The sequence below is a fragment of the Solibacillus sp. R5-41 genome, assembly GCF_002736105.1.
Taxonomy (GTDB): Bacteria; Bacillota; Bacilli; order Bacillales_A; family Planococcaceae; genus Solibacillus.
The window spans coordinates 3,698,835-3,814,177 of the sequence record NZ_CP024123.1 but is presented as its reverse complement, the minus strand read 5'-3'; the positions used below and the strand labels follow the sequence as shown (position 1 = coordinate 3,814,177).

The 115,343-nt window shown below is 37.4% G+C and carries 106 protein-coding genes, 18 tRNA genes, 3 rRNA genes and 1 riboswitch (2 of these 128 cut by a window edge); of the genes, 93 read left to right on the top strand and 34 right to left on the bottom strand.

The window, feature by feature from the left end:
* From CSE16_RS18935 to CSE16_RS18925, 4 genes are all read left to right on the top strand, one after another.
* On the top strand, positions 1-364 hold the 3' portion of the coding sequence (locus CSE16_RS18935; protein ID WP_099425314.1) for an NRAMP family divalent metal transporter. It extends 890 nt beyond the left edge of the window; 364 of the gene's 1,254 nt are visible here — the last part of the coding sequence; the start codon falls outside the window, past its left edge; it ends in the stop codon at positions 362-364.
* A gap of 67 nt (positions 365-431) precedes the next feature.
* Entirely contained in the window at positions 432-1,223 is a 792-nt protein-coding gene (locus tag CSE16_RS18930) for a putative hydro-lyase (RefSeq protein ID WP_099425313.1), read from the top strand.
* Between the two features lie 377 nt (positions 1,224-1,600).
* Entirely contained in the window at positions 1,601-1,915 is a 315-nt protein-coding gene (locus CSE16_RS21980; protein ID WP_253896122.1) for a hypothetical protein, read from the top strand.
* On the top strand, positions 1,896-3,329 hold the full coding sequence (locus CSE16_RS18925; protein WP_253896121.1) for a methyl-accepting chemotaxis protein: 1,434 nt from the start codon (positions 1,896-1,898) through the stop codon (positions 3,327-3,329). Before CSE16_RS21980 ends, CSE16_RS18925 begins: the two co-directional genes overlap by 20 nt.
* Before the next feature lie 125 nt (positions 3,330-3,454).
* Here the strand turns inward: CSE16_RS18925 and CSE16_RS18920 are convergent, their stop codons facing one another.
* A complete protein-coding gene (locus CSE16_RS18920; RefSeq protein ID WP_099425312.1) occupies positions 3,455-4,339 on the bottom strand; it encodes a patatin-like phospholipase family protein in 885 nt (294 codons plus the stop codon).
* 178 nt (positions 4,340-4,517) lie between these two features.
* Complete coding sequence (locus tag CSE16_RS18915; RefSeq protein WP_099425311.1) at positions 4,518-4,946, bottom strand: MarR family winged helix-turn-helix transcriptional regulator; 429 nt, start codon at positions 4,944-4,946, stop codon at positions 4,518-4,520.
* 118 nt (positions 4,947-5,064) lie between these two features.
* Between CSE16_RS18915 and CSE16_RS18910 the strand changes: the two genes are divergently transcribed.
* On the top strand, positions 5,065-5,652 hold the full coding sequence (locus CSE16_RS18910; protein ID WP_099425310.1) for an NAD(P)H-dependent oxidoreductase: 588 nt from the start codon (positions 5,065-5,067) through the stop codon (positions 5,650-5,652).
* 448 nt (positions 5,653-6,100) lie between these two features.
* Here the strand turns inward: CSE16_RS18910 and CSE16_RS18905 are convergent, their stop codons facing one another.
* Both CSE16_RS18905 and CSE16_RS18900 read right to left on the bottom strand, forming a co-directional pair.
* Entirely contained in the window at positions 6,101-6,337 is a 237-nt protein-coding gene (locus CSE16_RS18905; RefSeq protein ID WP_099425309.1) for a DUF1540 domain-containing protein, read from the bottom strand.
* Positions 6,338-6,504: 167 nt separating this feature from the next.
* Positions 6,505-8,571, bottom strand: coding sequence for a S9 family peptidase (locus tag CSE16_RS18900; RefSeq protein WP_099425308.1), 2,067 nt, complete (start codon positions 8,569-8,571; stop codon positions 6,505-6,507).
* A gap of 258 nt (positions 8,572-8,829) precedes the next feature.
* On the opposite strand from CSE16_RS18900, the gene CSE16_RS18895 reads away from it, so the two are divergent.
* Both CSE16_RS18895 and CSE16_RS18890 read left to right on the top strand, forming a co-directional pair.
* A complete protein-coding gene (locus CSE16_RS18895) occupies positions 8,830-9,516 on the top strand; it encodes a response regulator transcription factor (protein WP_099425307.1) in 687 nt (228 codons plus the stop codon).
* Positions 9,503-11,554: a HAMP domain-containing sensor histidine kinase gene (locus CSE16_RS18890; RefSeq protein ID WP_216641124.1), complete on the top strand. Its 2,052-nt coding sequence runs from the start codon at positions 9,503-9,505 to the stop codon at positions 11,552-11,554. The genes CSE16_RS18895 and CSE16_RS18890 overlap by 14 nt, the downstream gene beginning before the upstream one ends.
* A gap of 668 nt (positions 11,555-12,222) precedes the next feature.
* On the opposite strand, the gene hpaB is transcribed toward CSE16_RS18890, so the two are convergent.
* Positions 12,223-13,674: a 4-hydroxyphenylacetate 3-monooxygenase, oxygenase component gene (hpaB, locus tag CSE16_RS18885; RefSeq protein ID WP_099425305.1), complete on the bottom strand. Its 1,452-nt coding sequence runs from the start codon at positions 13,672-13,674 to the stop codon at positions 12,223-12,225.
* Positions 13,675-14,409: 735 nt separating this feature from the next.
* Here hpaB and CSE16_RS18880 point away from each other — a divergent pair.
* The 7 genes from CSE16_RS18880 to CSE16_RS18845 all read left to right on the top strand — a co-directional run bounded on the left by CSE16_RS18880 (position 14,410) and on the right by CSE16_RS18845 (position 21,788).
* Positions 14,410-14,976: a DUF4256 domain-containing protein gene (locus tag CSE16_RS18880; RefSeq protein WP_099425304.1), complete on the top strand. Its 567-nt coding sequence runs from the start codon at positions 14,410-14,412 to the stop codon at positions 14,974-14,976.
* Positions 14,977-15,237: 261 nt separating this feature from the next.
* Positions 15,238-16,515, top strand: a complete 1,278-nt coding sequence (locus CSE16_RS18875; RefSeq protein WP_099425303.1) for an MFS transporter — start codon at positions 15,238-15,240, stop codon at positions 16,513-16,515.
* 150 nt (positions 16,516-16,665) lie between these two features.
* Positions 16,666-18,210 carry a catalase gene (locus CSE16_RS18870; protein ID WP_099425302.1) on the top strand — a complete coding sequence of 515 codons (1,545 nt, stop codon included), beginning with the start codon at positions 16,666-16,668 and terminating at the stop codon, positions 18,208-18,210.
* Between the two features lie 292 nt (positions 18,211-18,502).
* Positions 18,503-19,018 (top strand): YehS family protein, encoded by a 516-nt coding sequence (locus CSE16_RS18865; protein WP_099425301.1) that lies wholly within the window; start codon positions 18,503-18,505, stop codon positions 19,016-19,018.
* 414 nt (positions 19,019-19,432) lie between these two features.
* A complete protein-coding gene (locus tag CSE16_RS18855) occupies positions 19,433-20,482 on the top strand; it encodes an LLM class flavin-dependent oxidoreductase (protein ID WP_099425299.1) in 1,050 nt (349 codons plus the stop codon).
* Positions 20,483-20,559: 77 nt separating this feature from the next.
* Complete coding sequence (locus tag CSE16_RS18850) at positions 20,560-21,456, top strand: radical SAM/SPASM domain-containing protein (protein ID WP_099425886.1); 897 nt, start codon at positions 20,560-20,562, stop codon at positions 21,454-21,456.
* A 131-nt stretch (positions 21,457-21,587) separates the two neighbouring features.
* Positions 21,588-21,788, top strand: coding sequence for a hypothetical protein (locus CSE16_RS18845; RefSeq protein ID WP_099425298.1), 201 nt, complete (start codon positions 21,588-21,590; stop codon positions 21,786-21,788).
* 78 nt (positions 21,789-21,866) lie between these two features.
* Here the strand turns inward: CSE16_RS18845 and CSE16_RS18840 are convergent, their stop codons facing one another.
* A complete protein-coding gene (locus tag CSE16_RS18840; protein WP_099425297.1) occupies positions 21,867-22,457 on the bottom strand; it encodes a metallophosphoesterase family protein in 591 nt (196 codons plus the stop codon).
* A 218-nt stretch (positions 22,458-22,675) separates the two neighbouring features.
* On the opposite strand from CSE16_RS18840, the gene CSE16_RS18835 reads away from it, so the two are divergent.
* The 10 genes from CSE16_RS18835 (at position 22,676) to CSE16_RS18790 (ending at position 33,530) form a co-directional block, all read left to right on the top strand.
* Positions 22,676-23,524, top strand: a complete 849-nt coding sequence (locus CSE16_RS18835; RefSeq protein ID WP_099425296.1) for a MurR/RpiR family transcriptional regulator — start codon at positions 22,676-22,678, stop codon at positions 23,522-23,524.
* A gap of 60 nt (positions 23,525-23,584) precedes the next feature.
* The gene (locus CSE16_RS18830; protein WP_253896120.1) at positions 23,585-24,982 is read left to right on the top strand and encodes an ABC transporter substrate-binding protein; all 1,398 of its coding nucleotides are present in this window, start codon (positions 23,585-23,587) and stop codon (positions 24,980-24,982) included.
* A 115-nt stretch (positions 24,983-25,097) separates the two neighbouring features.
* Entirely contained in the window at positions 25,098-25,991 is an 894-nt protein-coding gene (locus CSE16_RS18825; protein WP_099425295.1) for a carbohydrate ABC transporter permease, read from the top strand.
* A 14-nt stretch (positions 25,992-26,005) separates the two neighbouring features.
* On the top strand, positions 26,006-26,830 hold the full coding sequence (locus tag CSE16_RS18820; RefSeq protein ID WP_099425294.1) for a carbohydrate ABC transporter permease: 825 nt from the start codon (positions 26,006-26,008) through the stop codon (positions 26,828-26,830).
* 10 nt (positions 26,831-26,840) lie between these two features.
* A complete protein-coding gene (locus CSE16_RS18815; RefSeq protein ID WP_099425293.1) occupies positions 26,841-27,884 on the top strand; it encodes a serine hydrolase domain-containing protein in 1,044 nt (347 codons plus the stop codon).
* A 4-nt stretch (positions 27,885-27,888) separates the two neighbouring features.
* Positions 27,889-28,869, top strand: a complete 981-nt coding sequence (locus CSE16_RS18810; protein WP_099425292.1) for a BadF/BadG/BcrA/BcrD ATPase family protein — start codon at positions 27,889-27,891, stop codon at positions 28,867-28,869.
* Position 28,870: 1 nt separating this feature from the next.
* Positions 28,871-29,773: an N-acetylmuramic acid 6-phosphate etherase gene (gene murQ, locus CSE16_RS18805; RefSeq protein ID WP_099425291.1), complete on the top strand. Its 903-nt coding sequence runs from the start codon at positions 28,871-28,873 to the stop codon at positions 29,771-29,773.
* 134 nt (positions 29,774-29,907) lie between these two features.
* Positions 29,908-31,140, top strand: coding sequence for a DEAD/DEAH box helicase (locus tag CSE16_RS18800; protein ID WP_099425290.1), 1,233 nt, complete (start codon positions 29,908-29,910; stop codon positions 31,138-31,140).
* A gap of 3 nt (positions 31,141-31,143) precedes the next feature.
* Positions 31,144-32,373: an aminopeptidase gene (locus tag CSE16_RS18795; protein ID WP_099425289.1), complete on the top strand. Its 1,230-nt coding sequence runs from the start codon at positions 31,144-31,146 to the stop codon at positions 32,371-32,373.
* A gap of 275 nt (positions 32,374-32,648) precedes the next feature.
* Positions 32,649-33,530 carry an SGNH/GDSL hydrolase family protein gene (locus CSE16_RS18790; protein ID WP_099425288.1) on the top strand — a complete coding sequence of 294 codons (882 nt, stop codon included), beginning with the start codon at positions 32,649-32,651 and terminating at the stop codon, positions 33,528-33,530.
* Positions 33,531-33,586: 56 nt separating this feature from the next.
* Here the strand turns inward: CSE16_RS18790 and CSE16_RS18785 are convergent, their stop codons facing one another.
* The gene (locus tag CSE16_RS18785) at positions 33,587-35,230 is read right to left on the bottom strand and encodes a glutathione ABC transporter substrate-binding protein (protein WP_099425287.1); all 1,644 of its coding nucleotides are present in this window, start codon (positions 35,228-35,230) and stop codon (positions 33,587-33,589) included.
* Between the two features lie 385 nt (positions 35,231-35,615).
* Here CSE16_RS18785 and nikC (CSE16_RS18780) point away from each other — a divergent pair, with 385 nt between their 5' ends.
* The 6 genes from nikC (CSE16_RS18780) (at position 35,616) to CSE16_RS18755 (ending at position 43,880) form a co-directional block, all read left to right on the top strand.
* The gene (gene nikC, locus CSE16_RS18780; protein ID WP_371514511.1) at positions 35,616-36,509 is read left to right on the top strand and encodes a nickel transporter permease; all 894 of its coding nucleotides are present in this window, start codon (positions 35,616-35,618) and stop codon (positions 36,507-36,509) included.
* A gap of 12 nt (positions 36,510-36,521) precedes the next feature.
* A complete protein-coding gene (locus CSE16_RS18775) occupies positions 36,522-37,475 on the top strand; it encodes an ABC transporter permease (RefSeq protein ID WP_099425286.1) in 954 nt (317 codons plus the stop codon).
* A gap of 22 nt (positions 37,476-37,497) precedes the next feature.
* Positions 37,498-38,535, top strand: coding sequence for an ABC transporter ATP-binding protein (locus tag CSE16_RS18770; protein WP_099425285.1), 1,038 nt, complete (start codon positions 37,498-37,500; stop codon positions 38,533-38,535).
* A complete protein-coding gene (locus tag CSE16_RS18765; RefSeq protein ID WP_099425284.1) occupies positions 38,507-39,520 on the top strand; it encodes an ABC transporter ATP-binding protein in 1,014 nt (337 codons plus the stop codon). The genes CSE16_RS18770 and CSE16_RS18765 overlap by 29 nt, the downstream gene beginning before the upstream one ends.
* A 139-nt stretch (positions 39,521-39,659) precedes the next feature.
* On the top strand, positions 39,660-40,823 hold the full coding sequence (locus CSE16_RS18760; protein WP_099425283.1) for an exonuclease SbcCD subunit D: 1,164 nt from the start codon (positions 39,660-39,662) through the stop codon (positions 40,821-40,823).
* A complete protein-coding gene (locus CSE16_RS18755) occupies positions 40,824-43,880 on the top strand; it encodes an AAA family ATPase (RefSeq protein WP_099425282.1) in 3,057 nt (1,018 codons plus the stop codon). It abuts the gene before it with no gap.
* Between the two features lie 65 nt (positions 43,881-43,945).
* Here the strand turns inward: CSE16_RS18755 and CSE16_RS22270 are convergent, their stop codons facing one another.
* Both CSE16_RS22270 and CSE16_RS18750 read right to left on the bottom strand, forming a co-directional pair.
* Positions 43,946-44,065, bottom strand: coding sequence for a hypothetical protein (locus tag CSE16_RS22270; RefSeq protein ID WP_371514510.1), 120 nt, complete (start codon positions 44,063-44,065; stop codon positions 43,946-43,948).
* A gap of 72 nt (positions 44,066-44,137) precedes the next feature.
* Entirely contained in the window at positions 44,138-44,464 is a 327-nt protein-coding gene (locus CSE16_RS18750; RefSeq protein ID WP_099425281.1) for a magnetosome magnetite crystal formation protein family, read from the bottom strand.
* A 101-nt stretch (positions 44,465-44,565) separates the two neighbouring features.
* A riboswitch (TPP riboswitch) is annotated at positions 44,566-44,673 on the top strand.
* 88 nt (positions 44,674-44,761) lie between these two features.
* Here CSE16_RS18750 and thiT point away from each other — a divergent pair.
* The 6 genes from thiT (at position 44,762) to CSE16_RS18715 (ending at position 50,738) form a co-directional block, all read left to right on the top strand.
* The gene (thiT, locus tag CSE16_RS18745; protein ID WP_099425280.1) at positions 44,762-45,373 is read left to right on the top strand and encodes an energy-coupled thiamine transporter ThiT; all 612 of its coding nucleotides are present in this window, start codon (positions 44,762-44,764) and stop codon (positions 45,371-45,373) included.
* Between the two features lie 493 nt (positions 45,374-45,866).
* Positions 45,867-46,619, top strand: a complete 753-nt coding sequence (gene map, locus CSE16_RS18735; RefSeq protein WP_099425278.1) for a type I methionyl aminopeptidase — start codon at positions 45,867-45,869, stop codon at positions 46,617-46,619.
* 486 nt (positions 46,620-47,105) lie between these two features.
* Positions 47,106-47,945: a polyphosphate kinase gene (locus CSE16_RS18730; RefSeq protein WP_099425277.1), complete on the top strand. Its 840-nt coding sequence runs from the start codon at positions 47,106-47,108 to the stop codon at positions 47,943-47,945.
* Between the two features lie 246 nt (positions 47,946-48,191).
* Positions 48,192-48,746 carry a GNAT family N-acetyltransferase gene (locus tag CSE16_RS18725; RefSeq protein ID WP_099425883.1) on the top strand — a complete coding sequence of 185 codons (555 nt, stop codon included), beginning with the start codon at positions 48,192-48,194 and terminating at the stop codon, positions 48,744-48,746.
* 167 nt (positions 48,747-48,913) lie between these two features.
* Complete coding sequence (locus tag CSE16_RS18720) at positions 48,914-49,822, top strand: ABC transporter ATP-binding protein (RefSeq protein ID WP_099425276.1); 909 nt, start codon at positions 48,914-48,916, stop codon at positions 49,820-49,822.
* Positions 49,806-50,738 carry an ABC transporter permease gene (locus CSE16_RS18715; RefSeq protein WP_099425275.1) on the top strand — a complete coding sequence of 311 codons (933 nt, stop codon included), beginning with the start codon at positions 49,806-49,808 and terminating at the stop codon, positions 50,736-50,738. The genes CSE16_RS18720 and CSE16_RS18715 overlap by 17 nt, the downstream gene beginning before the upstream one ends.
* Positions 50,739-50,862: 124 nt before the next feature.
* Here the strand turns inward: CSE16_RS18715 and CSE16_RS18710 are convergent, their stop codons facing one another.
* The 3 genes from CSE16_RS18710 to CSE16_RS18700 all read right to left on the bottom strand — a co-directional run bounded on the left by CSE16_RS18710 (position 50,863) and on the right by CSE16_RS18700 (position 53,418).
* Complete coding sequence (locus CSE16_RS18710; RefSeq protein WP_099425274.1) at positions 50,863-51,435, bottom strand: beta-class carbonic anhydrase; 573 nt, start codon at positions 51,433-51,435, stop codon at positions 50,863-50,865.
* 162 nt (positions 51,436-51,597) lie between these two features.
* Positions 51,598-51,795: a hypothetical protein gene (locus tag CSE16_RS18705; RefSeq protein WP_099425273.1), complete on the bottom strand. Its 198-nt coding sequence runs from the start codon at positions 51,793-51,795 to the stop codon at positions 51,598-51,600.
* A gap of 387 nt (positions 51,796-52,182) precedes the next feature.
* A complete protein-coding gene (locus tag CSE16_RS18700; protein WP_099425272.1) occupies positions 52,183-53,418 on the bottom strand; it encodes an aminopeptidase in 1,236 nt (411 codons plus the stop codon).
* A 198-nt stretch (positions 53,419-53,616) separates the two neighbouring features.
* Between CSE16_RS18700 and motA the strand changes: the two genes are divergently transcribed.
* From motA to CSE16_RS18680, 4 genes are all read left to right on the top strand, one after another.
* Complete coding sequence (motA, locus tag CSE16_RS18695; protein ID WP_099425271.1) at positions 53,617-54,417, top strand: flagellar motor stator protein MotA; 801 nt, start codon at positions 53,617-53,619, stop codon at positions 54,415-54,417.
* Complete coding sequence (motB, locus tag CSE16_RS18690) at positions 54,401-55,165, top strand: flagellar motor protein MotB (protein WP_099425270.1); 765 nt, start codon at positions 54,401-54,403, stop codon at positions 55,163-55,165. The genes motA and motB overlap by 17 nt, the downstream gene beginning before the upstream one ends.
* Positions 55,166-55,598: 433 nt before the next feature.
* Positions 55,599-56,687 carry a carbohydrate kinase gene (locus CSE16_RS18685; protein ID WP_099425269.1) on the top strand — a complete coding sequence of 363 codons (1,089 nt, stop codon included), beginning with the start codon at positions 55,599-55,601 and terminating at the stop codon, positions 56,685-56,687.
* Positions 56,687-57,595: a pseudouridine-5'-phosphate glycosidase gene (locus CSE16_RS18680; RefSeq protein ID WP_099425268.1), complete on the top strand. Its 909-nt coding sequence runs from the start codon at positions 56,687-56,689 to the stop codon at positions 57,593-57,595. Before CSE16_RS18685 ends, CSE16_RS18680 begins: the two co-directional genes overlap by 1 nt.
* Before the next feature lie 270 nt (positions 57,596-57,865).
* On the opposite strand, the gene CSE16_RS18675 is transcribed toward CSE16_RS18680, so the two are convergent.
* On the bottom strand, positions 57,866-58,087 hold the full coding sequence (locus CSE16_RS18675; RefSeq protein ID WP_099425882.1) for a DUF1128 domain-containing protein: 222 nt from the start codon (positions 58,085-58,087) through the stop codon (positions 57,866-57,868).
* 179 nt (positions 58,088-58,266) lie between these two features.
* Between CSE16_RS18675 and CSE16_RS18670 the strand changes: the two genes are divergently transcribed.
* The gene (locus CSE16_RS18670; RefSeq protein WP_099425267.1) at positions 58,267-58,605 is read left to right on the top strand and encodes a YtxH domain-containing protein; all 339 of its coding nucleotides are present in this window, start codon (positions 58,267-58,269) and stop codon (positions 58,603-58,605) included.
* 24 nt (positions 58,606-58,629) lie between these two features.
* Complete coding sequence (locus tag CSE16_RS18665) at positions 58,630-59,550, top strand: YihY/virulence factor BrkB family protein (protein WP_099425266.1); 921 nt, start codon at positions 58,630-58,632, stop codon at positions 59,548-59,550.
* 73 nt (positions 59,551-59,623) lie between these two features.
* On the opposite strand, the gene CSE16_RS18660 is transcribed toward CSE16_RS18665, so the two are convergent.
* Positions 59,624-61,528, bottom strand: coding sequence for a heavy metal translocating P-type ATPase (locus tag CSE16_RS18660; RefSeq protein WP_099425265.1), 1,905 nt, complete (start codon positions 61,526-61,528; stop codon positions 59,624-59,626).
* Positions 61,529-61,751: 223 nt separating this feature from the next.
* On the opposite strand from CSE16_RS18660, the gene CSE16_RS18655 reads away from it, so the two are divergent.
* The gene (locus CSE16_RS18655) at positions 61,752-63,134 is read left to right on the top strand and encodes an L-cystine transporter (protein ID WP_099425264.1); all 1,383 of its coding nucleotides are present in this window, start codon (positions 61,752-61,754) and stop codon (positions 63,132-63,134) included.
* A 410-nt stretch (positions 63,135-63,544) separates the two neighbouring features.
* On the opposite strand, the gene CSE16_RS18650 is transcribed toward CSE16_RS18655, so the two are convergent.
* Both CSE16_RS18650 and CSE16_RS18645 read right to left on the bottom strand, forming a co-directional pair.
* Positions 63,545-65,092 carry a fumarate hydratase gene (locus CSE16_RS18650; RefSeq protein ID WP_099425263.1) on the bottom strand — a complete coding sequence of 516 codons (1,548 nt, stop codon included), beginning with the start codon at positions 65,090-65,092 and terminating at the stop codon, positions 63,545-63,547.
* Between the two features lie 190 nt (positions 65,093-65,282).
* On the bottom strand, positions 65,283-65,474 hold the full coding sequence (locus CSE16_RS18645; RefSeq protein WP_099425881.1) for an SE1561 family protein: 192 nt from the start codon (positions 65,472-65,474) through the stop codon (positions 65,283-65,285).
* 940 nt (positions 65,475-66,414) lie between these two features.
* Here CSE16_RS18645 and CSE16_RS18640 point away from each other — a divergent pair.
* Positions 66,415-67,575 (top strand): MFS transporter, encoded by a 1,161-nt coding sequence (locus CSE16_RS18640; RefSeq protein ID WP_099425262.1) that lies wholly within the window; start codon positions 66,415-66,417, stop codon positions 67,573-67,575.
* A gap of 18 nt (positions 67,576-67,593) precedes the next feature.
* Here CSE16_RS18640 and CSE16_RS18635 read toward each other — a convergent pair whose 3' ends face one another.
* The 5 genes from CSE16_RS18635 to CSE16_RS18615 all read right to left on the bottom strand — a co-directional run bounded on the left by CSE16_RS18635 (position 67,594) and on the right by CSE16_RS18615 (position 71,877).
* Complete coding sequence (locus CSE16_RS18635) at positions 67,594-67,839, bottom strand: carboxypeptidase (protein WP_099425261.1); 246 nt, start codon at positions 67,837-67,839, stop codon at positions 67,594-67,596.
* Positions 67,840-67,968: 129 nt separating this feature from the next.
* Complete coding sequence (locus CSE16_RS18630; protein ID WP_099425260.1) at positions 67,969-68,364, bottom strand: VOC family protein; 396 nt, start codon at positions 68,362-68,364, stop codon at positions 67,969-67,971.
* Positions 68,365-68,517: 153 nt separating this feature from the next.
* Complete coding sequence (gene rlmD / locus CSE16_RS18625; RefSeq protein ID WP_099425259.1) at positions 68,518-69,894, bottom strand: 23S rRNA (uracil(1939)-C(5))-methyltransferase RlmD; 1,377 nt, start codon at positions 69,892-69,894, stop codon at positions 68,518-68,520.
* 177 nt (positions 69,895-70,071) lie between these two features.
* Positions 70,072-70,866: a polysaccharide deacetylase family protein gene (locus CSE16_RS18620; protein ID WP_099425258.1), complete on the bottom strand. Its 795-nt coding sequence runs from the start codon at positions 70,864-70,866 to the stop codon at positions 70,072-70,074.
* 108 nt (positions 70,867-70,974) lie between these two features.
* Positions 70,975-71,877 (bottom strand): TIGR01777 family oxidoreductase, encoded by a 903-nt coding sequence (locus CSE16_RS18615; protein ID WP_099425257.1) that lies wholly within the window; start codon positions 71,875-71,877, stop codon positions 70,975-70,977.
* A 126-nt stretch (positions 71,878-72,003) separates the two neighbouring features.
* On the opposite strand from CSE16_RS18615, the gene recX reads away from it, so the two are divergent.
* Genes recX through CSE16_RS18600 form a run of 3 tightly spaced genes read left to right on the top strand, consistent with a single transcriptional unit; the run spans position 72,004 to position 73,406 of the window.
* Entirely contained in the window at positions 72,004-72,813 is an 810-nt protein-coding gene (recX, locus tag CSE16_RS18610; protein WP_099425256.1) for a recombination regulator RecX, read from the top strand.
* Positions 72,806-73,135: a YfhH family protein gene (locus CSE16_RS18605; RefSeq protein WP_099425255.1), complete on the top strand. Its 330-nt coding sequence runs from the start codon at positions 72,806-72,808 to the stop codon at positions 73,133-73,135. Before recX ends, CSE16_RS18605 begins: the two co-directional genes overlap by 8 nt.
* A gap of 1 nt (position 73,136) precedes the next feature.
* Positions 73,137-73,406: a YfhJ family protein gene (locus CSE16_RS18600; protein ID WP_099425254.1), complete on the top strand. Its 270-nt coding sequence runs from the start codon at positions 73,137-73,139 to the stop codon at positions 73,404-73,406.
* Between the two features lie 82 nt (positions 73,407-73,488).
* On the opposite strand, the gene CSE16_RS18595 is transcribed toward CSE16_RS18600, so the two are convergent.
* On the bottom strand, positions 73,489-74,478 hold the full coding sequence (locus tag CSE16_RS18595; protein ID WP_099425253.1) for a metal-dependent hydrolase: 990 nt from the start codon (positions 74,476-74,478) through the stop codon (positions 73,489-73,491).
* Positions 74,479-74,593: 115 nt separating this feature from the next.
* On the opposite strand from CSE16_RS18595, the gene mutY reads away from it, so the two are divergent.
* The 9 genes from mutY (at position 74,594) to nikC (CSE16_RS18550) (ending at position 84,825) form a co-directional block, all read left to right on the top strand.
* The gene (gene mutY / locus CSE16_RS18590) at positions 74,594-75,649 is read left to right on the top strand and encodes an A/G-specific adenine glycosylase (RefSeq protein ID WP_099425252.1); all 1,056 of its coding nucleotides are present in this window, start codon (positions 74,594-74,596) and stop codon (positions 75,647-75,649) included.
* Positions 75,650-75,746: 97 nt separating this feature from the next.
* Positions 75,747-75,950, top strand: a complete 204-nt coding sequence (locus tag CSE16_RS18585; RefSeq protein ID WP_099425251.1) for a hypothetical protein — start codon at positions 75,747-75,749, stop codon at positions 75,948-75,950.
* A gap of 371 nt (positions 75,951-76,321) precedes the next feature.
* A complete protein-coding gene (locus CSE16_RS18580) occupies positions 76,322-76,870 on the top strand; it encodes a nucleoside tri-diphosphate phosphatase (protein ID WP_099425250.1) in 549 nt (182 codons plus the stop codon).
* Between the two features lie 158 nt (positions 76,871-77,028).
* Complete coding sequence (locus tag CSE16_RS18575; RefSeq protein ID WP_099425249.1) at positions 77,029-78,774, top strand: ABC transporter ATP-binding protein; 1,746 nt, start codon at positions 77,029-77,031, stop codon at positions 78,772-78,774.
* Between the two features lie 172 nt (positions 78,775-78,946).
* Positions 78,947-79,963 carry an ABC transporter ATP-binding protein gene (locus tag CSE16_RS18570; RefSeq protein ID WP_099425248.1) on the top strand — a complete coding sequence of 339 codons (1,017 nt, stop codon included), beginning with the start codon at positions 78,947-78,949 and terminating at the stop codon, positions 79,961-79,963.
* Positions 79,938-80,918, top strand: a complete 981-nt coding sequence (locus CSE16_RS18565; RefSeq protein ID WP_099425247.1) for an ABC transporter ATP-binding protein — start codon at positions 79,938-79,940, stop codon at positions 80,916-80,918. The genes CSE16_RS18570 and CSE16_RS18565 overlap by 26 nt, the downstream gene beginning before the upstream one ends.
* 30 nt (positions 80,919-80,948) lie before the next feature.
* A complete protein-coding gene (locus tag CSE16_RS18560) occupies positions 80,949-82,595 on the top strand; it encodes an ABC transporter substrate-binding protein (RefSeq protein ID WP_099425246.1) in 1,647 nt (548 codons plus the stop codon).
* Between the two features lie 315 nt (positions 82,596-82,910).
* Positions 82,911-83,915 carry an ABC transporter permease gene (locus tag CSE16_RS18555; RefSeq protein WP_099425245.1) on the top strand — a complete coding sequence of 335 codons (1,005 nt, stop codon included), beginning with the start codon at positions 82,911-82,913 and terminating at the stop codon, positions 83,913-83,915.
* A gap of 16 nt (positions 83,916-83,931) precedes the next feature.
* Positions 83,932-84,825 carry a nickel transporter permease gene (gene nikC, locus CSE16_RS18550; RefSeq protein WP_099425244.1) on the top strand — a complete coding sequence of 298 codons (894 nt, stop codon included), beginning with the start codon at positions 83,932-83,934 and terminating at the stop codon, positions 84,823-84,825.
* Between the two features lie 45 nt (positions 84,826-84,870).
* Here the strand turns inward: nikC (CSE16_RS18550) and CSE16_RS18545 are convergent, their stop codons facing one another.
* Both CSE16_RS18545 and CSE16_RS18540 read right to left on the bottom strand, forming a co-directional pair.
* Complete coding sequence (locus CSE16_RS18545) at positions 84,871-85,965, bottom strand: aromatic acid exporter family protein (RefSeq protein ID WP_099425243.1); 1,095 nt, start codon at positions 85,963-85,965, stop codon at positions 84,871-84,873.
* 120 nt (positions 85,966-86,085) lie between these two features.
* Positions 86,086-87,372 (bottom strand): glutamate-1-semialdehyde 2,1-aminomutase, encoded by a 1,287-nt coding sequence (locus CSE16_RS18540; RefSeq protein WP_099425242.1) that lies wholly within the window; start codon positions 87,370-87,372, stop codon positions 86,086-86,088.
* 135 nt (positions 87,373-87,507) lie between these two features.
* On the opposite strand from CSE16_RS18540, the gene bcp reads away from it, so the two are divergent.
* The 3 genes from bcp to perR all read left to right on the top strand — a co-directional run bounded on the left by bcp (position 87,508) and on the right by perR (position 89,600).
* Positions 87,508-87,969, top strand: coding sequence for a thioredoxin-dependent thiol peroxidase (gene bcp / locus CSE16_RS18535; protein WP_099425241.1), 462 nt, complete (start codon positions 87,508-87,510; stop codon positions 87,967-87,969).
* A 41-nt stretch (positions 87,970-88,010) separates the two neighbouring features.
* Entirely contained in the window at positions 88,011-88,958 is a 948-nt protein-coding gene (locus CSE16_RS18530) for an NAD(P)-dependent oxidoreductase (RefSeq protein WP_099425240.1), read from the top strand.
* 195 nt (positions 88,959-89,153) lie between these two features.
* Entirely contained in the window at positions 89,154-89,600 is a 447-nt protein-coding gene (perR, locus tag CSE16_RS18525) for a peroxide-responsive transcriptional repressor PerR (RefSeq protein WP_099425239.1), read from the top strand.
* 75 nt (positions 89,601-89,675) lie between these two features.
* Here perR and CSE16_RS18520 read toward each other — a convergent pair whose 3' ends face one another.
* Positions 89,676-90,026: a YgzB family protein gene (locus CSE16_RS18520; protein WP_099425238.1), complete on the bottom strand. Its 351-nt coding sequence runs from the start codon at positions 90,024-90,026 to the stop codon at positions 89,676-89,678.
* Positions 90,027-90,290: 264 nt separating this feature from the next.
* Here CSE16_RS18520 and CSE16_RS18515 point away from each other — a divergent pair, with 264 nt between their 5' ends.
* The 22 genes from CSE16_RS18515 to CSE16_RS18410 all read left to right on the top strand — a co-directional run bounded on the left by CSE16_RS18515 (position 90,291) and on the right by CSE16_RS18410 (position 98,252).
* A complete protein-coding gene (locus CSE16_RS18515; RefSeq protein WP_099425237.1) occupies positions 90,291-91,184 on the top strand; it encodes a nucleotidyltransferase-like protein in 894 nt (297 codons plus the stop codon).
* Between the two features lie 344 nt (positions 91,185-91,528).
* Positions 91,529-93,085 (top strand): 16S ribosomal RNA (locus tag CSE16_RS18510).
* Between the two features lie 96 nt (positions 93,086-93,181).
* Positions 93,182-93,258: transfer RNA gene (locus CSE16_RS18505), tRNA-Ile, on the top strand.
* A 34-nt stretch (positions 93,259-93,292) separates the two neighbouring features.
* A tRNA-Ala gene (locus tag CSE16_RS18500) sits at positions 93,293-93,368 on the top strand.
* A 152-nt stretch (positions 93,369-93,520) separates the two neighbouring features.
* Positions 93,521-96,447: ribosomal RNA gene (locus CSE16_RS18495) — 23S ribosomal RNA — on the top strand.
* Between the two features lie 125 nt (positions 96,448-96,572).
* Positions 96,573-96,688, top strand: a 5S ribosomal RNA gene (gene rrf / locus CSE16_RS18490).
* Together the 16S, 23S and 5S rRNA genes with 18 tRNA genes alongside form the textbook arrangement of a ribosomal RNA operon.
* A gap of 14 nt (positions 96,689-96,702) precedes the next feature.
* Positions 96,703-96,777: transfer RNA gene (locus tag CSE16_RS18485), tRNA-Asn, on the top strand.
* Between the two features lie 8 nt (positions 96,778-96,785).
* Positions 96,786-96,877, top strand: a tRNA-Ser gene (locus tag CSE16_RS18480).
* An 18-nt stretch (positions 96,878-96,895) separates the two neighbouring features.
* A tRNA-Glu gene (locus CSE16_RS18475) sits at positions 96,896-96,970 on the top strand.
* Between the two features lie 22 nt (positions 96,971-96,992).
* Positions 96,993-97,068, top strand: a tRNA-Val gene (locus CSE16_RS18470).
* A gap of 17 nt (positions 97,069-97,085) precedes the next feature.
* Positions 97,086-97,160, top strand: a tRNA-Met gene (locus CSE16_RS18465).
* 3 nt (positions 97,161-97,163) lie between these two features.
* Positions 97,164-97,239 (top strand) — tRNA-Asp (locus tag CSE16_RS18460).
* A 22-nt stretch (positions 97,240-97,261) separates the two neighbouring features.
* Positions 97,262-97,334 (top strand) — tRNA-Phe (locus CSE16_RS18455).
* Between the two features lie 17 nt (positions 97,335-97,351).
* Positions 97,352-97,427 (top strand) — tRNA-Thr (locus tag CSE16_RS18450).
* Positions 97,428-97,433: 6 nt separating this feature from the next.
* Positions 97,434-97,517 (top strand) — tRNA-Tyr (locus CSE16_RS18445).
* 11 nt (positions 97,518-97,528) lie between these two features.
* A tRNA-Trp gene (locus tag CSE16_RS18440) sits at positions 97,529-97,602 on the top strand.
* Between the two features lie 32 nt (positions 97,603-97,634).
* Positions 97,635-97,710: transfer RNA gene (locus tag CSE16_RS18435), tRNA-His, on the top strand.
* A gap of 47 nt (positions 97,711-97,757) precedes the next feature.
* Positions 97,758-97,833: transfer RNA gene (locus CSE16_RS18430), tRNA-His, on the top strand.
* A 28-nt stretch (positions 97,834-97,861) separates the two neighbouring features.
* Positions 97,862-97,936: transfer RNA gene (locus tag CSE16_RS18425), tRNA-Gln, on the top strand.
* A gap of 13 nt (positions 97,937-97,949) precedes the next feature.
* Positions 97,950-98,024 (top strand) — tRNA-Gly (locus CSE16_RS18420).
* Between the two features lie 22 nt (positions 98,025-98,046).
* Positions 98,047-98,120: transfer RNA gene (locus CSE16_RS18415), tRNA-Cys, on the top strand.
* Between the two features lie 50 nt (positions 98,121-98,170).
* A tRNA-Leu gene (locus tag CSE16_RS18410) sits at positions 98,171-98,252 on the top strand.
* Positions 98,253-98,270: 18 nt separating this feature from the next.
* On the opposite strand, the gene CSE16_RS22090 is transcribed toward CSE16_RS18410, so the two are convergent.
* Positions 98,271-98,501: a DMT family transporter gene (locus CSE16_RS22090; protein ID WP_256376302.1), complete on the bottom strand. Its 231-nt coding sequence runs from the start codon at positions 98,499-98,501 to the stop codon at positions 98,271-98,273.
* A gap of 456 nt (positions 98,502-98,957) precedes the next feature.
* Between CSE16_RS22090 and CSE16_RS18395 the strand changes: the two genes are divergently transcribed.
* The 5 genes from CSE16_RS18395 to CSE16_RS18375 all read left to right on the top strand — a co-directional run bounded on the left by CSE16_RS18395 (position 98,958) and on the right by CSE16_RS18375 (position 104,567).
* Positions 98,958-100,559, top strand: a complete 1,602-nt coding sequence (locus CSE16_RS18395) for a spore germination protein (protein ID WP_099425236.1) — start codon at positions 98,958-98,960, stop codon at positions 100,557-100,559.
* A gap of 22 nt (positions 100,560-100,581) precedes the next feature.
* Positions 100,582-101,772, top strand: coding sequence for a Ger(x)C family spore germination protein (locus tag CSE16_RS18390; protein WP_099425235.1), 1,191 nt, complete (start codon positions 100,582-100,584; stop codon positions 101,770-101,772).
* Between the two features lie 2 nt (positions 101,773-101,774).
* Positions 101,775-102,008 (top strand): hypothetical protein, encoded by a 234-nt coding sequence (locus CSE16_RS18385; protein ID WP_099425234.1) that lies wholly within the window; start codon positions 101,775-101,777, stop codon positions 102,006-102,008.
* A gap of 33 nt (positions 102,009-102,041) precedes the next feature.
* On the top strand, positions 102,042-103,160 hold the full coding sequence (locus tag CSE16_RS18380; protein WP_099425233.1) for a GerAB/ArcD/ProY family transporter: 1,119 nt from the start codon (positions 102,042-102,044) through the stop codon (positions 103,158-103,160).
* 966 nt (positions 103,161-104,126) lie between these two features.
* Positions 104,127-104,567, top strand: coding sequence for an NUDIX hydrolase (locus CSE16_RS18375; RefSeq protein ID WP_099425232.1), 441 nt, complete (start codon positions 104,127-104,129; stop codon positions 104,565-104,567).
* A gap of 167 nt (positions 104,568-104,734) precedes the next feature.
* Here CSE16_RS18375 and CSE16_RS18370 read toward each other — a convergent pair whose 3' ends face one another.
* A complete protein-coding gene (locus tag CSE16_RS18370) occupies positions 104,735-105,622 on the bottom strand; it encodes an anti-sigma-V factor RsiV (RefSeq protein WP_099425231.1) in 888 nt (295 codons plus the stop codon).
* Positions 105,615-106,133 carry an RNA polymerase sigma factor SigV gene (locus tag CSE16_RS18365; protein ID WP_099423369.1) on the bottom strand — a complete coding sequence of 173 codons (519 nt, stop codon included), beginning with the start codon at positions 106,131-106,133 and terminating at the stop codon, positions 105,615-105,617. Before CSE16_RS18365 ends, CSE16_RS18370 begins: the two co-directional genes overlap by 8 nt.
* Positions 106,134-106,404: 271 nt before the next feature.
* Between CSE16_RS18365 and CSE16_RS18360 the strand changes: the two genes are divergently transcribed.
* The 5 genes from CSE16_RS18360 (at position 106,405) to CSE16_RS18340 (ending at position 108,125) form a co-directional block, all read left to right on the top strand.
* Positions 106,405-106,641 (top strand): helix-turn-helix transcriptional regulator, encoded by a 237-nt coding sequence (locus CSE16_RS18360; RefSeq protein ID WP_099423209.1) that lies wholly within the window; start codon positions 106,405-106,407, stop codon positions 106,639-106,641.
* Entirely contained in the window at positions 106,634-106,963 is a 330-nt protein-coding gene (locus tag CSE16_RS18355) for a 6-aminohexanoate hydrolase (protein ID WP_099423210.1), read from the top strand. Before CSE16_RS18360 ends, CSE16_RS18355 begins: the two co-directional genes overlap by 8 nt.
* A gap of 288 nt (positions 106,964-107,251) precedes the next feature.
* A complete protein-coding gene (locus tag CSE16_RS18350) occupies positions 107,252-107,650 on the top strand; it encodes a DUF2178 domain-containing protein (protein ID WP_099425230.1) in 399 nt (132 codons plus the stop codon).
* 13 nt (positions 107,651-107,663) lie between these two features.
* Entirely contained in the window at positions 107,664-107,867 is a 204-nt protein-coding gene (locus tag CSE16_RS18345) for a helix-turn-helix transcriptional regulator (protein WP_099425229.1), read from the top strand.
* Positions 107,868-107,918: 51 nt separating this feature from the next.
* The gene (locus CSE16_RS18340; protein ID WP_371514668.1) at positions 107,919-108,125 is read left to right on the top strand and encodes a hypothetical protein; all 207 of its coding nucleotides are present in this window, start codon (positions 107,919-107,921) and stop codon (positions 108,123-108,125) included.
* 312 nt (positions 108,126-108,437) lie between these two features.
* On the opposite strand, the gene CSE16_RS18335 is transcribed toward CSE16_RS18340, so the two are convergent.
* The 4 genes from CSE16_RS18335 to CSE16_RS18320 are packed head-to-tail and all read right to left on the bottom strand — an operon-like array spanning position 108,438 to position 111,722.
* Positions 108,438-108,935 carry a pyridoxamine 5'-phosphate oxidase family protein gene (locus CSE16_RS18335; RefSeq protein ID WP_099425227.1) on the bottom strand — a complete coding sequence of 166 codons (498 nt, stop codon included), beginning with the start codon at positions 108,933-108,935 and terminating at the stop codon, positions 108,438-108,440.
* 10 nt (positions 108,936-108,945) lie between these two features.
* Entirely contained in the window at positions 108,946-109,728 is a 783-nt protein-coding gene (locus tag CSE16_RS18330) for an ABC transporter ATP-binding protein (protein ID WP_099425226.1), read from the bottom strand.
* Positions 109,728-110,717 (bottom strand): FecCD family ABC transporter permease, encoded by a 990-nt coding sequence (locus CSE16_RS18325; protein WP_099425225.1) that lies wholly within the window; start codon positions 110,715-110,717, stop codon positions 109,728-109,730. Before CSE16_RS18325 ends, CSE16_RS18330 begins: the two co-directional genes overlap by 1 nt.
* A gap of 15 nt (positions 110,718-110,732) precedes the next feature.
* On the bottom strand, positions 110,733-111,722 hold the full coding sequence (locus CSE16_RS18320) for an ABC transporter substrate-binding protein (protein ID WP_099425224.1): 990 nt from the start codon (positions 111,720-111,722) through the stop codon (positions 110,733-110,735).
* Positions 111,723-112,248: 526 nt separating this feature from the next.
* On the opposite strand from CSE16_RS18320, the gene nagB reads away from it, so the two are divergent.
* Both nagB and CSE16_RS18310 read left to right on the top strand, forming a co-directional pair.
* Positions 112,249-112,962 (top strand): glucosamine-6-phosphate deaminase, encoded by a 714-nt coding sequence (nagB, locus tag CSE16_RS18315; protein WP_099425880.1) that lies wholly within the window; start codon positions 112,249-112,251, stop codon positions 112,960-112,962.
* 155 nt (positions 112,963-113,117) lie between these two features.
* The gene (locus CSE16_RS18310) at positions 113,118-114,029 is read left to right on the top strand and encodes a S66 peptidase family protein (RefSeq protein WP_099425223.1); all 912 of its coding nucleotides are present in this window, start codon (positions 113,118-113,120) and stop codon (positions 114,027-114,029) included.
* Between the two features lie 322 nt (positions 114,030-114,351).
* On the opposite strand, the gene CSE16_RS18305 is transcribed toward CSE16_RS18310, so the two are convergent.
* Both CSE16_RS18305 and CSE16_RS18300 read right to left on the bottom strand, forming a co-directional pair.
* The gene (locus CSE16_RS18305; protein WP_099425222.1) at positions 114,352-114,861 is read right to left on the bottom strand and encodes a DIP1984 family protein; all 510 of its coding nucleotides are present in this window, start codon (positions 114,859-114,861) and stop codon (positions 114,352-114,354) included.
* 12 nt (positions 114,862-114,873) lie between these two features.
* Positions 114,874-115,343 carry the 3' portion of a B3/B4 domain-containing protein gene (locus CSE16_RS18300; protein ID WP_099425221.1) on the bottom strand. Its footprint extends 220 nt past the window's final position, so 470 of the gene's 690 nt are visible here — the last part of the coding sequence; its start codon lies off the right edge, out of view — the gene reads right to left on this strand; it ends in the stop codon at positions 114,874-114,876.

Genomic DNA, 115,343 nt, shown 5'->3' with positions numbered 1-115,343 from the left:
GTGGGCGGCAGCGATTACTTCTGTCGTAGGTGCGGCTTATACATCCGTTTCATTTATTCGTTCATTCCATCCAAAGATTGAAAAATATCATAACTGGGTGATTATCGCATTTATCATTGTTTCAACAACAACTTTTGCCTTCATCGGACAGCCTGTAAATGTGTTAATTATTGTTGGGGCATTAAATGCACTGATTCTGCCATTAGCACTTAGTATTATTTTAATTGCAGCGCATAAAAAAGACATTGTGGGTACATATAAGCACCCTCGTTGGTTAACTGTGACGGGTATAATCGTCATCGTTCTTATGGGCTATTTGAGCGTAATTACACTAACAGAACAAATGCAAAAATTATTTGGTTAATGCCTCCGGTAGGATGTCACAGATTTTGAATTGTGCCGAGGGATAATAGAAAAGGAGGAAATTGGCGATGACTTTATATAGCACTTTAGAGCCAAATGAAATTCGACAACTTATTCGCAATCAAGAGATTACTGAACCGACTTCTGGTATGTCGATTGGATTTACACAAGCGAATTTAGTGATTTTGAAAAAAGAACATGCCTTTGACTTTCTTCTTTTCTGTCAGCGGAATCCAAAACAGTGTCCACTATTAGACGTGACAGAACCGGGATCGTTTATACCTTCTACAATTGCGAAGAATGCAGATATTCGCAAAGATATTCCGAAATATCGTATATATCGTGATGGTATTTTTACAGAGGAAGTACTAGATGTTACAGATTATTGGGAAGACGATATGGTTGGATTTTCAATTGGTTGTAGCTTTACATTTGAAACTCCGTTGCATGAAGCAGGTATTCCGATTCGGCATATTCAAGAAAATTGTAATGTGCCAATGTATAAAACGAATATTCCATGTGTTAAGGCAGGTATGTTTGAGGGACCAACTGTTGTCAGTATGCGCCCAATGACACCAGAAAATGCAATCCGTGCAATCCAAATTACCTCTCGCTTTCCGAACGTACACGGTGCACCGATACATATCGGTAATCCAGAACAAATTGGGATTAAGGATATTTCAAAACCGGATTTCGGTGATGCAGTGTCAATTAAGCCTGGAGAAATACCAGTATTCTGGGCTTGTGGCGTAACACCACAAGCGGTGGCGATGGAAAGTAAACCTGCTATCATGATTACACATGCACCAGGTCATATGCTAATTACGGATATAAAGGAAACAAGTTTAAGTATTCTTTAAAATATATTTTGTTTTCATAAGTAAGCGACAATTAATGCCTACCTAATTATATAGGTGGGCATTAATTGTCATTTGAGATTCTACTATTATAAGGTGATAAAAGATTGATTCTTCGCCATATTAATACCGTAATCCGTTTTGTAGAATGATAACCGATATGGCTGATTGGTTACTTTTAGATTGTTTTTTTTGAGTTGATTTATCGTGATGTAGTCTAATGGTTTTGTTTATTGTTTTTAAAATAAGGACTATTGACTATATTTTGAAGTTATGCTAATTTTAAGGTTCGTATTAGAGTGCCTGTGTATTTTAAAAAGCCTATTTTCTTTAGAAATAGGCTTTTTATATTTGAATGAAAATGGAAGGAGAAATGGATTGTGAAGTTTTTAAAAAATGCATCTTTAAAGTACAAACTGTTACTGACAGTTTCTATAGTTGTGTTTGCGCTTATCGTTGGCATCACAACAGCAAATATTAATGAGTTGGACAACCAAATGAATATGGACCTTGAACAAGAGATGGAAAGTGTTGGTTTACTAACAGCTATGAATTTGGATAGTAATGAGATAAAGGAATTATTAGCGACTACAGGTGAAGATAATGCCAATTTCCAAAAGGTTCAAAATCAATTAAATAAAATATTAGAAGAACAGGGTATTATGAGTTGGAGTTATGGAAGATGGGGGGATTAATCCTATCGGGTATACAACCAACCTGAATGAGATTTTCGAGGTGGGAGAAGTACTTTCGGATCTTGCTCCTGAACATGTAGAAACGGCTGAGCTTGCCATTAAAAATAATCAGACTGAAGTAACAGATATTTATGAAGATCAGTTTGGTATATGGAGATCTGTTTATAGTCCGATTAAAGATGAAAATGGCGAAATGATTGCACTATTGGGAATTGATTATTCAGCGGAATATATCGATACTATCATTAAAGCCAGTGTCTACAAACAGATTGCCATGGCAGCAATTGGGCTTGTCGTGTTATTAGTTCTACTGTACATAGTTATTGACCGTCTTCTGAAGCCACTTGAAAAATTAGTAAGTGTAGCAGATCAAGTAGCAAACGGAGAATTGAATAATATCGATTTAAAAATTACACAGGATGAAATAGGGAAGTTATCACAATCGATTAAAATGATGGTTTCTAATTTACAACACGTTATTTTAAATATCCGAAATACATCTAATCATGTTTCTTCAGCAGCAAATCAACTTACAGTCAATGCAACTGAGTCATATGACAGTTCAACACATATTGCGAATGGTATGGAGCAAATTACTCGAAATGCGGAAACCTCATTAGTAATTACGGAGGAAACAGTTGCTGCAATGGAAGAAACTGCATTTGGTATACAACAAATTGCTGAATCGGCAAATACAGCGGCCGAGTCGTCTGTTTCTGCTTCTAAAGCTTCCGAACAAGGGGATAAAGTTGTTCAACAAGTGATTGCGCAAATGCATTTAATTAATGAATCTGTTGAACAAATTGGTAAAACAATTAATGGTTTACATGTAAATACTAATAAAATTAGCGACATTGTGAGTATTATTACAGCAATAGCCGACCAAACAAACTTATTGGCGCTAAATGCGGCTATTGAAGCGGCAAGAGCTGGCGAACATGGTAAAGGCTTTGCAGTAGTTGCAGATGAAGTAAGAAAATTAGCCGAACAATCATCACAATCGGCAACAGAAATCTACAATCTTATTAGCACAATACAATCGGATTCGAACGCATCCATCGTGGTGATGGAAAAAGGTAAAGATGATGTGAAGGTTGGAATGGATTTCACGAATGAAGTAGGGGTAATATTTAAAGAAATACTTACTTCATCAGAAGAAGTGGCAAATCAAATTCGTGAAATTTCAGCAACATCTCAACAAATATCAGCTTCTTCAGAGGAGGTAGCTGCGTCTGTTACGAACATTAAGAAAGCATCCGAACAATCTTCGCAATTTTCGTCAAGTGTATCGCAATCTACTCAGCAACAACTGTCAACAATGCTAGAAGTAAAAGAAGCTTCTACTTCGTTAGGACAAACAGCAGAGGAATTGCAAGCGCTTGTCGCAAAATTTAAATTGGACAATGATCTTTGATAGGGCGATGCTATAGGCTATCGTATTAACTTATTGGGGATCTGACTTACAAAGAGGAAATAATAAATAGAAAAAAGACGAGTAACTATTCATAATAGCTGCTCGTCTTTTTTGTATGTTTAACATTACCAAATTGGTGACCATGTTTTTAAAAATTGAATGGTCCTTTCTTTACCAATGCTAATTAATTTTTTCTTCGTTTCTTCATTCATATCAAATTGCGTGGCACTATACTTTTCGACCGGAATAAAAATGATATTCTTCTCATGCCTTCGTGAAATATAGCGATTGTCATGCGCATCTTTCATTGTTGAAAACAGGGCTTCAAATAGCTGAATGGCATTATTGATTTTATGTGGCGGCATTTCTTCACTGGAACTGCTTAACTTCATACCGAGAACGGGCCTCACTTGCTTGTGATTATCATAAATCCAGAGGGGGAAATTGCTTAGTACTCCACCGTCCACAATGACACATTCTTCCTTGCCATTTTTTAAATAAACGGGCTCAAAGAAAAACGGCAGGCCACAGCTCATGCGCAGTGCACGGGAAACCGGAAATGTACTGCCATCAATGCCATAGTTCTTTAAATCATCTGGCAATACAAGAATTCGACCGTTTGTTAAATCGGAAGCAATGAGCTTTAATGAACCTTTTGGTAAATCACCAAAGGAACGTATGCCTTTTGTTGCTAATTTTTGATGGAACCATTTCTCCAACGTTTTCCCTCGATACATCCCAAATCGCATATATAAATTAATCCACTTTAAAAACGGGAAGCCAATCCATAATTTCGGTGGGTCGAGCAATACTTGCAAATTTAGCTCATCAAAAATTTCCTCTAGCTCTTTGGCATTAAAGCCTGCTGCGATAAAGGCTGCCAAAATAGCACCAGCACTCGTACCAGCAACGCGTCTAAATTGTATTCCGCGTTGCTCTAGCACCTGTATTGCCCCTACGTAAGCAAACCCTTTAATGCCACCGCCAGAGAACACCCCGTCAACAATCATTTGTTCTCCCCTTTATCGCTTTTATACACTGTAAGAATAAAAGGAAGTATTTAGAACTGAAAATAGGTAAGTTTTGGGATGCCGACGAATCCTCGCGATGCTCCATTATTTAAAAGTATATTTGTTATAAATAATCAACATTCATTTGAGGGAGTAATTATTCTGGGATTTATTTCTATTAATAAAATAATTTTGTCTGAAGAATTTCTAGTGCACGGTTTATTTCCTCTATATCATCTTTCGAGGCATTTTGTATTCGAGCTTGAAAACGAGATTCTATAGTTGCAAAGGCTTCTTTCATCATGGTTTCTCCTTCATTCGAAAGACGTATATAGTGTTTTCGTCGATCCTCGGTATCACCTATTTTTTCAATTAATCCTTTTTCAATTAGCTTTCGAAGTTCACGACTGGTATTAGGCATAGACATATGTTGACAATCGCTAATCTCGCTTGGTGTCACAGACTGACTGACTGTGACATATTCAAGAATATTATATTGAATGGGTGTTATTGAATCCGCTTTGGCATTTTGTGATAATTCCTGTGTCACACGATGAACGGAAGTTGTAAATGACACAAGTTTAGTAAAAAGAGCTTTTTCGTCCATTTCTCTCACCTCTTACTGAAAGATAACAAATATATTATCACAATACAATTATCATTTGACAACTAAAAATAAAGAATGGTAAACTTTTGTTATCAAATGATAAGTAAAGGGGTGCTTTATGAAAACGCTAGTTGTTTACACATATCCAAATCATAAAAGCTTAAATTATTCTTTTTTACAGCAAGTCATTAAAGGGAGTAATGAAAATCCTAACATTAAGGAGTTACAAGTCGTAGATTTATATGAGGAGGATTTTAATCCTATCCTCGTCTTTAATGAACATAAACGAAGACGTGATATGCATACAGATCCTTATCTTGAAAAGTATAGAGAGCAAATTAAATGGGCGGAAAAAATTGTTTTTATTTATCCAATTTGGTGGGGAAGACCTCCAGCGATGCTTATGGGATACATAGACCAACTATTTGCTTCTGATTTTGCATATAAGGATAAGAAAGGGCTTTTCCCAGAAGGGCTTTTGAAAGAAAAGTCAGTTGTATGTGTATCTACTATGAAGGGTCCTACATACTATCCGCTTCTCTGGTTGAATAATACTCATAAAGTTTTGATGAAAAGAGCTTTATTTAATTTTGTAGGTATTAAGAAAGTAAAGTTCTTTGAATTTGGTAATATGGAAAGTCCACGGGGAAGCCAAATAAAGAAATTAGAAAAAGTATATGATTATTTTAAAAAAGTGGGTAATTAAGTAAAGCGTTTGCAACTTTTAAATGATTAAAAATGATACTACATTTAGTTAAATTACGGAGAACCGTATCATAAGCGCGGTCTATAATTATTGCTAAAGTGATTATGTAAATAAAATACAAATCCTATTTCTAAATGAACTTGAGTCATTCATTGTAAAAAAAAGACCCGGAATTTAAATTCCGGGTTTGATTACCACTTACTTTGAATACTCCATGACACACTGCCTCGCTTTCGCATTGAATCTTAAGAATTTCCTAAGAAAACATTGCTTTAGCTTCACTCAGTATTGATGGTCCTTCTGAGTTATTGATCATTCGCACTCATCGGGTTAACCCTCCTAGTCATTTAGATTCGAAGTGAAATCTTTAATAGTATAGGTCATATTCTATTTTTTATACATGTGTCGGTAATTATTTTTTTTTAAACTTGATAATAAACATTCTTCATTATTTAGAGCGATAATTTAAATCCTTTTTTGGTCTGAATGTTTTACAGCACGTATTTGTAGAATTCAATACGTCCCCTAATTCAGCCTGGAAATCAAAATCAGAAGCAAACTCTGTCCGGGCATTTTTGTTCACTTGATAATCCATATCAATTTCAATTTTCTCAGCATTACAAACATTCCCTGGTGCATGATAAAAACAATGAGACACAGTACATTTTACCTCTAAAGTTGTCATAACTTTCCTCCTCTTCAATAGGATAAAATTTGAAAAATACAAAATAAGAATGGAGTATTTCCTGTCCTTTTTAATATTCCTCATATTTAATCTTGCCCAATTGAAGGAGTTTTATTTCTACATTGAAGTTAATTATTTTTAATAACAAACCAATTAAAGGAAAAATTTCATTTTAAAATTGCCGAATCCACCTTCACACCAAGCCTATCAAGAATAAATGCATAACATTCAGCAGCCTCTTTCAAGTGGTTAAAGCGGCCTGATGCCCCAAAGTGACCGGCACCCATATTTGTTTTGAGCACGAGCGTATTGTTATCCGTTTTCATGGTGCGTAAACGTGCAACCCATTTTGCTGGTTCCCAATAAGCAACACGCGGATCATTTAACCCCGTTGTAACATACATGTGGGGGTAATCCTTTGCTTCTACATTATCGTAAGGGCTATAAGATTTTATATAGAAGTAATCCTCCTGTTTTTTTGGATTGCCCCATTCATCCCATTCAAGTGTCGTAAGAGGGATTGTTTCATCGAGCATCGTTGTAACGACATCTACAAACGGCACATCAGGCACAATCACTTGGAATAACTCGCCGGCCATATTTGCTACTGCACCTACAAGTAAACCGCCCGCACTACCACCACGAGCCGCCATTTTGCTTGGAGTCGTGTAGCCTATTTCAATCAAATATTTAGCGGTTGCAATAAAATCAGTAAAGGTGTTGCGCTTATATTGCATTTTTCCGTTTTGATACCATGTGCGTCCCATTTCAGATCCCCCGCGTACTTGTGCCGTTACAAATACAGCCCCTTTATCTAATAAAGGAAGACGATACGGACTAAAAGACGGGTCACTGCTGTAACCGTATGAACCATAGCCAGATAAAATTAATGGTGCAGGTCCAGAATTTAGCGCCCCTTCTTTATAAACGACCATCAACGGAATTTTTACGCCATCTTCTGCTTCTGCCCATAATTGCTCTTGGCGATAACAAGAAACATCATACACTCCACTAACAGGAGCTACTTGTAAACATTTTTTTTCACGTGTTATTAAATTAAGTCCGTAAGTTGTTTTCGGTGTAAGTAACGATTCATATTGTATTAACACTTCTTCTGTATCGTAGCTTTGTCCATCTAAAATAGACAATGTATATAGAGGCTCATCCCATTGTAATTGCTCTAACTTACCGTCTTGAAGCATCCAAATTTGTGTTAATCCATCCTTGCGCCCTAAAAGAAGTAGCTTATTTTCAAATGGATACATTGCTTGAAGGAAGCAATTTTCATCGTACTCCATGACATTTTCTCGTGCATTGAAATCATTTAAAGGACAACGAAGCAGCGTAAAGTTCATCGCATTTTCGTTTGTAAGGATGAGTAAATCCTCACCCCAATGCTCCACATCATATTCAATTCCTTCACGTCGCGTATCGAACAGCTGTAAAGGAGATAACGGTGAATTGGCATCTAATAGTCGAATTTCAGTTGTCGTGCTGGACCTTGAGTAAATCATAATGAATTTGTTGCTTTGTGTTTTTGCGATGAATAATGTAAACGTCGCATCTTGTTCCTCGTAAAGTAGTTCATCGTTCGTTACGTCACTTCCTAAACGGTGGCGCCATAGTCGGTACGGTCGTTGAAGCTCATCAACAGTCACGTAAAAAATAAATTGTCCGCAGCTGCTCCATTCAATACTGCTATATAAATATACATTTGAAATTTGATCCGGTAGAAGTGCACCAGTTTCCAAATTTTTTATGTAGATTGTATAGCGATCAGAGCCATCTCGATTTTCTAAATAAGCTAATTGCGTTTGCTTGTTATTTAGGCGGCGCACTGTCACGCTTAAATAGTCGTCAGCAGTAGCTAATTCATTTAAATCAAGTATGACTTTCTCGGCTGTGTGTGGCAAAAGTTCACGACTTGCTGCTTCTTTACGAGCATAAATAGGATACTGCTTTTCCTTTTCCAAGCGAGAGTAGTAGAAAAATGGCCCGTGCTGCACTGGCACATTGATTTCGGAGTCGGGTACACGGTCTACCATGCTCTCATAAATTTGCTCCGTTTGTTTTTCAAGTGGTTTCATAACTTCATTGTAATATTGATTTTCTTCCTCTAAATAATGGATGATTTCTGGATTTGTGCGTTCTTTAAGCCAATAATAATCATCCTCACGTACATCGCCATGTATTTCATGTAAATAAGGAATGCGTTTTGCTACAGGTGTTTTCATAATAATTCCCCTTTCTATATACAATATAACTTCGTGGAATTGGTATTAAATCCCTCTTTATTTTTGCAACGGAACCATCTGCCCTTATTACAAACACAAAATCATCTATTCGGTATAATAAGATTTACCTAGAAAAAACACTAAGAAAATCTTAAGAATTGATGTGTGTGTTTGTTAAGATTTAATTAGTATCATAACCTTATACGAATCCTATAGGGGTGATCATATGAGCCTAAAGAGATGGAGGAGTGAATGTAGTTGAACATTTTAATTTGTGATGATGATAAAGAAATTGTAAGGGCGATTAGCATTTATTTAGAAAATGAAGGATATCAAGTATTCAAAGCGTACAATGGTTTAGAGGCAATCGATCTTATTCGAGATCAAGTAATTCACCTCATTATTATGGATATAATGATGCCAAAAATGGACGGCATTACGGCAACGATGAAAATTCGGCAAGATAATATGATTCCGTTAATTATGCTTTCTGCTAACTCGGAGGATCATGATAAAATTCTCGGATTAAATATTGGGGCAGATGATTATATGGCCAAGCCATTTAACCCGTTAGAACTGATGGCTAGAGTGAAGTCGCAGCTAAGAAGGTATACGACATTTGGCAGTCTTGAGGTAAGTAGTCATGTATTTCAATCGGGTGGGCTCACGATTAATGATGAACAGAAAATCATTACGGTTGATAATGCTGAGGTTCATTTAACACCCGTGCAGTATAAAATTGTAAAGCTCCTCACTGCAAATGCTGGGAGAGTGTTCACAATTGAAGAGATTTATGAAAAGGTATGGAATGAAAGGGCCGTCAATCCGGAAAATACGGTGGCGGTTCATATTCGAAAGATCCGAGAAAAAATTGAAATTAATCCGAAAGAGCCGAAGTATTTAAAAGTTGTATGGGGAGTTGGGTATAAAGTTGAGAAATATTAGTCATGCACTTATTACGAAAGTGATTGTGTTTCTATTTGCTGTCGTTTGTATAACCGGTACAGTGAAGACAATTATTGATATGGAAGTAAATGAGGTTCATCTTAGTAGTATAAATCAAAAAAATTACTTTGAAAGCCGAGCGTTCGCAGATGAAAGTTACCGCATTATTTCACCTTTAGCGCAATTAATCGGAAAATATAAAAGTGAAGAACATATTTTAAGTGGTAAGACACTAACTGAAGAAGAGATTAGAGAAATTGAAGGTAATTTATATAATGAATTTCGTTATTCATACAAATATAATGACAATTTGAGTGAAAAGGAAAATACTCGTATATATCAAGAAAATTATGCAGATGACATCAATCGTAAAAAAGCTGAAAACATGAAAGAGCAAGTAAGGGAATTTTACAGGTTACTCAGCACACTAAAAGCAAATAAAGGAATCATCTATTATGCGAGTAACGGTGAACAAGTATTTTCTAATAGTGGATTCAATAAAAAACAGCAATTTGAGGAGTATAATACGTATATGCTATTTGAGGACTATCAACAAAAGATTGTCCCAATTGAAGCGAAAGAAAATCGCTACTTTAGCTACTTTACGCATGAAGTTGAAAGGCTGAATCCACAAACGGATGTAATTTATGTGGCGTATAAAGAACCTTACTTAAAACAAAAAACACAAGAATGGGAAAAGAATAAAGCAATTTCTAAACGCTTACTTAATGAATTTCTTGTATATGTAGCAGGATTTATTTTATCAATGATTTATTTAATCATAGTTATTGGTAGAACATCCTTTAAAGATAAAGAAGTTCATTTAAATGTTATGGATAAACTATATAATGACCTCAATATTATAATTGTCGTTAGTTTAACTTCGATGTGGATAGCGATGATTATTGATGTGTTCCACGATATGTACATGCTTCTTACAGTACCTATTTTTAGCATTGCCTTACTGTTGATTTTATCGCTAATAAAGCATATTAAAAATAGAACACTGCTTAAGCATACGCTCATCTATCAAATTTTCAAAAAGATTTTTCTTTCAGTGAAAAATGTCTTTGATAGTGGCAGTACTGGTATAAAAGTTGTACTACTTGTTATTGGCTATCCAGTAGTTGTTGCGGCAACGTTTTTTATATTTCCGATTACCATTGGTTTAGTGGCTTGGTTTGCGTTGAAAAAGGTGAAGTCGTTTAACCACATTAAAGAAGGCGTAGAGCAAATTAAAAATGGAAATCTCCATCATCGAATTGAATTAGACGGAAAAGGGGAATTTAGCCAACTGGCATCAAATATTAATAGCATTACCGATGGGTTAAAAATGTCGGTGGATAGTGAGATTAAGAGCGAGCGTTTAAAAACAGAGCTCATTACAAATGTTTCTCATGATATTAGAACGCCATTAACGTCAATCATTACGTATGTCGATTTATTAAAAATTGAAAATGACCCAGAAAAAGTTGCAGAATATATTGATGTGTTAGATCAAAAATCGAAAAGATTAAAGCATTTAACGGATGACTTATTTGAAGCGGCTAAAGCATCCAGTGGAAGTATGCCTGTTCAGATAGAGCGAATTGACATCGTTTCATTGCTAACACAAGGAATAGGGGAAATGGATGAAAAAATCGAAGCATCGGCATTAGATTTTAAATTAGCCTACCCAACAGAAAAGGTATATGTGAAGGCAGATGGTAAATTACTATGGCGCTCTATCGAAAACTTATTCTCAAACATTTTTAAATACGCACAGCCTGCATCAAGGGTATATATTGATGTTGAAGATTTAGAGAATGAAATACGCGTCACATTTAAAAATATATCAGCATATGAATTAAATATTTCAGCTGATGAGCTAATGGAACGATTTAAACGAGGGGATGAATCGAGAACTAGTCAAGGTAGCGGATTAGGGTTGTCGATTGCTGAAAGCCTTATCAACATCCAGCGCGGAAAGTTCAGTGTCCAAGTAGATGGCGATTTATTTAAGGCGATGATTTATTTACCGAAATTTCCAAATGAATAATGTAGAGAAGGAATAGGATGTGAGTGTCCTATTCTTTTTCTATGTGTAGCATAATCTGTACCTGGTGCACAAACAATTTAGAACGGATTCCTATTAGTGGGATTCGTTTTTGATTAGACAAAATTATTAAAACTCCTCATTATGCCTAGGTTTGAAGAACTAGTTGAAATCAGCGATGATGAATTAAGTACAATGCAAAGTTTAGTTCAAGCAGCAAAAAGTCTTCGAGATTTAAAAATTGATGAAGAATATTTTTGCTAATTCAAGGTGATGAAACTATCAGGAATTTATAGATGTACATATAATGCACCTAAATTGAAGTAGCAGTTGTTAAATTACCATCGAAATAATTTAAACTTTTATAGCACCAAATTCAGTGTGAGTTTCTTCTGAATTTGGTGCTAACTATTTTTTAACTCTATTACTAAAATCTGAGCAAAGCTTTCTTAAGTAAAGAATTGAATGGCGACTTTAGGTCATTCATGATTATATGCTTCAGTTCTTTTTCACGAACAACCACAAGAACGATTACTCGAAAAATTTAAGAGTGTCGAGTACTTTACCCAAAAGAATATAGCACATGGCAATTGAAAATTATCCAAGGGCTATAGCGCTCGGCTATTTTTTATTAGTGTATTTCTCAAGATTGTGTAAACAACAAATTTCTATTACTCTCTCTTTTTAAGATTTAACAAATTATTAACTACCTCTACAAATTCTTTTTTGGGGTAAGTTTTATATAAATCACTTGATAAGCGAATTGGATCGCCAAAAAAATACCTCTCATATTGCATTTGTCTCGTTCCAAATGAACTCATTGTTAAATCCCAGGCTAAACGGAATATTTTTACTCGTTCCTCTGCTGTTTTACTTGCTCCTTGGAGATATTGATCTAAATCTGCTCTAATAGCAGAATGAAATGCCTTTTCCGTTGGCAATGTTATCATTCCGCTAGCGCCAATTAATTGGATAATTTCAATGAAACGAGGATAGATTTTCGGGAAAATGTTACCGGCAACCTTCAGTGATATAATATCAGGGCGCATATAACCCCATTCATCTAGTGCTGCGTCATTCTCCGATTTTTCTAACAATGATTTCATTGTTTCTAAACCAATGATGATTTCCGACATCTTTTCTTGTATATGTTGATACTCACTAACGTTGATCGTTTCTATAAGAAGCTCAGCAACACCTAAAATAAATTCTGTTTTTACTATTTGTCTAGTCAACACTTGATGTTTAGCAAAATGGTGAAAAGAGCTTTGAATTGGAAAATTTTCAGCTACTTCATCGTTCTTATAATAAAATACTCGCTCCCACGGAACTAATACATTGTCAAAAACGACAAGTGAATCTATCTCTTCGTATCTTGAACTTAACGGATGATTAAAGGAAGAGTCTCCACCAATAAATGTATCCCTACAAATAAATTTTAACCCTTTCGTATTTGAGGGGATGGCAAATGCAAAAGCTTCATCTTCATTAAAAAGAAAGCTACCAACACTAAATACAAATACCTCATCGGTTAAACCACCTTGTGTAGCTAAAAGACGTGCGCCTTTTATCACGATGCCTTCTTCATTTTCAGCAATAACCTTCGCTGCGATTGGCTCTTCCGTATTTTCAAAATAAATTTGAGAGCGGTTCACTTGTGGGGCGATAAATGTATGTGTAAGAGATAAATCATTTTCTCTGGCCAATTCAAAAAATGCTTGAAGATTATCTGGAAAACAGTTCTCTTTACCCTTTAATAAGGATACTGAAGAGGCAAAGCTCATTAAAACAGAGTTCAAATAGTCAGGGCTTCTTCCTAAAACACCACCCGTATACCTTGCCCAATGCTCCATCATCTTCCGTCTTTTCAATAAGTCCTCTTTTGTTTTTGGTTGTAAATAGGAAAGTCCAATAGGTGCCCCTGAAACCGGTGATATGAAAGTCATTTCATCTTTTATTTTTGGGTCATGTTGCAAATCATAAAGAGAAGCTTTTGTCTGAATAAGCCCCTTAAAAGTGGGATGTTCAGACAGCAATCCTTCAACTTTTCTACCGTCAACCCAGATTTCATTATTTAACTGATTTAATCGGTTAATATAATCTTCGCCATTAATAGCCCCCATGTGTCCACTCCTAAAATAAATTTGGGATTTCATGGAAATGTAAGGTTAGTTCGTTCAGTCCTTTATTTACTAGTCTTAATCAGGTATGTGCAATTATAGGTTCCAAATAAAAAAGTACTACCCGTATTTCCATATATACGCAATATATGTAAAGGTCGTCACTAAATTAACATAATATGAAATTAAAAAGAGACCAACCAAAAAAGAAAAATCTTGCAGAGTCGACTGATTATTATTTTTAAGTAACAAAAGAAATGGCAGATGTTAAGCTAACAGGTGTACGAGCGTTTATAGGAATAGATGGTTCTGGATTTTTAGGTATATCAATAGTCGGTAAAATCAATAATCTATCTGGTAACGCTCCATTATTAGTACTCAATTAAATCTCTGCTATTTGGGGTGGTGGAGGTAGTTTAATTCCTCTGGTACCCATTCCAGCTATATTTATGGTTTAAGCTTTATAAGACTAAATTTTTACGTACACAATCTAAATCCTTCTAGATTATCAATACTAAAAATATTAAAGTCGAAATGAAATCGATGTTAAAAGATTATGAATTTCTAAGCAGACCTTGGTTCACCTGTTCTTAGAAACAAACATCTTGCAACAAATAGCTCAAGGTAATGTCATTCCTTATACGGATATGATATAAATTATATATTATAGGATTACTGAATACGCAAGATCAAGTAAGGGATTAAAAATAATTTTATATATATTATTGGAGGTTTCGTATGAGAAACGAAAACAGGAAATTATCACAGGAACAACAGGAAGAAATACTTAACCTATTGAAAGGTCGTTTTGAGAAAAATATGAATCGCCATCCAGAGCTTGAATGGGTAAACGTTCAAGAAAAACTGGAAGCAAATCCTGAAAAACTGTGGTCTCTATTTGAAATGGAAAGAACGGAAGGCGAACCGGATGTCGTTTTCTTTGATGAACAAACAGGGGAATACGTCTTTTATGATTGTTCAGCGGAAAGTCCTAAAGGCCGTAGAAGTGTTTGTTATGACCGTGAAGCATTAGAATCAAGAAAGCAACACAAACCACAAACGAGTGCAATGGATATGGTGACAGATATGGGAATTGAAATCTTAACAGAAGAACAATACCGGGCGCTACAAAATCTTGGGGAATTTGATAAGAAAACATCTAGTTGGGTGGATACACCATCGGACATTAGAAAACTAGGTGGTGCGATTTTCTGTGACCGCCGCTATAACAAAGTCTTTGTATACCATAATGGAGCAGATTCCTACTATGCTGCTAGGGGCTTTCGTGGCTCGCTAAAAGTATAAGAATGCATTAATGGACGTACAATCAAGGTAATCTATATAGAAGTTGATGGTAGTCTTTATCTTAAAGTTGTTAAAAAGAAATAAGAGTAAGAAGAGGGTGTCCGAAAAGTTTTCGGACATCCTCTATTTCTTTAATTTGGGTGAAGATAAAATGCATTTATATTGTAAAAGCGAATAAGCCTCTTTACAAATGCACATTTCGTATATATCCAACGATAATTTTCATATATATATTGTAAAAGCACATAGGGGTGGTAATCACTGGACAAACGAAATAGCAAATATAGATGGATTGTATTTGTATCGGTGTTATTTACTTATTTGTTAATGGCGAGCCAACGAACTGCTCCAGGATTAATAACTGAACAGCTAATGAGAGATTTTCATGTAGCAGCTTCAACGATTGGATTATTAACAAGTATCCAATTTTTTGTTTACACAAGTTTGCAAATTCCAATGGGGATTTTAGCTGACCGCTATGGGCCGAACTTTTTTCTTATTATTGGGGCTACGCTTACAGGTTTAGGTACAATTATTTATAGTTTTGGGACTCATGAATTTGTTCTGTTTTTTGCTAGAATACTAACAGGTATCGGGGATGCGACCATATGGGTTAATATGGTGCTCATTTTGGCACAATGGTTTCATACGAAGGAATTTGTTCGGTTAATCGGTTTAGCAGGAATGACAGGAAGTCTAGGCTTCTTATTGGCAACAGTCCCTTTTTCCGCATGGATCGATTTACTCGGTTGGAGGGTAGCGTTTTTCACAGCGGGCTTCCTATTATGTTGCTGTGGCGTACTTCTATATTTTGTACTTATTAAAAAACCACAGCGCATCTCTTTCGTTGAACAAGAGGTGGTAACGCATAATGTACAACGAGAAAATACAGTTGCTTTACTCCGAAGAATTTTTTCGAACCGGCAAGCATGGGCCTTATTTTTTTGTCACTTTGGTGTAGTCGGTGGTTATGTTGGTTTTATTAGTTCTTGGGCTGTACCATATGGGATGAACATGTATGAAATGACACGTTCTGAAGCAAGTCAGCTCATTATGATTGGTTTAATCGGGGCACTAATTGGAGCGCCTCTATTCGGTTGGATTTCTAGTCAGTTAGAAATGATAAAAAGACCGTATATTGTTGTGCAAATGACTGTTTTAATCGGATGGTTTACGTTTCTTTTATATAAAGGGCAGCCAACTCCTTATTTGCTCATCATTCTTTTCTTTATAATAGGGATTGGTTACGGGGCAAGTGCGTTATCGTTTGCAGCTGTACGTAAATCTTTCTCACTGAAAGATTCTGGCATTGTTTCGGGTTTTGTAAATACAGGTGGATTTTTAAGTGCTGTGTTGTTACCGATTATTTTTGGATTAATTTTGGATTATTTTCAATCTACTTCAGGTAATTTAGTAGATGGATACTATTATAGTTTCATCACGCCAGTTCTCTTTTCAATAATGGGCTTGATCGGTATCATTTCTTATAAGGAAAAGCTTCAGGAAACAGAGGATAAAACGAACATCCATACATCTTAATTAGCATAATGATTTTGCCAAAATGGATTCCTGTTAAGGAATTCGTTTTTTTTTGAAAATAGAAGTGACAGCAATTGGAATCTTACTAAATGCAAGTTGTATAACCCCCTTCCAAATTGCCTATGTTTACAAAAAAAGGAGTGAGTGAGTATGGAAGAGGAAATTTTAACGAATGGACAAGGACATCCGATAACAAACAATCAACAACTAAGATCTGTTGGTAATCGAGGCCCTGCCACATTAGAAAATTATGATTTTATTGAAAAGATTAGTCACTTTGATAGAGAGCGTATCCCGGAGCGTGTCGTTCATGCGAGGGGTGCGGGAGCCCATGGTTTTTTTGAGGCTTATGGAACTTTAGAAGGTGAGCCGATTTCAAACTACACGAGAGCAAAGTTATTTCAAGAAAAGGGCAAGAAAACGCCTGTATTTGTACGGTTTTCAAGTGTTATTCATGGCGGACATTCGCCGGAAACATTACGTGATCCGCGCGGGTTTGCGGTTAAGTTTTATACTGAAGACGGCAACTGGGATTTAGTAGGTAATAATTTGAAAATTTTTTTCATTCGAGATGCGATGAAGTTTCCTGATATGATCCATGCATTTAAACCAGACCCTATTACGAACCGACAAGATGCAGAACGATTTTTTGATTTTTGTGCAGCTTCTCCGGAAAGCTTTCATATGGTGACTTTAGTTTATTCGCCTTGGGGAATTCCTGCAAATTACCGTATGATGCAAGGTTCAGGGGTAAATACGTATAAATGGGTCAATGCGCAAGGAAAAGCAGTGCTTGTTAAATATCATTGGGAACCGAAGCAAGGGATTCACAACTTAACGCAGCAACAGGCACAAGAAATTCAAGGCAAAAATTTTAATCATGCCACGCAAGATTTGTATGAAGCGATTGAACAAGGGGATTATCCAGAGTGGGAGTTATTCGTACAACTAATGGAAGACGGTCCACATCCAGAGCTCGATTTTGACCCACTTGATGATACGAAACTTTGGCCAAAAGAGTTATTTCCTTGGAAAGCAGTTGGCAAAATGACACTAAACAAAAACCCCGAAGATTATTTTGCAGAAGTAGAGCAAGCTGCTTTTGGGACAGGGGTTCTTGTGGATGGTCTCGATTTTTCCGATGATAAAATGTTACAAGGTCGTACATTTAGTTATTCTGATACGCAACGACACCGTGTAGGGACGAATTATTTACAATTGCCTATTAATGCACCGAAAAAACAAGTTGCCACAAATCAACGCGGTGGCCAAATGCAATATAAAGTACAAACAAATAAAAATCCCCATATTAATTATGAACCTTCTTTGTTAGGGGGGCTTAAAGAAGCACCGCAAGCTGGAAAGGACCATACACCATTTGTTGAAGGGCATCTCGTACGCGCGCCACTTGACCGAACGAATGACACGAAACAAGCTGGTGAAACGTATCGAGAATTTGAAAAGTGGGAGCAAGACGATTTAATTTTGAATTTAACGACCGATTTAGCAAAATGCTCTCCAACAATTCAAGAAACGATGCTTCGTTATGCCGAGCAAGCAGATGTTGACTATGGTAGACGTTTACGAGAGAATTTGAAGACAAGTAGTGAAAATACCGGACCTCTTGGCAATGCAACAAGTGATGAAGGTGTTCAGCAAGCAACTGACGAGAGTAGAGAAACTGGACCACTGTAAGGAAAAAAGTATGTGATTATCAATTACGCGTTGGCGTAATTGCGTCCAAATTTTTTTCGAGTTGTTCGAAAAACTCCTCTAAAAATCTGTGATATCCGCCGGGAGCTTTAGGCCAACAGGATGTTGGTTACTCAGGCGTTGACGCAGTACGCGGCGTTCTTAGCCAGAGTTCCCCTATTCAATTGGCGTTTGGACGCCAACTGAATGAAGATAAAAAATCCTATGGTGCAAGCTAACATTCGCAGCATAACCTCTGTTATAATATGTGGTAGTAGAAGTGTGGAGGTTTGTAATGGATAATAATGATATTTTAATTCGCGTGCGTTATGCAATGGATTTAAAAAATAGAGAAATGGTTGAAATATTTGGATTAGGCGGCGTAACGGTAAAGCCTGAGGATATGCCAAAAATATTAACGAAGTCTTTAGAAAAAGATGAGGAAATTCCGGCTGATTATGAGCAAGTGAAGGTGAATCACAAAACACTGGAAGCATTTTTCAATGGGCTTATTACGCTGAAGCGCGGTCCGATGCCTAAAAAAGAAGGGCAAGTTACTCCAGTACAGGAAAAGCCAGATCATGTAAATAACATGGTACTGAAAAAGCTCAAAGTTGCTTGTCAACTGACAACAGAAGAGATGCTTGATGTTCTAGATGAGGGCGGAATTGCTGTTTCTAAAGGAGAGCTAGGTGCCATAATGCGTAAGCCTGGTCATCGTAATTATAAAGAATGTGGCGATAATTTTGCGCGTAAATTTATTAAAGGGTTATCTGTTCGATACCGTGGTAAAAAAGACGGAACAGTGTAAGTAAAGAATAATGCAATTAACATAACGTAAATCAAAAACCCATGATTCCAGCATTTGCCGGAATAGTGGGTTTTTTGCAAGCAATAACGCCTCGGCGTAATTGCGTCCAAATTTTTTTCGAGCTTGTTCGAAAAACTCCTAAAAATTTGTGATATCCGCCGGGAGCTTTAGGCCAACACGATGTCGGACACTCAGGCGTTGTCACAGGACGCGACGGTTTTAGCCTTTGCTCCTCCAGCTTAGCCTGATTTCCCCTATTCAGCCGGGGTTTGAATCCCACAGAATTAAGATTATACTTGGGCATTCATCCCCCACTTTTAGAAGTGGAAACGTCTGCTGAAGCAAGTTAAAAAGCTAATACTTTTAATTCGAGATAAATTCGATGTATGATATATGTAAAAGGAGCGATGTAGGATGGAATTAGGAATTACAACGTTTGTAGAAACGACGAAAAATGCAGTGAATGGAGGAACGATCCCACATGATGTCCGTATTCGAGAGGTAGTTGAGGAAATTGTATTAGCGGATCAAGTAGGGCTTGATGTATTTGGCGTTGGTGAGCATCATCGTGAGGATTTTGCAGCATCTGCTCCAGAAATGATTTTAGCAGCAGCGGCATCGCAAACGAAAAATATTCGATTAACTAGTGCTGTAACGGTTTTATCATCTGCGGATCCTGTACGAGTATTTCAAAATTTTTCAACATTAGACGCCATTTCAAATGGGCGAGCAGAAATTATGGCTGGGCGCGGTTCATTTATCGAGTCTTTCCCGCTATTTGGCTACGATTTAGACGATTATAATGAATTATTCGATGAAAAATTAGAACTGCTATTAGAACTTTGTAAAAATGAAGTGGTCAATTGGCAAGGGAAGCACCGCGCATCAATCGAAAATTTACAAGTGTTCCCACGCTCTGTTCAAAATCCATTACCTGTGACCATTGCAAGTGGAGGTACGCCTCAATCTGCTGTTCGTGCAGGACTATTAGGATTGCCACTCGTGCTGGCGATTATTGGAGGAAGTCCATTGCAGTTTGCACCGTTAGTAGAATACTATAAACGCGCAGCAATAAAGGCAGGACATGATGTGAACAAGCTGAAAATTGCCTCTCATTCACATGGTTTTATTGCACAAACAAATGAACAAGCAAGAGAGAAATTTTATCCTTCTACTGCGCTTGTTATGAATCAATTAGCAAAAGAGCGCGGCTGGGGCCCCTATTCCCGTCATACATTTGATTCGATGTCTGAGTTAGAAGGCGCACTATATGTTGGTGACCCGGAAACAGTAGCAGAAAAAATTATTTTCCTGAGAAAGCATGTCGGTATAGATCGTTTTATGATTCACATGCCAGTCGGTTCGATGCCACATGACGATGTAATGCGTGCAATTGAGTTATTTGGTAAGGAAGTTGCGCCAATTGTCCGTGTAGAAGTAGCGAAATTAGAGCGTGAACAGTAAGTCGCTTCCTTCCTTTTTCCATCAGAAATTTGATACAATGAGTAGTATTGTTAAAAAAAAGGAACGGTGAGCGAGCGTTGAAAACATTTAAAAAAGTTTATATTGAGATTACAAGCGTTTGTAACCTAGCATGTAGTTTTTGTCCGCCAACTGAGCGTGCAAAAGGTTTAATAAAAGTCGAACAGTTTGCTAATATACTTGATGAAATTAGCGGCTATACTAAATATATCTATTTACATGTAAAAGGGGAGCCATTATTGCATCCACGCATTGGACAGTTATTGGATATTGCACATGAAAAAGGATTTAAAGTAAATATTACGACGAATGGTACATTAATTAAAAAAAATCGTGAAAAATTATTAGGCAAGCCCGCATTACGTCAAATCAATTTTTCTCTGCATAGCTTTGATGGACATGAAGGTTCTGAAAACCGCGAGAAATATTTAGAGGAAATATTAAAATTTGTTCGTGAAGTACGTGAGCATAATGTGATTATTTCGTATCGTCTGTGGAATTTACAGCGCAATCACCTTTCAGAAGAAGCAAATCGTAGAAATCGTGAAACGCTTGAAATTCTTGAAAATGAGTATGAACTTGATTATGAAATTCAAGAGCGTGTTGAGATGGGGAAAGGCGTAAAAATTGCCAAAAATATTTACTTAAACCAAGACCACGAATTCCGTTGGCCGAGTTTGCTTGAAAAGGCAGATGAAGGAAAAGGGTTCTGCCATGCATTGCGTACCCATGCAGCGATTTTAGTAGACGGCTCAGTAGTGCCATGCTGCTTGGATGGTGAAGGGGTAATTAATTTAGGAAATGTCCATGAGCAAAAATTTGGTGACATTATTGAAAGTGAACGTGCACAAAATTTAGTAGATGGCTTTTCACGCCGAGAAGCAGTAGAAGAACTATGTAAAAAATGTGGCTTCCGTCAAAAATTTGGATTGGATCACGAGCTGCCAGAATTGTAAATTTAGTTAAGTTTGTAATAGAACCCATCTATTTGAGAAGAAGGTAAAGTAGAATAAAGTTATATTAGATTTTACTTCTATACAAATAGATGGAGTTATTTGTAGAAGGACATAGGGAGAGAACATCATGTTTGGGAAGAATAGAAATAGCAATTATGAATATTTATGTATATGAAATTGCGAGAAAAGCAGTTCAAGCACATATTAATAATAAAAAGGAACTTGCAGAAACGTATTTAGAAGATCTGACAATCACTTCGAAAGTGGTCATTGATAAACTTCAACAGCTGCAACAAATTTTAGTAAATAATAAATCTCAATATATGAAATAATGTTCCTTTTTTATAGCGGGCAATGCGTAGTCATAGTTACTACACATTGCCCGCTTTTTTAACTTCATTCAGTCGCAATTATTCTGGGTCGAATTTGATTGCTTGCATAAAAGTGACGCTCATTACCTCGCTATCATAAAGACACCATTCCATGTTCTCAACAACCGGACCAACATTAATTTGATAGCATTTCTCTCCGATTGAAAGTGGCTTATTATAAGGTACGGCTTGTCGTTCCCCATTTACATAAATTGCTGCATGATGACTATGTCCAAAAAATAATAAAGGTGTCTCGATCGGTGGAAATGTCGGATTAAAATCCTCATCCCAATCGAATTGATGCCCATGCATTAATGTTGCATTTTCTATTTCGTACACGTTTTCATATTGTAAAAAGCGCTTGTCTCCAGTAACAAGGGCGATACGCTCCTCTTGATTGCCAATAATCGATGGAAACGTTAATAAATTAGTAAACTCCTTTTCTAAAATAGCAGCAACTTCCACTGGTGCATTACGAATTTTTTGTGCTTTTTTTTTACCAATTGTACATTCAAATAAGTCGCCCAATCCAATAATTTCAGCTTGAGGAGCCACTTCTTTTATGTGCTCAAGTACCGATTTTGTACATTTATAATGTGAATGTAAATCACCTAATAATGCGTATTGCATAATTGTCACCACCATCGTTAGAAATTCTAATTTGAAGTATAGCAGAATTATCGTGAAAAAGTAGATGAAGCGACACTTTAATTATTTTAATATTCTGAAATTTGATGGAGAAAATATTGACAATAACGTACTTGTCATACTAATATGTAATAAAACTCCATATTTTCAGAATTTTCTAGAAACTTTATTACAATTATGCAAAAAGTAGGTGCATTTAAATGGTCGAAAATGGGATAGAAAGAATTCGGTCTGGGATAGGGCTATTAAAGCCAACTGAAAAAATTGTAGCGGACTTTATTGTGAACAATACGGAGAAAATTATACATATGCCGATTGCGCAACTCTCATTAGAAACAAAAACGAGTGAAGCGACAATTATTCGTATGTGCCGTGCACTACATTTTAAAGGGTTTAGGGATCTAAAGCTAAGCATTGCGGCGTCCTTAGGTCAAACAAAAGAGAGCACCGCCTATTCAGAGCTTGAAAAAAACTCTACGATTGCTCAAATGATTCAAACAATTAGTGTTCATAACATACAATCTATACAACAGACATTAATTGCAAATGATAAACGTGAACTAAATAAGGTTATTCATCAACTTGATCATGCCAGGAAGATTATAGTAATAGGTGTTGGTGCATCGGCGGTAGTTGCACTTGATTTAGAGCATAAGTTTAAGAGAATTGATAAATGGTGTGAAGCAATTATCGATAGTCATGGGCAACTAATTGCAGCAACACATGTAAACAATAAAGATATTATTTTTGCTATTTCCTATTCAGGTGAAACAAAAGAAATTATTAACGCTGTTTCTGAGGCGAAAAAAAATGGGGCAACCATTATTACAATGACTCAAAATCAAAGAAATGCATTACAGACGTATGCGGATAGTTCATTATTTATCGTTTCAAATGAGGCAATGATTCGCAGTGCAGCAACGGCATCAAGAATTGCACAATTAACATTGATTGATATTTTATTTACTGGTGTGGCCACTTTGAAGTTTGATCGATCAATTGAAGTGTTAGACCGCACGAGAAAAACAATCGCGAATTATTCTCGTTAACCAATGGTGGAAACTATTTTTTTAGTAGTTTACATAAATATCAATAAGGGGTGTTTACTAATGAATCGCAAAAAAGGTATGAAGCAATTTTGGCTATTATTTGCATTAGTAGGATTGTTGATGTTGTTAGCAGCTTGTTCAGATGATGATACGAAAAAGGACGTAGCATCAGAAAATGATAGTGGCGGTACCAAAACAGATAGTACAACTACGGAACCAGCAAAAGAGGACGGGTTATCAGGTAAATTAGAAATTCAATATTTCGTAGGTGGTTACGGGGATGAATGGTGGAAACGTGTAATTGGTGATTTCAAAAAAGAGCACCCGAATTTAGAAATTATTGAACATGCTGGACCTAATATAAATACTGAAATGAATACACGTTGGATTTCAAATTCGCCACCAGATGTAGTTTATATCGATGGAGCTGGCTCAAATGAAACACAAATGATTGCAGAAGGTCAATTAATGGATATTAGTGATTTTGTAAAAGATTTAAAAATGGATGATGGCACACCGTTATTGGAGAGCTTCATATCACCAGCTGAAGAAATTGATGGTGGGAAAATTTATTCGTTACCGCTTGTATTTGATACATGGGGCATTTGGTATGATGCAAAATGGTTTAAAGATAATAATTGGACAGCACCAACAGACTTTGATACTTGGTTAAGTTCAATGGAGCAAATTAAAGCAGATACGAATATTGCACCATTTATTACGACGGGTCAACACCCACAATACTTCGAACGCGGCATATTAAATCCAGCCTTTGCAGCAGCTGGAGGGGAAGAATTTTTAAATGATTTAAGAAATGGTGTAGTAGAAGCATGGCAAAGACCAGAAGTGTTAGAAGTGATGAAAAAGGTTCAGAAAATGGTAGATGCTAAAGTCGTTGATCCTGGATTTGCGGCATATAACCATACGCAATCACAAATGAATTTCCTACTGCATAAAAACGCATACATTCCAGTAGGGTTCTGGTTACCAAATGAAATGAAAAATGACACACCAAGTGACCTTGAATTCGGGTTTACGCCAACGCCGATGAATAATCCGGGAGAGCCTTTAGCATTAGTACCAGATATTCGTACAATTGCGGTTGCTGAAAAAGCAAAAAATCCAGAAGCGGCAAAAGCGTTTCTTGAGTTCATATTTACAGAGCAATATGCACAAGCATTTGCAGAATCAACAGGTGCCATTATGAACTTGAAAAATGTAGATCTTTCAGCAAATACAAATGTGCCGGAGTTCTTAACAGGCATTAATGACATGATTAACAATCCAAGTGCTGTCCAACTTTATAAACGTAACACGCCAAACGCAGAGGAACAAAAAATTGCCGTTGAAATTACAAATGAAATAAAGCTTCAACTTGTAGAGGTTTTATTAGGTAAGAAAACGGCAGAGCAATTTGTAGACACCATGACGAAAAAAGCACAGGAATTACGGAAATAACAAAATGTATTAGTAAGCGAAATTCTTTACAAAGGAACCGGGTTGGCTGGAAAGATATCTTTCTAGACAACCCTTCCTTTCTATAATCATTCAAATGAGAGGAGGAAGGAATAGAATGGCGCACACATCGAAACAACGCTACTTATTTTTAGCCTTTTGTTTACTTCCAACGTTTTTATTATTTCTCGTTTTTACTGTGTATCCGATGTTAGGCGGTTTATATTATTCCTTTTTTGAATGGTCAGGCACTAGCTCAGTAAAAACATTTATTGGCTTGGATAATTATGTGAAACTTTGGAATGATTCTGTTATTAAAAAAGCAATATTTAATGATTTCTTCTTCGTATTTGTAAAAGTAATCGGTATTATGACGCTCTCTTTATTTTTTGCGGTGGCGTTAACACAACTACGTATTAAAGAGGCACCGTTTTATCGAATTGTATTTTTCTTTCCGAACATTATGTCTGTTGTAGTAATCGGTATTTTATGGCAATTTATTTATGACCCAAGTATCGGACTTGTAAACAGTTTTTTAACAAAAGTCGGATTAACAGAATGGGTGCGTCCTTGGCTAGGGGATATGACATGGGTTCTACCAAGTATTGCTATTCCTGCAATTTGGGCGGGGATTGGACTATTCATGCTATTGCTTATGGGAGGCATTTCGAATGTCCCTAAAAGTTTATATGAAGCTGCAGATATAGATGGTGCTTCGGAATGGCAACAATTTTGGCGAATAACGGTTCCATTAATTTGGCCTCAAATTAAAACATCAATTTTATACATTATAATTACATCGTTAAACGGCTCATTCGTATTAGTTCAAGTAATGACGGGCGGTGGACCAGGGAGCGCATCAGAAGTAATGGGCTCATATTTATACCAACGCGCATTTGAAGACTTTCAATTTGGTTATGGCGCGGCAATCGGCGTTTTAATTTTAGTCGTGGCTCTGGTAACCGTACTAATCTCACAATTTATCTTGAAAAAAGAAAAAGTTGAATATTAAAAGGAGGATTATTGATGAAAGCTTTTTCTCAAATTATCGTACGAATTCCGCTTTTACTATGGGCTATGATCGTAATTCTCCCGCTCGTTTGGATGTTTATGGGAGCTTTTAAAACGAACGCAGAAATTTTTTCTTCTCCCTGGGCGCTCCCACAATCCTTTAACTTCTCAAACTTTGAACGCGCATGGAATGACTTCAATATCGGTCGTGCCTTTTTAAATAGCTTTTTTGTTACCGTTTTAGGTTCCGTATTAACGTTATTACTATCAATCCCAACGGCGTACGCATTAGAACGAATCCGCTCAAAAATGGGCGAGGTGCTAATAAATGTTTATTTAGCTTCGATGATGATTCCAGCTGTTTTAGGGTGGATTCCGCTATTCTTTTTATTAATGAAGCTTAATTTACTTGATAATTTATGGGCATTATCTCTTGTATACGCCATTTCACATGTTCCTTTTACCATTTTTATATTAATTGGCTTTATTGGAAACATACCAAAGGAGCTTGAAGAAGCAGCAATGGTAGATGGGATGAGTCCTTATGGTATTTTGTTTAAAATCGTGACCCCTTTGATTAAATCAGGTATTATGACCGTCACAATCTTAAATGCGATTTCTTATTGGAATGAGTTTTTTATGGCGCTTATATTGTTACAAACAGAAAGCAAAACTACCCTAGGGGTTGCTATGAATTTATTGAAAACGAAAGCACAATATGAAAGTGCGTGGGGCGTATTATTTGCAGGCTTATGTATTGCGGTTGTTCCAGTTATTATTTTCTACACGATTTTCCAACGTTCCATTGTAAAGGGAATGACAGAAGGTGCCATCAAATAGGAGGATTCATATGGAATTCCAAGCGGTCCAACGATTTATTGAACATTCTATTGAACAAAATTTTTTACCAGGCGCGGTTCTTTGTATAGCAAATAAAAAGGACATTTTACTAAATAAAGCTTTTGGCAAAGCGCATGTCAAAAGGGAAATACCAATGACGGAAAATACGCTATTTGATATTGCTTCTTTAACTAAGGTTGTTGCAACAACACCTGCAATTTTATTACTGCTAGAACAAGGGCTACTCGATTTGGATGATTCAATCGCATACTATTTTTCGGAGTTACAAGGCTTTCATGAAGAAGTGACCATAAAACATTTACTGACACATACGAGTGGCTTTCAACCAGAAGTGAGGTTTTATTTAGAGGAATACGTGCAAAAAAGTCCGCTAGAAGTGATTGCTCAAATACAAAATCGAAAAGCAATCGGTTCAGAAGTGATTTATAGTGATGTGAACTATATTTTACTTGGCAAGCTCGTAGAAAAAGTGAGCGGAGAACCATTGCAAATCTTTGCACAAAAAAATATATTTATACCACTACAAATGAAGCACACGCTATTTAACCCTCCATCCGATTTACAATCGCAAATAGCAGCAACTGAATATCGCGATCATTTACAAGATTACCAGTGGGGTGACGTTCATGATGAAAATGCGAATTTTTTTGGTGGTGTGAGTGGTCATGCGGGTCTCTTTTCAACGGCTGAAGATTTGGCACGTTATACACAAGCTTTTATGAAGGGGCAATCATCTATCTTTTCAGAAGGCTCGAAACGAATTAGTAAACAATCTTATACGAGTGTTCTTGATGAACAGCGTGGACTAGGATGGCAATTGTATAGTAATCCGAATTTTTCAGGGCAATATTTGCAGGATGGCTTTGGACATACGGGGTTTACGGGGACGTCAATATGGGTTTCAGATGAGCAAGAACTCGTCATCGTACTATTAACGAATCGAGTGCATTATGGACGACAGTGTAATATTCAAAGGTTTCGACGAATTACTCACAATTTAATTGAGATAGAAGTAGAAAACAGTAGGAAATAAGGTGATGAACATACGAAAACAGTATTTGATTGGTATTGACGGAGGTGGAACGAAAACGCGCTGTGTCATCGGAGACTTCGAGGGCAATATTATTGGCTCTAAAGTAAGCACATCGGGCAATATAAATGCAATTCCATTAACTGAGTTACATGACATGCTGAATAATGTAATCGAAACGATATTATCACAGACAAAAATCAATTTACTCGATGTTCAACAAATTTTTATTTGTTTAGCTGGTGCAGATCGTGTAGCTGAAAAAGAAGATATTCATCAATCCTTTGCGGGAAGTGCGTTGTTTGACAAAATGACTATTCAAAGTGATGCACATGCCGCTTTAGCAGCAGGTACATGGGGGAGTTCGGGCACGTTATTAATTGCGGGTACAGGTTCCATCATTTTTGGACGGAAAGGAGATTACTATTTTCGAGTGGGCGGCTGGGGCTATTTATTAGGAGATGAGGGAAGCGGTTTTCATCTTGGAAAATTGGCAATTCGCTCGATTTTGAAGTCCTATGATGCAAAACTCCCATTGCGGCCATTCCAACAAAAAATATTGACCCAATTTCAAGTTCAGCATCCACCGGACATTATATCGAAAATTTATAGTCATAAGGCTCCCGTCCCAATCATTGCATCCATTTGTCGTGATGTGCTGTTGGCATTTGAAAAAGGGGATGAGCTGGCAAAAGAAATTGTTCAACTCATCCAAGAGGAGTTAATCCGTTTAATTCAACTAGCACAATATCAAATGGATATGGAAAAGCCACTCGTTTTACATGGAGGATTATTCAGCAATACGGCTTTTTATGAAGCGTTTTGCAAGCTATTAAAACAAAAATTTCCGATGTTAAAGTTTACAAAGCCAGAAGTTTCGGGTGAAGTAGGTGCCTATATATTAGCGATGCATGCCAATCAAATTATAATCGATGAAATGATGAAAGAAAGCATTAAAAATTCATGGGATGATGTAAAGGAGGGATGATATGAACGACAAGCAATTAACGACTGAAAAACGAAATTCTGAAACGATGAATTTAGATGAATTAACGGTTGCAGAAATTTTAAATATTATGAACCGCCAAGACGAGCATGTTATTCAAGCTGTCGCACAAGTGCTGCCAACTTTAGAAAAGGTCATCGAGAAAATTGTTAATAATCTTTTAAATGGTGGGCGGATTTTTTATGTAGGTGCTGGGAGTAGTGGACGTTTAGCGATGATGGATGCATCCGAATGCCCCCCGACGTTTATGACGGACCCCCATTTAGTACAAACGATTATGGCAGGTGGAAATTCCGCATTTTTTCAGGCAGTTGAAAATGCAGAAGATGATGCCGAGGCAGGAAACCGAGATTTAGCGAAAAAAGTGATTACGAAGTGGGATACCGTCATTGGCATTACCGCGAGTGGTACAACACCTTACACGATTGGTGCTGTAAAATATGCAAAATTAAATGATGCATTTACTGTAAGCTTAACGAGCAATAAAAACTCGGAAATTAGCAATTATACCGATGAAGCGATTGAAGTAGAAGTCGGCCCAGAAATTTTGACTGGCTCAACACGTTTAAAAGCAGCGACGTCTCATAAAATGATTTTAAATATGATTAGTACAATTACGATGGTGAAATTAGGGAAAGTGTATGAAAATTTAATGGTCGATGTTAACGCAAGCAATAAAAAGCTAGTAGAGCGTGCAAAGCGAATCGTTATGATGTCGACAAATTGCTCATTTGAACAAGCAGAACAAGTCTTAAACACGACTAATTTTGCTGTAAAACCAGCAATTGTCATGCTTAAAACAAACGCAGATTTCGAAATAGTTCAAGCAGTACTCACTGAAGTAGAAGGAAATACGAAAAAAGCCATTTCTAAATTAAACGCATGATTGGTTGAAGGTGTTAGTAATGAGTCTTACTAACACCTTTTTTTGATGGATAAAAAGTAAACGATACGAAATTCACATTAAAAGTCAAAGGAATATGGTACACTAAACGCAATGAACTTAAGGTGGTAAAAAACATGTCAGCAATAAACTTATTAAAAGAAACATTACAAAATAAATGGTCGTTTGAAACAACAATGAAAATTCAAGAAGAGATGATCCCCGCAATGCTTGACGGGAAAGATGTTGTGGCAGAATCCCCAACAGGATCAGGGAAAACACTCGCATACACATTGCCAATTTTAAATAAAGTAGATGGCTCAAAAAAGCAAACGCAAGCATTGATCGTTGCACCATCACAAGAACTTGCAATGCAAATTGTCGAAGTCATTCGTGATTGGACAGTGGGAACAGACATTACGGTACAACAATTAATTGGTGGTGCAAACTCAGCACGCCAAATTGAAAAGTTGAAGAAAAAACCAACGATTGTTGTCGGTACTCCAGGTCGTTTGAATGAATTAGCGCGCCAAGGAAAGCTAAAATTAAAAGAAATCGAAACAATTGTATTAGATGAATGCGATCAATTATTAAGTCGTGAATACCGAGTAGTTGTAAAATCATTTATCGAAGGATCTGCTTTCGGACGTCAAGTAGTTGTCGTTTCTGCAACTATTACCGAGGAAATTAAAATGGTAGCCGAGCGCTTCATGTTTGAACCTATCGAAATCCAAATTAAACCAGAAGATATGGTGAAGTTCGGCAAAGTCGTGCATTCCTTTATAAAAATCGAAGAGCGTGATAAAACCGATATGTTGCGCCGTTTATCGAATATTGAAGGTGTACGTGGCTTAGCATTCGTCAATAATATTGATCAAGTATTAATGAAACAAAATAAATTAACTTACAGAGATGCACCAATTGTTGCCTTGCATTCAGAGATGAAAAAGGATGAACGTAAAAACGCATTAGATGCATTCCGAAAAGGCGAGGCGCGTATTTTAATTGCAACGGATATTGCAGCACGTGGTTTAGATATTTCGGGCTTAACACATGTTATTCATGTTGATGTTCCTCGTACGATAGAGCAATATACGCATCGCTCAGGGCGTACAGGTCGTGCAGGGGCAGATGGTGAAGTATTAACATTACTTTCTTACCGCGATGAAAAAACATATAAAAAATGGGTTCGTGATTTATCACAAAAGCCTGTCCAAAAAGTATGGCATCAAGGGGAATTTATTGAAGGAAATTCAAAAACAGTTACAGCAAAAAAAGAAGCTCCTAAAAAAACAAGCGTGCAAAAGCCTTACAAATCAAAATCAAGCAATAAGGGAATGACATTCAGTAAAACGAAAAAGGGGAAATAAGCGATGACATTTGCAGAAAAATTAGAGCAATTTGCAGATTTAGCAGTACGTATCGGCATCAATGTACAAAAAGGGCAATACGTATTAATTAATACTTCAACTGAAACGTTAGACTTTACAAGAATTGTTGTGAAAAAGGCATATGAAGCGGGCGCGGGTCGCGTACATGTGAACTTAACGGATGCAAGCTTTGAGCGTTCGTATTTTGAAAATGTATCATTAGAAGAAACAGCGAATTTCCCGAAATGGATTGTTGCTCAGCGTGAGGAATTAATCGAGCGCAAAGGGGCACTTTTATGGATTGATGCGGAAGATCCAGATTTATTAGCGGGTATTGATGTCGAGAAAATCGGTGCACAGCAAAAGGCAGCAGGCACAGCGCTTGTCAATTACCGAAAAGCTGTAATGAATGATAATATTGCTTGGTCAATTATTGCGGTTCCATCACCAAAATGGGCTGCAAAAGTATTCCCACAACTACCTGTAGAAGAACAAGTACCCGCATTATGGGATGCCATTTTTAAAACAGTACGTATCGGTGAAGGGGATGCTGTTACGAAATGGCAGAAGCATATTGAAAGCTTAGAAAACCGTGCAGCCCAATTAAATAAGAAAAAATATAAGTTATTACATTATAAAGCACCAGGTACAGACTTGAAAATTGCTCTTCCTGACAAGCATTTATGGGTGAGTGGTAGTAGTAAATCTCCAGATGGCACAACGTTTATTGCGAATATGCCGACCGAGGAAGTATATACATTACCAGCGAAATTTGGTGTGAATGGCGTTGTATCAAATACGAAGCCGCTTGTTTATAAAGGAAATATTATTGATGATTTCAAGTTAACATTTGAAAACGGCAAAATTATTCAAGCTGAAGCAAAAGTAGGGCATGCGATATTACAACAACTTATTGCTGCGGATGAAGGCTCTGCGTATTTAGGGGAGGTTGCACTAGTACCGCATGAATCACCGATTTCGGCTTCAAATATTTTATACTACAACACGTTGTTTGATGAAAATGCATCGAATCACCTTGCGATTGGTGAAGCGTATCCAACTTGCTATGAAGGTGGTAAAGAACTTGAAGAAGGTCAACTAGAAGCATTGGGCATTAACCGATCACTGACACATGAGGACTTTATGATTGGCAGCGCAGACATGGATATTGATGGGGTTTTAGCTGATGGAACGGTTGAACCGATTTTCCGAAAAGGGAATTGGGCATTCTAACTTATTTCAGCAGAATTCTTCTACTTCTGTAAGTGGAGGATGGATGCCAAATATGCAATTTTATCCAGTGTGGATTCAAACCCTAGCTGAATAGAGGAACTAAGGCTAAGAACGCCGCGTCGTGCGGCAACGCTCGAGTGACCAACATCGTGTTGGCCCATTGCCCCGGCGGATGTCACAGACTTTTTGAGGGAAGCTTTTCTAGCGAGCTCGAAAAAATTCTGGACGCAATTACGCCGAGGCGTAATTGGTTTTTGGCAAAAGGAGGTGTGTCCATGCGCCGATGTTACTTATTAACAGCGTTATTTTTATTCATTATGCCATTTCGTACCGAGGCTAAGGAGCGAGAAGTATATGTTGCAATTGGTGATTCTTTAGCGGCAGGACAAACGCCATATTCACAAATTGATGCAGGCTATACGGACTTTATTGCAATGCAGCTTCAGCGACATGGGAAATTAGCTCATTTTACAAAGGAACTTTCTTTTCCGGGCTACCGAATTGGCAATGTGCTAGAAAGTGCGCAATCTGAAAAAGCGGATGCGCTATTAAAAGATGCAACGCTTATTACCATTTCAGCGGGAGCAAATAATTTACTGCCGCTCATTTCTTATAATGCCAATGCAGGGACGCTCGCTTTTTCACAGCTTTCTGCCGATTTCGCATTAAATGAAGTGCGTATTCAAATGCGAGAATTACTTGAGCTCTTACATGAAAAGGCACCTGCTGCTGAAATTTATGTGATGGGTTATTACTTCCCATATGTAAGTATTCATGAGGAGCAAGTAGAAGGGGCAGAAGCATCCTTAAACTTATTAAATCGTATATTACAACAAGAGGCAGAACAAGCAGGCGCTCATTTTATAGATGTGTATGATACGTTTAATGAACAGGCAAAGACGTATTTATCCAATCTTTCAGATATTCACCCCAATCAGCAAGGCTACCGGTTAATGGCTAATGTCATGTTAGAGCAGTATAGTGGAAATGCGTCACTTGAAATGCGTGTGGAAGCAATGCCAAAGCCAAATCCGTTAACATTTGAGGAGATTTTATCGTTAAGAAACGATGGAATAAAAGGTGGATCAACTGCGCACATAAAATATGTGGTACCACAACACATTCAGGCTAATAAACCACAGCCTTTAATGGACTAAAGAAAAGACACATCCAATCCGAATAAAATCGGAATGGATGTGTCTTTTTGTCTCAATTATTCGCTAATTTTAACATCGCGTAATTGATAGATGCTGTCAGCACCTACTTTGAAGCCAGATACTTTATCAGATACACCTGTTAAGTTAGATGGGTGTAATACGAATGCCATTGGCGACTCGTCTGAAATAAGTTGAATTGATTCTTTGTAGATTGCTTCACGAGCAACTTGGTCAGCTTCACGACGACCTTTGTCTAATAACTCATCTACTTTTGCGCTAGTGTAGAATGAACGGTTACCTGGGTCACCGTGTTGTGAAGAGTGGAATAATGCATATAGGCCGTAGTCTGCATCACCAGTAGAGTTTGACCAACCTAAGATGAACATATCATGCTCACCAGCAGCTGTTTTCTCTAAGTAAGAACCAAACTCTAATACTTCAATTGTTGCTTCAATGTTTAATTGTTTTAAAGCTTCTTGTAATACGATAGCTACGTTTTGACGAACTGGGTTATCATTTGTCCAAATTGTTGTTTTGAAACCATTTGGATGATTAGATTCAGCAAGTAAAGCTTTTGCTTCATCCATATTGAATTCCATTGAAGTTACATCTTCAGTGTATCCGAAAATACCAGGCGATAATGGCGAAATCGCTGGAATACCAAAACCTTCATAAATACCATTGATTAAAGTAGTGCGGTCGATTGCTTTAGAAATCGCTTGACGTACTTTAACATCGTTGAATGGCTCTTTTGCAGTGTTGAAGCCAAGGTAAGTTAATGAAGATGATGCTGTTTCTAATACAGAAGCCCCATCAGTATTATTAACGTTTGCAACTTGGCCTGGCTCTACAGTACCAATAATGTGGGCAAAACCAGATTGTAATTCAGCAACACGAGTAGCGCCTTCAGGGACTACTTTGAATGTTACAGAATCAATATTTGCAGGAGTACCTGCATACTCAGCAAATTTAACTAATTTAATTTCAGTACCTGGAGTCCAGCTACCAAATTTAAATGGACCAGTACCAACTGGGTTCGTACCGATTACAGAACCTGCAAGTACAGCAGAATCTGCTTCCATTGCTGCATAATCAGCTTCAATTGATTTCGGGCTGATGATACCACCACCATTATGCGTTAAATGAGCAAGCAATGGTGAGAATGGATATTCAGTTACGAATTGAACTGTGCTATCATCAATTACTTTAACCTCTGTTACCATCTCAAATAAGAAGGCACGTGGAGATGCAACTTTAGGATCTAATAAACGATCAAATGATACTTTTACAGCTTCAGCGTTGAATGCTTCACCGTCATGGAAAGTAATTCCTTGTTTTAATTTGAATTCCCAAGTTAAATCGTCAACTTGAGTCCAAGATTCAGCTAAACCTGGAACTAAATCACCGTTAGCATCACGATTTACTAATGTTTCATAAAGATTTGATTGAACATTTGAAGAAGGTACGTCATTAGAACCATGAGGATCTAATGAACTAGCATCTGATAATTCAGCGATGATTAAGTCGCCACCAGCTGTTGCTGTAGTGTCCTCAGTCTTACCAGAATCTGTTTTCTCCCCAGATTCAGCATCATTACCTTTAGTAGATGAATCTTCGTCATCTCCGCCACAAGCTGCTAAAACTAGCACCAGTGTAAACGTAAGAAGCATCATCCATAGCGATTTTTTCGAAAATGCCATATTGGAAATCCCCCTATACAATTTATTGTAGAATATTACAAAAATGTAAACTCTTTTTTAAGGATAGCATAGCGTTTAAAAGTCATCAATAACCAAAAAAGAGAAAATAAATTTTAAAGAGAAAATATATGCTTTAAATAGAATAATTGAATAATAATTTTATATTCTGAATTTTTAATAAAATGTAGAATTTAATTGGAATATGTAAATATTAAGTAGTAGAAAATACTATTTTAATATAAGTGATAATTCAGAAAATATAAAAAATAAAGATGTTATCGAAAAATTATTATGTTGAAAAGTTATGTTTTTACTATATATACTATATCCTATACCAATTTATTAAAGTTTTGAGTTTATATTACATTTGAAAGGGTGCTTCATATTGAGTACACAAACAGAAATGAATCCTGTCTTTGGAAAGCAAAGTAGTCCACGAATGGAAGCCTTTAAAACCTTTATTAAACGATTATTGAAAAATAAGGCCGCTGTTATTGGTGGACTTGTAATACTATTCATTATTTTAGTCGGAATATTCGGTCCGTCTTTGTTGAAAACAGAGCCGAATGCACAAAACATAATAAATAAGTTGCAGCCACCTTCAAAGGAACATTGGTTTGGAACGGATAACTTTGGAAGAGATATTTTTGCTCGTATCATATATGGAACACAGCTGACATTAAAAGTTGGATTTTTAGCTGTATTAATTGGTGGTGTTACCGGGATCTTTTTAGGAATTGTTTCAGGTTATTACGGTGGATTAGTTGATACGCTTATTATGCGTATTATGGATGTATTATTAGCCTTCCCTGGTATTTTACTAGCTTTAGCGATCGTTTCAGTTCTAGGCGGTAGCTTAACAAACGTAATTATTGCAGTTGGTATTTTTTCAGTACCTGCATTTGCCCGTATTGTGCGGGGATCCACCTTGCAAGTGAAAAAGCTCGAGTATATTGATGCGGTAAAGGCATTAGGCGCTTCGGATGGACGAATTATTTTTAGGCACATTTTACCGAATATTCTGTCTCCTATTATTGTGCAGGCAACAATGCGTATTGCGACAGCGATTTTAACAGCATCTGGTTTAGCGTTCCTAGGTTTAGGAGCACAACCGCCAGAGCCTGAATGGGGGGCAATGTTAAGTGATGGTCGTGCCTACATGCATAACGCAAGTCATATGGTTATGTTCCCTGGATTGATGATTGTCATTGTTGTACTAGCATTTAATATTTTCGGAGACGGATTACGAGATGCGCTTGATCCAAAAATGAAGCAATAGGAGGAATGATGAATGACTAAATATATTATACGTCGTTTACTACAAACGATTCCTGTATTATTAGGTGTTTCTATTTTAGTATTTTCATTGATGTTCCTTATTCCTGGTGACCCTGCGCAAGTAATGGCCGGGGAAGGTGCATCTGTACAAACAGTTGAAAATTTACGTGAAAAGCTCGGTTTAAATGATCCTGCGTATGTGCAATACGGTCGTTTTTTAAGCAGTGCGTTACAAGGGGATTTAGGGAATTCAATTCGTAGTGGCCGTCCTGTAATGGATGAAATTCAAGCGCGCTTTTGGATAACTCTAGAAGTGGCGATTTACTCGACGATTTTAGCCGTATTTTTAGGCTTAATTGCAGGAATTATTTCTGCAGTACGCCATTATACATTAACTGACGTTACGATTATGATTGTGGCATTATTTGGGTTGTCTATGCCAAACTTTTGGCTAGGTTTACTATTAATTCAGTGGTTTGCACTTGGTAACTTGCCGTTTGATATACCAATTCCAGAGTTTCTAAAAATGCGTCCATCTGGCTGGGGGGAGACATGGCGTCAAATGATTTTACCGGTATTTACTCTTGGTACAGGGGGAGCAGCAATTATTGCCCGTATGACACGTTCATCAATGCTTGAAGTAATTGGTCAAGATTACATACGTACTGCACGTGCAAAAGGGGTATCAGAACGTATCGTTATTTATCGCCATGCATTAAAAAATGCATTAATTCCAGTTGTCACGATTATCGGATTAGAGTTTGGTGGCTTCCTTGGTGGTGCAGTATTAACTGAAACAATTTTTGCGATTAATGGAATGGGACGTTTAACAATTGATGCAATTCGACAGCGTGATTTCCCAGTTGTTCAAGGAACGGTGCTCGTTATATCTCTCTTATTCGTAATTGTTAACCTACTCGTAGATATTTCATACAAGTTCTTAAATAAACGTATTGACTTGAATTAGTAAAGGAAAAGAGGTGTGGCAAATGAATGAAGCGGAAAATATTTTAGTCGTCAATAATTTACAAACAACATTTAAAACAGATGCAGGAGATGTGCGCGCTGTTGATGGTGTAAGCTTTGCAGTACCAAAAGGTAAAACAATTGGGATTGTAGGAGAATCTGGGTCAGGAAAAAGTATTACGGCACTAACAATTTTACGTTTACTTGCATCGAACGGTAGCGTCAAAGGTGGAGAAATTCTTTTTAAGGGCAAGGATCTATTAAATCTACCAGAAAAAGCGATGCGAGGAATTCGTGGGAATCAAATTTCGATGATTTTCCAAGAGCCGATGACATCGTTAAACCCTGTTTATACAGTTGGTCAGCAAATTGGAGAAACGATTCAAATTCATAAAAAGGTCGGCAAGAGGGAAGCAATCCAACAATCAATCGAAATGCTGAAGCTTGTAGGGATTCCTTCTCCTGAAAAGCGTGTAAAGCAATATCCATACGAGCTTTCAGGTGGGATGCGTCAGCGTGTCATGATTGCGATGGCCCTTGCTTGTAACCCAGAAATTTTAATTGCAGATGAACCAACGACTGCACTTGACGTAACGATTCAAGCACAAATTTTGGAGTTAATTAAAGATTTACAAAACCGTTTAGGCATGTCAGTTATTATGATTACTCATGATTTAGGGGTTGTTGCAGAAACATGTGATTATGTAGCGGTAATGTATGCCGGCCAAGTAGTAGAATATTCAGACGTACGTTCTTTATTTAAAAATCCGAAGCATCCTTATACATTAGGTTTATTAAATTCATTGCCACGTCATGATATTGAACAAGAGCGATTAATTCCGATTAAAGGGATGGTACCAAGTCCACATGAAATGCCCGTTGGATGTCGTTTTGCACCACGTTGCCCAGTTGCGACAGGGCTTTGTCATAGTAAAGAGCCGCAACTATTAAATCCAAATGATGAAAGTGCAGAGCAAATCCGATGCTGGATGTACTCTGATGAGTGGGTTGGAGATTCGGAGGTGACGCTATATGGCGAAAAAAGAACTATTAAAAGTTGAGGGATTAAAGCAGTACTTCCCAATTAAGGGTGGCTTTTTAGGTCGTACAGTGAATCACGTAAAAGCACTTGATGGGATCTCATTTACAGTTTACGAAGGTGAAACGGTTAGTATTGTAGGGGAATCAGGCTGTGGCAAATCGACAACAGGACGTGCAATTTTGCGATTAGAAGAGCCGACAGAGGGGTCTGTTGTATTCAAGGGAACAGATTTAACGAAAACTTCTAAAAGTGAAATGCGCAAATTCCGAAAAGACTTACAAATTATTTTCCAAGATCCATATGCTTCGATTAATCCACGTCAAACAGTAGCGAGTGTGTTAAATGAAGCGATGCACATTCAAAATGTATTACCAGCAAATCAGCGTCGTGCGCGCATTGAAGAACTATTGGAAACAGTAGGCTTACGACCGTATCAAGCAGATCGTTACCCCCATGAATTTTCTGGTGGCCAACGTCAACGTATCGGAATTGCACGCGCATTATCGGTCGATCCAAAGCTCATTATTTGTGATGAAGCAGTATCGGCACTAGATGTATCGATTCAAGCACAAGTATTAAACTTATTGGAAGAATTGCAAAATGAATATGGGCTTACGTACCTTTTCATTTCACATGACTTGGGGGTGGTACGTCATATTTCAGATCGTATTATTGTGATGTACTTAGGGAAAATTGTGGAGATAGCGGATAAGTTAAGCTTATTTGAAAATCCACAGCACCCTTATACGAAGGCGTTATTATCAGCCATTCCAGTACCAGATCCAGATGCGGTTAAAAATCGTATTGTACTTAAAGGAGATGTGCCTTCACCGATTGATCCACCAACAGGATGTCGTTTCCACACGCGTTGTCCATTTGCAACGGAAAAGTGTCGTATTGAAGAACCACTACTGCGTACGACAAAAGCAATGAAAGACGGACATGAAGCAGCGTGTCATTATTTAGAAGAAATTACAGCAGGTACAATGACCGAAAAAAGATAATAAATAAGTTTCACACCACGCGAATGAGAATTTCGTTTGGTGTGTTTTTTTATATAGAAATCTCTATTATTGTGGTGCGAGTTGTGTCGAGTTAATAACGTCGTGTACACTATGGGTAACAAAGTGAGGGGGTAATTTTATGAAAATTTTTCATACGGCGGATTGGCATTTAGGAAAACTTGTGCAAGGTGTATCAATGATTGCAGATCAACAACACATTTTACAGCAATTTATTGAGGAAATTCGAACAGAAAAACCGGATCTTATCATCATTGCAGGGGATTTATATGACCGTTCTGTTCCCCCAACGGATGCAATTCAATTGTTAAATACGACATTGCAGCAAATTTTAATTGAAGAAAAAACACCAATTATCGCGATTGCTGGAAATCATGATAGCGCGACACGTTTAAACTTTGGCAGCGAATTGATGAAGGCAAGTGGGCTACATATTATCGGCCATTTAGAAAAAGTAATTGAGCCGGTAATTTTACAGGATACTTACGGAGAAGTTCATTTTTACTTAGTGCCTTTCGCAGAGCCATCTACGGTAAGGGCCATTTTTGAGGATGAAACGATTACGACGCATGAAGCAGCAATGGCTAAAATTATTGACCAAATAAAGCTTAAACTTGACCCTACTAAGCGAAATATTATCGTTGCTCATGCGTTTATTACAAAGGATGGTTTACCTGAACCAAATACGAGTGATTCAGAACGCAAGCTAACGATTGGTGGGACGGAGTGTATAAAATCGGCACTATTTGAGCCGTTTTGTTATACCGCCTTAGGACATTTACATCAGGCGCATTTTGTTGCGAATGAAACGATTCAATATGCAGGATCCCCACTTAAATATTCAGAATCAGAAGTGAATCATAAAAAAGGCTTTACGATTGTAGACTTACAGGAAAACGGTGAAGTGACATTGCAACGTCGATCATTAAAAGCTATTCGTGAAATGAAAATTGTGACAGGCATGTTAGAAGCTATTTTGCAGCATCCCCGTAGTGAAGATTATGTTTTCGTGAAATTATTAGACGAAAGCTATGTAAAAGGTGCAACTGAGCTTGTTCGTACAGTGTATCCGAATGCACTACATATAGAAAGAACAGCTGTTTATAGCCAGATGGAACAGCAAACATCAACAATGAGCCGTGTTGAAATGGATGACTCAGAGCTGTTTGAATTATTTTATAGCGAAATGACTGGGAAGCCGTTAAGTGATGAGGCGATGGAAATTTATACGGAAGTGTTGCAGCAAATACTCGATGGTGAACGAGAATCACAGGAGGTGCTATAAATGAAGCCGCTAAAGCTATCTATGAGTGCATTTGGTCCTTATAAAGAGAAGGAAATCATTGATTTTACAAAGCTACATGAGCATGGCATTTTTGTCGTTTCAGGTTCTACTGGTGCAGGGAAAACGACGATTTTTGATGCGATTACGTTTGCTCTTTATGATGCAGGGAGTGGTGAGGATCGCGAAAAATCATTATTTTTAAGAAGTGATTTTGCAGAACCGACAATGGATACAGAAGTCGAGCTTATTTTTGAAGTACGAGGACGGATTTATCGAATTTGGCGTAAATTTGGACATGATGGAGCGAGTGCTAAACGAGAATTTTATGATATTACGGGTGGCAAAAATGAACCTGCTGTCGAAAAATTTCAAGTTAAGCTTGTCCAGTCAAAGATTGAGGAGCTCATTGGTCTAACACAATCACAGTTTAATCAAATTGTCATGCTGCCACAAGGGGAGTTCCAAAAGCTATTAACTTCCGAATCAAAGCACAAGGAAGAGATTTTCCGTAAAATTTTTAAAACTGAGCGATTTACAAAGATGGTCGAGCTGTTAAAGGATAAAAAGAAGCTTGCAGAAAACATGTATGATCAGGCAAAAATGCAACAGGACCAAACAATTTATGAAATAAAAAATAGATTGCCAGAGCGTGAATCTGAGCTTTTTGCAACGATTAATGGTGATGCAATTAATATGTATCAGGTTGAAGGTGCATTAGCAGTGGAAGAGCAGCATTATGTAGCATTAGCGGCCGAGCTAAATATTCGTTATGAGGCATTGAAAAAAGATTTAAAACAACAAAATGAATTGTATGGTGAGCAGAAAATTTTAAATGAACGTATTGAAAAATTTAAGCAACGTCAAATACAATTAGCAGAATTGAAGCAGCAAGAAGCTCATTTTGAGAGCCAGGCAAAGCAAATTGAGTTGGCAATAAAAGCGAGCCAAATTACACCTTTAGAGCGTGATTATGAACGAGCTAAAACTCAATTATCACTAGCAAAAGAATCATTGGAGCGTGCAACAACTGAACAAACGAATGCCCAAGAGCTATTATCTCATGCGTCAAAAAGATATGAAGAGCAACAAAAACAGGCGCACTTAATCGAAACGTACGCTAAAACTATTTCACAATTAGAGCAGCTTTTACCCATTTACCGTTCAATGGATGACATTAAATTGGCTATCAACAAGCTAGAAGGTGAAAAGATAAAAGTAGAAAATTTATTTGATGAATTAACTGCCGAGCAGAAAAATTTAATAGAAAGGAAAACGAATCAACAAGTGCTTATTAAACAATTAGAAGACGGTATTGTTCCTTATCAGAAAACATTTGAGGAGCATGCACAACTCGTACAGAAAATACACAACATAAAAGAGGCCATTCAATTAAATAGTATAGTACAAGCATTGCAAGATGAAGTTTCTCAAAAACAAGAAGCTGCCGAAACTGCTCAGCAACAAGTAAAGCAAGTGGAGCAACAAATTCGCCATAACCAAGCAGCATTTATTGCGTCTACATTAGTTTCCGGAGAGGCTTGCCCAGTTTGTGGTAGTTTTGAACATCCAGCGGTGAATAATCAAGAAACAGCCGCAGTTGAAGAGAGTGTTGCGGAGGGATTGCGAAAAAATGCAGAACTTGCGATGCAAAAATACTATGAAGTGAAATCAAAGTTAGATATTGATTTAGGGAATTTACAATTAAAACAGAAGCAACTTGACGAGCAACAAGTGACGATTGATTCTCTATTTAAAAATGAGCAAACGACTGGCGAGTTGGCACAAGCATTGCAAAAAATGAAACAGCAGCAGGCGCAATTAGTAACAGAAAAGCATGCGAATGAAGAGTTAATGAAACAGTTAGATACGCTACAAACTCGCATTGAAAAAGGGCGTACTTATGTAACGAATGTGAATACGCAATTAGCTCAGGAGCAAGGGAAGTTTGAGCAAAGTGAAAAGTCAATGCTTCCACAATTTACAACAGTGCAACAAGTGAACGCAGCATTGCAGGTGGAGCAATTGAAACATGAAACGTTAAAAGGGGAAATCGAACGAGCTACGCAACATTTGCAGCAAGCACAATTAAATGAAAAAACTTGTGCGGCTAATTTCGAACATGCTAAAAAGCGGGAAATTGACCAGCTACAGGAGGAATCAAAGGCGAAATCGGAATATTTATTAGCGCTTGAAAATGCCGGATTTACAGATGAGGTGAGCTATAAAAAGTCGATTTTAGCGATTGAAGTGCAGCAACAAATGCGTCAAGAAATTGAGCAGTTCCGACAAAAAATGCATACCTTTGCTGTACAAATTGCGGAAGATTCTGCTCAATTAGCGGGGAAAGAACCTGTCGATTTAACGGCATGGGAGCAGCAAATTAATGAGTTGAATCATCAATTTGAGATGCTATATGCGGACTATAAACTGGCTGAATCATATATGGAGCAATGTCGATCAACGAAAGTCCGATTGCAAAAAGTAGCAACAGAAATTGAGCAATATAAAGGAAAGTTAATTCAAGTAGAGCAAATTTATGATGTTATTCGTGGTCAAAATGAAGCAAAAATTTCATTTGAACGTTTCGCACAAATTGGTTACTTAGAAAAAGTGACGCATGCGGCGAACGAGCGCTTGCGTATTTTATCGAACGGTCAATATTTCTTGAAGTCTACTGGACGTAAGGAAGGGAATGCACAAAGTGGGCTAAGCATTGATGTGTTTGACAGTAATACAGGACAAACCCGCGATGTGAAGACACTTTCGGGTGGAGAAAAATTCAATGCCTCACTTGCCCTTGCATTAGGGATGGCTGATGTCATTCAAAGTGTGCAAGGTAGTGTTCATATTGATACGATGTTTATTGATGAAGGCTTCGGTACTTTAGATGAGGAATCATTGAGAAAAGCGATTGATATTTTAATTGATTTGCAACAAACGGGGCGATTAATTGGCGTCATTTCACATGTTGCAGAATTAAAAGCGGCAATGCCAGCAATTTTACAAGTGCAAAAGCTAAAAGAAGGCCATAGTCGAACGGAAATTATCATAAAATAAAAACATAGAAAAACCATTTTGATTTCGTGCAAAATGGTTTTTCTGCATGTAGGAACTGTGGAAAGCTATCTTTTTGACATGTTTGTAGCCTTTAATTTTGACCTATTATCAATTATTTTTTTGACGATTGGATAAATAATTGGCGCAAATTTGATTGCAGTTTTTATTAATTTTTTTAGCTTCATAATGGAACGCTCCTTTAATTTCTTTCAGCGGAAGTAAAGTTAGTATACCCATTAATAAAAAGCCTATTAATATTAACGCATTACTTTGATTGCTTGTACAAAATTCCAAACAGCAATAGCACAGGTGAGAAGTAAGTACAAAATAAAGATAATTATCGTGAGTAAAATGGTACTTTCATTAAAAGAGAAAGCATTTGATACGAAAAGCGATGATGAAACGAAGATAACTAAAAATAGAATCCCCAAAACGAATGGGACTAATTGTGAAATAAATGCGCGCTTTGCATGTGAACGTATAGCGGTGTCTTTACTCACAAAAAATATTAGTAATGGCACAATGAATGGCGCAAAAAAGATACTTAAATAGCCAATTGCACTTAAACCTTTTGAATTATCCAAAACATTCAACTCCTTTACATTTTTATAAGGAACTATAACTAATGGTATTGATAATTTTACTATTATTGGATATAATTTATTAGTTCAAACAATTAAAAAGATGTAACCACAAGGGGTGCCGAATTTGTTGGCTGAGATTGTGCACGTAATGCACTGACTCTTTGAACCTGTAAGTTAACGCTTGCGTAGGGATGTGGATAGAAACCGACTAATAAACGATAGTCAGGCTCTGTCCTGATGTCGTTTTTTTCTATTCCTTCTCACTTTTTACATCGGAAAAAAAGGAGGAGATTTGATATGGACAAAAAGAAATTATTAATGATGGTGGAAATTGCAATCTTTGCTGCCATCGGGCTAGTACTAGACCAATACTCATTTAAATTATGGGCACAAGGTGGATCCATCAGCTTTGTCATGCTACCCATCGTATTAATGGCGATTCGTTGGGGCTTAGTAGCAGGTTTAGCAACAGGATTAATTATTGGGGTTTTACAAATGGTATTCGGTGCATTTATAGTACATTGGGTGCAGGCACTACTTGATTACGGCATTGCCTTTACAGCGGTAGGAGTTGCTGCTGTTGTACGTAAACCATTACTTGAAGCAACACAAGCATTAAACAAAGCGAAAATGACGACTTATATTGTCATCGGAATTTTCATCGGTGGATTTTTACGATTCGGTGCCCACCTTTTAGCAGGTGTTGTATTCTTTAAGGAATATGCTGGTGATGAAAATGTCTGGAAATATTCAATACTTTATAATGCTTCGTACATGCTACCGGCGACGATTTTAACAGCTGTTATAGCAGTATTATTATTCACATCCGCACCACGATTATTAAAAACATATAACTCGCTACAGCAGAAATCATCCGCTTCTATAGGTGGAAGTTCTACGTCAAACTGATGGAGCAATGTCAGCATGGAAACATCCTTTTAATCGAGGAGTAATTGATAAATTAAATAATTTAGGATGGAGGAGTGTCTCGAATATGGGATGCTCCTTTTATTATTATATAACTTGCACATATGAAACCTGCTTAAAATTAGAATGGAAGTTAACTAAGAATCCGCCGCCTCCCACGGTAGCGGCGCAAAATATGCTAAAGGTTCAGTGTGCCAAACTTACACAGAGGCTGGCCTTGCACAAAGCACACGGATGAGTAGTGCAGATTTGTGCAACAAAGCTGTTCGCCTCATGTGCTTAGCCAGCCTAAACGAGCACAAACTTTATTAGAATTTATAACAAAAAGCTTACATTAGCAGAAGGAATTCTTTAGTTCAGCTTTTATAGAGATGAAAAATAGCCACTCTTCAAGTTGTAGTAATTGAACCCTTACAACTTTTTTTAAGTATGATATAGTGTAGGGTAGACATTATTATGAGGAAGGAAGTTTAACATGATCGTTACAACTAAAGAAGAAGTCCAAGCGTTTAAAAAGATTGGTCGTATTTGCGCGGAAATTCGTGAGGCAATGAAGCTTGCGACAGTACCGGGTGTTACTACGAAGGAATTGGATGAAATTGCAGGGCGCATGTTTGCAGAAGCAGGAGCCATTTCAGGACCAAAAGGAGAATATGATTTCCCAGGATACACTTGTATTAGTGTCAATCATGAGGTAGCACATGGTATTCCAGGTTCAAAGAAAATCCAAGAAGGTGACATCGTTAATATTGACGTTTCAGGATCTTTAAACGGCTATTTTGCAGATACGGGGATTTCTTTCGTAGTTGGTGAAGGCTATGAGGACAAAGAAAAGTTATGTGCAGTAGCGAAGTCAGCGCTTGAGCGTGCGATGACAAAAGTAAAAGCTGGTTCAAAATTAAATCAAATTGGTAAGGCAGTAGAGCGTGAGGCGCGTGATCACGGTTTAACTGTCATTATGAACTTAACAGGCCACGGCTTAGGTAAATCTTTACATGAAGCACCAAACCATATTTTAAATTATTACGACGCTTGGGATACGACAATAATGAAAGAGGGAATGGTACTTGCTGTAGAGCCATTCATTTCAGCAAAAGCAGAGCACATTGTAGAATCAGGTGACGGCTGGACATTCGTAACACCAGATAAATCTTTAGTAGCCCAAATTGAGCATTCAATTATTGTAACAAAAGATAAACCAATTATTTTAACAATGTTAGAAGACTAATAAAAATCGTAACGGCATTTAAAGTCGTTACGATTTTTTTGCAATTTATCATTTTTTGGGAAATCACTTAAAGGTAATTGCTCATTGAAAATATTAATAATTGAAAAGCTAAAAGCATAAATTGGCAAGAAGAATAGTGACTTAACACCAAAATTTGTTCTTACAATAAATGCTCGCGTTCTCATTCCCAGGTTTTATTTCTGTCGCTACATGTTCTTTACAGGAAGGATTTGGTGAAGCGTAAAATTTTTTATTCCATCTGCACTATAGCTTAAAAAGTTAGAATGCTGCTTTAAATTGGAATGAAAATCTAATTAAAAATCCACCGCTACCCACTATATTAGAAAGTTTGTATCTGCAGAAGGTATTCTTTATTTCCTCCTTCCCAAAAAAATAAGTGCAAAATAGCACAAACGAACAAAAATTACCAAATCCAGATAATTTCAAGTAAACTAATAGTAGCTGATCTAGGAGAGGATGAAATTGATGAAGCAGTTAAAGAACTTAGATTTGTCTTTAGAAGTAGATAAAAAAATGTACAAGAAAAAGTTGAAAGTTCTACAATACGAAATGTTAAATGCGCAACAATTTTTATTTAATAATAAAATCGGATTAATTTTAGCATTTGAAGGGATGGATGCAGCGGGGAAGGGGGGCGCGATTAAACGTCTAACAGAGCGCATCGATCCTCGTGGTTTAATCGTCCACCCAATTTCGGCGCCACAGCCACATGAACTTCGTTACCATTATATGCATCGTTTCTGGCGTAAATTGCCACAGCATGGGCAAATAGCAATTTTTGACCGCTCTTGGTATGGCCGCGTATTAGTTGAACGTATTGAAAAATTTGCAGCTGAACATGAATGGAAACGTGCTTATAAAGAAATAAATAGTTTTGAAGCACAATTAACAGATGGTGATTATATCGTGATGAAATTTTGGATTCACATTGATTCAGATGAGCAGCTAAAGCGCTTCAATGATCGTGCAGAAAATCCATATAAATCATGGAAATTAACAGATGAAGATTGGCGGAACAGGGAAAAGTTCGATTTATATGGGGAAGCAGCAGATGAAATGTTTGCAAAGACCGATACAGAAAATGCGCCATGGCATTTAATTTCTGGAAATAATAAATTACATGCCCGTATTCAAGTGTTAAAAGAAGTCATTGCACATATTGAAAAAGAAGCTACACGCAGAGGTTTGCAGTTGACGAATGTATTTGAAACACAAGCGGCTGAGGAAGAAGCCGCTGCTGCTATTGAATTACCTGTAAAATCAAAGGAAGCAAAGCAACTCAAAAAAAAGAAAAAAGCTAAATAGTAATTCCCTCCTATCAATTACGCCTCGGCGTAATTGCGTCCAGATTTTTTTCGAGCATGCTCCAAAAGCTCCCCTTAAAAATCTGTGATATCCGCCGGGGGGAACCCCACTGAATTCAGTGTATATTTGGCATTTATACCCAATTAATAAGTGGGGGAATTTTGCTGGAGCACGTTAAAATGGTGAATACGTAGGTGAATTGTGATGAAAAGTTTGCTTAATTTATTTCAAAAGAAAGGTGATCCAATGGTTCGACTTGTTGGACAGCAGTGTTTATTGCGTACCTTTATTGAATCAGATGCAAAAGCACTTGCTAAATTGCTTTCAGATAATAAGTTTTTTTGGTCGATTTATGAGCCACTACATCGAGATGAATATTATACAGAGGTAACACAGTATAATAAAATTTTAGAAAGTATACAACTTTTGCAAGCGAATAGAGAGTTTTCATTCGGAATATATGATTTAAATTCACAGCAACTGATTGGTCATATTTCGCTGTATGCAATTAAACGTTTGCCGTATTCAAGTGGCTTTATCGGCTATTCGATGGATAAAGATTTTATCGGCAAAGGAATTGCGACAGAGGCAGTGAATCTGTTGTTAAGGTTTGCTTTTCAAACAATTAATCTACATCGCGTGGAGGCATATGTTTCTCCACAAAACTTAGCATCTGTCCGTGTATTAGAAAAAGCAGGCTTTATACAGGAAGGGTTGCTAAGGGAGTTACTATTTATTAATGGGAAATGGGAGGATCACTTTATGTATGCGATGCTCCAGCAGGAATATAAAAAAAAATAAAATAATGCAACCTTTGTTACTCTAATTCGTAGATTAATGAGGGTTGTTTTATTTTGGTATATTACCAAATGTTGGGGTTGGTAATGTATTGTGTAAATAAATCCGAAGTCGGGGTGGTAAATCTTAATCTTTCGGAAATTACTATTTAGGAGAAGAGGGTGACATATTTGGTACAACCAGTCGTGCAAGTGAAAAATTTGTCAAAAACGATTAAAAATAAACGCATTATTAAGGATTTGAGTATTGATTTCTTTCCTGGTCAGATTACAGGCTTGTTAGGACCAAATGGCGCGGGGAAAACGACGACGATTCGTATGATGACAGGACTCATGCATCCAACTGCCGGAGAAGTAATCATTGATGGAAAGTCATTAGCTAAAAATTACGAAACTGCCATTAATAAGGTAGGTGTAATTGTCGAAAATCCGGAAATGTATAAATTTATGAGTGGCTATAAAAACCTACAACATTTTGCGCGCATGCATGCAGGAGTGACAAAAGGACGAATTGATGAAGTGATTCGTCAAGTGGGGTTAGAAAAAAGAATTCATGAAAAAGTAAGCACGTACTCGTTAGGGATGCGTCAACGTTTAGGGTTAGCGCAGGCACTATTACATCGACCAAAGTTTTTAATTTTGGATGAACCGACAAATGGTTTAGACCCAGCAGGTATTCGTGAATTTCGAATGCATTTACGCCATATCGCACAAACAGAGGGGGTTTCCATCGTTGTTTCTAGTCACCTACTGTCTGAAATTGAGCTGATGTGTGACCGTGTTGCCATTATTCAAAATGGGGTATTAATTGACATTAAAGAAATTAATGAATCGGAATCAAGCACGTATTATATCGAAGCAGAGCCAAAAGAGAGATTAATACAATTGCTTGATGGCTATACAATAACTGCCTATGAAAATGGCTTTAATGTAGAAATTCAAAAGCAACAAATACCAGCATTATTAAAAAAGTTAGCCGTTGAAGTAGAGATTTATGCAGTTCAACCGAATAACAAAACATTAGAGGATAAATTCCTTGAAATGACAGGTGGAGGTGCAATCGATGAAATTAGTCGTTAATGAATGGGTTAAATTATGGTCGAAAAAAAGTACATGGGTCATGCTTATACTGATGTTACTTTTAGTCATTGTACCAGCAGGTGCCATGAAATATTATGATGAATCAAATGCTGAAAATTGGCAGCAAAATTCACAACAAGTGATTAATGATTTTGAGAAAATAATTGAAGAAGAAGATTTGGACGAGTCTACTGGTAGTTATTATTATGAAACGATTATGATTGAAAAATACCGTCTTGAACATAATATTGCACCTAATGGAACAACAATGGATACATTTATGAGAAGTTCGTTAGAAGTGGTGTCAATGGTTATTACAATTTTTATCGTAACTGTGGCAGCAGGAATTGTTTCAAGTGAATTTTCAACAGGTACAATAAAAATGCTGTTAACGAGACCTGTCGCTAGGTGGAAAATTTTATTATCAAAATTAGTGACGACGATTATTTTCGGGTTAACACTTTATTTATCAGCTATCATTTTGTCTGCAATCCTTGGTGCTACTTTATGGGGGACGGCGATGTCAACGCCTTTAGAAATTGTTAATGGAGAAGTAGTACAAACGGAAGTTTGGTCAAGTTATTTTGAGATATTCCTTTTATCATTTGGCAGCTTCTTTATGTCCATTTTCTTTGCTTTTTTAATTGGGACTATTTTTAAATCGAGCTCGCTTGCTATTGGTTTGACGTTATTTATTTCATTCATGAGCAATATGGTTGTCTTTTTATTAAGCCGTTATGAGTTCATCAAATATGTATGGATTACGCATGTGAATTTAAGTCAATATGCTACAGGCGCTACACCGATGATACCGGACACAACTTTATCATTAGCTCTTACAGTTAATTTTGTTTATGCGGTTATTTTCTTAGCCATTACATTTATTGTATTTAATAAACGAGATGTGACTGCTTAGTTAAGAATATTTTTTCCTTTTCCAAATATAAACCCCACCATTTTGATGTAAGATCAAAAATGGTGGGGTTGTTTTGTTGTTATGGAAACAATAATGTCATGTGTACTTTATAAGCATTGAACCATTATTTTTTTAAATATTTACTACCATCTGAAATTAAATCGAGCTTACCAGTACCTGGATCAATGACTAATCCGTGAATTGGAATACCAGTTGGCATTAATGGGTGGCTTCTTACTAAATCTACACTTTTTAATACGCTTGTCGTTACATCGCCAAAGCCGCGCAACCACTGTTCTAAATCTACACCAGAGTAATTAATGATATCAATTACTTCTTGTTTAATACCACGTTCACGCATATGGTCAAGCATTGCATTCGGATCGACTGAACTCATTCCGCAGTCATAGTGTCCAATTACATATACTTCATCAGCTTGTAATTCATAGACTGCAACAAGTAAACTTCGCATAATCCCACCGAATGGATGATTAACGATTGCCCCAGCACTTTTGACAATTTTCATATCACCATTACGTAAATTCATTGCTTTCGGTAATAATTCAACTAAACGAGTATCCATGCATGATAAAACAACAATTTTTTTATCTGGATATTTCGTAGTAATAAACGGTTCATATTGTTTTTCTGTGACAAATTTTTTATTGAATTCTAAAATATTATCTAATGAAGACATATGTTGTAAACCCCTTTCGTTACATTTATTATTTTATAATTTTATTTAGATAATTCAAACAATAAGTGCATTAAATATAGTAAACACTTTAAAAATAGGGAAAACTTATGTGGAAAATGAGCATAAAAAAACAACCGCTAAATAAGAAGCGGTTGCGAAAAATTAATGATGGTGACCATCTTTAGCTTTTTCATTTGGAGCAAAAGCGCCTGCTTTTGTATCTACTAATACAGAATCATGCGAATTTAATCCCATTCGTAAGTATTGAATGAATAAAGCTATAAATATAAGAACTACGATTGAGAATCCAAGAACTATTGTATAGTAATCAGATAATAACGGATAATGGTGATCAAACATTGTAGAAAACTCCTTTCTCTTCAATAATAAGAATGATTACACCCAATTATACCCTAATTATTTGGAACAATGTAGGGGAATTTGTGTAATTTTTATTGAATGCAATGAAAGTATGGCAACATCTTGAAGTCTATTGGAACAATTATGCCTTGGAATAATTGCGTCCAGAATCGGCTTTGTACATGCACAAAGAGCTCCTTACAGATTCTGTGACATCCGCCAGAGGCTTGGCAAGACGAAGTTGATCACTATGGCGCTGCCTCTGGACGCGGTGTTCTTAACCAAAGTTCCAATATTTCAGTGGTTGTTTGGACACCCACTGAAAAGTAACTTAAAGTCCATATTCAACTCACCAACTCTTGAGCTAGTGAATTCTGCTGAAAGAAGTTAGAATGCCCAGTTGCCATTTCGGAATACTGGTTCTAACTTGCCGTCTTCTGTAATGCCGTCAATGTTCATGTGAGCAGAACCAATCATAAAGTCTACATGTGTAATACTTTGATTTAGTCCATTTTCTAATAATTCCTCACGTGACATTGTTTTGCCGCCCTTTAAGCAAAATGCATAAGCACTACCGATTGCTAAGTGGTTCGACGCATTTTCATCAAATAGTGTATTGTAAAATAATACATTCGATTGAGAAATCGGTGATTGGAATGGAACGAGTGCCACTTCCCCTAAATAATGAGAGCCTTCATCTGTTGCAACAAGATTTTTTAATACCTCTTCACCTTGTTCTGCTTCTACATTTACAATACGCCCGTTTTCAAATGTAAGTTTAAAGTTGTCGATAATATTGCCGCCATAGCTTAATGGTTTAGTACTTGAAACAAAGCCATTCACACCATCTTTCTGAGGCGTTGTAAACACTTCTTCTGTCGGTATATTGGCCATGAATTGTTCGCCCTTTTCATTGACACTACCTGCACCACACCATAAATGTCCTTTTGGAAGCGCGATTGTTAAATCCGTCCCTGGAGCAGTATAGTGTAGTTTTGCGTAATTTTTCTCATTTAAATAATCCACTTTTTCATGAAGCGTATCATTATGTTGTGCCCAAGCGCCGATTGGATTTTCTAAGTTGGCACGCGTCGCTTTAAAAATAGCATCCCAAAGTGCATCTACTTGTTGATTTTCAGCTAATTCAGGGAAAACTTTTGCTGCCCATTGTTTAGATGGTGCTGCAATAACCGTCCAACTAATTTTATCGGATTGCACATATTGTCGATACTTGTTTAAAGCAATACCTGAAGCCTTTTGGAATGTGGCAATGCGTTTTGAATCGATGCCAGCTAGTAAATCAGGGCTTTGTGAAACGATATTCATAAATGCTGCCCCTTGTTCTGCTAACCACTCACGCTCTTGTATTTTCCAAGGAGGGAAGAAGTCAAAAGAATCGTCGGGAGCTAATTCGTAACGAAGACGAGCAATTTGATCATCAGTGTAATCAACAAAAACTTGTTTGGCACCATTTTCATAGGCCAATTTTGTAACAATTTGTACAAATGGAGCAGAATCAATAGAAGCAGCAATATATAAATACTGATTCGGTTGAATATTAACTCCTATTTTTACTGCTAATTCCGCGTAATTTTTTAAATTTCTCTGAAAGTCTAAGTCCATTTGAATCATTCCTCCAATTTGTTTTCTATAAATTTTGGCAATTTTGATACAATGTAATCAAAAATAGCAAAATACAGAGAAAAATGTATTATTGCATCGAAAAAAACAATAATTGCCTATATACTAGTGTATAGGAAGTAAATAAAAAGTTAAATAGACCGAAGTAATAAACAGACAAAGTAATTGGAGGAACTACATATGGATATTTCATCACTTGTTGGGATAATTCTAGCATTTTTTGCACTGCTACTGGGAATGTTCTTAAAAGGTGTTACACCGGATGCATTGTTAAACCCTGCCGCTATTTTAATTATCATTTTTGGTACAATTGCTGCAGTAACAATCGCATTCCCAATGAAGGAACTAAAACGAATTCCGAGTCTTTTTAAAATTTTATTTACAGAAAAAAAATTGGTGAGTGACATTGAATTGATTAAAATGTTTTCTCAATGGGCGGACTTAGCTCGCCGTGAAGGGTTATTAGCTTTAGAAAGTAAAGCATCAGAAGTAGAAGATCCCTTCTTAAAGAATGGTTTAACATTAGCTATTGATGGTCAAAATGCGGACTACATTCGTGATGTATTAACCGAAGAGGTAGAGGCAATGGAAGATCGTCATACTAGTGGTGCTGCTATTTTCACACAGGCAGGTACATATGCTCCGACACTAGGGGTACTTGGTGCAGTTGTAGGACTTATCGCAGCGTTAAAAGATATGTCTGACATTGATAAGCTAGGTGTTGCTATTTCAGCAGCCTTCGTAGCAACGTTATTAGGTATTTTTACTGGTTATGTATTATGGCATCCATTTGCAAATAAGTTAAAACGTAAATCCGCAATGGAAGTAAAGCAAAAACGCATGATGGTTGAAGGGATTTTATCTGTTTTAGAAGGTGAAGCACCTCGTGTGATTGAGCAAAAACTAGCTTCATATTTACCAATGGAAGAGCGTAAGCAAATTACGGAAAGCGGGGCGAATGGCCTTGGCAAAGAGGCATAAAAAGCATAAAAAACATGAAGAACATGTTGACGAATCATGGCTAGTACCATACGCCGATATTTTAACATTACTTCTAGCCCTATTTATTGTATTATTTGCTTCAAGTACAGTTGATGAAAAGAAATTGGAACAGATGTCTGCTGTATTTAATGACGTGTTCAGTAGTGGCTCTAGTGTTTTAGATTACCCTGCAGTTATTCAAACGCCAGATAGCTTAGCGCCTGATGTTCAATCGGGTGCAACGAAATATTTGGAAGATCAAAAGGCTTTACAAGAGGTTCAGGAGCGAATGGATGAGTTTATTGCGGTGAATGAACTAGAGAAGTTATTTGAAACACAAATGACGGATGAAGGATTACTAATAACAATCCGTGACAGTGTTCTTTTTGATATGGGTAAAGCAGAAGTAAAAGACGAATATATGGCAATTGCAACTGAATTATCGCAAATTATAATGTTTGATCCACCACGTAATGTGGTTGTAACAGGTCACACAGACAATGTGCCAATTCAAACTAATGAATTTGAATCAAACTGGGAATTGTCTGTATTACGTGCGGTAAACTTTATGAAAATATTAGTAAGTGGCAATGAAGAGCTGGATGCAAATTATTTCAGCGTAAAAGGTTACGGCGAATATAAACCGATCGCTACAAACGATACAGAAGAAGGCCGTGCAAAAAACCGCCGAGTAGAGGTACTTGTCCAACCTCGTGTGAATGAAGAAGGACAAGTAATTGTAGAATAACTTGTTTCAGCAAAAGTTTCCCACTTCTATAAGTGGGGGATGAATGCCCAAGTATGACCTTGATTCAGTGGGGGTTCAAACTCCGGCTGAATAGGGGAACTAAGGCTAAGTGCGCCGCGTCGTACGGCAACGACTGACTGACCAACATCGTGTTGGTCCAATGCCCACTGCGGATGTTACAGATTTTTTTCGAGCTTGCTCGAAAAAAATCTGGACAAGAGTTAGCCGAGGTGTAATTTATCGAATAAGAAGTGCTATTTTGTTCAATTCAAAATAGCACTTTTTTTGTAGTTATAAAGCTATTAATTAGAGGAAACAATATAATACTGGTCAACAATTAGGAGGTTTTAATGAAATTGCATGAAAAAAATTTTGACATCCATCAAACAAAAGTTTATAATTTAAACAAAAGTTCCTGTTAGGAGGTGAGACTATGAATGAAAAAGAAAAATTAGTCTTCCAACTGATTAAAAAAAATCCATATTTATCACAGCAAGAAATGTCACAGCAATTAGGTATGTCTCGACCAGCATTAGCGAATATGATTTCTTCTTTAATAAAAAGAGGGGAAATTATTGGACGAGCTTACGTACTACCCGAAAAGAATCAAATTGTAGCTATCGGCGGGGCAAATGTGGATCGGAAATTTTCGATTGAAAAGGATGTTCAATTAGGAACGTCCAATCCAGCGACGGTTGGTGAAAGTGTTGGTGGGGTTGCACGTAATATTGCAGAAAATTTGGGTCGACTAGGCAATCAAGTTTCATTATTGACAACACTTGGTGATGATCATGATGGTGAGCTTCTTAAAAAATCTAGCGAAGCATTTGTTAGTTTTGAACTTGTAGAAAAGCTACAAGATGAAAAAACAGGCTCCTATACAGCAGTACTAGATAATAATGGTGAGCTAGTTGTTGCAATGGCCAATATGTCGATTTATAAAAAATTATTGCCGACTGTGCTTGAAAAACATGAAGCAACATTGCAAAATGCGAGTTGTATTATTATTGACTTAAATTGCCCGGCAGAGACAGTTCAATACACGAAGGATTTAGCAAGACAGCGGAATATTCCGTTTGTCATCGTGCCAGTATCATCGCCTAAGATGAACCATATGCCAGATAATTTAGTTGGTGTAAGTTACTTCATTTGTAATCGTGATGAAGCCGAGACGTATTTACAAGTAAAACTTGAAAATATGGAACATTATGAAGCGGCAGTTCGACAGTTAATACAAATGGGTGCAAAATCGGTTATATTAACGCTTGGGAAAAACGGTGTATTGGCTGGGAATAAAGAAAAGATTCAATATTTCAAAGCCGTAAAGACTACAGATATTGTCGATGTAACAGGTGCTGGGGATGCATTTGTTAGTGCATTTTTACACGGTGTTATTAATGAGGAAGATTTTGATGTAGCGATTCAGCTAGGATTGGTCAGTGCATCAAAAACATTACAGTCTGAAAAAACAGTAAGACCCGATTTAACAAATGAAGCATTAAATCAATGGAGGGAATTATAATGGAACAATACTTATCATATTCACAAGAAGTTTTAGAGGCAAAAGAAAAAGGGTTACCAATTATTGCATTGGAATCTACAATAATTTCGCATGGTATGCCATACCCACAAAATGTGAAAACAGCTCGTGAAGTAGAACAAATTATTCGTGATGGTGGCGCTGTGCCAGCAACAATTGCAATTATCGATGGGAAAATTAAAATCGGATTATCGGACGAGGAATTAGAAATGTTCGGTAATGCACAAGGCGTTGCAAAAGCATCACGTCGTGATATCGGCTATTTATTAGCAACAAAAAAAATTGGTGCCACAACAGTAGCAGCAACAATGATTTGCGCTGAATTAGCAGGAATTGAATTATTCGTAACAGGTGGTATCGGTGGTGTACACCGTGGTGCAGAAACGACAATGGATATTTCAGCAGACCTAGAAGAATTAGCTATGACAAATGTAGCGGTTGTTTGTGCAGGTGCAAAATCTATTTTAGATATCGGATTAACATTAGAATACTTAGAAACAAAAGGTGTACCTGTAATCGGCTACGGTACAGATAAATTGCCAGCCTTCTACACAAGTGAAAGTGAATTTGACGTTAACTTCCGTTCAGATTCTCCAGAAGAAACAGCTGCAATTTTACGCGCAAAATGGGATTTAGGATTACGTGGTGGGGCATTAGTAGCTAACCCAATTCCAGTAGAAGATTCTATCGAAGCAAGCTTTATTAATGAAATTGTCGAAAATGCATTAGCAGAAGCGGAAAAACAAGGGATTGCAGGGAAAGATGTTACACCATTCCTATTAGGGAAAGTTAAAGAACTAACACAAGGAAAATCATTAGAGGCGAACATTGCATTAGTAAAAAATAACGCACGTGTTGGCGCAAAAATCGCTGTAGAACTACAAAAGTAAATAAACTTGTTTCAGCAGAAGTCCCTTACTTTTAAAAGTTTGGTATGAATTCTAAATATGCAATTTTATTCAGTAGAGGTTCAAACCCCGACTGAATCAAGTTATTGCCCTGGCGGATGTCACAGATTTTTAAGGGGAGGTTTTCGAGCGCACTCGAAAAAATCTGGACGCAATTACGCCGAGGCGTAATAGAATTTCCTGGGGAATATTGTCGAGGAAACATGAAAAGAAGCTTATCACTGTATGTGATAGGCTTCTTTTTCAAATACTTTATTTGCGAAGATTACCTAGCTCTAATACGATGGCATTCATTTCACTTGGGCTGAATGATTCGCGTTTCATAACCATTTCGAATAAATATAATAAATCCTCGTATTTTTCAGAGTTAAATTGATCTGATTGCATTGCATCAACGTTTACCATACGAAGTTTTTCTTTAATTTGTTCTATCATAAAAATGACATTTTCTTGTGTTGGTTTTGATAATTCCATAATCATGTGCCCTACCTTTCAATGTATACAGAAATATCATTTCATTTTGCTAACAACTTGTCAACATATTAGTGAGTGCTTCACTTTCAATAAGATGGAAATTTAGTTAAAATGAAAATAGATGTAGTTTTAGGGGAAGTTATGTAAATTATAGAAAGTGGATACTAGGAGGAGAAATTATGGGTAAAAGTAAATTACTACCGTTCGTTGTAGTTGGAGCGTTAGTTGGGGCAGCGATTAGTATGTTGGATAAGGGAACGCGTCAGCATACTGTAGAAACATCTAAAAAAGTAAAAGATACGGTAACCTATTATGCTGAAAATCGAGAAGAATTAATGGGATTAGTGGAATCAAAAGTTCAACAAGCGCAAACTTTATATAGTTCAGTAAATAATAATGTACAAACCTTATTGCAAGGACAAGATCCCAATGAGCTAAAAACATTACCAAGTACAATTCAAAGCTTAGTTTCAGAGACAATTCAAGCATTTTCCAAAAAGGATGATCAGCAAGGCTAATATCCTCTTAAAGGTGGTGGCTGCATGAATGAAAAAGGAACCTTCAAAGACAAATTGGCTCTTGTGAAATCCTATGTATCACCAGATCCCGCATCAATTAATATGTTAACGACAAAGGGCTTTATACAAGATTTATTATATCGAATACAGAGAAGTGATATGAGCGGAATGGGTGCTCAATTAGCCTTTTTCTTTTTGTTATCATTCTTTCCAATGCTTATATTTATGGTGACATTATTACCTTATTTGAATTTAGAGCAAGGTCAAGTGTTTGATTTTTTGGATAATATTATGCCAGCTGAAGTATATGGCTTTATTGAAGGCACGTTAGTAGATGTGTTAAATAATCAAAATGGCGGATTATTATCCATCGGTATTTTAGGTACAATTTGGTCGGCTTCGAAAGGAGTAGACGCGTTGTTGAAAGCGTTGAACCGCGCTTATAATGTCGAGGGGATAGTCAGTTTTAAAAACCGATTATGGTCTTTAATATTTACCATTTCATTAGTAGCCGTCATTTTATTAGCGCTCGTACTTCCGATTTTCGGACAGCAAATTGGTAACATCGTATTTGGCTATTTAGGTGTGACCGAAACATTTGAAGGTGTTTGGAATTTCATACGCTGGGTTATGCCACTAGCATTAATTAGTATTGTCTTAACGTTGATGTACTGGATTGTTCCGAATACCGACCCAAGATTGACGATTATTAGTGTATTTCCAGGAGCTATTTTCGCAACAGGTGGCTGGCTAATATTTACTTATGGCTTCTCATTTTACATTAGTAATTTTGGAAATTACAGCACGACCTATGGCAGTATAGGTGGGGTCATCATTTTAATGCTATGGCTGTACTTTACAGGAATGGTTTTAATATCTGGTGGACTATTAAACGCCACAGTTCAAAAGCGGCAAATTGCAAAAAAAGATGCAAAAGGAAAGTAAATCTCCAGTATTTTGACTATGAAAAAACACGTAGAATTTTGAATCTACGTGTTTTTTGTATTGCTGAAGTAAGTTAAACGTTTTTACTCAATAAACGTAACCCGTTTAATATAACTAAAATGGTACTGCCTTCATGTCCGATGACACCAAGTGGTAAGTTCATTACTTGGAGAAAGTTAGAAATGATTAATAGTGCAATGACCGATAAAGAGAAAATGATATTTTGTTTTATGATTCGTTGCATTTTGCGTGATAGTTTTACAGCGTATGCAATTTTCGAAAGGTCATTTTTAATTAAGACCACATCGGCTGTCTCTAAAGCGACATCTGTACCACCGCCCATTGCAATGCCGACAGAAGCCGTTGCTAGAGCAGGGGCGTCATTAATACCGTCTCCAACCATTCCTACATGTTCATAAGATGATTTGTATTCTTTAATATGCGCTACCTTTGTTTCTGGTAAGCATTCAGCTACATAGTTTGTAACGCCCGCTTCTTTTGCAATTGCTTTTGCAGTCGTTTCATTATCACCGGTAAGCATCATCACATCGATACCGAGTTCTTGTAATTGAGCAACGGCTAATTTGGCTTCTTCACGTACAACGTCCTGCATAGCAATCAGAGCTGCAATTCCTTTTTCGTCTTTTAAAAATACGACTGTTTTGCCCTCAGTACCTAATTGGCTTAATGCACCATTTGCAAAGGCGCCTGCTAACTCACTTCCGACAAAGTCAGGTTTCCCAATTGAATAATGTTGATTTTCAATGGTTGCTTTAATTCCGTATCCAGGAATGTCTTCGATTAAAATATTTTGAATCGCTGATACATTTTGTGCCTTTGCGTAGCGTATAATTGCTTGTGCAAGGGGGTGATTTGATTGTGCTTCAATGGCCGCAATAATTCCCAATGTATCTTCTTTATTTAAATTTTCACGAACGATAAAATCAGTTACAACGGGAGTACCTTGTGTTAATGTACCTGTTTTATCAACGGCAAGGACGCGAAGAACGCTTAAATGTTCAAAATGCACGCCACCTTTTACTAAAATTCCGCTTTTTGCACCATTTGATATCGCTGATAATGTTGCTGGCATAACGGCTGCAACGAGCGCGCATGGCGATGCAACGACAAGTAATACCATGGCGCGGTAGAATGTTGTTGTCCAATCCCAATCAAGTAAATAGTAGGGAACAAACATCATCAATGCAACGACGATTAAGACACCTTTCACATAAGGCCCTTCAAATCGTTCAATAAATTGCTGAGAAGGTGATTTTTCACTTTGCGCAGATTGCACGAGTGTAATAATCTTTTGAAATAATGTATCGGTACTAGGTTTTGTCACACGGAGTGTTAAAACACCATTTAAATTAACAGTACCTGCAAAAACCTCATCATCAATATTTTTCGTAATAGGCATAGACTCACCAGTAATGGCTGCTTCATCAACTGTGGAAACACCTTTGACTATATTACCATCAGCAGGAATACGCTCCCCAGGTTTTACTAAAATATGATCATTTACTTTTAACTCACTTACAGCAATTTTGATTGGTTCAAATCCACCACGTACTAACCAAGCTTCTTCAGGCTGTAATTCCATTAAGGCAGAAATTTCACGGTGGCTTTTATTCATAGCATACGTTTCGAGTGCGCCACTTACAGCAAAAATGAATATTAAGATAGCACCTTCCGTCCAATAGCCAATAATAGCCGAACCAATAGCTGCTAAAATCATTAATATTTCAACGTTTAATGATTTATTTGCAATCGTATCTAAAATACCTTCTTTAGCTTTTGCAAAGCCACCTATAAAAAAAGCAGTAAGATACGCAATAATTGCCGCTGTTACTTGTTCATTTGTTTCCATACGCCAAGCTAGTAGAATGATAACACCAGAAAAAAGGGCGGCAATTAATTCTTTGTGTTCAATAATTTTCTCATTTAATGATAAACTTTCTCGATTATAATATTCCATATGGACCTCCTTGATAATGATTTTCATTGTTATTACAGGTGATAATGAGTTTCATTTACATTGTACTTATTTTTTATTTATAATTATTATAATTTAAAGTGATTACTTTGTAAATACAATGAAATTAATTTCACATTTAAGAAACACTTCTATTCCTACTTGACTAATAAGGATTATAGGTTAATATAAGTTTAACAATTTATTTTTTTAGGAGGAGTTTCTATTGAATTTTTTAGTGTTATTTAATGTTGCGCTACTATTATCAATTATTGCTTTTTTATATTATTTAAAAACAAAGAATGTGAAGTTCTCTAATCGAGTATTTATTGGTTTGGGATTAGGGATTGTACTAGGCGTAGGTTTACAATTTGCTTATGGGGTAGGGTCAGAGGCGCTCAATGAAACGATGCCTTGGTACAATATCATCGGCACGGGTTACGTGAAACTATTACAAATGATTGCAATGCCATTAGTATTCATTTCAATTTTAGCGGCTTTTACGAAAGTAACAGTTGGTAAAAACTTCGGTAAAGCGGCGGCCATTATATTATTTGTATTAATCAGTACTACTGCCGTAGCAGCTGGTTTAGGTATTGTGACGACTGTTGCATTTGATTTAGACGCGACGCAAATTATACAAGGCGAAGAGGAAATTGCTCGTGGAGAATCTATGGTGGAGCGTTCTGCGGATGTAGCAACGTTACCAGATCAAATTTTAACGATGTTCCCTGCGAACCCATTTGCTGATTTAACGGGCTCACGTGCAACTTCAACAATTGGTGTTGTAATATTTGCTGCATTCCTAGGCTTTAGCTATTTAACATTGCGTCGTAAAGAGGAAGAAACGGCTACGAATGTAAAAAAAGGTGTCGATGCACTTTACGGTTTAATTATGGGTGTAGTACGTATCGTATTACAATTAACACCTTATGGGGTACTTGCACTTATGACACGTACAGTAGCAATGAGTGATTTTGGTGCCATTATGGATTTAGGTAAATTCGTCATAGCTTCTTATGTCGCGCTCATTGCGATGTTCCTATTACATTTAGTTATCGTTTCTTTAACAGGCTTAAATCCTGTAACGTATGTGAAGAAAACTGCGGAAGTTTTATTATTTGCCTTTACTTCACGTTCAAGCGCAGGTTCGCTGCCATTAAATATTCAAACGCAAACGAAGCGCCTTGGTATTCCAGATGGCATTGCAAACTTTGCGGGATCATTTGGTCTATCGATCGGTCAAAATGGCTGTGCGGGTGTGTACCCAGCGATGTTAGCGGTAATGATTGCACCAACTGTTGGTATTAATCCATTATCACCTTCATTCCTCGTATCATTAATTTTAATTGTGGCAATTAGTTCATTTGGTGTTGCAGGTGTAGGTGGTGGTGCAACGTTTGCAGCAATCATCGTATTATCCGCAATGGATTTACCAATTGCCCTTGCAGGTGTACTCATCTCAGTGGAACCATTAATTGACATGGGCCGTACTGCATTAAACGTAAGTGGTTCAATGGTTTCTGGTATCGTTTCAAGCCGTGCAACAAATGAGCTAGATACAAAGATTTATAATGAATCAGCAGAAAATGCACCGTTAGTTCAATAACCTAATAGTAAAAGCAACACAAACCTACAAAAGGAATTGTGCTGCTTTTATTTTTTTGAAGTAAATTCCCGTTGTACGAAGCTGGCAATTGTGAAAAGCCATAGCATGAAGGAAATAAAACAGTAAAAGAATAATAATGTAACATAAGGCGAAACGATAAAAACATACACAGTAAATGTAAATGAAATGAGGAAACTCCTTTTGTATTGGTATTTTGTACTTACCTGTATTTGAAGTGTGAGAAATAGAGCATTAATGAATATCATCAAATGGAACATAATGGAATCTCCTTTTTGCCTATTATAACAAGGGAAAAAAAACATCACAATAATAAAATTACGCTTTATATGGAGATTAAAAAAAACGACTCGCCCCAAATGAATGGGAGTGAGTCGTTTTTGTTGTATGAATTAGAATACGCGTTCAGCGTGTAATGCTAATTTTTCTAAAGAAGATTTTTCAACATCAGCGTGTAATGAGTTACCATGAGAGTCCATCGTTACAACTGCTGTGAAGCCTTCAACACCTAAGTGCCACATTGCTTCTGGAATACCGAATTCCATTAAGTCTACACCGTCAACTGATTTAATGCAGTCTGCGTAGTATTGAGCAGCACCACCGATTGCATTTAAGTATACGCCGCCGTGTTCGCCTAAAGCTTTTAATGTTTTTGGACCCATGCCGCCTTTACCGATAACAGCGCGAATACCATAACGTTTCATAATATCACCTTGATATGGTTCTTCACGAATTGAAGTTGTAGGACCAGCCGCTTTTACAACCCAGTTGCCAGCTTCGTCTTTAGCCATTACAGGGCCACAGTGATAAATGATTTGACCGTTTAAGTCAACAGGAGCTTCCACGTCTTCGCCCATTAAGTGATGATGGATTGCGTCGCGACCTGTGTACATGCGACCGTCGATTGACACAACGTCACCAACTTTTAGTGAACGAATTTGTTCTTCTGAAATTGGAGCAGTTAATTTTATGATTTCAGAAGTTGTTTCTTCAACTTGAGAAGCTGCATTTTCTTCTTTAAATGTAATCTTTTCACCGTCTTGGTAGTGCCAATTCATGATTTCACCTGTTGAAGGGTTAATATCAATTGCCATGCGACGGTATGCCCAACAGTTGTACGCTACAGAAACGTAGAATGAAGCTGGAATACGGTGCATTACGCCTATTTTACAACCTAATAAAGTTGCTTCACCGCCGAAGCCCATCGTACCAACACCAAAAGTATTTGATTTTTCTACAATGTACTCTTCTAATTTTGCAAGTTCTGGATTTGCATTCACATCTTCTACCGAACGGAATAATTGCTCTTTTGCAAGATCATATCCAGAAGAGCGGTCGCCACCGATACCAACACCGATGAAGCCAGCTGAACAGCCTTGACCTTGTGCTTGCCATACTGAGTGAAGGATACATTTACGGATACCGTCTAAGTCACGTCCAGCACGACCTAAGCCTTCTAATTCAGCAGGTAATGAATATTGGATGTTTTTATTTTCACATCCGCCACCTTTAAGGATTAGCTTGATTGTAATATAGTCATTTTCCCATTGTTCGAATTTCATTACTGGAAGGCCATCACCTAGATTGTCACCAGAGTTATTGCCAGTTAATGAATCCACTGAGTTAGGACGTAATTTTGCGTCAGCAGTTGTCGCAACAATCGCTTTTTTAATCGCTGCTTTAATTTCAAGTTGGTTTACGCCAACTGGAGTATAAATTTTGAATGTTGGTAAACCTGTATCTTGGCAAATTGGTGAAACGTTTTCTTCAGCCATAACGATGTTGTTTGAGATTGTATCTAAACTCATCGCAGCACGTGTACCAGCGTTTTCAGCTTGCTTTGCTTTTTTAATCGCGCGGCGAACATCCTTTGGTAAATTTGTAGATGTTTCAGTAATTAAGTTATAAAGACTTTTTTCTAATGTATCTAAGTACGACATCGTATTTTTCCCCCCAGAAAAATATATTAATATTTTTTAATTCATAGTTTATTATAGCTCTATTAAACTGAAAAAAAAAGAGCGCTTACATGGAATGCATATGAATCTCGTAAAATTAAGACTTTTTACTGAGAAAGCAGACTATTTTATTAAAAAAAAGCAATGCTCTAAAAAGGCATTGCCATAACTACTATTTTTCGTTTGTTTCGCGGGATTGGAATTGGTCCATTTTTTCTTCTAAATCGTCCATCATTTTGATTAAGCGATCGATGTCGTCGAGCTCAGTTGTTTCAGGATCGATTGCATCTAATACCTCGAGGAAGATTTCTAAGCGTTCTTTTAAGTAAGTTACTTGTTGTTCTTTGTTTGTAATTGGATTCATAAGCGCCATTTTTCAATGTAGAAAAATGGGTTTCCCTCCTTTATGGTTTCATAATTTAATTATACTACGTTATCCGAGAAAAGTTAATGGACAAGACAATGTTGAATAAAGTGTAACTATATATCTTAAAAATATGAATCCTGCTCAAAATTTGAATGGAAATCTAACTAAGAATTCGCCAGTTCCCACATCGTATTGGCCCGACCTTGCACAAAGATGAGTCATACAGATTTTTGCTAACATTATCTGTGTGACTCATATGCTTAGCCAGGCTAAAAAAGCACACTTTCTTAGAATCCTTAATAGAAAGCTTACATTAGCAGGAGAAAATCTTTAGTCCAACTTATTTAGGTCTACATAGTAATATCCATACCAATCAAGCTGCATACTAAAAGGTTCTTAGCCTTCCCTAACTTTTAATGATTAGCCATTAACGGGAAAAATAATAGGAAATAAAATAATCTAAAACTTTTATATTCTGAATATTTACAAAATTGAAGTATTATGATAATGTAATAAGTAACTTAAAGGAGGGGGGGATAATCGAAAAAAAGTATGAAAATCTAAATTCATATAAAGGAGGGTGTTGAAACGTTTTTCGGTCAATTTTCCGAGATGTTAGTTTATGCAAAATGAAAAAAGATTGAGTAATAATTAAAGCCTTAGTTAACTTTTAGAGATAAAGTTAGCTAGGGCTTTTGTGATTTAAAAAATAATGTAATGCTTTTAACTTGCTTCAGCAGAAGTCTCCTACTTCTATAAGTGTGGAATGCTTGCCAAGTATGACCAACATAATGTTGGACCAAAGTCCCTGGTGGATGTCAAAGATTTTTAGGGGATTTTTTCAAGCAAGTTCGAAAAAAATCTGGACGTAATTACAACGAGGCGTAATTGATCGAGCTATGATACGATGAAACGGAAATAAAAAAGGAGATAAATTATGAGTTACAATCAACGTAGATTTCTTATTTTAGTAGTAATCGTATCAATTTCAGGCTTCTCGCAAGGAATGCTCCTACCGTTAATATCCGTTATTTTTGAGGGGGACGGTGTATCATCTACATTAAATGGCTTAAATGCAACCGGTCTTTATATTGGGACGTTATTAATTTCACCATTTATTGAACAGCCACTTCGTAAATATGGATATAAACCAATTATTGTATTTGGCGGGGCCATAGTATTTTTATCCTTATTCTTATTCCCTTTTTGGAAAAGTATCACGTTTTGGTTTATATTGCGTTTGCTAATTGGAGTTGGAGATCATGGTTTGCATTTCGCAACGCAAACATGGATTACGTCCTCAACGCCTCAGCATAAGCTTGGAAAAAGTATGTCCATCTATGGCATTTCATTTGGATTAGGATTTGCGGTCGGCCCATTACTAGTTCCGCTCGTGGAAATTTCAGAAAGCTTGCCGTTTATCGTTTCATCGGCACTTTGTTTAGTAGCGTGGTCATTAGTGTTTTTTGTGAAAAATGAAAAACCTGAAGCGTTAAAAGGGGATGCTAACCAAACAGGCATGGCGCGCTACAAATTAGCTATTAAATATGGCTGGGTAGCATTTTTACCGCCACTCGTTTACGGTTTTTTAGAGTCATCCTTAAACGCATTGTATCCGGTGTATGCTTTACGAAAGGGTTTTGATTTAGCCTTTGTTTCCATCATATTAGCAAGCTTTTCAGTCGGAGCAATTACGATGCAGCTACCTTTGGGGCTACTTGGTGATCGAATCGGTCGAAAAAAAGTGATTATTGGTGGTTTATTTGCAGGTGGAAGTTTCTTTATCGTAGGTAACCTACTAGAGTCATCTCAAATACTCGTAGCGGTCTCATTTTTTATCGCAGGAATGTGTGCCGGATCCATGTTTTCACTTGGTATTACATACATGGCAGATTTAACGCCGAAAGAATTATTGCCATCAGGAAATTTATTATGTGGTATCTTCTTTAGTTTAGGGAGCTTAAGTGGTCCATTTTTAGGTGGTTTATATTTACAAATATTACCTAAAGGTGGCTTCTTACTATTCGTGTCATTTATTTTAATTGGTGTTGCTGCCGTTGTCTTATTATTTGGGAAAAACAGAGTAGCAATCACATAAAAAAGCAGGCGTTCAAAATTAATTTTTTGAACGTCTGCTTTTTACTGTGAAGTAAATAATGGCTGTAATGATTGCAGATAATAATATGTAAATAAATACATTTAAATAGTTTACGCCACCGAATGTAACCGCAGATTGAAGCATGGAAGAATTAGTTGCACTATCGTCTGGATTGCTGCTAAATGATAAAAATAAACCCGAAATCCACTGTAATCCGGTATAAGTAAGGGCAAAAATCACCACAATAAAGAGAAATTTTTTCATTTGTTACACCTCCTACTTGCTCTATATTACATGAAAATGAGTTGAATTTGGAGGGAGAGTTTTCGGAAATCTTTATAATATGAAAAAGCGAGGAAAGTGGATTGCACTTTCCTCGCTTTGGTATAAAAATTATTTCGCGTTTGGATCGGGTTGATGAATGCCGAAAATATTGTTTTCCGTATCTATGAAATATCCTTGCCAGGCCATACCAGGTAACGCGTATTTAGGCATCGCATTTTGCCCACCGTTTTCTAAAATTAATGCTGCTGTTTTATCATAATTTTCTACACCCATTGTACACACAGCAGAATTTACGGCTTGTCCAGGCGTTGGGGGTGCACTTTGACGCTGCATAAGTGCACCGTCAATACCAGGATGTTGACTATCTCCAGTGATGACACCTAAATAAGGCATACCTGCGTATTCACTCCAGTCCTCAAACTTCCAGTCAAAAACATTGCCATAAAACGTTTTAGCGCGGTCCATATTATCTACATGAAATTCAAAATGTACGACACGTCCCATTTGTAAACAACCTCCATTTTAATCATTTTATTTAATATTCTAACAACTGAACGTATTTTGCAAGTGTAAATGAACAACATTGGTACTTTAATTGAACTTATGAAAAAACTCATCCATCCGGAGTTGAATGAATGAGCAATAGTACTTTATCAGTTATTTCCGTAAAACAAGTCGGCAAACTGCTTCCACTTGAGCAGTTTGTGGGAACATATCGATCGGTTGAATATATTCAACATCATAAATTTTCGAAAGCTCCTGTAAATCACGCGCCAATGTAGACGGGTTGCATGATGTATAGACGAATGTTTTCGGTTTGATATTTAATACTGTTTTAATAAAGCCTGGTTCTAAGCCTGTGCGTGGTGGATCAACAGAAATGACATCTGGTCGATAACCTTCTTTTGACCAACGGAATAGCCATTTATCAGCAGAGCCAGGGAAAAAGCGAACATGCTGTAAGTTTGCGTTCGACCGTGCATTATATTTTGCATCGGCAATGGCTTCATCAACATTATCCATACCGCGAACTTCACGTGCCCCATCCGCTAACCACATTCCGATTGTTCCGACACCGCAATAAGCGTCTACAACATTTTCTTTACCTGTAAGCGCGGCAGCCTTTTTAATTTCATTGTATAAATGTACTGTTTGTTCAGGATTTAACTGGAAGAAAGCTCGTGTTGATAAATCAAATGCAAATTCACCTAATTTTTCACGAATCGCCATCTCACCATCTAGTACGAGTGTTTCTTCGCCAAAAATTAACGAAGATTTATCACGATTGACGTTTTGCGTAATTGACACAATTGACGGATCAATTTTTTTAATACGTTCGATTAATTCGGCTTTATGTGGCAACTCATTGCGAGTCGTTACGAGACAAACTTGTGTTTCGCCAGATTTTACCCCAGTACGAACGACAATTGTACGCACTAATCCATTTAAGCTTTTGCCGTCATAAATTGTGATATTTAACTTTTGTAATACTTTTCGTACACCAACAGTAATTTTTGATGTCATCGGATGCTGTACTAAGCAGTCATTAATATTTAATAATTCATTTGTATTTTCAGCAAATAAACCAGCATAAACGCGTTTGCCTTCTTTACGTACTTGGAATTGTGATTTATTGCGGTAATTCCAAGGGTTTTCCATCCCAATTGTTGGACGGATTTCTGTTTTGGCTGCAACGTCCTTTGCATACTTTTCTAATGCTTGCACGACCAAATCACGCTTATGAAGGAGTTGGGTATCATACGTCATATGCTGTAACTGACAGCCTCCACACTCTGTATAAACAGGGCAAGGTGCCTCTTGACGAAATTCACTTTCTTTACGAATTGTTAAAATTTCAGCCTCTGAGAAATTCTTTTGCAATTTCGTAAGCTTCACCGTTACCTCTTCGCCAGGAATGGCATTTTTTACAAACACAACATTGCGCTTATAAAAGCCTACACCTTCACCATTAATTCCGAGTTTCTTTATCGTAAGCGGGAATTTTTGCCCGACTTCCATTTTTACTTCACTCATATTTACACGTCCTTTAATTGCAGAAAACTGCATATTTAAACATTACAACTCGCACTAAATTTAGTGCGAGTTGTAGATGCAATATTATCTCACCATTATAACGGACAAATGAAGGAAATGAAAGAAGCGGGATTTTAGTGAAGCGAGGAGTTTAAACATTAATATCATAAGGTCACATTACCAACCGGCGACCCCTTCATATTCCATTACTAAATCATCGAGTGAGCCAAAAGTATAGCCTTGTGCTTTGGCATCTTTAATGAATTTAGGTATCGCCTCGGCATTATCTTGCGCGACAGTATGCATTAGGATAATCGCTCCTGGATGTAATTGATTCATCAAAGCATTGTACGCATAATCTGCGCCACGGCGTTCATCTTTTAGCCAGTCTTTAAAAGCGATGGACCAAAACATATGTCGGTAACCATTGTCTTTGCCGACTTTTAGAACTTGTTCATTAAAAGTACCTTCTGGTGGACGCGTATAAACCGTACGTTCAATGCCCGTCAGCTCCTTTAATTTTGCATCAAACTGCTGCCATTCTTTTTGCATTTCACTTGCAGAAAGTCGAGCCATATTTGGATGACCATATGAATGGTTCCCAATAATATGCCCATCAGCAATCATTGTTTTCACTAAATCGGTTGCGCTCGTTAAATAATGCCCTGTTAAGAAAAATGTTGCAGGAGCTTTTTCTTTACGCAATGTATTTAAAATACTTTCGGTATAACCGTTTTCGTAGCCATTATCAAAGGTCAAATAAACAACTTTACGCTCTTCATTTCCTTTATAAATAGCCCCGTATTTTTCTAAAAGACCTTCCAATGGTTGACCGATTTCAACGGGTGCACCATCACGACTCGGCTTAAAACCCCAATGAAACTCCTCGGCACGGGCGACGGTCATAAATGAAATAAACGTTGCGAATACAATGAACAAAACACCGACGACATGTTGTTTATGTTTAAACATAAAAAAAGCAACCTCCTTTTTCAAATAGGTTGCTCATATGAAAAAAATATATACGATTGTATATCTTCAAAGTTCAAAATGGAATGTTATACACAAATAAAAAGTCAATTAATTGCTGTAAAGATTAGTAATTGCATCCTCAACGGAAACGAATTTAAATAAAAAATTTGCTTGTAATAATTTTTCAGGCATAACATGTTGTCCTTCTAAGACGAGTGCACTTTTTTCACCGAGTGCAAGTTTTAATGCAATACTTGGGACAGGTAGCCAATGCGGACGGTGTAATGCAGCACCTATTGATTTCCCAAAATTTTTCATTTGTTTTACATTTGGAGAAGTGAAATTAATAGGACCAGCAAGAGTTTTATGTTCAATGACAAAAAGTAATGCATTTGCTACATCCTCAATATGAATCCAGCTAATCCATTGCTTACCTGAGCCGACCGTCCCGCCGATACCAAGTTGATAAGGAAGAGTCATAAGTGGTAATGCACCTTCGTTTTTAGCTAAAATGACCCCAAATCTTGTGATGCAAGTTCGAATGCCAAGCGCTTGAGCTTTCAGTGCGCGTTCCTCCCAGTGTTGCACGACCATACCTAAAAAATCATTCGCTTTTTGTGTAGAGTTTTCTGTATACACGGTAGTTGTGGAGACTGGATAAATTCCAACAGCACTAGCATTAATATATACGTTTGGCTTATTTTTTAGCGCCTTTAATATTCTCAGTACTTCATCAGTAGATTCCATACGACTTTGAAAAATCTTTTCTTTTTGCTGTACTGTCCAACGACCATCATTCAATGAAACACCGGCTAAATTGACAAATGCATCAATTCCTTCAAGTGCAGCTTCGGGTTTTGCTGAATCTGTAAGCCAATTCACAAATTGAATGCCATTTTGGAATCCATTTTCACCGCGAGTTAATACAACGACTTCATGCCCGCTATTTAAAAGGAGATTGCTAAATTTTTTACCGACCATTCCTGTTCCACCAGCAATTGCAATTTTCATAATGATCCCCCCAAACGAATGCATTTATTTAGAGTATACCTTTTTGTGAATGTCGAAGTAAAAAGATGTATACTAAAATGGAATGCATCAACTGGATGAATGAAAAAGCTGAAATGAGGTGTTCCGGTGCAAACGATTACAAAAATTGGCCGCCAAAAACATAATGCAGAACGCTATAATATTTATTTAAATGAACAGTATGCCTTTGCTGTTGATGAGAACACCTTAATCAAGTTTGGTTTACAAAAAGGCAAAATACTTGAGCAGTTAGAAATAGATGAAATACAATATGAGGATGAAATCGCTAAGGCGTTTAATAAAGGATTAAATTTTTTAAGTTTTCAAATGCGCAGTGAACATGAGGTGCGCACAAAATTATTAGCAGCTGGACATGGTGAAGCAGTAGTTCAAGAAGCGTTACATAAATTAACGAAGCTCGGTTTTTTAGATGATGCAAGCTATTCAAAGGCATTGCTGGAAACGCGCAAACGGACAGCAAAAAAAGGACCAGCTGCAATTCGCCAAGATTTAATGAAAAAGGGAATTGATAAAAGCTTACAGCAGCAAGTGCTTGCGACATTTGAGCATGAAGAGCAGATGAAGTTGGCAATGGAACTAGCTGAAAAAGCAGTGCGCACGAACAGTAATAAAACACCCGTACAAATAAAGCAAAAGATACAAGATATGTTGCTACGAAAAGGCTATTCCTATACAGTAGTAACGGAAATATTAGAACAGATAAATTTCGAGCGTGCAGAAGATGAGTGGGGAAATCTAATGGAAGATCAAGGCGATAAAATATGGCGCAAATTTTCTTCTAAGTTTACAGGGTATGAGCTGCATAATAAAGTAAAGCAGGCACTTTACCAAAAAGGATTTCCAATAGAAGTGATTAATCAATTTATCGAGCAAAAGGAGCAGGAACAACATGAATGAAATAAACTATAACTCAATGACCGAGCAAGAATTACGCCAAGAGATCGCGAATTTACGTGAAAGATCGCGTAAAGCAGAGCAATTAGGGATTGTAAATGAATTCGCAGTTTACGAGCGTAAGGCATTGATGGCTGAGGCTTATTTAGTAGACTTAGATACGATTATTCCGGGTGAGATGTACCGTATTACCGGTTCACCAGGAGAGTTTTTCCAAGTGGATTATTTAAAAGGTCGTTTTGCATGGGGCCATCGTTTGGGTAGCAATCGTTTTGAAGAAGCGTTGCCTGTATCTATTTTACAACCAATGAAAGTAGGGAAGTAAAATGGAAAACACAATCGAAAAACTGACACAACAATTATTAGCAAAAAATCCTGCGATGCCAACAGGGCGTGCAAGAGTTTGGGTCGAGTTATTGTGGAGTGATTTTGAATCAACTTCAGCTAAAGCGGGCTATAATTATCGCGGCACGGAATATACGGAAAATCTAGTGAGCCAATTAATTACAAGTTATGGTGATAAGCTGCATTTATTTGCTGGCCGTAACCCGAAATACGCGCATTTATTGGATAATAGTGAAGACACAGTGAATTAGAAACAAACCTCCTTGAAAACAAAATTTCAAGGAGGTTTGTTTACAATTAAGCATAAGTTTGCATAAGTAAATGACTTTTTATCTACTCGTTACCTGCGCCGATTTGTAATTTTTTTTGTAGCTTATCTTCAGTAAAAATCCAACCTGTGTAGGAATTAACAATAGCTAAATTTTCATCCATATGCGCAACTGCGACAAATGGGTAGCGATCATTACTTCGATAACGTAAATCAATAAGGCGTAATTCAGTTAATCCATTTTCAAGCTCTGAAATTTCCCAACGGTACAGTGGAGAAAATGATAAAAATGCAGCCATATTCGGATCTTTCAAAGCGGTTTCGACAAGCTCTGTTTTCGGAATCGGATGAATTTCAAATTTATCATAAATATTGACGGTTCTTCGATAAGCACGTCCAACATAATAGTGTGTTTTTGATTTAGCAGCAATTCGCCAGTGGAAAAAGCGCATTGTTGGTGCAATTATAACAAATTCCTCATCTTGTATTGCATGATGAACGGCTTGTTTTATCGCCTTTTGTACAGCAAAGCGTAAAATATAGTAACCAATAATAATAACGTACATGATGCCAAATGTGTTGACTGGATTTGCACCGAGTACCCATAAGAAAATACCGACGCAGTGAATACTAAAAATGAACGGATCAAATGTATTAATTACACCTAGAGCTACCCATTTCCTTGATAATGGACGAAGTGCTTGTGTGCCATAAGCATTGAAAATATCTACAAAAACGTGAAGGAATACAGCGAGCTGTGTCCACATCCATAGGTGTAATACATTGGCTTCTGACATAATTAGCGCTAAAATAGCAGTAATTAAAATAGGCCATAGGAAAACAGCAGGAATCGAATGGGTGATTCCACGGTGATGGCGAATATAGGTCGCATTATTTCGAATTTTTAATACCGTATCAACATCAGGAGCTTGTGAGCCGATAATTGTACCTATGATAACTGCGGTAAATGTAACTGGGTGACTTGCTACAACGGGATCAGCAAGTGCCAAGCCACCTAAAGCAATTCCCATAACGAAATGTGTGCCTGAATCCAATTTAATCATCCCCTCGTTAGTGGAACCGTTAAACAACGGAAATATTTTACAAAATCTTTATGATAATAATATACCCTATTTAAATAAAATAAAATCGAATTTTTTGGAGGAAACAGTGAATTATCAATATACGAAACAATTTCGACAATCTTTAGTAGCATGGTTTAAGAAGGAACATCGTGATTTACCATGGCGACATACAACGGAACCTTATAAAATCTGGGTTTCTGAAGTAATGCTCCAACAAACAAGAGTGGATACAGTTATTCCGTATTATGACCGTTTTATGGAGAAGTATCCAACGGCTGAAAGTTTAGCTTACGCACAAGAAGAAGAACTTTTAAAAATGTGGGAAGGTCTCGGTTATTATTCGCGTGCTCGTAATTTACAAGCAGGTGTCCGAGAAGTTGTAGAAGTATATGGTGGACAAGTCCCGAATAACCGCGTCGATATTTCAAAGCTAAAAGGAGTGGGACCATATACAGCGGGTGCCATTTTAAGTATTGCCTACGGAAAACCAGAACATGCGGTGGATGGCAATGTAATGCGAGTGTTAAGCCGCGTTTTAAATATTGATGCAGATATTGCATTACCAAAAACAAAGAAAATATTTGAAGTGGCGGTCATGGAACTAATTGATGCTGAAAATACATCTGCCTTTAATCAAGGATTAATGGAGTTGGGCGCATTAATTTGTACACCAACTTCACCAAAATGCTTACTTTGCCCTGTAAGAGATTATTGTACCGCATTTCATGAAGGGGATCCGACGAGTTTGCCTGTTAAAACGAAAAAAGTGAAAACAAAAGATTTAGATTACGATGTGTTTGTCGTGCGTGATGACGAAGGGCGCTTTTTAATGGAAAAGCGCGATGAAAGTGGATTACTCGCAAACATGTGGCAATTCATCATGATTGAACGTAATGAAAATATAGTTAGTTTAACAAAAGCAGCTGAGCAATACGGATTAAACTTAGATACGGTTTCAATTCCAATTGTTAATTTTAAGCATGTATTTTCTCACCTGAGATGGCATGTGGACAGTTATTTAGTAGATGCTAAAAGTATTACTGGACAATTACCAGCTAATGCAGCATTTTTTACAAAAGAAAAAATCGAACACTTACCAATGCCTGTCCCAATGTTAAAAATTTGGGAGAAGCTAAAATAGAAGGATTTTATACTAGCTACACATCGGTATTACCAATAACATACATGCATATTTCAATTCACCTCAGACCACAATATTAAGCATGGAGGTGATATTGATGAAGCGAAATCAAAACAATCCAAACAAACAAGGGAACGAAAACAATCCATTCCAAAAAGGACAACAAACGAACAAACAACAAAATAATCGAGAGGAATTTGGGCAGGAACAAAATTTAAATGAATTACAACAACAAACTCAAAAGCAAAAGACCGAGCAACGTAATAAGCAATTTACGAAGCAAAATAACAACAAATTTTAATTTATTTTTCTGCTAACTAATCCTGTTTAATGCAAGTAAATATACATGCTGGTGAAAGTGCATTCAATTGAATGCGCTTTTTTCCATTTTAGGACAACTATTGAATTTTAGGGAGGACAAATCATTATAAATATGCAAGTTAGTTGGAGCCGTGCCCGCGAAAAGGTTCCTGACCGGTAATTGAACCCTATATTATGGGGGTATCCATTTCTCTATACCGCTAAAAAATTCTACCATCACTCTTAAAAAAACTCTTTTTCCTCACAATTATGAAAATGATTACAATCTAACTACAAGTTTTGTCAAACCATTGTTATAATGACATAAAGACTGCTAGAATTTTTATCTTAGACGAAAAGGTGGGGCTTCAAATGGCATTACCAATAGAAGGTGAAACAATACAAATACATAGTTATAAACACAACGGTAATATCCACCGTGTCTGGCAAGAAACGATGGTTTTAAAGGCGACCAAAAATATTATTATTGGTGCAAACGAAAAAACACTTGTTACCGAATCTGATGGACGTACATGGCTGACACGTGAACCATCTATCTGCTATTTCCATGCAGAACACTGGTTTAATATTATTTGTATGCTCCGAGAAGATGGCGTTTATTACTATTGTAATATTAGTTCACCATTTGTATTTGATAATAATTGTTTAAAGTATATTGATTATGACCTTGATGTAAAAGTATTTCCGGATATGAGCCATACTTTGTTAGATGAAGATGAATATGAGCAACATAAGAAGGAAATGGATTATCCTGAAGTAATCGATAAAATTTTAAAGAGAAATGTAAAAACGTTAATTAGTTGGATTGATCAACGACGTGGCCCATTCGCACCTGATTTTATTCAAGTTTGGACAAACCGTTACGAACTTCTTAGTGAAATTCAAGCAAATAAAGAATAACTAAAACACGAGCAAACAATGAGACTGAATATGTTTGCTTGTGTTTTTTGCTTTGGAAAATTGTAAATACTCCATTTAAGCGTAACATTCAATTAAATATGAAGGGTATGATATGATAAGGATTGTCGCAAAATTTCTGAAAGGACGTGTGTTTTGCAATGGACAGTATTAAACGGTATATGCGCTTCGTAAAGCCGTATAAATTTCTACTCTTTTTAACAATAATCATTGGGATTATTAAATTTACAATTCCATTATTTTTACCTTGGCTGTTACAAATCGTGTTAGATGATATTTTATTAAACGATACTTTATCAAAAGATGAAAAAACATTGCAACTTTTTACGTGGGTCGGAATAGGTTTAGCATTATTCTTCGTTATTCGCCCACCAATCGAGTATTATCGCCAATATTTTGCCCAAAATTTAAGTAATAATATTTTATTTGATATTCGTAAAGAGCTTTATGGGCATTTACAGAAGCTCAGCTTAAAATATTATGCCAACACACGCGCGGGAGAAGTAATCTCACGTGTTATAAACGATGTTGAGCAAACGAAGAATTTTGTTATGACTGGTTTAATGAATTTATGGCTAGACCTTGTCACAATCATAATAGTTGTATCAATCATGTTTTCAATGGATGTGAAGCTGACACTTGTTTCACTCATTGCATTGCCATTTTACGCGATTAGTGTGAAATATTTCTTTGGCCAGTTGCGTAGCTTAACTCGTGCTCGCTCGCAAGCATTAGCAGGTGTACAAAGTTATTTGCATGAACGTGTTGCAGGAATGAGTATTATAAAAAGTTTTACTTTAGAAAAGCATGAGCAGAAAATTTTTGATGAAACAAATGGGGAATTTTTAAATAAGGCGCTAGATCATTCGCGCTGGAATGCAAAATCCTTTGCTGTTGTTAATACGATAACCGATATGGCCCCATTAATTATTATTGGCTATGCAGGTTATCAGTATTTACAAGGGAACTTAACAATAGGTGTTATGGTGGCATTTTATGCGTATATTGACCGACTTTATGGTCCATTACGTCGATTAGTTAGCTCATCTACAACGTTAACGCAGTCAATTGCATCGATGGACCGGATGTTTGAATTAATGGATGAAAAATACGATGTTCAAAACAAGGAAAATGCAATTGAATTACCTAAAGCACAAGGTAAGTTGCAATTCGAAAATGTGACTTTTAAATATGAAGCCAATGGAAACACAATATTAAACAAGGTGGATTTCACGATTGAGCCAGGACAAACAGTAGCATTTGTTGGAATGAGTGGCGGTGGTAAATCGACCATTGTCAGTTTAATTCCACGCTTTTATGACGTAGTAGAAGGTGCAGTGAAAATCGATGACCTGGACGTTCGAGACGTGATGCTGCCATCTTTACGCTCACAAATTGGAATTGTCTTACAAGATAATATTTTATTTAGTGATTCTGTAAAGCAAAATATTTTAATGGGGAATCCAACTGCATCAGATGAGCAAATTATTGCGGCTGCAAAGGCTGCCAATGCACATGATTTTATTATGAATTTGCCTGAAGGATACGATACGAAGGTAGGCGAGCGTGGCGTAAAGCTATCAGGTGGTCAGAAGCAGCGTGTCGCGATTGCACGAGTATTCTTAAAAAATCCACCAATCTTAGTTTTGGATGAAGCGACTTCTGCCCTTGATTTAGAAAGTGAAGCATTAATTCAAGATTCGCTTGACCGACTTGCAAGTGATCGAACAACAATTGTCATAGCACATCGCTTGTCGACAATTACACATGCAGATAAAATATTCGTCATTGAACACGGAGAAGTTGCAGAGTCAGGCAATCATGAACAATTAATGAATCAGCATGGCGCTTACTATAATTTATTCCAAGTTCAAAAACTAGATTAGTGAATATTAGCTACTTAACACTTTAGGAGACTGAAGTGTTAAGTAGTTTTTTGTGTTTAAAAGAGATTTTTTTAACATTTAAAATATAATTTTTAAATATTTGTGAATTAATTATAGTAGTTAAATCATATATTGTAATACTCTCAATTTTTGATAACGGATGGTGAGCGATGTGAGCAAAAATGTCATTCTCGAAGTAACCGATTTAGAAACGACCTTTTTTACAGATAGCGGAAATATAGCAGCGGTTGATAGAATCAGTTTTTCTATCCATGAAGGAGAAATATTAGCGATTGTAGGGGAATCTGGATGTGGAAAAAGTGTAACATCGCTATCGATTATGGGGCTTGTTCCGAGTCCACCTGGGAAAATTACAAATGGTGAAATTTTATTAAATGGACAAGATGTTACGAAATTGACGGAAAAACAAATGCGATCTATTCGTGGAAATGATATCGCAATGATATTCCAAGAGCCTATGACATCTCTAAATCCACTGTTTACGATTGGCAATCAATTGAAGGAAGCTATCTTAATTCACAACCCGAAATTCTCCAAGAAGGAGGCTACTAAAAAGGCGATAGAGATGATGGAGCTCGTTGGACTACCGCGCGCAGAGGAATTAATAAAAGAATACCCGCATCAGCTTTCAGGAGGAATGCGCCAGCGGGTAATGATTGCGATGGCACTTGTTTGTGACCCGAAAGTACTAATTGCAGATGAACCAACAACGGCACTTGATGTAACGATTCAAGCCCAAATTTTAAAGTTAATGCGTGACTTAAACGAGCGGCTAAATACAGCGGTGCTACTTATTACACATGATTTAGGTGTAGTCGCTGAAACCTGTGAACGTGTCATTGTCATGTATGCTGGTCAAATTGTAGAACAGGCACCTGTAAATGAGATTTTCAAAAATCCAAAGCACCCATATACAAAAGGGTTAATCCAGTCAGTTCCGGATATGCGATTTAAAAAAAATTCACTGTATTCAATTCCTGGAAATGTACCGAAGCCGGGATCCATTACTATAGGATGCCGTTTTGCACCGCGCTGTGAATTTGCCCATGAACGCTGTTTATTGGAAAATCCATCACTTTATGAAACGTCAAAAGTCCATAAAGCGAGGTGCTTTTTACTAGATGTAGAAGGGGGCGTTCCTTATCGTGAAAGTGTTGTTAAAAGTTGAAAATCTGAAAAAATACTTTCCTATTCGACAGGGGATTCTCGCCCGTCATGTTGGAGATGTGAAGGCAGTCGACGACATCTCATTTGAATTATACGAAGGGGAAACATTAGGTATTGTAGGGGAGTCAGGTTGTGGGAAATCAACAACCGGGCGCGTTATTATGCGTCTACATGAGCCGACAGAGGGATCCGTCACTTTTGATGGAATCGAACTTACAAAGCTTTCTTCTGAAGCAATGCGTAAAGCTCGTAGGGAAATTCAAATGGTGTTTCAAGATCCGTATGCTTCACTGAATCCGCGTCATACAGTTGGAAAAATATTAGAAGAACCTCTCATTGTCCATGGAATTGGTAATGCGAAAGAGCGTAAAGAAAAGGTGCAACAATATTTAGAAATTGTCGGGCTAAGTGCGTATCATGCAAAGCGCTATCCTCATCAGTTTAGCGGAGGGCAGCGGCAGCGTATTGGAATCGCCCGAGCACTTATGACAAATCCGAAGCTCATTATTGCAGATGAGCCTGTTTCGGCGTTGGATGTTTCGATTCAGGCACAAGTTTTAAATTTAATGCAAAGATTGCAAGAGGATTTAAAGCTTACGTATATATTTATTGCGCATGATTTAGGGGTTGTCCGTCATATAAGTGACAGAGTAGGTGTGATGTATTTAGGGCGACTTGTCGAACTTGCTGAAAGTGAAAGCTTATATAACGAACCTTTACATCCTTATTCACAAGCATTATTATCCGCAGTTCCGGTTCCTGATCCGCAGTTCGATCGGGAACAAATAATTTTGAGTGGGGATATACCGAGTCCCTCTAAACCACCGGCTGGATGCACGTTTCATACAAGATGTCCATTCGTAATGGAGCAGTGTAAACAAGTTGTACCACAGTTGAGTCAGGTGAGACAAGGTCATTCTGTTGCGTGTCATTTATATAATGAGACGTCACAATGATAATAGATTAATATATTGGGGGTATTTTTATTGAAGAAGAGTAAGTTGTATTTTTTAGGACTTATGCTGTTATTAGCAATGTCTGTATTTTTAGCTGCATGTAATACGGATGATGAAGGTTCAAAAAGTGAAGATACAAAAACAGATAGTCCGGATAGTAAAACGGAAACTACTACAAAGGATGAACCAACTGCTTCGGTACCTCAAGTTTTAGTATTTGGGCGTGGAGCGGACTCTGTATCGCTTGATCCCGGCATTGTAACGGATGGTGAATCTTTTAAAGTAACACAAAACTTATTTGAAACATTATTAAATTTTGGTCCTCAAGATACGACAATTCACCCTGGATTAGCAAAGTCTTGGACAGTAAGTGATGACGGTTTATCGTACACATTTGAATTAGAACAAGGCGTTAAATTCCACGATGGTACGGATTTTAATGCTGAAGCTGTTATTAAAAACGTCAATCGCTGGAAAGCAGGAAAAGAAGATGCTTTCTATTACTTCAACTCGATGTTTAAAGCAGAGGGAGAAGATGTTATTAAGGATGTTGTAGCAAACGGGGACCATACAGTTGTTTTCACATTATCCCGACCACAAGCACCATTCCTTAAAAACTTAGCAATGAGTCCATTCGGTATTGCATCGCCAACTGCATTTGAAGCAGCAGGTGATAAATTTGGGGACAATCCAGTTGGAACGGGGCCATTTAAATTTACAGATTGGAAACGAAATGACGCGATTACAATTGAAAAGTTCGATGGCTATTGGCAAGATGGTTTACCGAAATTAGATAAAGTAATCTTCCGCTCGATTCCTGATAACTCAGCACGATTAAATGCATTAACTGCCGGAGAAATCGATTTAGCTGATGGGGTTAACCCTTCTGATGGAAAGGCAGTCGAAGGAAATGCAGCATTACAATTAATTGAACGTCCATCTATGAATATTGGTTATTTAGGTTTAACAAATACACGAGCACCATTTGACAATAAACTTGTTCGACAAGCGGTAAACTATGCAATCGATAAGCAAGCAATCGTGGATGCATTCTTTGAAGGCCGTGCAGAAGTAGCGGTAAATCCAATGCCTTCTTCAATCAGCGGTTATAATGATGCCATTTCTGCTTATCCATACGATCCAGAAAAAGCAAAGGCATTACTAAAAGAAGCTGGCTATGATGGCAAGGAAATTGAACTATGGGCAATGCCTGTACCACGTCCATACATGCCAGATGGCGCGAAAGTTGCTGAAGTTATTCAGAAAAACTTAGAGGATGTAGGAATCCCTTCGAAAATTGTAACGTTTGAATGGGCAACGTATTTAGATAAAGCGAAAGATGGAGAAGCAGATGCGTTTATGCTTGGTTGGACAGGAGATAACGGAGATGCGGATAACTTTATTTACACATTACTAGATAAAGATAATATCGGCAGTAACAACTATGCTTACTATTCAAATGATGAAGTGCATGATTTATTAATTAAGGCACAATCTGAAACGGATGAAAATGTACGAAATGATCTGTATAAAAAAGCACAAGAAATTATTCATGAAGATGCACCATGGGTACCACTTGCGCACTCTACACCTTTACTTGCTGCAAAAGCAGGTGTGAAAGGTTTCTTACCACATCCAACAGGATCAGATAAGTTAGATAATGTTTCGATTGAATAGTATCAATTTCGCCTCGGCGTAATTGCGTCAGAATTTTGAATTGTGCTTGCACGACTCCCTTCAAAATCCTTGATATCCGACGGGGGCTTTATCTTCATTCAGCGGCTTTTGGACACCTACTTAAAAAGCTAAATTTACATTCATCCTGTCTTCTATAGAAGTGGGAGTCTTATGCTGAATGAAGATCAATCTTTAAGGGGAGGTATTAAGCCTCCCCCTTTTTTTCAACAATTAAGGAAGAGCTTTATCTCGCACTAACTGGCACAAAATATGTTTCTCTAAAAATTGTCATATATTCGTAAAGGGGTGAAGATAATGCTTCACTACATAGGCAAGCGCCTATTACATTTAATACCTGTGCTACTCGGAATGACATTCATTGTATTTTTAATTATTCGTGCAATACCGGGTGATCCGGCACAAGTGATTTTAGGACAACAGGCTACAGCTGAAGCAATTGCGGCATTGCGACTAAAGCTTGGGTTAGATGAACCTTGGTTTATTCAGTACTTTGATTATCTTAAAGGCGTCTTTACAGGGGATTTAGGAGATTCATTAAGGACAAGACAACCGATCACAACAGAACTTTGGCCATACTTAGCTGCAACGTTTGAGTTAGCTATTTTTGCAATGATTATAGCAGTAATTATTGGCATGAATGCAGGAATTATTTCAGCATGGTTTCAAAATTCATGGTTTGATTATTTAGCGATGGTAATTGCGCTAATCGGAGTTTCTATGCCGATATTTTGGTTTGGATTAATGGAACAATGGGTTTTTAGTATTAATTTAGGTTGGTTACCTACGTCGGGACGTGAAGAGGTTCGTGATCCGATTACAGCAATTACTCATTTTTATTTGCTCGACACGTTATTGCAAGGACGTTTTGATCAATTTACTGTAGTCATTAAGCATTTATTGTTACCAGGTATTGCGCTCGCAACGATTCCAACAGCAATTATTGCAAGAATGACACGTGCTTCAATGTTGGAAGTGATGCGCGCTGATTATGTCCGAACAGCACGTGCAAAAGGGCAAAAAATGTTCGTTGTTATTTACAAGCATGCTTTAAAAAATGCATTGATACCTGTGTTAACGATTGTTGGTTTACAGACAGGCATGCTATTAGGCGGCGCGATATTAACGGAAACTATTTTTAGTTGGCCGGGTATTGGGCGTTATATTTATGAAGCGATTGGGTTCCGGGATTATCCAGTTATTCAATCTGGTATTTTGATCGTAGCTTTCTTATTTGTCATGATTAATTTAATTGTTGATATTCTATATACTGTGATTGATTCACGAATTAAATATAACTAGGAAGGAGGCGCATGTTATGTATGAATATGTCCAAAAACAAGGGCAATTAATTGAAACGCAAGAACAGGTAAAAGGTCCTTGGCGAGAAGCTTGGTCTAGCTTTAAAAAAAGCAAGTCCGCTTTATTTGGGACAGCGATTGTTGTATTTTTTATTCTTTTGGCGGTTATTGGTCCATATATTGCACCACAAGGTATTAATGATCAAGATTTAAGCATACGACTGCAGCCTCCATCCACAGATTATTGGCTTGGAACCGATGATTTAGGTCGCGATATTTTTTCGAGAATTTTACACGGTGCTCGAATTTCGTTGACAGTTGGTTTATCAGCAGTATTAATTTCAGCAATTGTGGGGAGCTTTTTAGGAATTATTGCTGGGTATTACGGTCGGTGGATTGATACGATTATTTCACGTATTTTTGACATTATGCTTGCCTTTCCTAGTATTTTACTTGCTATTGCAGTCGTATCTATTTTAGGACCATCATTACGAAATGCGTTAATTGCCATTGCGATTATTAACATTCCAAACTTTGGTCGACTTATTCGGTCACGTGTTTTAAGTATAAAAGAAGAGGAATACATTCATGCCGCAAAAGCAATCGGTATGAAAAACTCACGGATATTATTGAAGCATATTTTACCGAATTCAATGACTCCTGTAATAGTGCAAGGGACACTTGCAATCGCGACAGCTATAATCGAAGCGGCGGCATTAGGTTTTTTAGGGCTTGGCGCAGAAGCACCACAGCCTGAATGGGGAAAAATGCTTGCAGATGCACGGATGTTTTTAATGAATGCACCTTGGGCAATGGTTTTCCCTGGTTTAGCTATAATGCTAACTGTCGTTGGATTTAATTTAATGGGTGATGGCTTACGTGATGCGCTCGATCCGAAAATGAAAAATTAAAAAGATGGTAAAACGCATATTTCATTAGCGTTTTACCATCTTTTTTTAATAAAATTCCGATTCTAAATCAACATTTATTTCATTGCTATGATAGCTACGATAAGAAACGATTAAAGTATCTAAATGCTCTAAGTTTTCCTCGTAATCTAAAATACGCGATAAAATATAAAGTAAATGATAGCTTGAAAATTGCTCATCCTCAGTAGCTACTTCCTGAGCAGTGGCGATTTGTTGGATGAATTGCTCCATCAATTCACCACCCTGTAAATATTCCTCGTGTCTCGTCCACTTAGAATGCTCTGGCCTTAGCTTACCTGTGTATTTCAATAATAATTGCTCATGATACGTCAGTAAGAAATCTAAACGTTCTTGAATGATGTATTGAAATTGTGTTGGCAATTTACCAAGCTCATTTTCATGTTTGTGTAGTCGTATTAGTAGTTCGTAGCTTTTCTTAGAGGTTAAGAGCATTTGACGATACACAACAAGCTTTCTGGACTTCGCGAATTGTTGATTTTTAAAATAGCTACGCTCTTCTTTAAAAAAGTCGTACATTGTATCTAATTCCATTAGACGTGAATGTATTTTTGTAATCGTTACTTTGGTTGAAATGTGTTCACTTGCTTGACGAACTGCTAGCCGTGTCCAACGAATAATATCATCTTGAACGGAATTAATATTTTTAAATAATTTGACTTCATATTTCGGTGGTAAAAAGATTAAGTTGACGATAAACGCAGCAAATACCCCGAGCATTACCGTACCAAAGCGAATTAAACCGAACATAACAAATTCATCTCCAGGTACTTCCATAATGGCGATAACTGTTACAAGTGCAAGAGAAATGGACTTTTCAAATTTTAGCTTCATCATTAGTCCGATAACAATAATAGCGGCTATCCCAATTGCAACAATATGATGTCCAAAAATTAATCCGAAGCTAACAGCAATGACCGCACCAATTAAGTTAGCTTGAATTTGCTCTAAAATTGTAAGATAAGAGCGATAAATGGATGGCTGTATCGCAAAAACCGCAGCAATTCCAGCAAATACAGGAGATGGTACATTTAAAAGTTCTGCTAAAAATAATGCAAATACAATTGCAACGCCCGTTTTTAAAACACGTGCACCTAATTTCATAGGAATGGGCTCCTTCTTTCGAGTCGAATTTATACCGAGCTGCTATGTAAAAATAATATAATTTTTTTGCAATAGCAGCACGTCATAATTAAATGCTATAAAGCACAAAATCACAAGTAATTATAATTTAGAAAATGCATAATGAACAGCTTGAATCGTTTCGTTAATGTCTGCTTCTGTATGCTCTGTCGTTAAAAACCAAGCTTCATATTTAGAAGGTGCCAAGTTAACACCTTGAGAAATCATGAGCTTGAAGAAGCGTCCGAATTTTTCACCATCTGTATTTTCAGCTTGCTCGTAATTTTCTACTTTTTCATCTGTAAAGTATACGGCTAAAGCACCTTTAAGGCGATTTACAGTAATCGTTACATTATATTTTTCTGCCGCCTCTAAAATACCTACTTCTAGCAAGGCACCTAAACGATCCATCTCCTCATAAATTCCTGGTTGTTGTAAAACTTCTAAACAAGCAATGCCAGCTTGCATACTTGCAGGGTTACCAGCCATTGTACCGGCTTGATATGCTGGGCCAAGTGGAGCAACGGTATTCATTACTTCTAGACGACCGCCGTATGCTCCGATTGGTAATCCACCACCAATCACTTTCCCCATAGCTACTAAATCAGGCGTTAAACCTAGCATCGTATGTGCTGCGCCATAGTGGAAACGGAAAGCGGTAATGACTTCATCGTGAATTGTAAGTGCACAGTATTCTTTTGCTAATGCATGTACATGTTCAAGGAAGTCTTTGTTTGGTTCAACAATACCGAAATTTCCTACGATGGGCTCGATTAAAATAGCGGCAATTTGGGCGCCCCATTTTTCCATTGTTAGCGTAAATTCTTCTGCGTTATTAAAAGGGACAGTAATTACTTCAGTTGCGACATTTTCTGGAACACCTGCAGAATCTGGAGAGCCCAGTGTTGCTGGACCAGAACCAGCAGCAACTAATACTTGGTCGAAGTGACCGTGATAGCAACCGGCAAACTTAATAATTTTAGTACGACCTGTATAGGCGCGTGCAACACGTACTGTCGTCATAACAGCTTCCGTACCTGAGTTATTAAAGCGAACTTTATCTAATGTAGGAATCGCTTCTTTTAACATCTTAGCGAAAATAATTTCATGTTCTGTTGGCGTGCCGAATAATACACCAGTTTCGGCTGCATGCGCAATTGCTTTTGCAATATGTGGGTGACCGTGACCTGTTACAATAGGTCCGTATGCAGCTAAGTAATCAATATAACGATTGCCATCTACATCCCAAAAATAAGCGCCTTTTCCGTGAGTCATGAATACAGGGGCTCCACCGCCGACTGCTTTATACGAGCGTGAAGGACTATTAACACCCCCAACGATATGTTGCAATGCTTCTTCATGAAGTTGCTCTGATTTAGTACGATTCATTATAAAATACCTCCAAATGGTTACGATAAATAATTTCTCTACTATTGTAATATGTATTTGTAATGAACGCCAAAGAATTTGAAACAATGGGCATTGTTTTGTACGATAGAAGAAAAAATAGGAGGTTTTTATAAAATGCTATTAGAAAATCAAAAAGCTCCTTTATTTTCATTAGTTAATGAAAAAGGTGTGTTAATTCATTTAGAAGATTTTAAGGGGAAAAATGTCGTTCTTTATTTTTATCCAAAAGACATGACACCTGGCTGTACGACTGAAGCGTGTGATTTCAGGGACGCACATGAAAACTTTTCAGATCTTAACGCAGTAATTTTAGGGGTAAGTATGGATGATTCAAGCCGTCATACAAAATTTATCGAAAAACATGGGCTGCCATTTTCTTTATTAGTGGACGCGGATCACCAAGTGGCCGAAAAATACGGGGTATGGACATTGAAGAAAAATTTCGGCAAAGAGTATATGGGAATTGAACGGACAACTTTTTTAATCAATGAGCAGGGGATTATTGAAAAAGAATGGCGCAAAGTTCGAGTGAAAAATCATATTGAAGATGTGTTAAACTATTTAAAAACTAAGTAAAATCAATGAACATAGAGTCATTGCACAAGGGGGATTATTTTATGGTGATGGTTTATTTTACATTTGAGCCAAGGGAAGATTTGAAAGCGCCGTTAATCGCACAGTTTCCACAAGAGAATTTTGTATTTGATTTAAAATTAGATTCAGCAAAATTGCGAGATGCTCATATTTTAGTGACGTATGGTGAGGATTTAACGGAGCAACTAATCGACGAGGCGAAAAATCTGGAGTGGATTTTCGTAGCTTCGGCAGGGGTTGAAAAAATGCCAGCAGCAGCGATCGCAAAGCGCGACATTTTAGTTTCGAATGTACGCGGTATCCACAAAAAGCCGATGACAGAATCTGTTTTAGCTCATATTTTAGCATTAAAGCGTGGCCTTCCATTTATTTATGAACAACAGTCGAAAGGTCAGTGGAATAAAAAAACGAATTTGTCAGAGTTAAATGGTAGTACGGCACTGATTATTGGACCTGGAGCAATTGGTAGTGAAATCGGGCGCATTCTTCAAGCATTTGATGTTTACACAATTGGCTGCAATCGTTCAGCAGAAGCAGCACCTTATATGGATGAAACTCACTTCCTAGGCGATGTGGCACAATATTTACCGAAAGCAGATATTATTATTTCAATGCTACCTTCAACAAAATATACGAAGCATTTATTAGGATATGAGCATTTCGAGTTAATGAAAGAATCGGCCATTTTTATGAATTTTGGCAGAGGTGATTTAGTTGATACAAATGTGTTAGTGCAAGTGATGAAAGAACAATTGATTGCTCATGCGGTGTTAGATGTATACGAAATCGAGCCGCTCCCAGAAAATAGTCCGCTTTGGGAATTAGAAAATGTTACATTATCACCACACTTTTCAAGTCACTCTTCTCGTTATGTAGAGCGCAGTTTAGAAATTTTTAGACCTAGCTTAGAACAATGGCTACAAGGAGAACGTAATTTAGAAAACAAAATGAATTTGCTGCGCGGCTACTAATTGAGAATGTTAAATAGAGAAAGCCATATTTTGGGGAATCTATTTTCAGTGAATCATATTGTAATTTGTTAGTAGGAGATGGAAATACTTTCGAATAAATGTGAATAAGCAATTGTTGACAAGATGTAGATGAATTAGCTACACTATTTATAACAATTATAAATTAATAATATGTATGAAGAGAGGTGCATGACGATGTCTGAACTGCATTTAAAGGATGCGCTAGACACGTTAAAGTCTACTGGTGTAAGAATTACTCCTCAGCGTCATGCGATTTTAGAGTTTTTAATTCAAAGTATGATTCACCCTACTGCTGATGATATATACAAAGCACTTGCTGACAAATTTCCGAATATGAGTGTTGCAACAGTATATAATAATTTACGCGTATTTCGTGAAGTGGGCCTAGTGAAGGAGTTAACTTACGGTGACGCTGCAAGTCGATTCGATTTTGCTACGGGAGATCACTACCATATTAGCTGTGAAAGCTGTGGTAAAATTGTCGATTTCCATTACCCTGGGTTAAATGAAGTAGAACAATTTGCAGCGCATATGACAGGATTTAAAGTGAATTCGCATCGTTTAGAAGTGTATGGTACTTGCCCTGAGTGTGTTGAAAACGGCTCGAAAAAGGCTTTATAATAATTAAAAACCTAGTAACGATTAAGTTACTAGGTTTAATTTTGGCCAAAAATAAGAATTGCGCACGATGCTTAATTATTGGCTCTTTTTACTATTATAACTTTGATCAAATTCTTTACCTTCCAAATTTGGATCAAGTGTAAGTGGTTCATTACAATACATACATAAATCTACCCGACCTAAAACTTTTGTCCACTTGCCACATTCGGGACAGACAACTTGTACTGCACGAGTTGATAATAGTCCAATCCAGCCATAAACTGCCGTACTTCCAATAATGCAAAGTAAACCGATTGACATAAATATTAGAACTAAAATTTGATTTTCTCTAAAGAAAATAGCGCCGTACATAATAACAAAGCCGATAAAAATGAGTGCTAATGCAAAAGAGCGAATTTTATTAATTTTATTGTTATACTTTTTCATGTAGTTTGCCTCCCAATCTAAAATATACTATAACATAGATTGGAATCCACTTAATAGAAAAGAAAGAGGTTCCTTTTTCGTATACCACATTATTTAGAGGGTTCTTAGAGGGTTTGTTCATCGAGTTGTCGAAATTATCATGAAACGTTATATGTAAGAAATTCATTATTTAATGACGATAAAGATATGGTCATCAATGTCACAAGATTTACAATGACTTACTTTAAAAGACATTCAGAAAAGCAATAATTGAGGAGGAGAAATATGGAGCACATTTTGAGGCCAATATACCAAGAACGAGCAAGTCAACCGGATACACTAGGTGTTATTTTAATCAATAAACGTGAAAACGCACCGAATATGACGGACACGTTTGATGCAGTTCTTCTTATTATAGTAAAAGAAGCAGTGCATCCGATTTATTCTAAGCACTATACATATGGTGATTCGAAAACAGTGATGCATATTCTAACTGAAGAACGATTACGTAAATGGATATTTATTGGTTCAAATAAGCGCTTAGTGGACTGGATTTTCTACGGGAAAATTATGTTTGACCGAAATGAGTTTTTATTCAAACTAAGATCGGAGTTACAAGAGTTCCCGTTTTTCGGTCGAAAACTAAAAACAGGAATTCAATTTTCAAAGCTAATTCGTCGTTACCAAGAGGGGAAAGAGTTATTTGAAAGTGGTCATTACTTAGATTCTTATAATCATGTCGTTGCATTACTTCATCATTTAGGTCGTTTATCAATAATTGATAGTGGCTTATATCCAGAAGTAATAGTATGGTCTCAAGTGAAAAGAATTGAACCAGCAATTTATAAGTTATATGAAGAATTGATTTTAAGTAATGAAAGTTTAGAAAAACGATTAGAGCTTTTATTTCTTGCCGGAGAGTTTTTAATTAACTCAAGAACGAATGATGGTGGGCAACATATATTAGAAACAATGCTAGAACAGCCGAGTTGGACGATTCAAGAACTACATAATCATCCTGAATTAAGCTACTATTCAACAGACCTAGAAGTGTTTGTTGAATATTTAATTGAAAAGGGATTAATACATGTAGAACCGATTATTGCGAAGAATGAGGCTATCTTCCACAGAAATTACTACGTAGATAAGCAATTTGTTGAAAGTGAATATGGCTTATAGTATATTTAGCAGAGCGTTTTTAAACGCTCTGAATCTTTTTTTTGAAAAAGTGTTGACGAAACATTGCATAGTATTGTAATATATTAATTGTCGCTAAGACATACTCAAAATAACGGTTTGTTTTAACAAGTTAACTAAAAAAACTTTTTAAAAAAAGTTGTTGACAACGAAAAACAAAAATGTTAAATTAGAGAAGTCGCAAAAACAGCGCACACAACATGAACCTTGAAAACTGAACAAGCAAACGTTAATGATTTAAACGTTTAAGTGATGAACTTAAACAAAACATAGATATCAACTTTATGTTGATACGCTAGCAAAGCAAATGAGCTTTCAAACTAACTTTTATGGAGAGTTTGATCCTGGCTCAGGACGAACGCTGGCGGCGTGCCTAATACATGCAAGTCGAGCGGACTTTCATTGGATGCTTGCATCCTTTGAAAGTTAGCGGCGGACGGGTGAGTAACACGTGGGTAACCTACCCTGTAGATTGGGATAACTCCGGGAAACCGGGGCTAATACCGAATAACACTTTTGAGCTCATGTTCGAAAGTTAAAAGATGGTTTCGGCTATCACTACAGGATGGGCCCGCGGCGCATTAGCTAGTTGGTGAGGTAACGGCTCACCAAGGCAACGATGCGTAGCCGACCTGAGAGGGTGATCGGCCACACTGGGACTGAGACACGGCCCAGACTCCTACGGGAGGCAGCAGTAGGGAATCTTCCACAATGGACGAAAGTCTGATGGAGCAACGCCGCGTGAGTGAAGAAGGATTTCGGTTCGTAAAACTCTGTTGCAAGGGAAGAACAAGTAGCGTAGTAACTGGCGCTACCTTGACGGTACCTTGTTAGAAAGCCACGGCTAACTACGTGCCAGCAGCCGCGGTAATACGTAGGTGGCAAGCGTTGTCCGGAATTATTGGGCGTAAAGCGCGCGCAGGTGGTTTCTTAAGTCTGATGTGAAAGCCCACGGCTCAACCGTGGAGGGTCATTGGAAACTGGGAAACTTGAGTGCAGAAGAGGATAGTGGAATTCCAAGTGTAGCGGTGAAATGCGTAGAGATTTGGAGGAACACCAGTGGCGAAGGCGACTATCTGGTCTGTAACTGACACTGAGGCGCGAAAGCGTGGGGAGCAAACAGGATTAGATACCCTGGTAGTCCACGCCGTAAACGATGAGTGCTAAGTGTTGGGGGGTTTCCGCCCCTCAGTGCTGCAGCTAACGCATTAAGCACTCCGCCTGGGGAGTACGGTCGCAAGACTGAAACTCAAAGGAATTGACGGGGGCCCGCACAAGCGGTGGAGCATGTGGTTTAATTCGAAGCAACGCGAAGAACCTTACCAGGTCTTGACATCCCATTGACCACTGTAGAGATACAGTTTTCCCTTCGGGGACAACGGTGACAGGTGGTGCATGGTTGTCGTCAGCTCGTGTCGTGAGATGTTGGGTTAAGTCCCGCAACGAGCGCAACCCTTATTCTTAGTTGCCATCATTTAGTTGGGCACTCTAAGGAGACTGCCGGTGACAAACCGGAGGAAGGTGGGGATGACGTCAAATCATCATGCCCCTTATGACCTGGGCTACACACGTGCTACAATGGACGGTACAAACGGTTGCCAACCCGCGAGGGGGAGCTAATCCGATAAAACCGTTCTCAGTTCGGATTGTAGGCTGCAACTCGCCTACATGAAGCCGGAATCGCTAGTAATCGCGGATCAGCATGCCGCGGTGAATACGTTCCCGGGCCTTGTACACACCGCCCGTCACACCACGAGAGTTTGTAACACCCGAAGTCGGTGGGGTAACCTTTATGGAGCCAGCCGCCGAAGGTGGGATAGATGATTGGGGTGAAGTCGTAACAAGGTAGCCGTATCGGAAGGTGCGGCTGGATCACCTCCTTTCTAAGGATATATTCGGAATCATTCCTTATGGAATGAAACATTAACGTTTGCTGTTCAGTTTTGAAGGTTTATGAATAAATTATATAACTTCTAAGAGGGCCTATAGCTCAGCTGGTTAGAGCGCACGCCTGATAAGCGTGAGGTCGATGGTTCGAGTCCATTTAGGCCCACCATATAAATTTGTTTTATATACCTCTTAATTAAAATGGGGCCTTAGCTCAGCTGGGAGAGCGCCTGCCTTGCACGCAGGAGGTCAGCGGTTCGATCCCGCTAGGCTCCACCAAGACTTGCCTTTGTGATAAAATTATTGCAAAGCAAAAATAACTTGTTCTTTGAAAACTGGATAAAACGACATTGAAAGCAATAAAAAAATGATCAAGAAATTGATCGTGCAATCTTTTAAAATCTTACTCATTTGAGTAAGTGTAACTTATTGGTTAAGTTAATAAGGGCGCACGGTGGATGCCTTGGCACTAGGAGTCGAAGAAGGACGGCACTAACACCGATATGCTTTGGGGAGCTGTAAGTAAGCTTTGATCCAGAGATTTCCGAATGGGGGAACCCACTATGTTTAATCACATAGTATCTTCACGTGAATACATAGCGTGTTGAGGACAGACGCAGGGAACTGAAACATCTAAGTACCTGCAGGAACAGAAAGAAAATTCGATTCCCTGAGTAGCGGCGAGCGAAACGGGAAGAGCCCAAACCAAAGAGCTTGCTCTTTGGGGTTGTAGGACATTCTATACGGAGTTACAAAAGAATGAGATAGTTGAAGCGGCTTGGAAAGGCCCGCCATAGAAGGTAAAAGCCCTGTAAGTGAAACCTCATTCCCTCTTGAATGTATCCTGAGTACGGCGGAACACGTGAAATTCCGTCGGAATCTGGGAGGACCATCTCCCAAGGCTAAATACTACCTAGTGACCGATAGTGAACCAGTACCGTGAGGGAAAGGTGAAAAGCACCCCGGAAGGGGAGTGAAATAGATCCTGAAACCGTGTGCCTACAAGTAGTTAGAGCCCGTTAATGGGTGATAGCGTGCCTTTTGTAGAATGAACCGGCGAGTTACGATTACGTGCGAGGTTAAGTTGATGAGACGGAGCCGCAGCGAAAGCGAGTCTGAATAGGGCGAATTAGTACGTGGTCGTAGACCCGAAACCAGGTGATCTACCCATGTCCAGGGTGAAGGTGAGGTAACACTTACTGGAGGCCCGAACCCACGCACGTTGAAAAGTGCGGGGATGAGGTGTGGGTAGCGGAGAAATTCCAATCGAACCTGGAGATAGCTGGTTCTCTCCGAAATAGCTTTAGGGCTAGCCTCGTGATTGAGAATACTGGAGGTAGAGCACTGTTTGGACTAGGGGGGCATCTCGCTTTACCGAATTCAGACAAACTCCGAATGCCAGATATTTATACACGGGAGTCAGACTGCGAGTGATAAGATCCGTAGTCAAGAGGGAAACAGCCCAGACCACCAGCTAAGGTCCCAAAGTAATCGTTAAGTGGAAAAGGATGTGGCGTTGCTTAGACAACCAGGATGTTGGCTTAGAAGCAGCCACCATTTAAAGAGTGCGTAATAGCTCACTGGTCGAGTGACGCTGCGCCGAAAATTTATCGGGGCTAAACGATTCACCGAAGCTGTGGATGCATCCGTATGGATGCGTGGTAGGAGAGCGTTCTAAGGGCGTTGAAGTCAGACCGGAAGGACTGGTGGAGCGCTTAGAAGTGAGAATGCCGGTATGAGTAGCGAAAGACGGGTGAGAATCCCGTCCACCGTATGACTAAGGTTTCCTGAGGAAGGCTCGTCCGCTCAGGGTTAGTCGGGACCTAAGCCGAGGCCGATAGGCGTAGGCGATGGACAACAGGTTGATATTCCTGTACCACCTCCTCACCGTTTGAGAAATGGGGGGACGCAGTAGGATAGGGTAAGCAGAGCGTTGGTTGTCTCTGTTCAAGCAGTAAGGCGTGTGTGTAGGCAAATCCGCACACTGATACGTTGAGCTGTGATGACGAGTCCGTATGGACGAAGTTCCTGATTTCACACTGCCAAGAAAAGCCTCTATCGAGGTGAGAGGTGCCCGTACCGCAAACCGACACAGGTAGTCGAGGAGAGAATCCTAAGGTGTGCGAGAGAACTCTCGTTAAGGAACTCGGCAAAATGACCCCGTAACTTCGGGAGAAGGGGTGCTCTTGAGCGTGCAAGCGCACGAGAGCCGCAGTGAATAGGCCCAGGCGACTGTTTAGCAAAAACACAGGTCTCTGCAAAACCGTAAGGTGAAGTATAGGGGCTGACGCCTGCCCGGTGCTGGAAGGTTAAGAGGAGTGGTTAGCGCAAGCGAAGCTACGAATTGAAGCCCCAGTAAACGGCGGCCGTAACTATAACGGTCCTAAGGTAGCGAAATTCCTTGTCGGGTAAGTTCCGACCCGCACGAAAGGCGTAACGATCTGGGCACTGTCTCAACGAGAGACTCGGTGAAATTATAGTACCTGTGAAGATGCAGGTTACCCGCGACAGGACGGAAAGACCCCGTGGAGCTTTACTGTAGCCTGATATTGAATTTTGGTACAACTTGTACAGGATAGGTAGGAGCCAGAGATCTCGGAGCGCCAGCTTCGAAGGAGGCGTCAGTGGGATACTACCCTGGTTGTATTGAACTTCTAACCCATGCCCCTTAACGGGGTAGGAGACAGTGTCAGGCGGACAGTTTGACTGGGGCGGTCGCCTCCTAAAGAGTAACGGAGGCGCCCAAAGGTTCCCTCAGAATGGTTGGAAATCATTCGTAGAGTGTAAAGGCATAAGGGAGCTTGACTGCGAGACCTACAAGTCGAGCAGGGTCGAAAGACGGGCTTAGTGATCCGGTGGTTCCGCATGGAAGGGCCATCGCTCAACGGATAAAAGCTACCCCGGGGATAACAGGCTTATCTCCCCCAAGAGTCCACATCGACGGGGAGGTTTGGCACCTCGATGTCGGCTCATCGCATCCTGGGGCTGTAGTCGGTCCCAAGGGTTGGGCTGTTCGCCCATTAAAGCGGTACGCGAGCTGGGTTCAGAACGTCGTGAGACAGTTCGGTCCCTATCCGTCGTGGGCGTAGGAAATTTGAGAGGAGCTGTCCTTAGTACGAGAGGACCGGGATGGACACACCGCTGGTGTACCAGTTGTCTTGCCAAAGGCATCGCTGGGTAGCTATGTGTGGACGGGATAAGTGCTGAAAGCATCTAAGCATGAAGCCCCCCTCAAGATGAGATTTCCCATTACGCAAGTAAGTAAGACCCCTGAAAGACGATCAGGTAGATAGGTTCGAGGTGGAAGTGTGGCGACATATGGAGCTGACGAATACTAATCGGTCGAGGACTTAACCACAATTTATTGCACATTTTCAATGAAACGTTTATCCAGTTTTGAAAGAATAAAATTTATTTTTTTACTAATAAAGACTTGATTTTCATTAGTAAATACGATATAATAAATCTTGTCTTTTAAAATAGTCTAGTGATGATGGCAAAGAGGTCACACCCGTTCCCATACCGAACACGGAAGTTAAGCTCTTTAGCGCCGATGGTAGTTGGGGGCTTCCCCCTGTGAGAGTAGGACATCGCTAGGCTAACATAAAACTATTCCGAAGTAGCTCAGTGGTAGAGCAACCGGCTGTTAACCGGTTGGTCGTAGGTTCGAGTCCTACCTTCGGAGCCAATCTTCTTGGAGAGTTGTCCGAGAGGTCGAAGGAGCACGATTGGAAATCGTGTATGCGGATAACACTGCATCAAGGGTTCAAATCCCTTACTCTCCGCCAGACTATAATAGTTTTAATGGCCCGTTGGTCAAGCGGTTAAGACACCGCCCTTTCACGGCGGTAACACGGGTTCGAATCCCGTACGGGTCACCATTAAATAGTTAGTATCCAGCATGGAGGATTAGCTCAGCTGGGAGAGCATCTGCCTTACAAGCAGAGGGTCGGCGGTTCGAGCCCGTCATCCTCCACCATAAATAAATAGTATTATCGCGGGGTGGAGCAGTGGTAGCTCGTCGGGCTCATAACCCGAAGGTCACAGGTTCAAGTCCTGTCCCCGCAACCAAATGGTCCCGTGGTGTAGCGGTTAACATGCCTGCCTGTCACGCAGGAGATCGCCGGTTCGATCCCGGTCGGGACCGCCATTTATAACTTATACATAATTATGGGTCAGTAGCTCAGTTGGTAGAGCATTAGATTGAAGCTCTAAGTGTCGGCGGTTCGATTCCGTCCTGACCCACTTTATAAATTTAATTTGCCGGTGTAGCTCAGTTGGTAGAGCAACTGACTTGTAATCAGTAGGTCGAGGGTTCGACTCCTTTCGCCGGCACCATTACTCGGTGGGGTAGCGAAGTGGCTAAACGCGGCGGACTGTAAATCCGCTCCTTAGGGTTCGGCGGTTCGAATCCGTCCCCCACCACCATTTTTAATTACAGGGGCATAGTTTAAAGGTAGAACTACGGTCTCCAAAACCGTCAGTGTGGGTTCGATTCCTACTGCCCCTGCCAATTAATCAAATAGTAAACAAAATAATATAGTGGCGGTTGTGGCGAAGTGGTTAACGCACCTGATTGTGGTTCAGGCATTCGTGGGTTCGATTCCCATCAGTCGCCCCATTCTATTTTTTTTTAAAATATTAATTTTCAAGTAAGATATTATAATGGCGGTTGTGGCGAAGTGGTTAACGCACCTGATTGTGGTTCAGGCATTCGTGGGTTCGATTCCCATCAGTCGCCCCATTTCTTATAAAATTTAAATTACCTTTATTGGGGTATAGCCAAGCGGTAAGGCAACGGATTTTGATTCCGTCATGCCCTGGTTCGAATCCAGGTTCCCCAGCCATTTTTTTATATTTGCGGAAGTAGTTCAGTGGTAGAACACCACCTTGCCAAGGTGGGGGTCGCGAGTTCGAACCTCGTCTTCCGCTCCAAAACTATAAATATATAATATATGGCGGCATAGCCAAGTGGTAAGGCACAGGTCTGCAACACCTCTACCACCGGTTCAAATCCGGTTGCCGCCTCCATATACTTTAAATCGGTTATTCCGGTTTTTTTTATTCCTTTTTTTTGCTTTGCCGATATGGCGGAATTGGCAGACGCGCGCGACTCAAAATCGCGTTCCGTGAGGAGTGTCGGTTCGACCCCGACTATCGGTATATTTAGATGTTTTTTAGTCAAGATAAGAAACATTTGAAAGCCCATAAACCTTGATATATCAGGGTTTGTGGGTTTTTTCTGTTTTCAGGAATGCGATAGAGTAGAGCTAAAAACATAGAACCAGTTACAAAGATTAAGAATGTTATTTCAATTGTTCCCGCTTTACGGCTAAATGTACCATTAATAGCTGATTGTGCGCTCAATGTGATACCACCAAGTAAAGTAAATAGAATCATAAATATCCCCATCTTTTTAGACCTCCTTGTTAACTAAAATAAGCGCTATTATCATTGATGTAACAGCAAATATTTTTTCCTTATTGATACGGCCTTCCTTACTTCCGAGCCAACCATGGGTGTACAGTGTTTACGAAAGCTTTATTAATTACTGCAGTATTTTAATATTTTGGTAGATGGGAAGTGTATTTTTCCATTTACTTTTTTTGTCCCTTAATTAGAAGTTTTGTCGAAAAAATCCTGCTATTTAATAATAGTAGTATGATTTATTTAGTTTAGAAAAAATATGTGTTTAAGACTTTTCAGTTGAAAGGAGTTTCCTCATGCTCAAGAAAATGAAAATCCATCTCTTATCAACATTCTTAATAGAAAAGTTTAAGGATAATCAAATATATTCCTAACTAGGAAAGTAATAAATAAAATTAATATAGAACGACAAAAAAATAAAAAGTAAATGTGAGGTAGTCTATGGGCTTTTTCAGAAAGAAAAGTAATTCTAAAATGCATTCAAATTCTATTTCAGCTAGTCAAATGATGGAGACAAGTTCAGCAAACGAATTAAAAACAAACCTTCAAGAAAATATACAAATAATAAAAGATTCACTTGGAAAAAGCTCGGATATTATCATTAGAGAAATTCGAATTGGAAAAGAAGAAACAATTAAAGCCGGTATTTTCTATACAGATGGATTAACCGATACAACCTCATTACAAAATTTTATTTTGGAAACGCTCATGCTAGATATCAAAGGGACCGAATTACAGAAAAAGCTATCTCCTGAACAAAATCTTATTAGCATTTTAAAAGATTATGCCATGACAGTAGGAGAAATTAAAGAAATAACTAATTTTGAAGTGCTTTTTACTGGACTTTTATCGGGGGATACGATTCTTTTAATCGATGGATATGCCCAAGGTTTAATCATTTCCAATAGGTATTGGGTTGAGCGTGGAGTAACGGAAGCAACAGCCCAAGTGGTAGTAAGAGGACCCCGCGAAGGATTCTCCGAAAATTTGCGTGTAAATACCGCATTAGTTCGTAGAAGACTGAAAGACCCAAATCTCTGGATGGAATCAAAAGTTATTGGAAAACGTACGAAAACGAATGTTGCCATGATGTATATCAAAGGAATTGCAAATGATAAAATAGTGAAAGAAGTCCGTTTGCGTTTGGATAAAATAGATATTGACGGGATTCTTGAAAGTGGAAATATCGAGGAATTGATTCAGGATACACCATATTCACCTTTCCCAACTATATTCAATACGGAACGTTCGGATGTAGTAGCTGCAGCATTATTGGAGGGACGCATAGCCATTTTGGTAGATGGAACACCATTTGTCCTAATTGTTCCAGCATTATTTGTTCAATTTTTTCAATCTTCAGACGACTACTACCAACATGCGGATATTGCGAGTCTTATTAGACTCCTTCGTTTTTTTGCATTCGCGATTGCATTGCTTGCACCAGCATTATTTATTGCAATCACAACTTTTAATCATGCAATGCTACCGCCCGCACTTCTTATTAGTCTGGCAGCCCAAAGAGAAGGTGTCCCATTTCCGACATTTTTTGAAGCAGTCATAATGGAAGTTACCTTTGAAATCTTGCGTGAAGCAGGCTTAAGAATGCCACGAAGCATCGGTTCAGCTATGTCTATAGTAGGAGCATTTGTAATTGGAACAGCAGCGGTTGAAGCAGGCATAATCTCTGCTGCGATGGTAATCGTGGTTTCAATAACCGCCATTTCTAGTTTCGTTTCTCCAACTTACGACTTAGCTATCTCTGTCAGGATACTACGCTTTGGGTTTATGGCATTAGCTGCTTCTTTTGGTTTAGTAGGAATAACGATCGGTTTAATTGCTTTACTTCTGCATTTATGTAGTTTGCGTTCTTTTGGCGTGCCTTATATGTCTCCAGTAGCTCCATTTAATCTTTCCGATCAAAAGGATACGTTTATTCGCTTGCCTAGATGGAATATGTTTACACGACCTCGTCTAATCAATCAACAAAATATCGTTAGGCAACAAGATTCAGCCTCTGCAAAACCAGAGCCACCAAAAAAATAAGGAGTATGAAGGGGTTTAAAAGATGAAAAAGTGCATGTTTGTTCTCCTGATTCTTAGCCTCTTCCTTGCGGGGTGTTGGGACCGGAGGGAATTAAATGAGCTTGGCATTACGATGGCATTAGGAATCGATAAAGTAGAAGATGAATACCAAGTAACTGCTCAAGTGGTTGTACCTTCGGAAATAACGACGAAAACAAGTACTGGGCGTTCACCAGTCATCTTGTTTCAGGCGAACGGAGAAACGGTATATGAAGCCCTTCGAAAAATTACAAAGATCTCGCCTCGAAAAATATATCCTGGACATCTTCGAATGCTTGTGCTTGGTGAGGATTTAGCTGAAGAAGGTATAGCCGAATCCTTAGATTTTCTGTCAAGAGATTGGGAACTCCGATCTGATTTCTATGTTGTTATTGCTAAGGATAGGACCGCAGGGGAAGTACTGAATGTCACAACAACGATTGAAAATATACCCGCCAATAAAATGTTTAACACGCTTAAAACATCAGAAGCTTTTTGGGCTGCAACGAACGGCTTTAAATTAGATGAGTTGATAGACAATCTTATAAGTGATGGGAAGGAAGCCGTATTAACAGGGATTCTAGTAACAGGGGAACAAGAAATGGGATCAAGCAAACAGAATGTGGAATCGATTACTCCTTTTGCGCGAATTGAATATGATGGTTTAGCGGTGTTTAAAAAAGATAAACTAGTAGGCTGGTTAACTGAACGAGACGGCAGAAGGTATAATGCCGTCGTCAACGAAGTGCAAAATACTGTAACAGCTATATCTTGTCCTGAAGAGGGGAAAGCCACTATAGAGATTATTCAATTCGATTCTAAAATGAAAGGCAAAATAAACAAAGGTAAGCCTGAAGTGGATGTCAATATTAAAGTAAAAGGAAATGTTGGGGAAGTAGAGTGTCAAATTAATCTTAATGACCCAGAAACAATTGTTGAGCTACAGAAGAATACTGAAAAAGAGATGGAAGAGCTCATTAAATCGACCATTGAAACGGTACAAAGACAGTATAAGTCAGACATATTTGGATTTGGTGAAGCCATTCATCGATCTAATCCGAAAGAATGGAAAAAGATTAAAGAACAGTGGGATGAGGAATTCCCTGAGATGACAGCGAATGTTAAAGTAGACCTAAAACTTGTGCATACGGGTACAGTAGGTAATTCATTTTTAGAAGAGATAGAGGGTAGATAATCATGATAAAAAGTATAGGAATACTACTGATTGCAGCAGCCATTCTGTGGATTGAAGTTCCACCTCTCTTGGAAAAAAGATATAAAAAAGAGTTACTGGTGTTTTCAATTCTACTTGCAATTGGGGTAGGTCTAAGTATTACACTTGGATTTGAAAAACCTATTCCAAATCCACTAGATTTACTCACTATTATTTTTAAACCGCTTGATGACGTTATTTCTCATTTGTTGAAATAAAAGAACAGTGTATAGGGGAAGGTATGATATGAAATGATGCAAGACGTTAAAATAAATTCGTATCAATTTCTAGTATTAGTTATTTTATTTACGATTGGTACGAGCATCTTAACTGTACCATCAGCATTAGCAACTAACGCGAAGCAAGATGCCTGGCTTGCCGCTATATTTGGTACGGGTATAGGATTATTGGCCGTATGGCTATTCATCACTATAGCTCTTTGGTTCCCTCACCTCACCTATGTCCAAATCCTTGAAAAACTATTTGGAAAATGGGTAGGGAAAGCCTTTGCTGCTTTGTTTGTACTCACGTCTCTTATTTATGCTTCAGAACTTTTATATTATTTTGGGTTATTCTTAAATATCCATATGATGCCAAATACTCCAATGGTAGCCCTTAATATTCTTATGGCGGGGATTGTGGTGATGGGAGTCCGTCTTGGATTAGAAACCTTCGCTCGTACTGCAGAAATCTTAGTTGTCGTGTTCTTTGTTATTTTTTTCATTTTAGTGGTATTTATTTCACCTGAAATAAAGTTTGAAAATATACAGCCTGTATATGAGATGGGGACAAAAAAAATCATTCAATCATCCTTTTTTTATGTCGTAGTATCTTCAGTAAATGCTATTTTTTTATTAATGATTTTTCCTTCCTTTATTAACAAAATGAAACAAGCTAAAAAATCTTTTTTAATTGGAAACTTAATAGGCGGCATCGTCATCATCGTTATTACATTTTTGTGTATTTCGGTATTTGGTGTTGATAAAACTGCTGGAGAGATATATCCAAGTTATGAATTGACTAAAAGGATAAATATTGGGAATTTTGTACAGCGTATTGAAGGATTAATGGCTTCACTTTGGTTTATCACCCTCTATTTTAAATCGACTCTTTATTTTTACGCTTCCGTTTTAGGGATGGCACAAATTCTGAATTTGAAAGATTACCGCCCATTAACATTACCACTAGGAATGATTGCCGTGGTCCTTTCTCTCGTGATTTATCCTAATGTCATGTACCAACAACATTGGGACAGTACGACGGGTAATTCCTTAACATTATCAATTGGACTTTTTTTACCTCTTTTGATGGTAGTCGTATATGCAATACGAAAAAGAACGATAAAGAAAGAAGTAAAAATAAACGAATAGCTGATTATTTAGAAAAAAACAAAGTATTTAGAAAGTATGGTTTCTAATATAGTGGATAATGTTGCAGGCATATAAGATATCCAGATCCACTCGCTCATTATCCAAATCTTATCCAAAGCATACACTTAATAGCTATTCATGAAAAACATCATTTTTTAATTTGTGCCAATTACTATGACTTATGATGACTAAGTGGCCTAAACTGTTGGGGAAACAGTCCTTGTAGCAGGTGGCATAGCGTCTATTATCAATTCTTTAGGTAAGATGTCATCGCTGAGGAAACTATGTTACTAGGAAGCGTAAATGGACAATAGCTTTACGGACCGACATCAGCATAAATGCAGAAATTAGACGATTTTTTTCAGCACTATTGGTCATTTTCGGACGAAGTAAAAATTGCTTTTGAAAAATTGTTGTAGAAACGGGCGCCTTTGTTGCAGTTCCAGCTTACGAAATAATTACCTTTTAACAACTAGAACCCCTATTTTGGTCAAGCTTTTATCAAAAGGCGTTTTTTTTCTATTATAAATTCATGCTGGGAGTACTCTTTTAATCGAAATTTTTTTTAAAGCTACACATATTTTCTACTTCTAGACATAAAAAATTCTCCTAATTGTGTTATAAGTAGGTCTACAAACTGTTCAAATATATCATTTATCTCTAGGGATAAGAAAAGGGATATTGCCCTAGAGTTCAACTCTAGTTCAATATCCCTAGTCTTGATAATCGTTGATCGATATTAAGTATATGTATTTCCAAAAATTATGACCAATACAAAATATTAAAGAGATATTAAGGTGTTTCAACTTCTTATTGAACTAACGTAGCAGTTTAGTGCAACAAGGAGTACCTTCAAAATTATGGGGATTTACAACGCTAAGTTAAGAAATGTGACCAAACGACTATTTGGTAAAATAAATAACTTATGCTAAACTTTGGTAAATTCTTCGAGAAAGAAGGAACATAATGAATTATATTAAATCTTTACGACAACACATTGGTACAAGACCGATAATTGCACCAGGGTCTGCAATTATTGTTTTGAATGAAAAGAATGAAATATTATTACAATTACGTTCAGATACAAATGATTGGGGGCTTCCTGGTGGCGGTATGGAAATTGGAGATAGTTTTGAAGAAACCGCTCAAAAAGAATTATTTGAAGAAACAGGATTAATCGCTCAAGAATTGATATTAGTTGGATTAGCTTCTGGGAAAGAATTATATTATAAGTTCCCTCATGGGGATGAAATTTACAATGCAACCGCGATTTATAAAACTACAAGTGTAACTGGTACTATTAAGAAAAATGAAGAAAGCAAAGCATTAAAATATTTCTCTTTAGACAAACTTCCTAATCTAAATTATACAACTTTAAAGTTACTTGAAAAGGTTGGCTACATTTAAAGTGATTAATCTGAAACTGTTATTTTTTTAATTTAATGGCCTGCTATACTAATTAGTCATAACAGTATCTTTAATGAAACAGTATTTCATAAATAAAAAAGCGAGGTATTTGACAATTTAATTGCCAAATCCCTCGTATTTTGGGACTATGCTTTTTAGCGAAATGATTAATGAATATATTCAGAACTTACAAGATCATTTTTTAGGACATCGGTTGGGATTTCGAATTCTACTATACCCATATAGCCTTGTGCTACTTCGTATTTATCGAAGGAAATAACAAGTTTACCTTTATCAGAAATATAGAATTGTTGTTCAGCATTAATAGTTGTAAATCCATCTATTACTTCTTCATCAGGAAGACCTCCACCTTTTACCCAATACTTTTTATCTGAGTCGGATGCAGCTTGTTCACGCATTTGTTCAATAATGTTTTCGCTGATAGTTTTAATATAATTACCGTCTTTAAATAACATCGGTAGTGTAATTAAAATTTCATTTTGTTTATCAATTGTATCGTAGTTCATTGTTGTAGAAGACGATCCAACGGTATTGACAGTATAACGGCCAATGGATAGGATTTGGTCATTATCTGTTTTGATTTCATAACCGCTATCTATTCCTGCGTGACCACCTCCAAGTCCCTTTATATAATCAACCTCAGAAATAAAGGCATCATAAAGTTCCTTACCTTCTGAACGGTATTTTTCATTTAAAGTATTTGCAAGTTCTTTATTTTCTAGGTTTTCAATAGAAGGTACTTTAATACTTGCATCATATGTGTCTTCTTTTACTTCATATTCAGTCCATGTTAAAACTTTGACGATGCTACCAACAACAGGGATTTCTGAAAGTTTTTGTGCCATTGCTGGACTGGCATTTAAACTAGCTGTAAAAAGTATAGCCGCCGCTGCAGATCCAAGTAACCAAAGTGGTGCTCGGTTTTTTCTTTTCTTTGTGCCTTGTTTTAGTGCTTTTTCCACTACAAAATCAAGCTCTTTAGGGATAGGTACCTCATTATATTGCTTTTCTAATTCTTTTAATTTTTTATCCATGTGCTGTTTCTCCTTTCACATCTTGCAATTGAATTTTTAAGAGTTTTAACGCTTTATAAAGGCGAGATTTGGCTGTACTCAACTTAATGTTAAGGATATTAGCTACATCATCGAGCTTTAAATCTTCAAAATAGTGTAAAATGACAACTTCACGATACATTTGAGGTAACTCGTCTAACGCATGCTCTAAATCAACGTTTTCGTAGACATCCTCTTGTGCAGGTGTTAAACATTGCAATGTATCATCGTCTGTCACCTGTAAGCGTTTATGCTTACGTAAAAAATCAATGGCTGTACGTACGACGATTTTATAAAACCAGCTTTTCATATACTCGACATTTTCTAGTCGATCGAGAGAAAGCATTGCTTTTTGAATACTGTCTTGTACAACATCAAGTGCGTCCTGTTCATTTTTCGTATAGTTATACGCGAGCAAATAAAAACGTTCTTTCTGTTCGCGAATAAACTGGACAAATATTTCTTCATGTTGAAATGCATTTCTTGTTTTCATGACCTAAGAAGCTCCTTTTTAACATTTTCAAATTGTATACAACTACTAGACGTGTGAAAGGGGAGAAAAAGTTGATAACAATAAAAAAGTTTCCCCAATATGAGATAAGTTTTATCATTCCCAAGTAGTGACATACCAAAACAAAGTAAGTGTTAGTTATAAAATATAAATACAAATCATAACTTTATAAAATTTTTTCTGGAAAATGTATAATTAAACTTTACTTTTTTCTAGTTATGTTTTATTATGTTAAATATAGGGAGGCGGTCTTGTGAAAGAGAGCTTTGGTGATTCAATCGTAAACAAGGTATATGAGTTTAGAGTGTTAAAGCGGATGTCTCAAAAGGATCTGGCAGATGCAGTTGGAGTCTCCAAACAAACTATTTTTGTTATGGAAAAGAATAATTACTCACCATCTTTAGTGTTAGCCTATAGAATTGCAAATTTTTTTGAAGTAGATATTAATGAAATATTTTCATATGTAGGAGAGGAAGATAACAATGATTGATGTATTAGACAGATGGATGCTTGAAAGCGTAGTAAATTTTAATATTTTTGTAGGGGTTATGACATTTATTTATATTGGTTCTTTGCTGGTTCTATTTTTTGTGGGTAAGAAGTTTGGTAAACCAGATGAAAGAACAAATGCCATATATTTAAAAATCATGTCTAGTATGTTTTCTACCCAATTGATAATGACGGGTGTGTTTATTTCATTAGTTGACAATGATATCCAAAATTTCCGACAGTTCTTATTACTATTCCAAGCGATTGTATTCCTTGTAGGTGCAATAAGTGCTTTCAGACTATACAAAAAAGATTTCAATTAAAAATTCAGAAATTACAATGAGCTGCCTTTTTGGTAGCTTTTTTTATTAAACAAACGGGGGCTTTAGCAGAACAACGCTGTCTTTAGGATAGCAATTTCTTCTTGAACTAACTGAGCTGGTTAGTTGGACACTTTTATAACTAAAAAGGTTCAAATGATGAAATATTTCGTCACTTAAAGTGCCATTATTAACCACTTGACGATTGGCTTGTAAAAAAGTTAATATGAAATAAACTTCACGTGAAATAAACTTCACTATAGGAGAATAAGTTAATTAGGAGAGGTATATTTGAAAAATCTATTCATGCAGCGACTTTTAGTATCAATCTTATTAATAGTAATTGGGTTCATTCAAATACTTCTCGATGCATCAGTAGGATTTAATAATGGCTATATCACAGTATTGTTAGGTGGAATAATTTTGTTGTTCTCAACAATTTCTATCGTTAAATCCCGAAAGAATAAATCACTAGAAAAAGAATTAGCAAAGGAATATGACGAAAGAGATGCCTTAATTGATGGAAAAGTTGCTCGCTTTACCTTATATATCCTGATACCCGAAATTTTAATTCTTATGTTTTTAACTAATTTTGTGCTAATTCCAACAAATATTGCATTATTTATTATTTTAATATCTTTAATGATTATTGAATTTGGATCTAGAAAATATTATACTCATGTCCTTTAATTAGGAGGTATTTATGGAAAATAGAGTGAAAGAATTACGAATAGAACATGGAATAACACAACAAGAGTTAGCTGATAAAGTAAGTGTATCTTCAAGAACAATCATCTCATTAGAAAAACAAAAATATAATCCATCTGTATTACTTGCATATAAAATAGCTTCAGTTTTTAATTTATCAATTGAAGAAACTTTTATTTTTGATGAGGATGACAAATAACACATTTCATAAAGATACACATATAAAATAAACAACGGAGGAATTTAAATGATGTATATTATAGGACTTATTTTTGGGATAGTTTTAGTAGTTTGGGGTATTTATCGTATGAGAACAGATGATGGCTTATTTGGAAAAAATCAAAAAAACAAAAACTTATTCAATTTACTGTTAATGGGAGAAGCTTCAGGAATAGGACAATTTTTTGGTGGAATTATCTTAATTATTGCAGTGATTATTGGATTTTTTGTGAGGTAGAAATAAATACGAATTTCAATTTCCCACTGAAACATTGTGAATAAAAGCACTCAAACAATAGGGGGCAAGAGTTGAAGATTCAGAGATAGGAAGCGTGTAGAGAGAGTTTCTATAGCTTATACAATCAATTGCTCTCTTGTGTTAATTTACGTCCAAAATCGGCTATGTTATATGCATAAAGACTAAATTCACTATAACAACCACAAACCAATGAAGGAAAAACTAAAAGACCTAAGCTCGGTGGATTACCGAACTCAGATCTTAGAAGTTACTTAACTATCAACTAATCGATACTTTTAGCTGTTCAACTCGTTATTTCTTTTTATCAATGACTACATGTGTTAATGTATCTTCGGCAAAATCAATGTCAAATGCCTTTCCGAATCCTACAACATAGCGCCCTTTGAGTGGTGTTAGTTCAAATAGTGAGAAATCTAATGTGCGTAATAGTTGCATCATTTTCTTACTGTGTACGGCATCAAATGCTTCGAATACTTCTTCATGACCTTCGTTACCTAAGTTTTTAGGGGCACATTGCCAGCGAGCACGTTCAGTTGCAAAATGATTTTGCGTAACAGCTTCGTCTGCTACAAATAATACATCCACTATATCGTTTTGCTCTAGGAGTTGGTAATGGTCTGCGATATGGCTTACATAAACATAAAACTTGCCATTTACTTGGACAAATGCTGCTGAGCTACTAAATGCTTGACCTTCTGGCGTGACAAAGCTTAACATTAGGCTTTTTTTTCGTTGTAAAAATGCTTCATAATCTGAGCGGATTTGAATTAAATCAATTGTTGTTTTCATCATAATTCTCCTAACTTTTCACGGTATTCTTTAATTGAATTCGAGGGGCAGAATCCCAAATAACGTGTTGAATTTCCGCCTCCATTTTATAAGTGGACTGAATCATTTGTTCAGTCATGACTTCATTGGGTGTCCCGATCTGTACACAATGTCCATCTTTAACAACGACAATTCGGTCACTATAGCTAGATGCTTGATTGAGGTCATGAAGTACCATAACAACAGTCAAACCGGTTTCACGATTCAGCTCACGTATTAATTCTAAGATTTCATGCTGGTGTGCAATATCTAAATAAGTTGTTGGTTCGTCTAGTAATAAAATCTCGGGTTTTTGAGCCAATGCCATTGCAATCCAAGCACGCTGAGATTCGCCACCAGATAAAGCGGCAATGGATTGATCTTGATAATGAGTTAAATGTGTTTTTTCAAGCGCCCAATCGACAATCGCGTAATCTTCATCGTTTAAACGTTCAAACCACTTTTTATGTGGATAACGACCATAGGCTACTAAATTTCGAACTGTAATATCTGAAGGGGCTTGATTACGCTGACTTAATATGCACATTTTCTTTGCGATTTCTTTTGATGCTAAATCACGCATATTATTTCGATCAAACATAATGGTTCCGGAGCTATATGGAAGCATACGGGCAACGGCTTTTAAAATGGTAGATTTACCAGAGCCATTTGGTCCGATAATCGATAATATTTCTCCTTTTTGAACATCAAATGAAAAATTATGGACAACTTCTTTTTGATCATAACGAATGGAGAGCTGTTCAATTTTTAACATTAAAATGCCTTCTTTCTCATTAAATATAAAAAGTAAGGACCACCAATGACAGACATAATAATCCCTGCTGGAATATCTAGTGGGGCAAATAAAGTTCGCCCGGCTGTATCGGCTATTAATAAAAGTATTGCTCCCATAGCCATACTCATTGGCAGCATATATTTATAATCTGAGCCAACTAATAAACGCGCCATATGCGGAACAATTAAACCAACAAAACCAATCATACCAATGGCTGCTACTGAAATGGCCGCTAAAAATACAGCTAAAATGGACAGGACAATACGAATACGGGTCACATTTTCCCCTAAATTAACTGCTACTTGGTCTCCCAACCGGATAATATTTGCTTTTCTAATAGCAAATATTGATAAAATCCATCCAATAATGGCGTACACATATATCATTTGAAGTGCGGCATGTCCTTTTGCTGCTAGGCTACCATTTAGCCATTGGACAGCTGAAGGAAGTCGGTCACTATACATGATAGATAAAAAGCTAATAATCCCGCCACATAAAGCATTTACTGCTACACCAGATAAAATAATGGTAATCGGAGTAATCCCAGTTTTGCGCCATGCAAGTGCGTAAACAATGCTTGCGGCAATAATCCCACCAACAAATGCAGCAACAGGAATCAGCTGGATATATTCTGGTTTAGCTAGCATAATAAGTAGAACAAATGCAGCTGCACCACTTGTTACTCCAGTAAGACCAGGATCTGCAAGTGGATTGCCCATGACGGCTTGTAGTAGTGCTCCTGAAATTGCAATGTTGGCTCCAATAATTAGTGCTAATAAAACACGTGGAAGACGAATATCCCAAATGATTGTTGTGAAAATTCCCTCTTCACGGCCATTCGCGATCGTTTTTAAAATATCTGGAATGGAAATATGTACACTCCCTAATCCAATCGAGACAATTGTTAGTAGGAGGGCTAATACAAAGGTGATGATAACAATTGCACGGCTTCTTGTTGACTTTATCATGAAATCTTCCTCATCCTATTTATAGAAATAATCTGCAATTGTTGTTAATGCTGTGTCGACATTGGCAATAGATGTTACCCCGAAAATACTGTAATCAAGGAAATGGATATTATCATTTTTATAGGCAGATAATTGTGTCCATGCGCTATTATTGGCAATTTCTTGTTTGAATTTATCCTCATTTGCTCCGTGATCACCTGAAGCTAACACAAAAATCATATCAGGGTCTGCAACAACAATTTCTTCTAAATTAAGGGTTGAGTATGTTGAATCGGTCTTTAATATAGACGTCGCAATATTTTCTGCCCCAAGACGCTCTACTAGGCTACCTAAGTAAGATTTATCATTCATCACCATGAATGAATCAGAAGTACCGATCACTAACATAACAGAAGGGAGTTCTTTACCAGCGGCCTGTTTTTCTAATTCTTGCTCTTTGGCTACGATCGTTTGTAATATTTCATTCATTTCTTTTTCTTTGCCGAAGTAAGTACCTAACACTTTAAAGCTTAATTTTAAGTCTTCATATGAATCGGTAGGTAAATAAGCTGTAGGTAAATTCATACCTTCTAAAGCTTTATCAAGAGAATCTTTTAACGATGCTGCACCGACAATTAATTCGGTTTGTAAATTTGAAATGACTTCTAAATCTGGAGCCATTGGTGAACCCACTCGTGTAATTGAGTCAAAATCAGTTGGAATTGGATTTGTTGAAGTTGGAACACCTACGGGAACAATATCTAATAGGTGAAGCATTTCTGTTAAAGGGACCGAGGTTGTAACAATTTTACTAGGTACCGTCTCAGGAAAAGCCGCTAACGCTTCCTGGAATTCTTTTTCATCTACACCATCTTCAAATGCAGTTTTATTTACATTATTTTCATTCGGTTGTTGTTCTTGTGTATTTGTTTCAGCAGAGCCCACATTTTCTACTTCGTTCTCTGAACAGCCATAAAGCGCCAAAGTGAGTGCGGCTACCATACCGATACCTGCAAATTTTTTCATAAATATACCACCTTTAATTGATAATGATTTTCAATATCACTAATACTATCAAAGTCAATTGAGAATATCAATGAGTAATTGAGAATTATTTTCAAAGAGCCTAATTTATGAATGAGATTATTTACTAGAACATAGTCAAAATAAAAGGCTTTTTGAGAATTACAGCATTATTGGATATTGAGTAACAAGTTTGTACATTTTACTAGTTAGAAATAATTGTTATAGCTTTTTGTAGCGAAATATGAAAACTTCCGATAAAATTAAGATAGTTATTAAAGGAAAAAAATAGTGAAAATAAGATTGAATTTAAAATGGATATGTGACTTTTTTAATACAATATCAATTACGCCTTGGCGTAATTGCGTCCAGATTTTGAATTGTACTTGCACAATTAACTCTCTTCAAAATCTGTGACATCCGCCTGAGACTTTATCTTCTAGTGAGTGTTTGAACACCGACTAAACGAAGATAAATTACATAAAACATGAAGAAAGTTGGGAAATAAATGGCAAGTGTGACTACAAATATGAAGTGGATTGAAGCAGCAAATTATGAAGAAATGAGCAAAATTGCTGCGACTATTTTTAAAGAGCAATTAAAGCTAGTGAAGACAAGTGTTTTTGGAATGGCGACGGGTAGTACACCAGAAGGCTTTTATAAGGAATTAGTAAAAGCGTATCAAGCTGGGGAACTATCATTTGCTGAGGCGAAATCATTTAATTTAGATGAATATATTGGGATTATGCCTAATAATGAAGCAAGTTATCACTACTTTATGGATGAGAATTTATTCAATTATATTGATATGAAGCGTGAAAATATTCATGTGCCAACGGGCAACCCAAAAGAAATAGCGACAGCTACTGCAGAATATGATGCTGCAATTGCTGCGGCGGGTGGCGTTGATATTCAGTTATTAGGAATTGGAGTTAATGGTCATATCGGATTTAATGAGCCGGGTACAGCGTTTGAGTTAGAGACAAATATGGTTGAGTTGACACAATCAACACGTGAGGCCAATCAAATCTATTTTGATACAATTGATGATGTTCCTACGCATGCAATTACGATGGGGATTCGAACAATTATGAATGCAAAAAAAGTAGTGCTATTAATATCAGGTGCATCAAAACAAGAAGCATTTGATCGTTTGCGCAGTGGTGAAATCACAACGGACTTCCCAGCAAGCGCGTTACACAATCATAAAGATGTTACAGTAATTTATACAGGCGTAAAATAATGACAGTGAAAAAGGAGTGCTGAATGAGGCACTCCTTTTCTAATTCGATTTTAGAATATCCAATTAAGTAGAGTGGGCTGCATGAGTTATTTGCAACGCACTTTACATAATTCGCTATGATACAATAGCCATAAAAGTAAAAGGAGGCAATAACTATGAAAATCCGTCCTGCCAGATTACAAATTGGAGATACAGTAGGGCTTGTTGCATTAAGCAGCCCTTTAAATATGGAGAAGATTGGGCAACAATTAGCATTTTTAGATGAATTAGGCTTGCGCTATAAGCTTGGAAATACGATTCAGCCGTATGAGGGTTATTTAGCGGGTACGGATGCGGAGCGTGTCCAGGATTTACATGCGATGATTCAAGATAAAGAGGTGAAGGCCATTTTTTGTGTGAAAGGTGGTTATGGCTTAGGTCGAATTATTGATAAAATTAGCTACCCATTAATTGAAGAAAATCCGAAAATTATTTGGGGCTTTTCAGATGTGACCCTGCTACATACAACGGTCAATGACTATGCAAACTTAGTGACATTCCACGGACCGATGTTAGCAAGATCTAAAGGGGAGTTAGATGAATTATCGAAAAAAATGTTCCAGCAGCTCTTCACACCGATTGAAATTCAGTATGATGAACAAATTTCGCCGTTACATACAATTGTCGAGGGCACGGTTAGAGGCGAAATGATAGGTGGTAACTTAAATCGCATTGTTAGTATGTTAGGTACGAAATTTGAACTAGATATGCGTGGGAAAATTCTTTTAATAGAAGATATAGGAGAGTCATTAGAGCAAATTGACGGGATGTTGAACCATTTGCGTTTAGCAAGAAAGTTAGAGCAAGTCGCAGGATTTGTCATTGGGAATTTTAAACTGCCAAGTCCAAATGAAACAGAGGAAGATGTCATCCAATTGTTGGAGCATTATTTAAAGCCGCTGAACAAACCCGCTTTAGCAGGTTTCCAAATAGGTCACTGTGAACCCAATATAGGAATACCACTTGGCGTAGATGTTATTTTAGACGCAAATGAAAAAACATTACGTATTTTACCTGGGGTAGAATAAATCATTTTGTTGGAGGAGATGCCATGTCAACTACATCTTTGTAAGGCTTAATTAATTATATCGAAAAATTTAAGTATCAACATTTAGCATATAAGAAAGGACCTACCTCACACTATTTAGCGCGGGGTAGGTCCTTCTCAATAACGAGTGTATATAGGAAAATCATCATCTAATTGTTGTTTGCTTTTACAATAGTTGGTCATTGGTAAAAGGTAACAGAGGTAAATGTTAATAAGTCATTGGTTTTACTAGTTAATTGCTTTAAAGGCAAAGGATACACTCGTTATTACTCGGTTTGGAGTCTCACCGCACCGAGTAGAGTTTAAAAATATTTGCTATCATCAAATTCAATTTCAACTTGATAATTTTTTGCGTTAATTAAGTTGGATAAACGATGGGCTTCTTTTTCGAGTTCATTTGATTGATTACGATAATGCATCGGGTCAAAAAGTGCAACATTATAAAGAATTGTTTCACCAGAGCTATGATAATAGGATTCTTTCTCGGTCATACCTAGCTGCTTACAAAAGGCAGCCTCTGCACGCAATTGTATCGCAAGCTCAATTGCTTCCACAATAGGCATTACCTCATCTTTAAATAAAATCGTGTTGTCAATATTTGCACGATATATAAGGGAATCCAGCTTACGAGAATCTTTTCGAATCTCCTTTAGTTCAGCTTCGATCATTTCAAGTGTATATTCAGGCTTTACAGGCTGTTCCCCTTTTTCAATAATCGTATGGGACACTTGGTGAACAGAGGAAGTTAGTTCTTGGATTTTTTTAGTTAAAATACTTTTTAGCTTCACAGCTTCTGCTAAATTGATTGCCATGGAAATCACTCCTTAATATGTAGTTGATTGGTTGTGAAAGGATAGAAGAGAGACTTTAAAATCTCCTCCATTTACTTGTGTAAACATTTTACCAGCTGTTGCAAGTAACTGCTCACAATCATCCACGGATAAAGAAGGTCGCAAATAAAATATTTGGAGCGCATCAGTTGTTTTTTCGGTAACGGCTGTGCGACTTGAATCAACAAACGGACTGCCAAAAGCGCCTAGCTTATCTTTTGAGTAAAGGATGTTTGTTAATGCATTATACCGACCATTCAACCCATCATAGCCTGTATTTTCATCCCCAAGAGCAATTTCGATAGGATCTTGAATTGTAGCGATGTCGTAAATACCAATCGGAATTTCATATTGCAGTGAAAAGAAATTATTCAAATCAACAGCCGAATGAAAAGGTGTTAAATAATTTTGTTTTGCGATACGGCGCATAAGACTTTCCGCTGAATGACGGTAGCGATTTGGAT

What these genes read in the sequence shown, in the direction of transcription:
- CSE16_RS18930 (WP_099425313.1), top strand. Translation starts at nt 432, where the DNA reads ATGACTTTATATAGCACTTTAGAGCCAAATGAAATTCGACAACTTATT.
- CSE16_RS18925 (WP_253896121.1), top strand. Translation starts at nt 1,896, where the DNA reads ATGGAAGATGGGGGGATTAATCCTATCGGGTATACAACCAACCTGAAT.
- CSE16_RS18920 (WP_099425312.1), bottom strand. Translation starts at nt 4,339, where the DNA reads ATGATTGTTGACGGGGTGTTCTCTGGCGGTGGCATTAAAGGGTTTGCT.
- CSE16_RS18915 (WP_099425311.1), bottom strand. Translation starts at nt 4,946, where the DNA reads ATGGACGAAAAAGCTCTTTTTACTAAACTTGTGTCATTTACAACTTCC.
- CSE16_RS18910 (WP_099425310.1), top strand. Translation starts at nt 5,065, where the DNA reads ATGAAAACGCTAGTTGTTTACACATATCCAAATCATAAAAGCTTAAAT.
- CSE16_RS18905 (WP_099425309.1), bottom strand. Translation starts at nt 6,337, where the DNA reads ATGACAACTTTAGAGGTAAAATGTACTGTGTCTCATTGTTTTTATCAT.
- CSE16_RS18900 (WP_099425308.1), bottom strand. Translation starts at nt 8,571, where the DNA reads ATGAAAACACCTGTAGCAAAACGCATTCCTTATTTACATGAAATACAT.
- hpaB (WP_099425305.1), bottom strand. Translation starts at nt 13,674, where the DNA reads ATGGGGGCTATTAATGGCGAAGATTATATTAACCGATTAAATCAGTTA.
- CSE16_RS18880 (WP_099425304.1), top strand. Translation starts at nt 14,410, where the DNA reads ATGAGAAACGAAAACAGGAAATTATCACAGGAACAACAGGAAGAAATA.
- CSE16_RS18870 (WP_099425302.1), top strand. Translation starts at nt 16,666, where the DNA reads ATGGAAGAGGAAATTTTAACGAATGGACAAGGACATCCGATAACAAAC.
- CSE16_RS18865 (WP_099425301.1), top strand. Translation starts at nt 18,503, where the DNA reads ATGGATAATAATGATATTTTAATTCGCGTGCGTTATGCAATGGATTTA.
- CSE16_RS18855 (WP_099425299.1), top strand. Translation starts at nt 19,433, where the DNA reads ATGGAATTAGGAATTACAACGTTTGTAGAAACGACGAAAAATGCAGTG.
- CSE16_RS18840 (WP_099425297.1), bottom strand. Translation starts at nt 22,457, where the DNA reads ATGCAATACGCATTATTAGGTGATTTACATTCACATTATAAATGTACA.
- CSE16_RS18835 (WP_099425296.1), top strand. Translation starts at nt 22,676, where the DNA reads ATGGTCGAAAATGGGATAGAAAGAATTCGGTCTGGGATAGGGCTATTA.
- CSE16_RS18830 (WP_253896120.1), top strand. Translation starts at nt 23,585, where the DNA reads ATGAATCGCAAAAAAGGTATGAAGCAATTTTGGCTATTATTTGCATTA.
- CSE16_RS18825 (WP_099425295.1), top strand. Translation starts at nt 25,098, where the DNA reads ATGGCGCACACATCGAAACAACGCTACTTATTTTTAGCCTTTTGTTTA.
- CSE16_RS18820 (WP_099425294.1), top strand. Translation starts at nt 26,006, where the DNA reads ATGAAAGCTTTTTCTCAAATTATCGTACGAATTCCGCTTTTACTATGG.
- CSE16_RS18815 (WP_099425293.1), top strand. Translation starts at nt 26,841, where the DNA reads ATGGAATTCCAAGCGGTCCAACGATTTATTGAACATTCTATTGAACAA.
- CSE16_RS18810 (WP_099425292.1), top strand. Translation starts at nt 27,889, where the DNA reads ATGAACATACGAAAACAGTATTTGATTGGTATTGACGGAGGTGGAACG.
- murQ (WP_099425291.1), top strand. Translation starts at nt 28,871, where the DNA reads ATGAACGACAAGCAATTAACGACTGAAAAACGAAATTCTGAAACGATG.
- CSE16_RS18800 (WP_099425290.1), top strand. Translation starts at nt 29,908, where the DNA reads ATGTCAGCAATAAACTTATTAAAAGAAACATTACAAAATAAATGGTCG.
- CSE16_RS18795 (WP_099425289.1), top strand. Translation starts at nt 31,144, where the DNA reads ATGACATTTGCAGAAAAATTAGAGCAATTTGCAGATTTAGCAGTACGT.
- CSE16_RS18790 (WP_099425288.1), top strand. Translation starts at nt 32,649, where the DNA reads ATGCGCCGATGTTACTTATTAACAGCGTTATTTTTATTCATTATGCCA.
- CSE16_RS18785 (WP_099425287.1), bottom strand. Translation starts at nt 35,230, where the DNA reads ATGGCATTTTCGAAAAAATCGCTATGGATGATGCTTCTTACGTTTACA.
- CSE16_RS18775 (WP_099425286.1), top strand. Translation starts at nt 36,522, where the DNA reads ATGACTAAATATATTATACGTCGTTTACTACAAACGATTCCTGTATTA.
- CSE16_RS18770 (WP_099425285.1), top strand. Translation starts at nt 37,498, where the DNA reads ATGAATGAAGCGGAAAATATTTTAGTCGTCAATAATTTACAAACAACA.
- CSE16_RS18765 (WP_099425284.1), top strand. Translation starts at nt 38,507, where the DNA reads ATGGCGAAAAAAGAACTATTAAAAGTTGAGGGATTAAAGCAGTACTTC.
- CSE16_RS18760 (WP_099425283.1), top strand. Translation starts at nt 39,660, where the DNA reads ATGAAAATTTTTCATACGGCGGATTGGCATTTAGGAAAACTTGTGCAA.
- CSE16_RS18755 (WP_099425282.1), top strand. Translation starts at nt 40,824, where the DNA reads ATGAAGCCGCTAAAGCTATCTATGAGTGCATTTGGTCCTTATAAAGAG.
- CSE16_RS22270 (WP_371514510.1), bottom strand. Translation starts at nt 44,065, where the DNA reads ATGAAGCTAAAAAAATTAATAAAAACTGCAATCAAATTTGCGCCAATT.
- thiT (WP_099425280.1), top strand. Translation starts at nt 44,762, where the DNA reads ATGGACAAAAAGAAATTATTAATGATGGTGGAAATTGCAATCTTTGCT.
- map (WP_099425278.1), top strand. Translation starts at nt 45,867, where the DNA reads ATGATCGTTACAACTAAAGAAGAAGTCCAAGCGTTTAAAAAGATTGGT.
- CSE16_RS18730 (WP_099425277.1), top strand. Translation starts at nt 47,106, where the DNA reads ATGAAGCAGTTAAAGAACTTAGATTTGTCTTTAGAAGTAGATAAAAAA.
- CSE16_RS18725 (WP_099425883.1), top strand. Translation starts at nt 48,192, where the DNA reads ATGGTTCGACTTGTTGGACAGCAGTGTTTATTGCGTACCTTTATTGAA.
- CSE16_RS18715 (WP_099425275.1), top strand. Translation starts at nt 49,806, where the DNA reads ATGAAATTAGTCGTTAATGAATGGGTTAAATTATGGTCGAAAAAAAGT.
- CSE16_RS18710 (WP_099425274.1), bottom strand. Translation starts at nt 51,435, where the DNA reads ATGTCTTCATTAGATAATATTTTAGAATTCAATAAAAAATTTGTCACA.
- CSE16_RS18705 (WP_099425273.1), bottom strand. Translation starts at nt 51,795, where the DNA reads ATGTTTGATCACCATTATCCGTTATTATCTGATTACTATACAATAGTT.
- CSE16_RS18700 (WP_099425272.1), bottom strand. Translation starts at nt 53,418, where the DNA reads ATGGACTTAGACTTTCAGAGAAATTTAAAAAATTACGCGGAATTAGCA.
- motA (WP_099425271.1), top strand. Translation starts at nt 53,617, where the DNA reads ATGGATATTTCATCACTTGTTGGGATAATTCTAGCATTTTTTGCACTG.
- CSE16_RS18685 (WP_099425269.1), top strand. Translation starts at nt 55,599, where the DNA reads ATGAATGAAAAAGAAAAATTAGTCTTCCAACTGATTAAAAAAAATCCA.
- CSE16_RS18680 (WP_099425268.1), top strand. Translation starts at nt 56,687, where the DNA reads ATGGAACAATACTTATCATATTCACAAGAAGTTTTAGAGGCAAAAGAA.
- CSE16_RS18675 (WP_099425882.1), bottom strand. Translation starts at nt 58,087, where the DNA reads ATGGAATTATCAAAACCAACACAAGAAAATGTCATTTTTATGATAGAA.
- CSE16_RS18670 (WP_099425267.1), top strand. Translation starts at nt 58,267, where the DNA reads ATGGGTAAAAGTAAATTACTACCGTTCGTTGTAGTTGGAGCGTTAGTT.
- CSE16_RS18665 (WP_099425266.1), top strand. Translation starts at nt 58,630, where the DNA reads ATGAATGAAAAAGGAACCTTCAAAGACAAATTGGCTCTTGTGAAATCC.
- CSE16_RS18660 (WP_099425265.1), bottom strand. Translation starts at nt 61,528, where the DNA reads ATGGAATATTATAATCGAGAAAGTTTATCATTAAATGAGAAAATTATT.
- CSE16_RS18650 (WP_099425263.1), bottom strand. Translation starts at nt 65,092, where the DNA reads ATGTCGTACTTAGATACATTAGAAAAAAGTCTTTATAACTTAATTACT.
- CSE16_RS18645 (WP_099425881.1), bottom strand. Translation starts at nt 65,474, where the DNA reads ATGAATCCAATTACAAACAAAGAACAACAAGTAACTTACTTAAAAGAA.
- CSE16_RS18640 (WP_099425262.1), top strand. Translation starts at nt 66,415, where the DNA reads ATGAGTTACAATCAACGTAGATTTCTTATTTTAGTAGTAATCGTATCA.
- CSE16_RS18635 (WP_099425261.1), bottom strand. Translation starts at nt 67,839, where the DNA reads ATGAAAAAATTTCTCTTTATTGTGGTGATTTTTGCCCTTACTTATACC.
- CSE16_RS18630 (WP_099425260.1), bottom strand. Translation starts at nt 68,364, where the DNA reads ATGGGACGTGTCGTACATTTTGAATTTCATGTAGATAATATGGACCGC.
- rlmD (WP_099425259.1), bottom strand. Translation starts at nt 69,894, where the DNA reads ATGAGTGAAGTAAAAATGGAAGTCGGGCAAAAATTCCCGCTTACGATA.
- CSE16_RS18620 (WP_099425258.1), bottom strand. Translation starts at nt 70,866, where the DNA reads ATGTTTAAACATAAACAACATGTCGTCGGTGTTTTGTTCATTGTATTC.
- CSE16_RS18615 (WP_099425257.1), bottom strand. Translation starts at nt 71,877, where the DNA reads ATGAAAATTGCAATTGCTGGTGGAACAGGAATGGTCGGTAAAAAATTT.
- CSE16_RS18605 (WP_099425255.1), top strand. Translation starts at nt 72,806, where the DNA reads ATGAATGAAATAAACTATAACTCAATGACCGAGCAAGAATTACGCCAA.
- CSE16_RS18600 (WP_099425254.1), top strand. Translation starts at nt 73,137, where the DNA reads ATGGAAAACACAATCGAAAAACTGACACAACAATTATTAGCAAAAAAT.
- CSE16_RS18585 (WP_099425251.1), top strand. Translation starts at nt 75,747, where the DNA reads ATGAAGCGAAATCAAAACAATCCAAACAAACAAGGGAACGAAAACAAT.
- CSE16_RS18580 (WP_099425250.1), top strand. Translation starts at nt 76,322, where the DNA reads ATGGCATTACCAATAGAAGGTGAAACAATACAAATACATAGTTATAAA.
- CSE16_RS18575 (WP_099425249.1), top strand. Translation starts at nt 77,029, where the DNA reads ATGGACAGTATTAAACGGTATATGCGCTTCGTAAAGCCGTATAAATTT.
- CSE16_RS18555 (WP_099425245.1), top strand. Translation starts at nt 82,911, where the DNA reads ATGCTTCACTACATAGGCAAGCGCCTATTACATTTAATACCTGTGCTA.
- nikC (WP_099425244.1), top strand. Translation starts at nt 83,932, where the DNA reads ATGTATGAATATGTCCAAAAACAAGGGCAATTAATTGAAACGCAAGAA.
- CSE16_RS18545 (WP_099425243.1), bottom strand. Translation starts at nt 85,965, where the DNA reads ATGAAATTAGGTGCACGTGTTTTAAAAACGGGCGTTGCAATTGTATTT.
- CSE16_RS18540 (WP_099425242.1), bottom strand. Translation starts at nt 87,372, where the DNA reads ATGAATCGTACTAAATCAGAGCAACTTCATGAAGAAGCATTGCAACAT.
- bcp (WP_099425241.1), top strand. Translation starts at nt 87,508, where the DNA reads ATGCTATTAGAAAATCAAAAAGCTCCTTTATTTTCATTAGTTAATGAA.
- CSE16_RS18530 (WP_099425240.1), top strand. Translation starts at nt 88,011, where the DNA reads ATGGTGATGGTTTATTTTACATTTGAGCCAAGGGAAGATTTGAAAGCG.
- perR (WP_099425239.1), top strand. Translation starts at nt 89,154, where the DNA reads ATGTCTGAACTGCATTTAAAGGATGCGCTAGACACGTTAAAGTCTACT.
- CSE16_RS18520 (WP_099425238.1), bottom strand. Translation starts at nt 90,026, where the DNA reads ATGAAAAAGTATAACAATAAAATTAATAAAATTCGCTCTTTTGCATTA.
- CSE16_RS18515 (WP_099425237.1), top strand. Translation starts at nt 90,291, where the DNA reads ATGGAGCACATTTTGAGGCCAATATACCAAGAACGAGCAAGTCAACCG.
- CSE16_RS22090 (WP_256376302.1), bottom strand. Translation starts at nt 98,501, where the DNA reads ATGGGGATATTTATGATTCTATTTACTTTACTTGGTGGTATCACATTG.
- CSE16_RS18395 (WP_099425236.1), top strand. Translation starts at nt 98,958, where the DNA reads ATGGGCTTTTTCAGAAAGAAAAGTAATTCTAAAATGCATTCAAATTCT.
- CSE16_RS18390 (WP_099425235.1), top strand. Translation starts at nt 100,582, where the DNA reads ATGAAAAAGTGCATGTTTGTTCTCCTGATTCTTAGCCTCTTCCTTGCG.
- CSE16_RS18385 (WP_099425234.1), top strand. Translation starts at nt 101,775, where the DNA reads ATGATAAAAAGTATAGGAATACTACTGATTGCAGCAGCCATTCTGTGG.
- CSE16_RS18380 (WP_099425233.1), top strand. Translation starts at nt 102,042, where the DNA reads ATGATGCAAGACGTTAAAATAAATTCGTATCAATTTCTAGTATTAGTT.
- CSE16_RS18375 (WP_099425232.1), top strand. Translation starts at nt 104,127, where the DNA reads ATGAATTATATTAAATCTTTACGACAACACATTGGTACAAGACCGATA.
- CSE16_RS18370 (WP_099425231.1), bottom strand. Translation starts at nt 105,622, where the DNA reads ATGGATAAAAAATTAAAAGAATTAGAAAAGCAATATAATGAGGTACCT.
- CSE16_RS18365 (WP_099423369.1), bottom strand. Translation starts at nt 106,133, where the DNA reads ATGAAAACAAGAAATGCATTTCAACATGAAGAAATATTTGTCCAGTTT.
- CSE16_RS18355 (WP_099423210.1), top strand. Translation starts at nt 106,634, where the DNA reads ATGATTGATGTATTAGACAGATGGATGCTTGAAAGCGTAGTAAATTTT.
- CSE16_RS18345 (WP_099425229.1), top strand. Translation starts at nt 107,664, where the DNA reads ATGGAAAATAGAGTGAAAGAATTACGAATAGAACATGGAATAACACAA.
- CSE16_RS18340 (WP_371514668.1), top strand. Translation starts at nt 107,919, where the DNA reads ATGTATATTATAGGACTTATTTTTGGGATAGTTTTAGTAGTTTGGGGT.
- CSE16_RS18335 (WP_099425227.1), bottom strand. Translation starts at nt 108,935, where the DNA reads ATGAAAACAACAATTGATTTAATTCAAATCCGCTCAGATTATGAAGCA.
- CSE16_RS18330 (WP_099425226.1), bottom strand. Translation starts at nt 109,728, where the DNA reads ATGTTAAAAATTGAACAGCTCTCCATTCGTTATGATCAAAAAGAAGTT.
- CSE16_RS18325 (WP_099425225.1), bottom strand. Translation starts at nt 110,717, where the DNA reads ATGATAAAGTCAACAAGAAGCCGTGCAATTGTTATCATCACCTTTGTA.
- CSE16_RS18320 (WP_099425224.1), bottom strand. Translation starts at nt 111,722, where the DNA reads ATGAAAAAATTTGCAGGTATCGGTATGGTAGCCGCACTCACTTTGGCG.
- nagB (WP_099425880.1), top strand. Translation starts at nt 112,249, where the DNA reads ATGAAGTGGATTGAAGCAGCAAATTATGAAGAAATGAGCAAAATTGCT.
- CSE16_RS18310 (WP_099425223.1), top strand. Translation starts at nt 113,118, where the DNA reads ATGAAAATCCGTCCTGCCAGATTACAAATTGGAGATACAGTAGGGCTT.
- CSE16_RS18305 (WP_099425222.1), bottom strand. Translation starts at nt 114,861, where the DNA reads ATGGCAATCAATTTAGCAGAAGCTGTGAAGCTAAAAAGTATTTTAACT.